Source organism: Gardnerella sp. DNF01204, assembly GCF_049244145.1.
Lineage (GTDB): Bacteria > Actinomycetota > Actinomycetes > Actinomycetales > Bifidobacteriaceae > Bifidobacterium > Bifidobacterium vaginale.
Map to the genome: position 1 here is coordinate 1,268,775 of NZ_CP058379.1, position 115,343 is coordinate 1,384,117.

Annotated in this window: 75 protein-coding genes, 5 tRNA genes and 1 riboswitch (2 of these 81 cut by a window edge); of the genes, 26 read left to right on the top strand and 54 right to left on the bottom strand. The window is 43.7% G+C overall.

Going from position 1 to position 115,343, the window contains the following annotated elements:
- Positions 1-632 carry the final stretch of a nicotinate phosphoribosyltransferase gene (locus tag HXT46_RS05085; protein WP_174142901.1) on the top strand. 778 nt of this gene lie to the left of the window's left edge, so the window shows 632 of its 1,410 coding nt (coding positions 779-1,410); its start codon lies beyond the left edge, outside the window; it ends in the stop codon at positions 630-632.
- On the opposite strand, the gene HXT46_RS05090 is transcribed toward HXT46_RS05085, so the two are convergent.
- On the bottom strand, positions 629-976 hold the full coding sequence (locus HXT46_RS05090) for a DUF3039 domain-containing protein (RefSeq protein ID WP_014554407.1): 348 nt from the start codon (positions 974-976) through the stop codon (positions 629-631). The two genes, HXT46_RS05085 and HXT46_RS05090, sit on opposite strands and share 4 nt — an antisense overlap.
- Before the next feature lie 139 nt (positions 977-1,115).
- On the opposite strand from HXT46_RS05090, the gene cysS reads away from it, so the two are divergent.
- From cysS to trmD, 7 genes are all read left to right on the top strand, one after another.
- Positions 1,116-2,705 (top strand): cysteine--tRNA ligase, encoded by a 1,590-nt coding sequence (gene cysS, locus HXT46_RS05095; protein WP_174142902.1) that lies wholly within the window; start codon positions 1,116-1,118, stop codon positions 2,703-2,705.
- A 72-nt stretch (positions 2,706-2,777) separates the two neighbouring features.
- The gene (gene ffh, locus HXT46_RS05100; RefSeq protein WP_004117337.1) at positions 2,778-4,478 is read left to right on the top strand and encodes a signal recognition particle protein; all 1,701 of its coding nucleotides are present in this window, start codon (positions 2,778-2,780) and stop codon (positions 4,476-4,478) included.
- 51 nt (positions 4,479-4,529) lie between these two features.
- Positions 4,530-5,591 (top strand): endonuclease/exonuclease/phosphatase family protein, encoded by a 1,062-nt coding sequence (locus HXT46_RS05105; RefSeq protein ID WP_004574884.1) that lies wholly within the window; start codon positions 4,530-4,532, stop codon positions 5,589-5,591.
- A gap of 308 nt (positions 5,592-5,899) precedes the next feature.
- Positions 5,900-6,361, top strand: coding sequence for a 30S ribosomal protein S16 (gene rpsP, locus HXT46_RS05110; protein ID WP_004113466.1), 462 nt, complete (start codon positions 5,900-5,902; stop codon positions 6,359-6,361).
- 2 nt (positions 6,362-6,363) lie between these two features.
- The gene (locus tag HXT46_RS05115; protein ID WP_004113470.1) at positions 6,364-6,597 is read left to right on the top strand and encodes an RNA-binding protein; all 234 of its coding nucleotides are present in this window, start codon (positions 6,364-6,366) and stop codon (positions 6,595-6,597) included.
- An 8-nt stretch (positions 6,598-6,605) separates the two neighbouring features.
- A complete protein-coding gene (gene rimM, locus HXT46_RS05120) occupies positions 6,606-7,190 on the top strand; it encodes a ribosome maturation factor RimM (RefSeq protein WP_004574854.1) in 585 nt (194 codons plus the stop codon).
- 32 nt (positions 7,191-7,222) lie between these two features.
- Complete coding sequence (trmD, locus tag HXT46_RS05125) at positions 7,223-8,047, top strand: tRNA (guanosine(37)-N1)-methyltransferase TrmD (RefSeq protein ID WP_285085113.1); 825 nt, start codon at positions 7,223-7,225, stop codon at positions 8,045-8,047.
- Positions 8,048-8,050: 3 nt separating this feature from the next.
- On the opposite strand, the gene HXT46_RS05130 is transcribed toward trmD, so the two are convergent.
- The gene (locus HXT46_RS05130; protein WP_421785819.1) at positions 8,051-8,638 is read right to left on the bottom strand and encodes an RsmD family RNA methyltransferase; all 588 of its coding nucleotides are present in this window, start codon (positions 8,636-8,638) and stop codon (positions 8,051-8,053) included.
- Positions 8,639-8,863: 225 nt separating this feature from the next.
- Between HXT46_RS05130 and HXT46_RS05135 the strand changes: the two genes are divergently transcribed.
- Both HXT46_RS05135 and HXT46_RS05140 read left to right on the top strand, forming a co-directional pair.
- Positions 8,864-9,802 (top strand): nucleoside hydrolase, encoded by a 939-nt coding sequence (locus HXT46_RS05135; RefSeq protein ID WP_004113476.1) that lies wholly within the window; start codon positions 8,864-8,866, stop codon positions 9,800-9,802.
- A gap of 28 nt (positions 9,803-9,830) precedes the next feature.
- On the top strand, positions 9,831-11,252 hold the full coding sequence (locus HXT46_RS05140) for an MFS transporter (protein ID WP_004114561.1): 1,422 nt from the start codon (positions 9,831-9,833) through the stop codon (positions 11,250-11,252).
- Between the two features lie 125 nt (positions 11,253-11,377).
- On the opposite strand, the gene HXT46_RS05145 is transcribed toward HXT46_RS05140, so the two are convergent.
- The 17 genes from HXT46_RS05145 to infC all read right to left on the bottom strand — a co-directional run bounded on the left by HXT46_RS05145 (position 11,378) and on the right by infC (position 28,664).
- On the bottom strand, positions 11,378-12,526 hold the full coding sequence (locus HXT46_RS05145) for a PfkB family carbohydrate kinase (RefSeq protein WP_004113479.1): 1,149 nt from the start codon (positions 12,524-12,526) through the stop codon (positions 11,378-11,380).
- A gap of 256 nt (positions 12,527-12,782) precedes the next feature.
- Positions 12,783-15,161, bottom strand: coding sequence for an ATP-dependent DNA helicase RecG (locus HXT46_RS05150; protein WP_415703008.1), 2,379 nt, complete (start codon positions 15,159-15,161; stop codon positions 12,783-12,785).
- Between the two features lie 95 nt (positions 15,162-15,256).
- Positions 15,257-15,451: a 50S ribosomal protein L28 gene (gene rpmB, locus HXT46_RS05155; protein ID WP_004105392.1), complete on the bottom strand. Its 195-nt coding sequence runs from the start codon at positions 15,449-15,451 to the stop codon at positions 15,257-15,259.
- Between the two features lie 144 nt (positions 15,452-15,595).
- Complete coding sequence (fni, locus tag HXT46_RS05160) at positions 15,596-18,085, bottom strand: type 2 isopentenyl-diphosphate Delta-isomerase (RefSeq protein ID WP_421785822.1); 2,490 nt, start codon at positions 18,083-18,085, stop codon at positions 15,596-15,598.
- Positions 18,082-19,221 carry a diphosphomevalonate decarboxylase gene (gene mvaD, locus HXT46_RS05165; protein WP_421785824.1) on the bottom strand — a complete coding sequence of 380 codons (1,140 nt, stop codon included), beginning with the start codon at positions 19,219-19,221 and terminating at the stop codon, positions 18,082-18,084. Before mvaD ends, fni begins: the two co-directional genes overlap by 4 nt.
- Positions 19,222-19,287: 66 nt before the next feature.
- Complete coding sequence (mvk, locus tag HXT46_RS05170; protein ID WP_421785826.1) at positions 19,288-20,445, bottom strand: mevalonate kinase; 1,158 nt, start codon at positions 20,443-20,445, stop codon at positions 19,288-19,290.
- 514 nt (positions 20,446-20,959) lie between these two features.
- A complete protein-coding gene (rplI, locus tag HXT46_RS05175) occupies positions 20,960-21,406 on the bottom strand; it encodes a 50S ribosomal protein L9 (RefSeq protein WP_004112972.1) in 447 nt (148 codons plus the stop codon).
- Positions 21,407-21,422: 16 nt separating this feature from the next.
- A complete protein-coding gene (gene rpsR, locus HXT46_RS05180; RefSeq protein WP_004105399.1) occupies positions 21,423-21,671 on the bottom strand; it encodes a 30S ribosomal protein S18 in 249 nt (82 codons plus the stop codon).
- Between the two features lie 205 nt (positions 21,672-21,876).
- A complete protein-coding gene (ssb, locus tag HXT46_RS05185) occupies positions 21,877-22,518 on the bottom strand; it encodes a single-stranded DNA-binding protein (protein ID WP_004112976.1) in 642 nt (213 codons plus the stop codon).
- Positions 22,519-22,612: 94 nt separating this feature from the next.
- Positions 22,613-22,909, bottom strand: coding sequence for a 30S ribosomal protein S6 (rpsF, locus tag HXT46_RS05190; protein ID WP_004112977.1), 297 nt, complete (start codon positions 22,907-22,909; stop codon positions 22,613-22,615).
- 172 nt (positions 22,910-23,081) lie between these two features.
- Positions 23,082-24,098, bottom strand: coding sequence for a ribose-phosphate diphosphokinase (locus tag HXT46_RS05195; protein ID WP_004112979.1), 1,017 nt, complete (start codon positions 24,096-24,098; stop codon positions 23,082-23,084).
- Between the two features lie 67 nt (positions 24,099-24,165).
- Entirely contained in the window at positions 24,166-25,188 is a 1,023-nt protein-coding gene (locus tag HXT46_RS05200; RefSeq protein ID WP_004114540.1) for a ribokinase, read from the bottom strand.
- Positions 25,189-25,269: 81 nt separating this feature from the next.
- A complete protein-coding gene (locus HXT46_RS05205) occupies positions 25,270-26,634 on the bottom strand; it encodes a PFL family protein (RefSeq protein ID WP_285067961.1) in 1,365 nt (454 codons plus the stop codon).
- 19 nt (positions 26,635-26,653) lie between these two features.
- Positions 26,654-26,947 carry an ACT domain-containing protein gene (locus tag HXT46_RS05210; RefSeq protein WP_004112985.1) on the bottom strand — a complete coding sequence of 98 codons (294 nt, stop codon included), beginning with the start codon at positions 26,945-26,947 and terminating at the stop codon, positions 26,654-26,656.
- Positions 26,948-27,315: 368 nt separating this feature from the next.
- The gene (rplT, locus tag HXT46_RS05215) at positions 27,316-27,699 is read right to left on the bottom strand and encodes a 50S ribosomal protein L20 (protein WP_004114536.1); all 384 of its coding nucleotides are present in this window, start codon (positions 27,697-27,699) and stop codon (positions 27,316-27,318) included.
- 55 nt (positions 27,700-27,754) lie between these two features.
- Positions 27,755-27,949 (bottom strand): 50S ribosomal protein L35, encoded by a 195-nt coding sequence (rpmI, locus tag HXT46_RS05220; protein ID WP_032834323.1) that lies wholly within the window; start codon positions 27,947-27,949, stop codon positions 27,755-27,757.
- Positions 27,930-28,664, bottom strand: coding sequence for a translation initiation factor IF-3 (infC, locus tag HXT46_RS05225; RefSeq protein ID WP_248911713.1), 735 nt, complete (start codon positions 28,662-28,664; stop codon positions 27,930-27,932). Before infC ends, rpmI begins: the two co-directional genes overlap by 20 nt.
- 301 nt (positions 28,665-28,965) lie before the next feature.
- Between infC and HXT46_RS05230 the strand changes: the two genes are divergently transcribed.
- The 5 genes from HXT46_RS05230 (at position 28,966) to HXT46_RS05250 (ending at position 32,728) form a co-directional block, all read left to right on the top strand.
- A complete protein-coding gene (locus HXT46_RS05230) occupies positions 28,966-29,703 on the top strand; it encodes a thiamine diphosphokinase (protein WP_004112993.1) in 738 nt (245 codons plus the stop codon).
- A gap of 175 nt (positions 29,704-29,878) precedes the next feature.
- Complete coding sequence (gene gap / locus HXT46_RS05235) at positions 29,879-30,934, top strand: type I glyceraldehyde-3-phosphate dehydrogenase (protein ID WP_004112995.1); 1,056 nt, start codon at positions 29,879-29,881, stop codon at positions 30,932-30,934.
- A gap of 109 nt (positions 30,935-31,043) precedes the next feature.
- Complete coding sequence (gene ybaK / locus HXT46_RS05240) at positions 31,044-31,544, top strand: Cys-tRNA(Pro) deacylase (protein WP_004112997.1); 501 nt, start codon at positions 31,044-31,046, stop codon at positions 31,542-31,544.
- 47 nt (positions 31,545-31,591) lie between these two features.
- On the top strand, positions 31,592-32,551 hold the full coding sequence (locus HXT46_RS05245) for an aldose 1-epimerase family protein (RefSeq protein WP_004112999.1): 960 nt from the start codon (positions 31,592-31,594) through the stop codon (positions 32,549-32,551).
- A gap of 102 nt (positions 32,552-32,653) precedes the next feature.
- Positions 32,654-32,728, top strand: coding sequence for a 50S ribosomal protein bL37 (locus HXT46_RS05250; protein WP_369803150.1), 75 nt, complete (start codon positions 32,654-32,656; stop codon positions 32,726-32,728).
- A 333-nt stretch (positions 32,729-33,061) separates the two neighbouring features.
- Here HXT46_RS05250 and HXT46_RS05255 read toward each other — a convergent pair whose 3' ends face one another.
- The 3 genes from HXT46_RS05255 to HXT46_RS05265 all read right to left on the bottom strand — a co-directional run bounded on the left by HXT46_RS05255 (position 33,062) and on the right by HXT46_RS05265 (position 36,274).
- Positions 33,062-33,871 carry a zeta toxin family protein gene (locus tag HXT46_RS05255; protein ID WP_004113001.1) on the bottom strand — a complete coding sequence of 270 codons (810 nt, stop codon included), beginning with the start codon at positions 33,869-33,871 and terminating at the stop codon, positions 33,062-33,064.
- 17 nt (positions 33,872-33,888) lie between these two features.
- Positions 33,889-34,362 carry a helix-turn-helix transcriptional regulator gene (locus tag HXT46_RS05260; RefSeq protein ID WP_004113003.1) on the bottom strand — a complete coding sequence of 158 codons (474 nt, stop codon included), beginning with the start codon at positions 34,360-34,362 and terminating at the stop codon, positions 33,889-33,891.
- A 535-nt stretch (positions 34,363-34,897) separates the two neighbouring features.
- Complete coding sequence (locus HXT46_RS05265) at positions 34,898-36,274, bottom strand: hypothetical protein (RefSeq protein ID WP_421785831.1); 1,377 nt, start codon at positions 36,272-36,274, stop codon at positions 34,898-34,900.
- 858 nt (positions 36,275-37,132) lie between these two features.
- On the opposite strand from HXT46_RS05265, the gene galE reads away from it, so the two are divergent.
- Complete coding sequence (galE, locus tag HXT46_RS05270; protein ID WP_174160421.1) at positions 37,133-38,143, top strand: UDP-glucose 4-epimerase GalE; 1,011 nt, start codon at positions 37,133-37,135, stop codon at positions 38,141-38,143.
- 224 nt (positions 38,144-38,367) lie between these two features.
- On the opposite strand, the gene HXT46_RS05275 is transcribed toward galE, so the two are convergent.
- On the bottom strand, positions 38,368-38,691 hold the full coding sequence (locus tag HXT46_RS05275; protein ID WP_004138646.1) for a hypothetical protein: 324 nt from the start codon (positions 38,689-38,691) through the stop codon (positions 38,368-38,370).
- A 22-nt stretch (positions 38,692-38,713) separates the two neighbouring features.
- Here HXT46_RS05275 and HXT46_RS05280 point away from each other — a divergent pair, with 22 nt between their 5' ends.
- Entirely contained in the window at positions 38,714-38,932 is a 219-nt protein-coding gene (locus HXT46_RS05280; RefSeq protein ID WP_421786346.1) for a tyrosinase family protein, read from the top strand.
- Between the two features lie 203 nt (positions 38,933-39,135).
- On the opposite strand, the gene galK is transcribed toward HXT46_RS05280, so the two are convergent.
- Together galK and galT are read right to left on the bottom strand one after the other, a co-directional pair.
- Positions 39,136-40,413, bottom strand: coding sequence for a galactokinase (gene galK, locus HXT46_RS05285; RefSeq protein ID WP_421785833.1), 1,278 nt, complete (start codon positions 40,411-40,413; stop codon positions 39,136-39,138).
- 91 nt (positions 40,414-40,504) lie between these two features.
- Positions 40,505-41,851, bottom strand: coding sequence for a galactose-1-phosphate uridylyltransferase (gene galT / locus HXT46_RS05290; RefSeq protein WP_081264609.1), 1,347 nt, complete (start codon positions 41,849-41,851; stop codon positions 40,505-40,507).
- Positions 41,852-42,183: 332 nt separating this feature from the next.
- On the opposite strand from galT, the gene HXT46_RS05295 reads away from it, so the two are divergent.
- On the top strand, positions 42,184-42,954 hold the full coding sequence (locus HXT46_RS05295; protein WP_004113025.1) for an exonuclease domain-containing protein: 771 nt from the start codon (positions 42,184-42,186) through the stop codon (positions 42,952-42,954).
- 21 nt (positions 42,955-42,975) lie between these two features.
- Positions 42,976-44,769 carry a UDP-N-acetylmuramoyl-L-alanyl-D-glutamate--2,6-diaminopimelate ligase gene (locus HXT46_RS05300; RefSeq protein ID WP_004113027.1) on the top strand — a complete coding sequence of 598 codons (1,794 nt, stop codon included), beginning with the start codon at positions 42,976-42,978 and terminating at the stop codon, positions 44,767-44,769.
- 18 nt (positions 44,770-44,787) lie between these two features.
- Here the strand turns inward: HXT46_RS05300 and HXT46_RS05305 are convergent, their stop codons facing one another.
- The gene (locus HXT46_RS05305) at positions 44,788-46,242 is read right to left on the bottom strand and encodes a bifunctional folylpolyglutamate synthase/dihydrofolate synthase (RefSeq protein ID WP_421785835.1); all 1,455 of its coding nucleotides are present in this window, start codon (positions 46,240-46,242) and stop codon (positions 44,788-44,790) included.
- Positions 46,243-46,656: 414 nt separating this feature from the next.
- Between HXT46_RS05305 and HXT46_RS05310 the strand changes: the two genes are divergently transcribed.
- Both HXT46_RS05310 and HXT46_RS05315 read left to right on the top strand, forming a co-directional pair.
- Positions 46,657-47,355 carry an ECF transporter S component gene (locus tag HXT46_RS05310; protein WP_004116727.1) on the top strand — a complete coding sequence of 233 codons (699 nt, stop codon included), beginning with the start codon at positions 46,657-46,659 and terminating at the stop codon, positions 47,353-47,355.
- Between the two features lie 145 nt (positions 47,356-47,500).
- Positions 47,501-47,574 (top strand) — tRNA-Ile (locus tag HXT46_RS05315).
- Between the two features lie 106 nt (positions 47,575-47,680).
- Here the strand turns inward: HXT46_RS05315 and HXT46_RS05320 are convergent.
- The 6 genes from HXT46_RS05320 to HXT46_RS05345 form a co-directional block, all read right to left on the bottom strand.
- Entirely contained in the window at positions 47,681-48,577 is an 897-nt protein-coding gene (locus HXT46_RS05320; RefSeq protein ID WP_421786348.1) for a carbohydrate kinase family protein, read from the bottom strand.
- A 248-nt stretch (positions 48,578-48,825) separates the two neighbouring features.
- Positions 48,826-50,418, bottom strand: coding sequence for an aminopeptidase P family protein (locus HXT46_RS05325; protein ID WP_421785838.1), 1,593 nt, complete (start codon positions 50,416-50,418; stop codon positions 48,826-48,828).
- 122 nt (positions 50,419-50,540) lie between these two features.
- Complete coding sequence (pepN, locus tag HXT46_RS05330) at positions 50,541-53,153, bottom strand: aminopeptidase N (RefSeq protein ID WP_421785840.1); 2,613 nt, start codon at positions 53,151-53,153, stop codon at positions 50,541-50,543.
- Between the two features lie 38 nt (positions 53,154-53,191).
- Positions 53,192-55,171: an RNase J family beta-CASP ribonuclease gene (locus HXT46_RS05335; RefSeq protein WP_421785842.1), complete on the bottom strand. Its 1,980-nt coding sequence runs from the start codon at positions 55,169-55,171 to the stop codon at positions 53,192-53,194.
- Positions 55,172-55,318: 147 nt separating this feature from the next.
- Entirely contained in the window at positions 55,319-55,462 is a 144-nt protein-coding gene (locus HXT46_RS05340) for a hypothetical protein (protein WP_004113042.1), read from the bottom strand.
- Between the two features lie 381 nt (positions 55,463-55,843).
- Entirely contained in the window at positions 55,844-57,223 is a 1,380-nt protein-coding gene (locus HXT46_RS05345) for an MFS transporter (RefSeq protein WP_421785844.1), read from the bottom strand.
- A 401-nt stretch (positions 57,224-57,624) separates the two neighbouring features.
- Between HXT46_RS05345 and HXT46_RS05350 the strand changes: the two genes are divergently transcribed.
- Complete coding sequence (locus HXT46_RS05350; protein ID WP_421785846.1) at positions 57,625-62,169, top strand: hypothetical protein; 4,545 nt, start codon at positions 57,625-57,627, stop codon at positions 62,167-62,169.
- A 350-nt stretch (positions 62,170-62,519) separates the two neighbouring features.
- On the opposite strand, the gene HXT46_RS05355 is transcribed toward HXT46_RS05350, so the two are convergent.
- The 10 genes from HXT46_RS05355 to HXT46_RS05400 form a co-directional block, all read right to left on the bottom strand.
- The gene (locus HXT46_RS05355) at positions 62,520-68,441 is read right to left on the bottom strand and encodes a GA module (protein ID WP_421785848.1); all 5,922 of its coding nucleotides are present in this window, start codon (positions 68,439-68,441) and stop codon (positions 62,520-62,522) included.
- 497 nt (positions 68,442-68,938) lie between these two features.
- The gene (locus HXT46_RS05360; RefSeq protein WP_421785850.1) at positions 68,939-69,610 is read right to left on the bottom strand and encodes a GNAT family N-acetyltransferase; all 672 of its coding nucleotides are present in this window, start codon (positions 69,608-69,610) and stop codon (positions 68,939-68,941) included.
- A 72-nt stretch (positions 69,611-69,682) separates the two neighbouring features.
- Positions 69,683-73,894: a UvrD-helicase domain-containing protein gene (locus HXT46_RS05365; protein ID WP_421785852.1), complete on the bottom strand. Its 4,212-nt coding sequence runs from the start codon at positions 73,892-73,894 to the stop codon at positions 69,683-69,685.
- A complete protein-coding gene (locus tag HXT46_RS05370; RefSeq protein ID WP_421785854.1) occupies positions 73,887-78,800 on the bottom strand; it encodes a PD-(D/E)XK nuclease family protein in 4,914 nt (1,637 codons plus the stop codon). Before HXT46_RS05370 ends, HXT46_RS05365 begins: the two co-directional genes overlap by 8 nt.
- Positions 78,801-78,911: 111 nt before the next feature.
- On the bottom strand, positions 78,912-79,673 hold the full coding sequence (locus HXT46_RS05375) for a hypothetical protein (RefSeq protein ID WP_004114490.1): 762 nt from the start codon (positions 79,671-79,673) through the stop codon (positions 78,912-78,914).
- Positions 79,674-80,248: 575 nt separating this feature from the next.
- Positions 80,249-84,268 (bottom strand): DNA-directed RNA polymerase subunit beta', encoded by a 4,020-nt coding sequence (locus tag HXT46_RS05380; RefSeq protein WP_014554379.1) that lies wholly within the window; start codon positions 84,266-84,268, stop codon positions 80,249-80,251.
- Between the two features lie 87 nt (positions 84,269-84,355).
- Entirely contained in the window at positions 84,356-87,922 is a 3,567-nt protein-coding gene (gene rpoB, locus HXT46_RS05385; RefSeq protein ID WP_421785857.1) for a DNA-directed RNA polymerase subunit beta, read from the bottom strand.
- 199 nt (positions 87,923-88,121) lie between these two features.
- On the bottom strand, positions 88,122-88,847 hold the full coding sequence (locus HXT46_RS05390; RefSeq protein WP_415702599.1) for a peptide ABC transporter permease: 726 nt from the start codon (positions 88,845-88,847) through the stop codon (positions 88,122-88,124).
- A gap of 63 nt (positions 88,848-88,910) precedes the next feature.
- Entirely contained in the window at positions 88,911-89,564 is a 654-nt protein-coding gene (locus HXT46_RS05395) for a tRNA (cytidine(34)-2'-O)-methyltransferase (RefSeq protein WP_225622766.1), read from the bottom strand.
- 65 nt (positions 89,565-89,629) lie between these two features.
- Complete coding sequence (locus tag HXT46_RS05400) at positions 89,630-90,577, bottom strand: DMT family transporter (RefSeq protein ID WP_075038691.1); 948 nt, start codon at positions 90,575-90,577, stop codon at positions 89,630-89,632.
- 559 nt (positions 90,578-91,136) lie between these two features.
- Between HXT46_RS05400 and HXT46_RS05405 the strand changes: the two genes are divergently transcribed.
- Positions 91,137-91,221 (top strand) — tRNA-Ser (locus HXT46_RS05405).
- Positions 91,222-91,321: 100 nt separating this feature from the next.
- Here HXT46_RS05405 and HXT46_RS05410 read toward each other — a convergent pair.
- The 9 genes from HXT46_RS05410 to pgi all read right to left on the bottom strand — a co-directional run bounded on the left by HXT46_RS05410 (position 91,322) and on the right by pgi (position 103,165).
- On the bottom strand, positions 91,322-92,059 hold the full coding sequence (locus HXT46_RS05410; protein ID WP_421785860.1) for an HNH endonuclease family protein: 738 nt from the start codon (positions 92,057-92,059) through the stop codon (positions 91,322-91,324).
- Positions 92,043-94,643, bottom strand: coding sequence for an ABC transporter ATP-binding protein (locus tag HXT46_RS05415; RefSeq protein ID WP_421785862.1), 2,601 nt, complete (start codon positions 94,641-94,643; stop codon positions 92,043-92,045). Before HXT46_RS05415 ends, HXT46_RS05410 begins: the two co-directional genes overlap by 17 nt.
- Positions 94,644-94,896: 253 nt before the next feature.
- A complete protein-coding gene (locus tag HXT46_RS05420; protein WP_421785864.1) occupies positions 94,897-95,580 on the bottom strand; it encodes a ribonuclease HII in 684 nt (227 codons plus the stop codon).
- 39 nt (positions 95,581-95,619) lie between these two features.
- Complete coding sequence (gene lepB, locus HXT46_RS05425; RefSeq protein WP_101891756.1) at positions 95,620-96,474, bottom strand: signal peptidase I; 855 nt, start codon at positions 96,472-96,474, stop codon at positions 95,620-95,622.
- A 38-nt stretch (positions 96,475-96,512) separates the two neighbouring features.
- The gene (gene rplS / locus HXT46_RS05430; RefSeq protein WP_004114457.1) at positions 96,513-96,881 is read right to left on the bottom strand and encodes a 50S ribosomal protein L19; all 369 of its coding nucleotides are present in this window, start codon (positions 96,879-96,881) and stop codon (positions 96,513-96,515) included.
- A 253-nt stretch (positions 96,882-97,134) separates the two neighbouring features.
- The gene (locus HXT46_RS05435) at positions 97,135-98,685 is read right to left on the bottom strand and encodes a nitrate/sulfonate/bicarbonate ABC transporter ATP-binding protein (RefSeq protein WP_285067285.1); all 1,551 of its coding nucleotides are present in this window, start codon (positions 98,683-98,685) and stop codon (positions 97,135-97,137) included.
- Positions 98,686-98,807: 122 nt separating this feature from the next.
- Positions 98,808-100,556: an ABC transporter permease gene (locus HXT46_RS05440; protein ID WP_421785867.1), complete on the bottom strand. Its 1,749-nt coding sequence runs from the start codon at positions 100,554-100,556 to the stop codon at positions 98,808-98,810.
- A 138-nt stretch (positions 100,557-100,694) separates the two neighbouring features.
- Positions 100,695-100,907, bottom strand: a complete 213-nt coding sequence (locus HXT46_RS05445; RefSeq protein ID WP_226913173.1) for a hypothetical protein — start codon at positions 100,905-100,907, stop codon at positions 100,695-100,697.
- A gap of 113 nt (positions 100,908-101,020) precedes the next feature.
- A riboswitch (M-box (ykoK) riboswitch) is annotated at positions 101,021-101,181 on the bottom strand.
- A 289-nt stretch (positions 101,182-101,470) separates the two neighbouring features.
- A complete protein-coding gene (pgi, locus tag HXT46_RS05450; protein ID WP_415698234.1) occupies positions 101,471-103,165 on the bottom strand; it encodes a glucose-6-phosphate isomerase in 1,695 nt (564 codons plus the stop codon).
- A 315-nt stretch (positions 103,166-103,480) separates the two neighbouring features.
- Here pgi and HXT46_RS05455 point away from each other — a divergent pair.
- Positions 103,481-103,553: transfer RNA gene (locus HXT46_RS05455), tRNA-Thr, on the top strand.
- A 37-nt stretch (positions 103,554-103,590) separates the two neighbouring features.
- Positions 103,591-103,671 (top strand) — tRNA-Leu (locus tag HXT46_RS05460).
- A gap of 85 nt (positions 103,672-103,756) precedes the next feature.
- Here HXT46_RS05460 and HXT46_RS05465 read toward each other — a convergent pair.
- The 3 genes from HXT46_RS05465 to HXT46_RS05475 all read right to left on the bottom strand — a co-directional run bounded on the left by HXT46_RS05465 (position 103,757) and on the right by HXT46_RS05475 (position 106,597).
- Entirely contained in the window at positions 103,757-105,658 is a 1,902-nt protein-coding gene (locus HXT46_RS05465; RefSeq protein WP_174142921.1) for a GH25 family lysozyme, read from the bottom strand.
- Between the two features lie 172 nt (positions 105,659-105,830).
- Positions 105,831-105,904 (bottom strand) — tRNA-Gly (locus HXT46_RS05470).
- Positions 105,905-106,120: 216 nt separating this feature from the next.
- A complete protein-coding gene (locus tag HXT46_RS05475) occupies positions 106,121-106,597 on the bottom strand; it encodes a holo-ACP synthase (protein ID WP_421785870.1) in 477 nt (158 codons plus the stop codon).
- A gap of 573 nt (positions 106,598-107,170) precedes the next feature.
- Here HXT46_RS05475 and HXT46_RS05480 point away from each other — a divergent pair.
- A protein-coding gene (locus tag HXT46_RS05480; RefSeq protein ID WP_421785872.1) for a Rib/alpha-like domain-containing protein crosses the window boundary here: on the top strand, positions 107,171-115,343 show its 5' portion. 1,031 nt of this gene lie beyond the right edge of the window; the window shows 8,173 of its 9,204 coding nt (coding positions 1-8,173); it begins with the start codon at positions 107,171-107,173; its stop codon lies off the right edge, out of view.

The following is a 115,343-nucleotide window of genomic DNA, read 5'->3' on the forward strand; positions in this document are numbered from 1 at the left end:
TTGCTGGTGCAGATCTTGGCGGTGTGCGCATTGATTCGGGCGATTTGTGCGTTATGGCTCGTCGCGTTCGCGCTCAGCTCGATGCGTTGGGTGCTAAAAATACTAAAATCACGGTTACGAACGATTTGGACGAGTATGCGCTCGCATCTTTGCAAAATGCGCCAGTTGATTCCTACGGCATTGGAACAATGCTTGTTACAGGTTCGGGCGCACCTACTTGCGCAATGGTTTATAAACTCACAGAACGTGAAGGCGCGGATGGAGTTATGCAACCTGTTGCTAAGAAGTCTAAGAATAAGGCGACTGTTCCAGGGCGTAAGCTTGCGTACCGTTCCTACGATTTTAGCGGCGGTGCGAATGGCGGCGTGGCTAGCAATGGCGTAGCCGATTGTGAGCATGTAATTTCTGGCTCGGAGAGTGCGCTCGCGACTTTTAAGCCGCAAGATTCTTGGGAAGATTTGCTAGTTGACTACGTGCAAAATGGCGAATCTAATACAGAGTTTATGGGTCATGACGCAATTATGCGAGCACATGACTATTGTGCTAAAGCACTTAGCAGACTTCCGATTTCTGCTCAAAGTCTTATGCGTGGAGACCCTGCTATTCCTACAGAAATCAACGTTTTAGGCTAAAAGCCCAGATTGTTCATCTCTTCGTAGATTTTTTTGCACTCTGGGCAAACAGGGTAGTCGTTAGCTTCGCGTTTTGGAATCCACACTTTTCCACACAGTGCTACAACTGGGCGCCCAGTCAAGCGCGATTCGATTACGCGATCCTTGGAAACGTAGTGTGCAAAGCGGTCTGCGTCACCGCCATCGTCCATTCGCGCTGATTCATCTACCTCTGGCTTTTCAAGTATGCTCGTGCTTGTGCTAGACCCAGAATCTGGGAGGCTTTGTGAATCGTCTTCCATAACAGCGTTCAAATTAGCAGCGTTTGGATCTTCGCTATACTTTGAATCATTTGAAAACGTCATTGCATCCCTTTCGTACAAATCGCGCTTTGTTGATTGCGACTCATGTTTATACAAGCATAAGTCATAATCGCAACAAATACTCGAATCGACAACTTCGAGCTTAACGCGTGAGTTATTAGCTAAACATATAATTGAGATTATGCTTGAAAATACGAACAGAACTCTTACAGCAGCAGCGGCACGATTGCGCCTATATAACACAGCAACGCACAACACTAGCGGGTTTACAACAGTTACTCCTGGCCACGTTGGGATGTACGTGTGCGGCGCAACTGTGCAAAGCTCGCCTCATATAGGTCATATTCGCGCAGCAATCGCCTTCGATGTTGTTCGCCGATGGCTTTTGCGCCTTGGCTACACTGTTACTTTTGTTAGAAATGTTACAGATATTGACGATAAAATCATCAAAAAAGCTAGCGAAAATGGCCAAACATGGTGGCAGCGCGCCTACATTTACGAGCGCGAGTTTACTGAAGCTTACAACACTCTTGGCGTTATGCCGCCTACTGTGGAGCCGCGCGCGACTGGTCACATAAACGATATGGTGGAGCTTATACAGCGCTTGATTAATCGCGGACACGCATACGCAATAACAGGCGCGAATGGCAATCCTACTGGAAACGTGTATTTTAGTGTGCCAAGTTGGCAAGATTACGGCGCGCTAACGCATCAAAATGGTAATTCAGACGGCAGCAATAGCGACGACAAATCCAGCAAAGCCGACAAATACAATCCAGTTGACCCTGCTGACGCAAGCCCAGATAAGCATGATGCTCGCGATTTTGCGCTTTGGAAAGCACCTTGCGATTTTGACCAAAAAGACGCGCGCTGGAACACGCCGTTTGGAGCAGGACGCCCAGGTTGGCACATTGAATGCTCGGCAATGAGCCACCGCTATCTTGGCGATGCTTTCGACATTCACGGCGGCGGACTAGACTTGCGCTTCCCACACCACGAAAACGAGATGGCGCAAACACTCGCTGCTGGATGGAAAAGCGCAAACGTGTGGATGCACTCCGCGTGGGTTACATCTAAAGGCGAAAAAATGAGCAAATCTCTTGGAAACGGTCTTTCTGTTCCATCTGTTTTGGCTCAAAAATCCGCGTGGGTCGTGCGATACGCGCTAGGCGGCGTGCAATATCGAGCAATGCTTGAGTGGTCGGATCAATCTTTGAACGAGGCACAATCGGCTTACGATCGCATATCTAACTTCCTCGAGCGCGCTGGTCGCGTAATCGAAAATCAGCCAGATTATGCGGAAGTTCAAAGCGTTGATGCAGATAATCTTCCAGAAGATTTTACTAAAGCTATGAACGACGATATTAACGTTTCGGGCGCGTTGGCTGCGATTTTTACTGCGATTCGCTCTGGTAACGCGCTTTTGGATGACTATGCGCAAAATCAAAACGAAAATCAAAGCAACGGCATTAAAAGCCTTATTAAGACTTGTGTTTTGCAAGTTCGTGCAATGCTAGACACTCTTGGACTAGACCCTTATTCTCCACAATGGCGCAATCTTTCGCAAAAATCGCAAGATTTAGGTGCGAATAATGGCGCAAGCGCGGAGCATAAGGTTCTTGAATCTTTGATTGCAAATCAGCTTGAACAAAGGGCTATTGCACGCGCAGCTAAGGATTTTGCACGCGCAGACGCGATTCGCGACTCTTTAACCGCCGCTGGCGTTGTAATCGAAGATTGCGCACAAGGGTCATCGTGGCATTTGTCTTAAGTAAAAGCAATGTAAACATGATAAAAAGCAATACAACAAAACATTCCAAACAACCTGTAGAATAGAGCAATTATGGCAGCATTTAGTTCGTTAACAGAAAGACTTTCTGGCGCATTCAAACACTTGCGCAGAAAAGGGAAATTATCCGACGCAGACATCGACGGCACGATTCGTGAAATTCGTCGTGCGCTTTTAGACGCAGACGTAGCTCTAGATGTTGTGCGATCGTTTACTGCTAAAATTCGCGAGCGCGCACTAGGCGAGGAAGTTTCTAGCGCACTGAATCCTGCTCAGCAAGTTGTGCGAATTGTAAACGACGAGCTTACAAACGTTTTGGGTTCAGGCGTTGATAGACCGCTGAATTTTGCAAAATATCCACCAACTGTAATCATGCTTGCTGGTTTGCAAGGCGCTGGTAAAACAACGCTCGCTGGAAAGTTGGGCTACTGGCTTAAGGATTCGGGTCATACGCCTTTGCTTGTTGCGGCGGATTTGCAACGTCCTAACGCTGTTACGCAGCTTGAGGTTGTTGCAGAGCGTGCAGGTGTGGCGATTTTTGCGCCAGAGCGAGGCGTGCAAAGTGACGGCGGCAGCGAAGTTGTTTCGGCTGGTTTAGCCACTGGGGACCCTGTTAAAGTTGCGCGAGATTCTATTGACTACGCGCGCGCAAAAATGTACGACACGGTTATTATCGATACCGCTGGTCGCCTTGGCGTGGACGATGCTCTTATGCAGCAGGCGCGCGAGATTCGCGATGCTGTTAATCCGCAAGAAATTCTGTTTGTTATAGACGCCATGATTGGTCAGGACGCTGTTCGTACGGCTCAAGCTTTTAACGAGGGCGTTGACTTTACGGGTGTTGTGCTTTCTAAGTTAGATGGCGATGCACGAGGCGGCGCTGCATTATCTGTTGCAAGCGTTACGGGAAAGCCGATTTTGTTCGCCTCTACTGGCGAAGGTTTGAAGGATTTTGAGATTTTCCATCCAGATAGAATGGCTTCAAGAATCCTCGACATGGGCGATATTCTAACGCTTATTGAGAATGCGCAAAAACAGTTTGACGAGGAAGAGTCTAGAAAAGCTGCCGCTAAAATATCTGAAGGAACTTTTGGACTAGACGACTTTTTGGATCAGCTTCAGCAGGTTAAAAAGCTTGGTTCTATGAAGAAGATTCTTGGTATGATGCCTGGAATGGCAGCGCACAGACAGGAACTTGAGCAGTTTGATGACCGCGAGATAGACCGCACGGAAGCTATTATTCGTTCGATGACGCCTAAAGAGCGCAAAGACACCAAGATTATTGATGGTTCTAGGCGCGCGCGCATTGCAGCTGGCGCAGGCGTTCCAGTTTCTGCAGTGAATGCGCTTTTGCAACGCTTTGAGCAAGCAGCTAAAATGATGAAGCGCATGAGCAATGGCGGCGGCGCAGGAATGCCTGGAATGGGCGGAATGCCTGGGTTTGGCGGTCCTGGCGGAAAGTCTAAGCGTAAAGACAAGAAGAGCAAGAAGAAGGGCGGAAAGTCCGGTAATCCTATGCGTCGCGAGGCCGAGGAGCGCGCGCTTAGAGAACGCTTGTCTGGAAATTCTTCTGCGAATAGTGCAAATGATGACGCGAATGGCGAGTCTGCTTTTATGAAGAAGAAGCAGGATTTGCCTAATAATTTGCCAGAAAATCTTCAAAATCTTATGAGTGGCGAAGGCGACTTTGCTGACGAAATGCCTGATTTACCTCCTAATTTGGGCGGCGGACTCGCAGGTCTTTTCGGCAGATAATGCAGATAATGTGAAGAACGCAGATAACTATATAATACGAATAATCAGTAGATGATTTACGCTATTTTACTTGCGATTTTACTTGTTGCACTTGTTTTGCTTCTAGCTTGGCAGCTACTTAGGTGGCTGCCAGCTGGAGCGGATAGACTAAAGCCACTGCCATATGTTATTGCATTGCTTCCAATTGCGCCGTTTTGCGCTGCACTTGGGCAAGTCGCCAGCGCTGTGGCTGCAGTTGCAACACGATCGCAAAATGAATTTTATAAATCTTATTTATTTTTGTGCGTAGCATATGCGCTGTTATTCGTAATCTCTTTAAAATCGTATACGCCGTATTGGGCAGTAAGATTGCTGCGAATAAAACAGGAAAAATCGCCAGAATTATCACTAGAAAAATCGAGAGAAATCCGCGTTATGACGCTTAATTGCAGATATGGTCGCGCAAACGCAAGTCAAATAATAAAGTTAGCAAAAACGCATAAAATCGATACGATTCTTTTACAAGAAGTAAGCAAAAAACTTGTAAAAAACCTTGAAAAACTTGGGATTAAACACGATTTTGCGCATGTGCAATTGGGAAGCGCGAACGGACATGAAAATGGCGGCTTTAACGCGATTTATACGCGACTAAGCAATGTTAAATCTTTTGGTAAGTCTATTAAGATTGATGCAGCAAACGTTCCAATCGTTACGGCGGTTACTCGCGACTCATCCGCGGAAAATCTTTTAATAACATTCGCTTCGGCGCATCCAAAGTCGCCTATGCGCGGATGTGCGGCTTGGAGCAACGGAATAATGGCGCTTGCAAAAATCGGCGAAAATCACAATGAAAACAACGTCAAAGACGTCAAAATAATCGGCGGAGACTTAAACTCTACTCCAGACCACCCAAGCTTTAGAGCGCTACTAAAATCAGGCTTTTTAGACGCATCAATGCAAATCGGCAAGCGACTAAAGACTTGGCCAACGTGGCAAAAATGGCCGAATCTTGCACTTGACCATGTGCTAGTAAAATCAACAGGATGCAACGCTATAGCCACAGAGCAACGCGCGATTCGCGTGGATGGAAGCGACCACTTTGCGTTAATCGTTTGCGTTTCAATCCTACTCTAGTTTGCCGCTTCTTGATGGTTTATTACTTTACCTTCGCGCATTTCCTTGCTTACTGTTGCGTGAGGGCTGGGTGTTTCTGCGCTCGCGCGGATTAGCCGCGCGAGCGACATTTCCTGAGTTTGTAGCTCAACACGCCAGTTTGAGCAACATTCTCAGGAAAACATATAGTCCACGCAATCAGTCATAATAGAAAAGTTATTCGCGTGAATCGAAGCCCTCTTATCGACCACGCGAGGAACAGTGGAACTCGCAAGGAGTGCCCCACACCCGAGCGAAATTCTACGACTCTAGTTATAAGGAGAGCCATTTTGGCAACCAAGATTCGTCTTAAGAGATTGGGCAAGAAGTTCTACGCCTTCTATCGCGTTGTAATTTCTGATTCGCGCAACAAGCGTAACGGCAAGTCCATCGAAGAGATCGGCATCTACGATCCAAACAAGCAGCCATCTTTGATTCAGATTAAGTCTGACCGCGCACAGTACTGGCTTGGCGTTGGCGCACAGCCAACCGAACCAGTGTTGAAGCTGCTAAAGATTACTGGCGATTGGCAGAAGTTCAAGGGTCTTGAAGGTGCAGAAGGCACTTTGAAGACTTCCGAAGCTGGTCCAGACGCACAGGCTCGCGTTGAGGCTGTAGAAGCCGAAGCTCAGAAGCTTAAGGCTGCTAAGTCCGAAGCCGCTGCAAAGGCTCAGGCTGCTGCAGAAGCCGCTAAGAACGAAGCTGAAGAAGCTCCAGCAGCAGATGCTGAAGCCGAGGAAAAGGCTGAGTAATTATGCTGGCTCAAGCTGTGGAACATCTCATTAAAAACATCGTTGATTTTCCAGATGACGTGTCCGTGCGTTCTCACGAAAACGCTCGCGGCGAACTCTTGCGCGTGCGCGTAAATCCAGAAGACATCGGTAGAGTTATTGGAAGAAACGGTCGTACCGCTAATGCCATTCGCGTTGTTGTACAGGCTCTAAGCCGCCACAACGTTCGCGTAGACATTATGGACGTACGTAAGTGAGATTGAACGTGGCTAAAAACCAACTTTTTGACAACCCTCAGCAAGGTTCAAACAACCTACTGAGGGTTTGTCGTATTGGAAAAGCACAAGGACTAAAAGGCGAAGTCACTGTCCAAATTTTTACCGACGAACCTTATGAGCGCTTTAAAGCAGGCAATGTGCTTTACACGCAAGACGGCGAGCGCGAGTTTACAATCGAGTCTGCGCGAACATTTAAAAGCCGTTGGATTTTGCTTTTTGAACAAAGTCTAAATCGCAACGATGCAGAGGCCTTAAACGGCTTAGAGCTTTACACTAAGGCTCAAAGCGCGCAAGAGTTAGAGCAAGAAAATGCTTGGTATATTAAGGATTTGGTGGGTCTTAGCGCGCGCATTTGTGAGAATAATTCACTTGGAGTTGCGCTGCGTGAAATCGGCAAAGTCGTAGACGTTATTGATGGTGCTCAATCATTGCTTAAAATCCGACTTTCAACTCCTGTTGGCGATGATAAAACTGCGCTAGTGCCTTTCGTTCAAGCACTGGTTCCAGAAGTTAATCTTAAAGAAAAATATTTAACTTTAGATCCTCCAGGTGGATTAATCCCAGGAATCTAAAACACATGATTTAAGCTTAAAGGCTTTATAAAATGCAAATCGACATAATCTCCGTGTTCCCTGAATATTTTCGCATGCTAGATCTGAGCTTGCTTGGTAAAGCGCAAGATAATGGCTTGCTTAAAATCAACGCGTATAATCTTAGAAAATGGACGCATGACGTTCATCAATCTGTTGATGATACGCCAGTTGGTGGCGGCGCTGGAATGGTGATGAAGCCAGAAGTGTGGGCGGAATGCCTTGATGAGCTGCTTTATAATGGAGATGACGCCGATAATGACGATAACAAAGCCGATATTGGCGATAACGGCACAGTTCTAATCCTCCCAAACCCTTCTGCCCCACTGTTTTCGCAAAAAGACGCTACCCAATTAGCAAGCGCAAAGCGACTTGTATTTGGGTGCGGACGCTACGAAGGCTATGACGCGCGAATCCCAGAATACTATCAATCGCGCGGAGTAGATGTGCGCGAATATTCCATTGGCGACTACGTTCTTAACGGCGGCGAAGTGGCTGTTAGCGTTATGGTAGAGGCCATTACACGCTTGATTCCAGGCTTTATGGGTAACCCAGAGTCGATTGTTGAAGAGTCGTACACTGGCGCGGATGCGATTCTTGAGCATCACCAATACACTCGTCCCACAACTTGGCGCGATATTAGCGTGCCTGCGATTCTTACTTCGGGCGACCACGCTAAAGTGGATCGATTCCGCAGAGATGATGCACTAGCGCGCACTAGCCAGATTAGACCAGATTTAATTGAGAAACTTGATTGCAAGTCGCTTAGTAAGCAGGATAGAAAAACTCTGATTAGCCTTGGGTGGGAGGTTTCTGGCGATTCGCCAAAACGCCTATAAAGGTCATCGATTCGTGGATTGAATGAACATAACAGCAGTTTCGCCATAGTTGCGCGTGTCGAAAATCTCCCACCCAGCACAAATCTTAGGCGCAACACTGCGCGCGCTACGCTCTAAAACAATAAGCGTGTCAGCTGCGGCACTTACAACGCCCTTACTGACCATATTCTCAATCAAAAGCTCAACTTGCTCTGTCTCTAATGCGTACGGCGGATCCACAAACACCAAATCGAACGCTTCACCGCTGTAGTCTTGTACGAACTGCTCTGCGCGTCTTTTATTTACGCGAGCGCTTAAATCTTCACTCCTCCACGCGCCTTGACTTTGTAGTACTTTAACAGTTTTTGTTATTAACGCCGCCGCAGCTGCGTTCGCTTCCACGCACACGAGTTCTCTTGCGCCCCTAGAAATCGCTTCTACACCTAACGCCGCTGTGCCAGCGAATAAGTCGAGTACTCGAGCACCATCGCATACTCCCCATGAGTCGAGCCTAGAAAAAATCGCCTCTTTTGTGCGATCTGTTGTTGGTCTTGTACATGACTTTGCAGCGCATAATGGCGTGCCTTTAAATCTTCCTGCAATTACGTGCATGTTTTAAGCATATCATTTTAAATTACTTAGACTTGTGTCGAATTTTGTTATTGATATACTTGGAACGGTCATTTGTTTATTTATATAAACAAATGTTGCTTAGCACTGGTTTCTGACGATTTATCCCAAACTACGCTAAACAATGAAGTTTGCTAAAAAGCCTAAGCATAAAATATATAAATCCCAACTACAACTGACATATAACTAAACAATTAAGGAGCTAAAATGACCACAATCATTCTAGATTGCGATCCAGGTCATGACGACGCTATGGCTATTCTGCTAGCGCTTGGCAATCCAAACATTGATTTGCTTGGTGTAACAACAGTCGGCGGAAATCAAAGCCTAGAAAAGGTGACTTACAATGCGCGAGCAACTCTAGAAATGGCACATGCTACAAATATCCCTGTTCACGCAGGCTGCGATCGCCCAATGATTCGTCCTCTAGAAGTTGCTGCTGCTGTTCACGGAGAAACCGGCCTGGATGGAGTGACTTTGCCAGAGCCAACTCGTCCTTTAGATGAGGGACACGCAGTAAACTGGATTATTGACACAATAATGAGTCATGAGCCAGGCACGATCACACTTGTACCAACTGGACCTCTTACAAACATAGCTATGGCAGTTCGCTTAGAGCCACGAATCGTTAGCCGAGTTAAGGAAGTCGTTCTCATGGGCGGCGGCTATCACGTTGGCAATTGGAGCGCAGTTGCGGAGTTTAACATTAAGGTAGATCCTGAAGCCGCTCACGTTGTGTTTAATGAAGATTGGCCTATTACAATGGTTGGTCTTGATTTAACTCATCAGGCACTTTGCACTCCAGAAGTACAAGCTAGGATTGACGCTATCGGTACGCCTCTTTCTGCTTTTGCAAGCGGATTGATGGACTTCTTCCGTAAGGCATACAAGAACAACCAAGACTTTATCGACCCACCAGTTCATGATCCTTGCACGGTTGCATATTTGATAGATCACAGCGTTGTACAAACTCGCAGATGCCCTGTAGACGTTGAGATTAAGGGAGATTTGACGCTTGGCATGACGGTAGCAGATTTGCGTGGACCAGAGCCATCGGCTGACAAGTGCCATACTCAAGTGGCAACTAAACTCGACTTTAACAAGTTCTGGGATTTGATTATTGACGCTTTAAAAGAATTGAAATAATTGAGGTAATTGAAAATAGAGGTTAATTATGACTGAGGTTTCATCTAAAAAACCATCTATGTTGGATAAGGGTGGACGATCAATCGTAGCGCTTATGGTAGCGCTGCTTGTGGCGATTTTCGCATTCCAGCTTAACGCATCTATGCTTTCTCCAGCTCTAGCAACAATGACTCGAGAGCTTAAAACAACGGATTCTCAAATCGCCTTAACGCAAACAGTATTCTTTACTGCAGCAGCATTATTCTCGCTGTTCTTGCCGCGTTTAGCTGATCTTGTTGGACGAAAAAAGGTTCTTACTGGAATTTTAATCTCCACTATTTTGGGTTGTGCAGTTAGCGCTATTGCGCCAAATGTAACAGTTCTTATGATTGGACGAATTCTTCAAGGAGCAAGCGGACCTGTTGTGCCAATGTGCTTGATTATGCTTCGCGTGCGCGTTAGCGAAGAAAAACGCTACGCAAAGCTAATGGCAATTCTTACTTCTGTGAACGGCGGTATTGCAGGCGTTGATGCGCTTCTTGGCGGCTGGCTTGCAGGAAACTTTGGCTTTAGATCCGTATTCTGGACTATGGCAGCCATTGGTATAATCGCTGTTCTTTTGGTTGCTTTCTATGCTGAAGAATCCCATGCTCAAGATACGCCAAAGATGGATTGGGTTGGAGTTGTAACCCTTGGTATAGCATTCCTAGCAGCATATCTTGCTATCAACGAGATTGGTAAACTTGCTGGCGCGAATTTGAGTCTTGTAGCAGGTCTTGTGGTTCTTGCAGTAGTATTCTTTGTAGTGTTCTGGAACGTAGAGGGCAAAAACTCTGCTCCTCTTGTTTCTACAAAATATATGAGTCAGCGTCGCACTTGGGGCTTGCTTTCTTGCACGCTTCTTACTATGACTGGCGTATTTGCAATTATGAACGGCGTTGTTCCACAGCTAGCTCAAGATGCTAAGGCTGGCGCTGGAATGGGTGCGGACATCGTAAGCTTTGCAACTCTTACACCTTACGCAATCATCGGCTTCGTGTTTGGACCTGTTGCGGGTATGCTTGCTGCAAAGTTCGGGTATCGTCTTGTGCTGCGTGCTGGAATTCTTGTGAGCGTTCTTGGCGTGGTGTTTGGAATTTATGTTGCAGCCTCGCCTTCTGTTTGGTCGCTTGTAGTGCTTTCTTTGTGGCTTGGTATCAGTTATGCTGGCGTTGCAAACATTATGCTTAACGGTCTTGGAATTGTGCTTTCGCCAAAGGATAATCCTGGATATTTGCCTGGAATGAATGCTGGTGCGTTTAATCTTGGTGCAGGCTTGAGCTTTGCGATTCTTTACGCTGTTATGACTAATTTTGTACAATCTGCTGGAGCATCAGCTGGATATATTGCTTCGATGGTTGCTGGAATCGTGCTACTTGCCTTGGCGTTTGCATGCTCGTTCTTGATTCCTAAGCCAGAAGATTGCGAGTGATTCACTAATCTAATTCATTCGTTTTCATTCTTTTAATAATTGCCTGAGAATGTTGCAGAAATCATATTTTGCGCACCATTCTCAGGCTAATTTTTTGCTCAACACCAAAGATAGAGATTTGGTATTTACACGCGCTCGTGAATGTTTTCCATTCTCTCCATTACAAGCTCTGGAGTCATCGACTCGTGCACAGCTTCTACCGATTCCGTGTTAAGAGCTGCGGCGGCTACAGCGAATCGCCCTGTCTTCGTGTTATCAAAATGATTATACCTAGCATAGATCAACGCCGCTGTAGCAGCATCGCTTGAACCATTGTCGTTGCCAACCGCGCGCACGCCTTCTCCACCGTTTCCGTGCGCAACAATCATTCTTTGTACACGTTTTAGCGGTACGGGATAGAACGCTACTCCCTCGTCCGCTACGCCATACGCTACTCCCTCGCGCCCCGAGTTAACAAACACATGCCCAACTCCGCGTTTTAGCAATACTTTAGCGCATCTTACTGCAGATTTTTCGTCTACCGCACAAATGCCTGTTAACGCCTGCGATTCGGCTGTGTCTAATATGAGTGTGTCTATGCAGTGTAGTCTGGAAAGTATTCGTGGAGCTTTTGCATCGGTTATTGCGCGCACCATTATTGGTCTGTGATAGTTGTCGCACACCCATTCGAAGGATTTTTGTGAAATGTTGGTATCTAGTGCAACTATGTCTGCGTTTTCTATTATCGATATTCTTTCGCGCAAGAAGTCTGGTGTCATGTAATCGTAGATGCTCATGTCGTCTAGTGCTAAAAGCCTTTGCCCCGATGCGTCTCCTACATACATGTATGATGCTGTCATTGCATCTGGTAGCTGCTTTGAGTATCCTATTTCTAATCCGTTTACAGACGCGTCGACTTTGAATAATTCTCCGTTGTGGTCGCCGCCGTACACGGATACTAGGCTTACTCGTGTGTTCATTCTTTCTAGTGCCACGGCTATGTTTCGTCCGACTCCGCCTAGCGCGTATCGTACTTTTGCAGCGTTTGAAGTGTAGTCCATTAGGTCTCCGCACGCGATTCCCAGCACGTCCATGCTTATTCCGCCTATTACTGTTACGTAGCTGGGTGGTGTGACTATGTATCCTTTTCCTCTAAGGTATCCTTTGCGAATAAGATTGGAAATGTGTGCAGCTACGCCTGATCTTGTTATTCCTGCTAGGTCTGCAAGTTCTTGCTGACTAATCATAGGGTTCTGTTGAATCCACGATAGAATTTGTTGTTCGCGCTCAGTCATCTTTGCCTCATCTCTCGCGATTTTACCTTTCTATATATCTAGGATATTCAAAAATTGTTTTTTTCGCACGTTTATTGTGAAAATATATATTATTTTTTATTATATTATTTTTTTATTTGGCGTTTATTTTTTTTATTTGGCGTCTGGGTGCTTAATCGTTATCAGCCGCTTTTAATAGTGCTTTTAGCCTATTAAAAGCGATTTTTGTACAAAACTACTTGGGCAATTTGTGTTTCATGAATCTGATTTCATTAATCTAATTGCTTAGTATTGCTGTGCTGCTACCTTGTGTAAAGTCTAAAACTGCTCCGGCGGTTTGTGGATGTTCTAGTAAGGTCGGGTCGTGTTCTAGTAGCGTGTTTGCGTCCTCTCTTGCTTCTGCAATGATTTTTGCGTCTTTTACTACTCTTAATAGTTTTAGACTGGATTTTCCACCTGACTGACTGTCTCCTAGAACGTCTCCAACGTTTCTTAATTCTAGGTCTTTTTGGGCTATTATGGCGCCGTCTAACGAGTTTTCTACTACTTGTAAACGTTCAGCTGCTAACTGGTTGTTTGGTGCGTTTGACACTAGGAAAGCCCAGGATTGTGTGCCTGAACGTCCCACTCGTCCTCTGAGCTGGTGTAGTTGTGCTAGTCCGAAGCGGTCTGCGTCGAAAATCACTATACAACTGGCTTTTGCTACGTCTACTCCGACTTCTATAACCGTTGTGGAAACTAGGATTTGTACTTGTCCACTGTCGAATTTGTGCATTATTTCGCGTTTTTCTTCGTCGCTTGTACGACCTGTTAGTTGTGCGAATTCTACGCCTTTGAATTGTGGTAGGTTTTGTAAGCGTTTTGATATTTGTAAAACTGTGTGGACTTCTCGCTGAGCAATTTGTGTATTTTGGGTATTTTGTGAATTTAGAGTGTATGAGTCTTGGTTTTCTTGGTAGATCGCATCAGCATTATTGTAAGTATTATCGTTGTTTTCTTCACTGTATTCACTGTCTATTCGAGCACATACAACATATGCTCGCTCTCCTGCATCGATTCTAGAGCGAATGTGGTAGAACATGGATGCCATCTTATGCGAGTCTTCTTCGTTTATTACAAAAGTGCGGATTGGTTTGCGTCCGCCTGGAAGCTCTGTTAAATAGGATGCGTCTAGGTCTCCAAACCATGTCATTGCTGCGGATCGCGGTATTGGTGTGGCTGTCATGACTAACAAGTGTGGAACCGCGTTTCCGCTTATCTTGCGTAATAGTGTGTCTCGTTGTTCTACGCCAAATCTGTGCTGTTCGTCGATTATCACCAGCGCTAGGTTTGTTGGTTTAAAGCTTGCGGAGAAAGCTGCGTGTGTTGCCACAATAATCGCTGGCTCTCCACTTGCTACTTTTGCTAGTGCACTTCGTCTGCTGGCTAGCTTCATTCCGCCTGTTATGAGCGTTATTTCAACGTTTATCCCTGCACGCTCAATCATCTGTTGTAGGTTTGTGGCATGCTGTGATGCTAATACTTGTGTTGGGGCTATTAGTACCGCTTGGTGTCCTGATCCTACGGCTTGTAGCATTGCGCTCATTGCTACTATTGTTTTTCCAGAGCCGACTTCTCCTTGCAAAAGACGACGCATTGGTTTTAATGGGGACTCCTCGGTTGCTTGAGATTCGCCTTGCATATCTGCTGTTATTTCGCTAATAACGTTTTTTTGTCCTTCTGTTAGCTCGAATGGTAGGCTTTCTTCAAAGTGTTTTCTTAGCTCGCTGTTTTCGCACGTGTATGCCTTATTTTCCCCTGATTTTTTGCGTGATTGCAAAACTGCTATTTGTGATATGAATGCTTCTTCGTAGCGCATTGTGTGTATTGCGTTTTCAAAGTCGTTTTTGTTTTGTGGATTGTGGATTGATTCGAATGCTGCCGCGCGGTGCATTAGGTTTCTACTCTTTGTGACGAATTGTGGCAGAACATCTGGCAAAACATCTGAAAGAATATCTGTATCGGGAACATTAGGATCGCCAGAATCGCAAGTCTTAAAAAGTCGCAATAATCCTAAAATCGTCTCGTGAATATGTTCACTAGATATTCTCGAATTTGCGTGGTAAATCGGTTGTGGCGCGCAAAGTTTTTCAATCCCATCTTCTACACTTTGCACAGAAAAATCATCGCTGTTTTGCACGCGCACATCAGTATTATAAGCAGAATCATCGCTTTCAGCACTCTTTGCTCGAACAGTTAGAATCTGCGGATGTGTAAACTGTAGTCTCCCATTGAACTCGCCGCTTGTGCCTCCTACAACAACGGTTTGTCCTACTGCAATTCTGCCACTAACCCATTGCACGTATTGTCTGTTCTTTGAAAAATACACAATCTGTGCTTGTGCCGCATCTTGCGCTACGTTTACTTCTAGCCGATATCCTCGTCGCGCTGCCATTTGCACTATGTTTATAGATTGTATTGTCGCTGAGAACGCAACTTCTTGACCTGGCAAAATTTGGCTTAAATGCGCGCGTTTTAGCGGATTTGTGACTCTAAATGGGTAGTATGTTAGCGCGTCTTTTACTGTGATTACACCTAGCGATTTTAGAGCAGACGCGCGTCTCTTGTTGCTTACGATTGACGATATTGCTGTGTTTAGTGTTATGCGTGCTGCCATACTTCGATTATAATCGTTGCGCTACGATTTAAGCGAAAAATAGGGAAACAAAAAAGCCCCGAGCACTGCTCAGGGCCTTACATCTAACACGCGATTCACGCCTCAACGCGCTGAACCTTGCCTGCCTTAATGCATTTTACGCACACACGAAGGCGAACATTTTCGCCATCAATGGTGGTGCGAACCGGCTGAAGGTTCGGGCGGAAGGTGCGCTTATTGCGGATGTGCGAATGTGAAACGCTGAAACCGGTTTGCGGTCCCTTGCCACATACTGCGCAACGAGCTGCCATAATTGGACTCCTATTTTCTTTGACTTGCAAGTCTTGCGTCGCTCACCCACGCAAACCGCCCACGCGACTAACCGACGCTAAATCGCATAAACAAATAAGCATGCTTGAACGCACAACTACACAAGTATATCACTACGCCCGACATTAAATCACACAGGGCTTATCATCAATCAAAATCCGCGAATTTTCGCGCAAATCCTCAATATTCTTGCATCCAAGCAACGCCATAATCACACGAATCTGCGCCTTCCAAGACTCAATTTGCTCAACAAGCGCATCTTCTCCTTCGTTAATAAGCGTGTGCAAAAACTCGCCAGCGACTCCAACAGCGCTTGCACCAAGCCGCAATGAGCGCACAACATCAAGCGGCGTACGCACTCCTCCGCTTGCAAACACTTGCATTCGCGCACTATTGCAAGAATCCGATGAATCGCGCGGCTCGCACAAAATCTCATCGCATTGCGCTATGTCTAGCAACGATTCAACAGTTGTAAGCCCCCAGGAATCGAGGAACTCGTAGTCGCTTTCACGCCCACACCTTGCGTTTTCAATCGCAACAAAATTCGTGCCTCCGCGTCCGCCAACGTCCACCGCACGCACGCCCACATTTTGCAACCGCAGCACATCACGAGCACCCATTCCGCACCCAGTCTCTTTAACAACAACTGGCACTTTCATTGAATCAAGCGCGCTTACAATTGTCTCAATATTGTTAAGCCACGCACTAAAATCGCGGTCTCCTTCGCTCATCACAAGCTCTTGTGCCGCGTTTAGGTGGATTTGCAACGCGTTTGCTTGCAAAATTTCTACAGCTTTAATTGCCTGCTCAGCGCTTGCTCCTGCGCTTACATTCGCCATTACAAATCCTTGCGGATTAAAGCGACGAATCACACTGAATGTTTCTGCAAGCCGCGGATTTTTAAGCGCTGCGCTTAGCGAGCCAGAAGCCATTGCCAAGCCAGTTTTTGCAGCTACCCTCGCTAGCGACTCGTTTATATTTTCGCCTTTTTTGCTTCCGCCCGTCATTGCGTTAATATACAGCGGAGTATCCCATTTTGTGCTTTCGTCAAACACGCTCACACTTGTATCTACATCGCTTAATGCCAATTGCGGCAGCGCGTTTGGAATAAACCGCACGTGTTCAAAACCAGATTCCGCGTGCGCATTGTATTGTTCGCACGCGAGTTTTATGTGATCGTCTTTGCGCTGTTCAATAAGCGAGAGGTCGCTACTTTCATCAAATTCTGCGACTTTCAGATTAAGCGCCTCAATACCGCTGTTTTGCCATTCTTCTTCAATGCGAGCAAACACAGCATCAAAATCTTCCGCGCGCGCAATTGCGATTCCGCAATCTCCTCCGCCTGCTCCACTTGTTTTGGACGGCAATCCTGCACCATTGGCAACTTCTATTAGCCGCGTAAGTTTTGGCGTTTCGATTAGCGTTCCCGTGATTTCGCCAAGATCTTTTAAAAGCGCACGATTTTGCGCGAATCCACTTAACAATGCGTCTATGTTCCCATTTTCTAGCGCATTCGCGATTTTTTGCACGCATTTTTCGCTTTGCACACAAAAATCTTCGTATGTTTTAGCGTAAGTCTTAGCGCTTGTTTTAGAGGGATTGTGCGCGGTTAAATCGCCAGCCTTCACTCCAGCTTTTACACTTCCAACAAGTTCTGCACTGCTGGCAGGATTCCCCGTCCACCCAACTAAGAGTCGCAAGCCTGCGCCTACTTTTAATCGTTTTACTTCAAATCGCGGCCATTTTTTTCTAAGCAGCTTGTGTAGGCTTGAGTCTCCACTTTCAATCATTTCTATTTCTGCTTCAAGCCATTCGCGATTGTACGCGCGGTACATTACCCATCCGCCGTATGCGCTTGCTGCCACGTCTCCGCCGCTTCCTGACTTTTTTACTAGCGACGATGCAATTATGGCTAGCTTGCACAATTCTGGCGTTGTAAGCGTTAATCCGTACCATTTGCACAGCGCTCGCACAGACGCCACCGTTACGGCTGCAGATGATCCAAGCCCGTATTTTTTGCCTGTTTTTTTATCGTCTAAATCACTTTCTATTTGTAGATTGTATAGGTTTATGGCTGTATTTCCTTCATCTAGTAAAACGTTTTTTACTTCTTTTGTTTCGCGCGCAAAATCGTCTACTATTTGCATTGCGGAAAATACGTATGAATAGATTTTTTTTAATTTTTTTATTTGAGAATCTTGGTTTTGTTCATCGCTGGCTGCTGGCGACTTTTCCGCTGGCAAGTCGCAAGCATCCGTTGAGTCTTTTGCGCTCATAGTTATATCTTCTGCATCTTTTTCGTCTAAAATAAATTCCCTGCCGAAGATTCCACGCTTCCAATAAAGAGGCTTATAGTTTTTAGACTCACTCGTGATTTTTCCGTAAAATGTTGGTAAATCTAGTTTTTTAAGATTATTTTTTTCGGATTCGTTTTTATTAAAGTCGCAGCTGTGATACGTTTTTCCATGACTATCACGTATTAGTAGGTTGTCATCGTCAACTGTAACTTTTACATAACGATTCACAGCTGCTACGATTGCAGCGCATCCATCTACAACAGCGTATTCGCCTGCTATGTAAAGTTTTCCAGGCGCTAAAGCTTGCTCATTAGTCATGATTCTCTCCGTATGCTAACGCCACTTCCTGGGCGCGCAATAACAAACTGCGGATTGGATTGCGCAAAGCTGCTAAATGACGGCGATTCCTGCGACTCGCGCAAACGCTTAATCTCATTCAACACGCGCAAACTCAACTCGTTTTTAACTCGCAAAACTTGCTCCGCGCTAGTTAAAACTTTAACATTCGGACCAGCATCCATTGTAGCCCAAACTGGAAATCCGCTTTCATCGCGCATTTTTCGCACAACGTTAAGCACAACATGCGTTTCATCTGTTAAATAGTTTACGCTTTCAGCAGCCGCGCGCATTGCGTCGTGCATTCCTAAAGCGTTTCTCTCCGACACTTCTCCCAATGCTTGAATATCACAATTTTTGATAGCTGATAACGCCGTATTTAGGTCTTTTTTGCAGTTTTTGATCCAGTCTGCGTAGATTGGTGATGTTTCTACTGTGCGTCGCATTGCTTCACGGCTTGAAATCTTCTTTTTACTAGAGTTTAAAATAACAGTTACCATTGCGAGTTGAAGCTCTTCTGGTGTTTCGATTGGCTCTGCGTAAGACGTTTCGTCGCTTGTGCCAGCGTTCCATAATACTAATCCGCCGTAAATCGACCTGCATGCTGATCCAGATCCTTTGCGAGCTAGAATCGATAAGTTGCGTGGGCTTAGGTTTAATCCTGCGGCGTATGATGCTGCAGACGCAAGTGCCGCAAAACCAGATGCGCTAGAAGCTAATCCTGCGGCTGTTGGAACTGTGTTTACGCTTACGACTTGTGCTTTGCTCTTAATTCCAGCAATTTTTCGCACAATATCTAGCATTTTTACTATTCGTGCACGCTCTGAACTTTGGAGTAAATCGCCTGTAAAATTTACTCCGTTTAAGCAAATCGAGTCTGCCTCTAGGCAATCATCAAATCGTACTTTTGTTGTTGTGGAAAATCCGTCTAAAGTCAGAGATAATGAGGAAGTATATGGCAAAATCAGAGTTTCATCTCGTTTCCCCCAATATTTGATTAGCGCAATATTTGCGTTTGCTGTAGCTGTAAAAGCGGCTCCGTGATTACTGTTATTAAACGAATCAATATCATCAAGCACATTAAACGCTATTTTTGGCTCAATTTCAACGTTTTCCACGCGTATCCTTTCTTAAGTCTTTAGTCTTTAAAGCGTTTTTAAAGCATACTAACGAATTAGTTATGATTATTGTCCGATTTCTACAATCCACGTTCTAGCTGCTCCAGCGTTTTTAAGCGCTATGCTTACTTTAGACGCATCCTCCTGACTTTGCGCAATGGCTATAATGCATCCACCTCCGCCTCCGCCTGTAAGCTTTGCTCCTAGAGCACCATTTTCGCAAGCATTTTTAACTAGAGCGTCTAAAAATGGCGTACTTATACCTAATTCCGCAAGAATTTTGTGAGCACGAGTCATGCTCAATCCAATATTTTGTATATTGCCAAACTCTAAATCATTCTCTGCGTTAAGAGCGATTTGACCAAGCTCTTGCAAAAGTGCATTTACGATTTTCGGCTGGCTATCGCGTTTTTTGCGTAATGCTTCTACTGTTACTTTTGTTGTTCCTTTGAATCCCGAATCAGCTAGCACAATCCAAGCACGTATTGTTGGGCTTATGCTCATTCGGCTAAATTTGCCATCCAAGAAGCGAACTGGCTGCTGCAGCATCGCACTGGTTGCTGTGGCGTCTAATCCAGATGCTTTCCCGTGCGCAACGCGTTCTGCGTCTTGCGTAATCTCGAATAGTTTTTCATCGCTGGCATTAATACTATAGTAGTCGAGTATTGCGCGGATCACTGCTCCTGCCGCTGCCGCCGAAGACCCCAATCCTCGCTCTGGCGGAAAATCGCAAACGGTTTCTATTTGCAATGCTTCGCCCTGCCAATTGGCGAAACGTAATGCCTCTTGTATTGCGGTTTTAATCGACGCGAATCGCGCAGGTGCGCTTCGTAAAAGACCATCAAATCCTAATGCTTTAAGTGTTATGAGGTTTTGCATCTGGCAGCTAAGGTCTTCTGCTGAATCGCATAATTCTGCTCTTTTGCCTTCGTCTGCTGTGGCGCTTGTGTCGTTGAGTGTTCGTGCACTTGTTACTGTTGCGTGCATCTTAAGATTTTGCAATGGAAGCGCTACTGCGCTGTAGCCATAAACAACCGAGTGTTCGCCAAAAAGAATCACTTTTGCGCAAGTTGTGCCTCTGCCAACGCGATTTTTTGCGCGCGCAACCACTAGCATACTATTGAACTCGTTATTGCGCTCTTTATCACGCTCATTCTTGTGCGCATTCTTACTCTCGCACGGATTGGATGCGTGGCGATTCGCTAAAGTGTTGCACTCAGTCACTAATCCTCCTTTGCGACATATATGGCTTACTTGTTGGCACTGCTTAATTGATGCGCGTTTAAGCTTATTTGCCCAACTTTTATAATCTAGTCGCTAAAGCGATTAAACACCACGATTTGCTCTATACGCACACAACACATTCACATTTCCCGCGTTTGTTCCCATATTTGGCGTTTCGATAAACAAACGCGAGCAAATCGTTCGCTACACTATTCCTCACGGCTATTAGTAGCCGTTCGGCTGATTTGGCACATAAAGTCCAGTGGACTTTATGTGCCAAATCACGCTTTGAAGGAGCTTGAAATGCGTTATGCAATTTCAAGCTCAGTCAAAGCGCCCATGCACGTCGATTCGCAATAAAAAAGCTCTGTGTGAGTCACAGCAAGTAAAACTCGCCACAACTCACACAGAGCCAATGCTTAAGATCAATCCAAATGGATTGCCTCCCAACGCAAATACAACGCAAATCCTACAAAACTCGCAACACTCGCGTGGGAAGCTGGAACACGTTTAACTACTCAGCTACAACCTTAACAGTAAAGGAAGCGCTGATTTCTGGGTGAAGAGCCACAGTTGCTGGGAATTCGCCAGTGGTCTTGATTGCAGCCACGCTAATAGCGCGTGCTTCAACGGCGGCCTTTGGTGCCAAAGCAGCAGCAATCTTATCGGCGGAAATACCACCGAAGAGCTTGCCAGACTCGCTCACCTTAGCGGCGATTTCTACAACAGTACCTTCGATTGCTGCCTTAGCTGCAACAGCCTCTTCGCGAGTGGCAACAGCCTTAGCCAAGCGAGCGCGGCGCATTGCTTCAATCTGGGAAGCAGCACCCTTATTCCATGCAAAAGCTAAGCCTTGTGGAATCAAGTAGTTACGTGCGTAACCAGCCTTAACAGTAATAACGTCACCAGAGTGACCCAAGTTTGCAACGGTCTTGGTGAGAATAACCTTGGTTTCTGCCATGTTCTTATCCTCTCAATCAGCGACCAGTGGTGGCGTATGGGAGCAAAGCCATTTCGCGAGCGTTCTTAACTGCCTTCGCGATCTTGCGCTGTTCCTGTACGGTTACACCAGTAATACGACGGGAACGAATCTTGCCGCGGTCCGAAACGAACTTACGCAACAAAGCAACGTCCTTGTAATCAATTTCAGTAATCTTGGCAGCCTTCAAAGGATTTGGCTTCTTTTTGAAAGGCTTGACCGGTGGTTGCGGCCTCTTACGTGACATAGGATGTCCTCTCTCAAATGCGTTATAAACATTTATTTTTGTTTACACGCTAAACTGATGTTTTTAAGTTTATAAAAGTCAATTTTTAGTTAGATTTTAAATCAAATTCTAAATTATGTTTTAGATTAGACTAACAAGCGCCCAACTAGATAGTCGCAAGCAACCGCGGATTAACCGCCATTATCTCGCCTAGTAAGCTAGTAAACTAGAACTCTGGCTCTTCGTCTGATCCACCAAAATCGGAGCTGGCTCCAAACGTTGCAAATCCGCCATTTGATGGAGCAGAAGCACTCCACGGGTCTTCAACGTTTACGCCCTGATTAGCGCCATTTTGCGCATTCATTCCAGCACCAGCAGCCGCACTATTCGCATAATTCGCGCCGCCAGCATAACCGCCAGTGTATCCACCAGCATTCATACCAGCTCCAGCACCAGCGCCCTGATTGAATCCATTATTGTTCCCAGCAAAACCGCCTTTAGAGCTCAAACGATTAACTTGAGCAGTAGCAAATCGCAGGGATGGTCCAATTTCATCAATCATCAAATCGATGCTGTATCGCTTTTCGTTGCTGTTTTTATCAACGTAGTTGTTTGCACGCAATCTGCCCTGAACAATAACACGCATTCCCTTTGTAAGCGTTTGCGCGCAATGCTCAGCTAAGTCTCCCCATGCAACACATCTAAGCGATAATGGTGTGCCATTAATGTAGCTATTTGTTCTTCTGTCAAAAGTCGAAGAATTAGACACAATTGTGAAAGAAGTTCTAACACTGCCGTTAGAACTGGTGGCAGTTTCTGGCTCTTTAGCCAAATTTCCAATCACCGTTATAACAGTTTCTCCAGCCATTGCAGCCTCATTCCCTACTTTAAGACTTTTCTTACTTTGAGATTTTAGAACAAAAATCCAACTTTATTTTGACTTTACTTTGCGTCTTTTGACTTTACTTTGCGTCCTTGCGAAGAATCTTCGTGCGGACTACAGATTCGTTAAGATTCAAAACACGGTCAAGCTCGTCGCTAAGAGCTGGCTCAGCAGTGTAATTCACTACAACGTAGTTGCCTTCAGTCTTGCCGTCAATCTCATAGGCAAGCTTACGACGACCCCAGTAGTCGGTACCGTCAACGGAACCGCCCTCTTTGGTGACAAGCTCAAGATACTGCTCGGTCAACTTCTTAAGACCGCGCTCATCGAGCTCTGGATCGGCAATGAACATCAGTTCATACTTATGTGCAGACATCACCCACCTCCTTCGGACTATTCGGCTGTGGAATTTCCACAGCAGGAGTGTGTTTGCAAATCGTTCGCAAATTAAGTTATTACGCAATATTTTTTGCAAATTTAATTTTACGAACAACCTGTTAAGTCTACATCATGCTGGCGACTCGCCACCGCGCAGCTAATCAACAACACTAATGAGCGTAAATATTTCTGTGTTTCATGTCTTCTGGAAGTGCGTTTCTAAGCGAAACAAGCGATCCAGACCTGAACACAGACCTAATTCCAGCAGCAAGAAGAGGTGCAATCGAAAGAACCGTCATATTCTCTAAGCGCTTTTCTTCTGGGACAGGAACAGTGTCTGTCAAAATGATTTCGCGAGCTCCGCAACCTTTAAGTCGCTCTACGGCAGGTCCTGAAAGAAGCGCATGAGTTGCCACCAAAGTAACAGACTTCGCACCTGCTCCTCTAAGCGTGCGCACAGCTTCACAAATCGTGCCAGCCGTATCTATCATATCGTCTACAACAATGCAATCTCTGTCTTGAATATCGCCAATAATTCCGTGCGCTTCCGCGTGATTTGGCCTTGTTGTATCTCGAGTTTTGTGAATAAACGCTAACGGCAATCCACCAAGCTTTGCGGCCCACTGCTCCGAAACCTTGATTCGTCCAGCGTCTGGGGAAACAATCGTAGTGTTTTCTAGGCTCATAGTGTTACGAACGTAATCAATCAACACTGGCATTGCTGTTAAGTGGTCTACAGGTCCGTCGAAGAATCCCTGCTCTTGAGCCGCGTGCATGTCAACGGTAAGAATTCTTTTAGCTCCAGCGGAACGGAATAAGTCAAACATAAGTCGCGCTGTAATTGGCTCACGACCTTGATGCTTTTTATCTTGACGCGAATACCCAAAGAAAGGTGCTACAACGTTTATGCTTCTAGCGGATGCTCGCCTTAAAGAGTCAACCATAAGCAGCTGTTCCATAATCCAATTGTTGATTGGATCGGTGTGCGCTTGCAAAACAAAAACGTCTGCGCCTCGAACTGGCTGCGTAAAGCGCACATACATTTCTCCGTTTGCAAAATCGTAGGCAGTTGTTTCTAGAACGTCTATTCCAAGGTATTTGGCAGTTTCTTCCGCAAGTTGCGGATACGCTCTACCCGTTACCAGCATCATTTGCTTTTTTGGAGTGCCTTCAAGAATTGTTGACATATCTGCCTTCCCATTTGCAAAATCTGTAAAAACGCATACTAACCTAGTCTATCAGCATACAGCGCCACTACTCAAACGCACGAACCACCTGTTGCGCGCTGCCGTAAGACGATTGCGCTCCAAATCCTGTTGCTGCGTACGCAGAAACATATGTTGCCACTTGCGCACTTTGAGCTAGACTAAATCCAGCTGCAAGTCCTGCCAAAACGGTTCCCATAAATGCGTCACCGCATCCCGTGGTGTCTACTGCAGAAACTTTTTGCGGGCATATGCGAACAGCCTTTTTACCATCTTCCGCATTGTAATCTAAAACAACAGAGCCTTCTGCACCAAGAGTCACAACTGCCTCGTCGAAACCATACTCGTGCATAATGCGCGCCGCATCAAACCAGTCAAAATCATCCCAATTGCCATCTTCTGGCTCGTGAATTTTAAGTAATTGCGCCATTTCATGCTCGTTTACAAGCAGTATGCTTGCGTTTTCAATCAACTCGCGTGGCAGCTCGCTTACAAAAGGCGAATTATTAAGTAAAACTTTTACGCCAGCTGTGCGCGCAATTTTTGCAGCCTCCGTTACAGTTTCCATTGGGCTTTCAAGGCACAATCCTAAAACGCTTGCACTGCTAATAGCCTTCTTAACATCTTCTTGACTAATATATTCCACACTTACTTTTGCATTAGAACCTGGAGCATAGACGATTGTGTTTTCGCCAGCTTTTGCATCTACTGTTATTACTGTTGCGCCACTTTTTATGCCTTCTACACGTAAAATTTTAGACGTGTCTACACCTGCAGATTCTAGCGTGTTAAGAAGGAATTCTGCGTTTTCGTCGCTGCCTACAGCACCAAACATTTGCACATTCGCGCCGATTTTTGCTGCAGAAACGGCTTGATTCCCAGATTTTCCTCCTGGTAGTACTCGCAAATCACTTCCGTTTACAGTTTCTCCAGGATTTGGAAGACGGTCGGCAACTATTGTGTAATCTGCGTTCATGGAACCTACTACAGCAACATGATTTTGACTTTCGCCTATTTTTTTAAGCGCGTTAGCAAGATTTTCGTTGCTTAACGGAGTAGTTTTTTCTATCATAGAAACCCTTTCATAAATATTCATAAATATTCACAGATATTCACACAATTTTAGACGTCGTCATTTTTAGACGACATCGCCCTAATTTTTAAAGCTATGCACAGGCGCTGGAATTCGCCCACCGCGCGAAACGAATTCCTCGCAGCTTTCGGTGTTTACTGGCATAATCGGAGCATACCCCATTAAACCGCCAAAATTGGCCATTTGCCCAACGCTTTTCCCTTCCACAGGGATTATGCGCACAGCAGTTGTTTTTTGATTTATCATACCTATTGCTGCCTCATCCGCTATCATTCCAGATATTGTTGCAGCTGTTGTGCTTCCAGGAATTGCAATCATGTCTAAGCCTACAGAGCATACACACGTCATTGCTTCTAGCTTTTCTATTCTAAGGCAGCCTGACTTTGCCGCAGCAATCATGTTTGCGTCTTCCGAAACAGGTATAAACGCGCCAGAAAGCCCACCAACGTAGCTGCTAGCCATTATTCCGCCTTTTTTAACTTGATCATTAAGCATTGCAAGAGCGGCTGTTGTGCCAGGAGCGCCAACAGTAGAAAGTCCGATTTTTTCTAAGACTTCGCCTACGGAGTCTCCCACGGCTGGTGTTGGCGCAAGCGACAAGTCGATTATGCCAAACGGCACCCCTAGCCTTCTAGATGCCTCTTGCGCAACCAACTGGCCTACTCGCGTAATCTTAAAAGCCGTGCGCTTAATCGTTTCGCACAAGAACGCAAAATCCTTCCCGCGCGCCTCGTCTAGCGCGCGCGAAACCACGCCTGGTCCAGATACGCCAACGTTTATCACAGCGTCTCCTTCTGTTACGCCGTGGAATCCACCTGCCATAAACGGATTATCGTCTGGAGCGTTGCAGAATGCTACGAACTTCACGCATCCGTAGGAGTCTCGGTATGCAGTTGCCTGTGCGATTTGTTTGATTACTCGCCCAAGTAACTCCACGCAATCCATGTCAATTCCAGTACGTGTGGAACCTACGTTTGCGCTTGAGCACACAATATCTGTCTCACTCAAGGCTTTTGGCAATGATTCTATAAGCATGCGGTCGGCTGTTGTCATGGATTTTGCAGGCAGCGCTGAGTATCCGCCGATTAGATCCACTCCAACTTTTTTAGCTGCTCTGTCTAGCGCGTGCGCAATTTGCACAAAATCGTCTGGGCTTTTGCACGCAGAAGCTCCAACTAGGCTTATTGGTGTTACGGTTATGCGCTTGTTCACAATAGGAATTCCGTAGTCGCGTTCAATCGCGCAGCCCGTGCTGACTAAGTCTTTTGCAATGCGCGTAATTTTGTTGTACACGTTTTCGCACACTTTTTGCACGTTCGAGTCCGTACAATCTAGCAGGTTTATTCCCATTGTTATGGTTCTAACGTCGAGTTTTTCTTGCTCGATCATTGAGTTTGTTTCGCTCACTTCCATAATGTTTAGCATGGGTTTCTCCTACTAATACCTAGATTCTGTGCATGTTTGTAAAAATTTCCGCGCGCTGGCAGTGTATGCGAACGCCGATTTCTTCGCCTAGTTTTGCTAGTTCTTCCGCTAATTCGCCAAATTCTACGCTTATTTCATTTACGTCTACAATCATCATCATGTTAAAAAAGCCATTGACGATTGTTTGAGATATGTCTAGGATATTCGCTTTGCGGCTTGCTAAATGTGATGTTACTTTGGCTATGATTCCTACGGCATCTTTGCCTACTACGGTGATTACGGCTTTGTTTTCATCATGATTAGTGGTGTTCATAATCACTCCTATTGGCGATTTTTCTCTTTTATTGGTCTTATTATTTTTTTATTTTTTATTTTTATTAGGCGCAAAACCCTTACCGACCGACGGTTGCTGGCGACTCATCAGCACGTCACCTGATCTGTTTCGATCTAGTAAAGCGCTGGTTTTTGCTCAATGCTTATACTATTGCCCGTTATGTATAAAACGCAACATACATAATACATATGCAAAATACTTATACAAAAACCCGCCACAATGGGCGGGTTTAATATAAAAACCTAGCTAAACTATCTATTTAGCTTAATCTATTCAGTCTAATCTATTTAGCCTGACTAGTCAGCTTAGCTAGAATAGTCAGACCGAACAGGCTAAATCAAACTAAATCAGGCTTCTACTGGAGCATTCACATCAGCTGGCAAAGCAGCCTTAGCAGCTTCAACGATTGCCTTGAAGGTTTCAACGTCGCTAACAGCGAGCTCAGCCAAAGCGCGGCGATCCAATTCGATGCCAGCCAAACGCAAGCCCTGAATGAAGCGGTTGTAGGTGATTCCTTCTGCGCGAACTGCAGCGTTAATACGCTGAATCCACAACTTGCGGAAGTCGCCCTTGCGAGCCTTGCGGTCGCGGAAGTTGTAAGTAAATGAGTGAAGCAGCTGTTCCTTTGCCTTACGATAAAGACGGGAACGCTGACCGCGATAACCCGAAGCCCTATCAAGAACAACGCGACGCTTCTTGTGAGCATTAACTGCGCGCTTTACTCGTGCCATAAGTATTCCTCAGCTTTCTTAAAAATCTTTAATTGCGTCTTTGCTTTACTGCAACTTACTTAGCCAGCAAGCCCTTCAAATTCTTGCTCTGTGCTGTAGCCAAAACTTTATCTGCAGACAAAGAACGACGCTTGCGAGCAGACTTATGCTCCAAGTTGTGGCGCATTGCGCTACCATCGTGCATTACCTTACCGGTGCCGGTAAGGCGAACGCGCTTGGACGCTGCGGAATTAGTTTTCATCTTCGGCATTGCTGCCCTCCTTATGATTCTGATCAGATTCTACAGAAGCTTGTGCTGCGACTGCTGCCGCATCCTGAGTTCCTTGCTTTGCTGCAAGACGCGCTGCCTGGCGAGCCTGACGTTCTGCGCGCGATTCAGCGCCTCTACGACGCTGCTCAGACTGAGTATGAATCTTCTTGCCCTTAGGAGCGAGAGTCATTATTATGTTACGACCCTCCTGCTTAGGGGCAAACTCAATAGTTCCACTTTCGGAAACCTCATCTGCAAGCCTACGCAATAACTCAACTCCGCCGATAGGACGTGATTGCTCGCGACCACGCAGCATAATGGTGACTTTAACCTTATCGCCGCCATTTAGGAATCGAAGAACATGACCCTTCTTAACATAGAAATCATGATCATCAATCTTGAGTCGGAAACGAATTTCCTTAATCTCAGCTGTGCTTTGATTACGACGCGCTTCACGAGCCTTAATCTTCTCGTTGTACTTGTACTTACCGTAGTCAATAAGCTTGGCTACAGGAGGCTTAGCAGTAGGTGCCACCTCGACGAGATCGAGGTTCGCTTCCTTTGCCAGGTTCAACGCTACCGAGGTCGCGATGACCCCCACTTGCTCGCCTTTCGGACCGATAAGGCGTACCTGGGAGACGCGAATCTCTTCGTTAATGCGTGGTTCGTCGCTAATGATGACTCCAATCCTTGTTAAAACAGTGGAACAGCACACCAAAAGGCAAAGATAAATTCAAGTTCACACATCAATCAAAATAAGCACGCAACCTAAATTCATAGCCGTGCGGCTTTGTAGCAATAAATAAATGCCACGTGACCGAAGTCATGAACCCGAAACCACTTTGGGCTTCCAGGTGGGATATACCACTTTCTTGATTACTCAAGCCAAATGTCTATTCTACTTGGAGCCTTGACATTAATCAATGCCAATAATCAACCGTGCTCAAAAATACTAAACAAATCGCAGTAAAACACGCAAAATAAACGCAATTCCACGCGCGCGATATTATGAGACTATGGAGCCTTTAAAGCGCTGCGTTGTTTTAGCAGCTGGAGATTATTACGACCATACGCGCGAACATGTTCCTGATCGCGCTTTAACTATTGCGGCAGATGGTGGCTGGGACCATGCGTGCAGACTCGGCTTGCATGTTGATGCTCTAATTGGTGACTTTGATTCTGTGCGCTTAAAGCTTCCAACAGATGCTGCCATTACACGACTTCCCGCCGAAAAAGATGATCCAGATTTGCTTTCTGCTCTTAAAGTTGGCTGGGCTAAAGGTTCTAGAGAATTCCATATTTTTGGCGGCTTAGGCGGTCGCGTCGATCACACGATTTCCAATATTCAGCTTATGGTTCGACTTGCCGTTAGAGGCGGAATTGGATTCTTGTATGGAGACGGCACGATTGTTACAGCAATTCACAACGGTTCTCTTGACTTTCCTGCATCTAATGGTCACGAAGGCCGCATGGTTTCTGTGTTCTCACACACGCCCGTTTCTAGCGATGTAAACGAGATTGGTCTTAAATATCAACTTCAGCACGCAACTATGTATGGTGATGCCGTTCAAGGCTTAAGCAACGAGTTACTAAACGATACTCCTGCACATATTGACGTTCATGAAGGCACTCTTGTAATCACATTCCCTATAGATGCTCCACTGCCGCAAGTCAGCTGGTTTAAGCGGCCAGTTGGCGATTTGGGAGATATAAACACTAGCATTTCAAGCGCTCTCGCTGTGCCATCAAAATAGCGTAAATAATCGCAAATTTGCGGTGTAGAGAGCAAAAATGCCTCGTAATGCGTCGTACATACCGCACATTAAAATGAACATGTTAGTTTAAATAACGAAGACCAAAACGTATTGTTAAAAATCGCGAAAAATCGCTAGAACTATGCGTTAAGGTTTCACTCAAGGGAGATCCCATATGACAGTCAAGATTGGTATTAACGGCTTTGGACGTATCGGCCGTTTGGCATTCCGTCGTATTTTTGAGCTTCAGGCTCGTGGCGGTCAAGCTGGCGATATCGAAGTCGCAGCCATCAACGATCTGACCACTCCTTCGATGCTTGCTTACTTGCTTAAGTACGACAGCACTCATGGCACTTTCCGCCACGACGACGGCACCCCAGTTGAGGTTACCTCCACAGAAGACGCAATCGTCGTAGATGGTAAGACTTACAAGGTTTACGCTGAAAAAGACGCAAACAATATTCCATGGGTTAAGAACGATGGCGTTGAGTTCGTGCTCGAGTGCACTGGTTTCTACACTTCTGCAGAAAAGTCCCAGGCTCACTTGAACGCTGGAGCTAAGAAGGTTCTTATCTCCGCTCCTGCTAAAGACGAAACCACCCCAACCGTTGTGTTTGGTGTGAACCAAGACATTTTGAAGCCAACCGACAACATTGTGTCCGCTGGCTCTTGCACAACTAACTCCATGGCTGCAATGGTTAAGCTTTTGCAGGATAACTGGGGTATTAAGTCTGGCTTCATGACCACCATCCACGCTTACACTGGCACCCAGATGATTCTCGACGGCCCACGCGGCTCCAAGCCACGCAACAACCGTTCTGCAGCTTGCAACACCATCGAGCACTCCACTGGTGCTGCTAAGGCAATCGGCAAGGTTGTTCCAGAAGTTAATGGCAAGCTTCAGGGTCATGCTCAGCGTATTCAGGTTCCAGATGGATCTGTTACCGAGTTGACCACTGTTCTCGAGAAGCCAGCAACCACCGAAGAAATCAACGAAGCCTTTAAGAAGGCATTCGAAAACTGCGAATACTTCGGTTACAATGCCGATAGCATTGTGTCTTCCGATATTATTGGCGACACCCACGGTGGCGTTTTCGATCCAACTCAGACCGATGTTAACACTGTTGACGGCGTAACTTTGGCTCGTACCGTTACCTTCTACGATAACGAGTACGGCTTTACTGCTAACATGATTCGCACCTTGCTTTACTTCGCTGAGATTGCTGAGTAAAGTTAGCGAAACACGGTAAAGCTAATAAAGCTTAAATAAAAGCTATAAACCCCTTGCGGTGACTCATCGCAGGGGGTTTTCGCAAAACATTTTGCACACGGGGGTAAAAATGAGCAAAAAACATGCTACGACAGGTAAAGCAACGCCAGCAATCGCACAGTTAGAAAACGCTGGAATTACGTTCCGCGTTGTTGACTATGAGCACGATGCAGACCACATGGATGATGGGTATGGCATGGAAGCAGCGCAAAAATTAGGCGTAAATGCTGAACAAGTGTGCAAAACACTTATGGTAGACACTGGCGAAAAGCGCGTAGTTGGGATTGTGCCAGTAAACGGTAGATTGAGTATGAAGGCGATTGCTAGCGCAGTAAATGCCAAAAAAGCCAGTATGACAAGCCCAGATGTAGCCCAACGCGAAAGCGGCTACGTGGTTGGCGGAATCAGCCCATTTGGTCAGCGTACTCATCACGAAACCGTTCTGGATGCTAGTGTTATGCACTTTGATGAGATTCTTGTTTCTGGAGGCAAACGCGGTCTTGATGTTGTTCTAAATCCAAACGATTTAGTTAGCTTGCTTAACGCAACCGTAGCAGATATATTGGCTTAAGTAATACAATTCGTATTATTAAAAACGTTTTCACATAGGGGTGATTTATGAAATCGTATTCGCTACCACCGCGAACAGGCAACCAATACACGATTTGCCACAAAGATTACAAGGCTACAATAACACAACTTGGAGCTGCACTACGCAATTTTACTTGGAGAAATAGTGATATTGTTGTGCCATTTGAGGCTGACGAGTTACCGCCTTGCTACAATGGACAAATACTTATTCCTTTCCCAAATCGTGTAGATAAAGCGTCTTACAAGTTCCAAAACGCGTCTTATACTCTGCCTATCGACGAGCGAGATAGAGACACAGCTTTACACGGCTACGGATACCGCTCATACTGGCAAACTTTAAGCGTTACACAATCCAGTGTGAGTCTTTTATGGCGATCACCAAATATGGAAGGATATCCTTTTGACATTGTTACAATAGCCACTTGGGAGCTTGACGATTATGGGATTCATTTAACGTTGAATACAACCAATCATGGCAATGATGATGCTCCATGGGCTGCTGCAATGCACCCTTGGCTGTGCAACGGATTACAAGGGCATGGAGACGAGATTGATCAACTAAACTCTAAGTGCAAGCTTAAGCTTCCTGCAAAAACGCATGTGCGCGCAAATGAACGTTTAATACCAGTTGGTACAGAAAGCGTGGACGGAACGCGATTTGATTTACGCGATAATCCATTTTTAGTTAATCAGCCATTTGATGATGCTTGGACTGATTTAATTAGGGATGACGACGAGTGGACTACTGCGATTTTTACGCGCGCTGACGACTTACAAATAGCGGTAAAAGGCGACAAAAGCGTAACATCATTCCAAGTGTGCACTGCAACTGGTTTCCCTGCAGACAAGCATCCTTGCGGAGTTGCTGTAGAACCACAGACGGCGTATGCGAATGCATTTAACACAGGAACAGACTTGACTGTTATAGCACCACAGGAAACTGTTGTTAACCAATTTAGAATTTCACCTCTGATTGAGAATATGTAATAGCTGCAGATATGTGACATCTTACGAAAGACAAAAGCTTGAACGTCTTGGCAATGTGCGATAATCCCTAAGGTTGTTCATTTTAATCGTTAGGAGTTTATTATGGGTATGCGTGGACGTAAGCGCAAGGCACGCCGCAAAAAGGCAGCAAATCACGGCAAAAGACCAAATGCTTAAGTTAGTGATTTATTAACCTTTATTTTTGGTGATTTTAAACTATTTAAAAAAAAAAACGAGCATATTCACTTTTATTGTGGACATGCTCGTTTTTTATATTAACTACGACAAGTCTTTCTTGATATTTCAACGAAAACTCGATTTGTTGACACACCTTTTGCCGCTTATCTGAATTTTTTACACCACAACTCTTCACTCTGCCTATCTCTTACCCCGCATTTGTTTATCAAAACGCCAAATATGGGAACAAATGCGAGATAAAAAAAAAAACAAAATACTACAAAATAACCCACTCGCGCAAATCAACCACACTAATGCGAGCTTCTGCAAATTCTACAAACTTTTATCTATCAACTTGTCTAGTTCATTCAACCTATTCTTAGCGTGGCAAATCAACTTTTTCTCATCAATAGTTTTCTTGCCAAAGAGCACTTCCTTAAGAACACTAGCTGCTGTAATATTTGGACTATTTTTATACGAATCAGAATCATATATACATTTTTCGTCTCGCTTGTAAATCTGAATTCTGTCAAATATTTTCGATTGTTCTAATTTCAACAAGTTATCTACTATATTGTTCACAATATTGTCGTGATGATCCTTAGGAGTTGCCCTAGCACTTTTAGGATCTTCCAAATACATTTCCCTGTAGCGAATCAGCGTACTGATCCATGACAATTCAGGTTTTGTTGCAATGACAGCAAGAGAAATACGGTAACCACGATCTATCAACATTTTCGCAGTACTACTAGGAACTTCAACACTGCGCAAAGTACCTTCAATTATGAGATTATATTTTTTAGAACTTAACTCATCAATTAAGCTTCTCACCATTTTTGCTGAAAAAGCACTCGTATATTTAACACTTTCTTTACCGTATTTATCAAGCAACTCGCAATAATAAGGGTGTTGAGTCCTATAGCTATCAGCATCAAGGATTATTATGTTACCGTTAAATTCTTTTTGTTTTATTACATGAATGGTCGTTTTGCCAGCACCACTTTGACCACCGAGTAAAACCGCCTTAGGATGCAAATCTGCATGCTTATACATTTGTAAAGAACGTAAATTTCTTAACAAACAGTGAGTAAAATACTCTTCGCTAAAATCTTCTATAACCATAGCAAAATCACACTTACCCATATTTTTCTATAAGATTGTTAACTATTTTTATTGCAACTTACGTATTCAAGCAAGCGTTCTATGCCATCTAAATATCCGATATAACGATTTATATCTTCAAAATTTGTAGATGTATAAATCTTTGTATTAATTACATCTGATAAATCATCACTAATTGCAATCCATGCATTAGAAGAATCATCAAATTGTATATTCATACTATCCTCGTATTTATATAAACGAGCCAGTAAAAGTGCGCCACGCTCCTTTAAAACTTCAATCTTCATATTCAAATCGTATTTATCAGATGCAGATAATTCTTTTTCATGTACGATATCAAAAAGAGAAACCTTGAATTTATCACAAATCTTATCTATTAACCTAGTTGAAATAGCACTTGTACCATTTTCGTATCGCACAATGCTATTACGAGATACTCCTAATGCTTCAGCTAACTCTTGTTGAGTTATTTTTTTTGAGCGACGTAGTGCTCGAATATTCACAGAAACCATATATACGCCCTTTTATAAAAAATCTGCAATAACAATTAATTCAAAATTAAGATTTAAGATTTATTTGTGATATAAGCATATAACAAAAAACATTGAAGCACCAATTTTGGTGCAAAATCTTTACAAAATTTTTAAACTCTCACAACACATACAAAAATATTAAATTGCTCAATAATTGAAAATAAAAAGGGTCATAAGCCAAAATAAAAGATTTAAAGAAAACAAAAAGGCTCGGAGAGTTGACGCCCCTAGTAGCATCTATCTCCAAGCCCTTAATAATCACAGCACTATTACTGTCCCTAGCAAAAACAGCACTGCTAATTACCCTCAACAGTCAACTCACAAGATCAGCATCACCAGAATCCACTGCGAAAAAAGGAAATTAAGCAAAACAGTAAAAACCAGTAATGCAATCCTGCAAGAAAACTTGCGACAGAAATCAAAGAAAACTACCACAGTTGAGAGCAAAATTATAGAAGTGAGCGCACTGAAAAATACGCAGCACGCTCACCGATAACACTTACGTGCTTTTAGTTTAGTGACGCATCTTGCGAACAGCAGCACCCATACCAGCAAGCATAGAAGCAGCCAAAGCAGTCAAAGCAACACCAACACCAGCATTACCAAGCTTCTCGCCAGACTTACCATGACCCTTAGCACCCTTAGCAGCAAGCTCACCCTTAGCATCAGCCTTCTTAGCAGCAGCCTGCTGAGCAGCCTTACCAAGCTTGCCACTAGCAGCATCATTCATAGCCTTAGCAGCACCTGGAACATCCTCAAAATTAGGAGCCAAAGGATCAGAAGTCACAACAGGAGGAAGCTTAGAAGCCTCAACACCGAAAGTCACCGCATCGTTATAGCAAGCCTTGTACTCAGCCAAAGCAGCATTATACTTAGCAGTAGAAGCAACAGCCTTAGCCTTAGCCTCAGCATAATCCTTATTAGCCTTAGCAGTCTCAGCAACAGCAAAAACAACCTTAGCCTGAGCACGATCTACAGCATCAGTAAGACGCTGAGCCAAAGCAGAATCATTCTTAGCAGAAACATTATAAGCTTCCAAAGCATCCTGAGCAGCCTTCAAAGCCTTCTCAGCAGCTTCCTGAGCAGCTACCTTACCAGCCAAAGTAGCCTTAGCCTTCTCATACTCAGCATAATCCTTAGTATAAGCAGCAAAAGCATCATCAAGATGCAACTTAGCAGTCTTCACAGCCTCAACAGCCTTAGCCTTATCAGCAGCCTTCACATGAACGCCAGGAACAACAGGCTTTGTTTCAGGATTGGATGGCTGTGGAGCTGGAGCTGGGGTGCACTGAGCCTTAGCAAGAGCAGCCTTAGCATCCTGCAAATTAGCATTAGCTTCACGCAAGGATACCTCAGCTTCATAAATCTCATGCTTAGTGACTTCAGCGCTCTTAAGCACAGCATCAAATGCGGTGTCGGCAACAGAATCTGCAGTAGCAGTACCATCTTCAGCAATATTATTGAAGGTGGCAGCCTTTAACTTATCGTTCTTCTTAGCTTCATCAGCAGCCTTGTTTACAGCCTTAGCAGCCTTTTTAGCAGCGTCAGTTAAGGCACCCTTGTTTTCAGCATCGTCCTTAGCTGCATCAGCAGCCTTCTTGGCTTCCTTGTAGTTCTTAACAGCCTGCTTGAAAGCGTCTACAAGACCCTTAGCAGTGGTGTAAGCTTCAGTACCTTCAGCGTACTTATCTTTTTCATCAGCGAGAGTACGCTCAGCCTTGTCAGCCTTACGCTTGGCTTCAGTAACAGCCTGCTTAAGCCCAGCAAGCTTGTCAGCAGCAACTGGAGTGCACTTAGGAGTCTCAGCAGCGAATGCTGGGGTTGCCATTGCGAAGCCGGCAAGCAAAGTAGCGCCAGCAGCGAAAGCGGCGATAGCCTTCTTATTCATCATTTTAATTTCCTTTCTTCTTCTCCTCCACGTAAAACACGCGAAGAGAAATTTTAAACATCCAACAACATTTCCGAAACATTGTGGATAACCACCATCTAGAGCATCTAGCTAGCAGCTGTTATTAACATACCCCCCCCCCGTTTAAAAAAGTCAAGAGGCAACCACACAAAACAAACAGAAAAAAATAATGTTATACACAAACTAATCCACAATAAAAACTATTTTCACCATAATATTTGTGGATTAACACTAATAAAACCGTAAAAACACATTGTTTCAAGGTTTTTAAAGAATTTTCCCAGACTTTTCTCAGGAAACTACTCAAACAAGAACACTAACACTACTAAACCATTGAAAAATCAACATTCCACACAACCCACACACGCAACACGCCGACACCACGCAGCGCCACACAGCGCCACGCCAACACAAACCAACATCAAACGAAATGCCATGCTACAAGGCAATCACACCCAACTAGATTCCCGCGTTTGTTCCCTTTTTTAGCAAAATAGAAACAAACACGGACGCGATACCTGCCTTCGCGCTCAAAGCGTAGCGCGCGAATGCACTTCGATTCCCGCATTGCTTCTAAAAATTTGCTGCAAAAGTACAAATTCTCGAGCAAGTGTTGTATACTAAAATCACAAAAGATAACATATATGAGCAAAAATGAACACAGAACTGATGGAAAATGTGCATATCACAATCTGTATGTTTTTCAATCTTTCTATTTCAGCTTTTGCTTTATATGATGATTTTTTGCCTTAAAAAATATATAGCGACCTTATACAACCAAGTTCGTATAACAAATCTTATGCAATACTTTTGCGTAAAACATGCAAGAAAGGCTTCAAAATGACAGTCCTTGTAACAGGTGGATGCGGGTACATTGGCGCACACGTTGTTCACGCACTACATCAAGCCAAGCAAAACGTCGTCGTAGTGGATGACCTTAGCTATGGCAAACCAACTCGCATCGAAGGCGCGCGACTTTATGGAATGGATATATCTTCTCCAGACGCTGGTGCGCGACTTGCACAAATCATGAAGGATGAAAATGTTGACTCCGTTATTCACTTTGCAGCGCGCAAGCAGGTTGGGGAATCTGTAGAAAAGCCGCTTTGGTACTATCAGCAGAATATAAACGGCATGCTTAATGTTTTAGAAGCTATGCGACAAAGTGGAGCAAAAAAACTCGTGTTCTCGTCTAGTGCTGCAACATACGGCGAGCCTCCTGTAGAGGTTGTTCCAGAAGACGTTGTGCCAATGCTTCCAATTAACCCATATGGTCAAACAAAGCTCTTCGGCGAATGGATGGCACGGGCATGTGAAAAACCATACGGCATTCGCTTCTGCGCCCTACGCTACTTTAACGTTGCAGGCTGCGGACCTGTTGAGCTAGAAGATCCAGCTATACTGAACCTTATTCCTATGCTTCTTGAACGTTTACAGAAAGGCAAAGCGCCTGCAATTTTTGGCAGCAACTACCCTACTCCAGATGGCACTTGCATTCGCGACTACATTCATGTTTCCGATCTTGCAGATGCACACATTGCTGCACTATCATACTTGGATCGCGACGAGCGCAAGTACGATGCGTTTAACGTTGGTACTGGAAAGGGCACATCAGTGCGCCAGATTGTTGAAGAGATTCGCAAAGTTACGAAATTGCCATTTAAAGAGGCAATTCTAGATCGTAGAGCTGGCGACCCACCTCAGCTAATTGGCAGCCCGAAGCGAATCAACGAAGAAATGGGATGGCATGCAAAATACAACGTGCAAGACATAGTTGAATCTGCATGGAAAGCTTGGCAAGCAAATCCAGAACATCATATTGACGTTGATACTTGGAAGCAGCAAGACTAAAACAAGATACATAAAAATAAAGACGCATAAACAAAGACACATAAACAAAATAGCTCCTTCGTAAAACGCAACATATGAATCTAAATCACAACATATGTTTATAAACGAAGGAGCTATTTACATTATGATTTATAATTATTTAAATTTGCATTATTGCCAACCAGCCAACAATTAACACAAAACCACTAAGCACACAAACACACTAATGCATACATCAACACGCATCAACAAAGTTCGCTTCGCATAACAGCTACACTTTCTCCAAGCAATGACGCATCTTGTTCTAATGCTGGGAATCGCACTCTTACAGCCCCAAATAGCTTGCTATCAATCCTGCTGTTAATCGCAAACTGCATATTAGCAATAAAAGTATCGTTAATAATACTGCTATCACCATTTACTACCACATCTTCAATACCATTCATAGCTATAGGAATGGCTAATATCTTACCCAAAGAAGTTCCAGCCTGAGTAATAATCCTATCTTTTTCCGATGGAGCATCCGCAATACGCTGTTGCAAACGCGGAATCGATATAAGTGTTTCCAAACATCCTCGTTTACCATGTCACATTGCTAACGAATGGTTGCTTCTCTCTTGGCATCGTGAATACGTTAAGAAACTTTCCCAAGCATTGCGAGAAATTTCTTGCAGACACAACGAACAAGCCCAACAATATTGGTACGAATTCCTTGATTTTATTAGAAGGGAAGAAAACAATATTCAACCGAATCTTGATGTTTACAGAGTAATCGAAGTAGCTAAAAACTACGCTGGATTCAAGCTTTAATCAAAAATAATCCAAAAGATCAATAAATTACCATTAAGAAGTGCCTTTGATCGTTTCTACAGGTTGAAAAACAAGTAGAGACTTTCAAAGGCACATTTTGTTTATATATTATTTGTTTATACGTTATATGCTATTTGTGCACAATATTTATACACAATCCTTAAGGCGATACTACTTAAGGCATACACCATTTAAGGCAGATACTACAAAATTCGCTCACCACTTGATGACGGTACAGCCGAAAGAGCGCGCGGAGCAGCAAAACCACGTTTTGCAAACTCATCAGCAATAGCCTGAGCAATCGGCTTAGCCCTATTAGTATCAACTAAAGCAATAATAGAACCACCAAATCCGCCGCCAGTCATGCGAGCGCCATAAGCTCCCTCATTGCGAGCCACATCAACAGCAGTATCGAGTTCTGGAACAGTAACCTCATAATCATCTCTTAATGAATTATGTGACTGGTTCATCAACTCTCCCGCAAGAGTAATGTCTGTTTTATGGAAAGCCTCAACAAACTCTCGAACGCGATTTATTTCCGTAACAACATGACGCACTCTTCTCATCATTGTTTCGCCACCAAGCTTCTGCACTCGATTAAGAGTATCTTGTAAAGTCTGCTGCGAATCCCCACTATTAGAAATAGAATCAGCAACAGCACGCAAAGATGACACATTAAGCGCTTGAGCAGCCTCTTGACACATCATTCGACGAGCAGCATATTGACCATCATTAAGCTGATGAGGAGCGCAAGTATCTACAACCAGAAGTTCTAGATTATTCGCCGCCAAATCAAACGGCTGCTGGCTCACGCTTTGTAATGGCGTCAAATCTTTCTTGCAGTCCAACAGAAGCGCATTACCTTCAACACATCGCAAAGAAGCATTTTGATCCAAGCCTCCAGTTGAAGCTCCAGCCATTTCATTCTCTGCCATAATCGCCGCATGAATAAGCTGCACGCGCCCAACATCCGAATCAGATAATCCTAAGTCAAATGCATCACTTAAAGCGAGCGCAATAGAACATGTCATTGCTGCAGAAGAGCTTAAGCCTGATCCAAGCGGAACGCATGAAACAAACGCAGCATCAAAACCACGTACCTTTAAGTAGCCTGCTTTACGCAATGCCCACGCCACTCCAATAGCGTATGCCGCCCAACCTTTTACATCTCCAGCATGTAGATGATCAAGATCCGCTTGTTCGATTGACATAGGGTTAACGCTTGAAACTACTCTAACTTTTGTGTCTCTTCTAGGATGCAACGCAACAAAAGTGCGATGCGGAAGAGCGATAGGCAAGCATAATCCTTCGTTATAATCCGTGTGTTCACCGATAATGTTTACTCGTCCAGGGCTTGCCCATACTCCACCATTATCTTGCAAACGCATGCTGCAATATTCGCCAAAAGTCTCGCTGAATAGTGATGTTGCTTGTCTGGCACCATCATTATTCTTCACTGATTCGATAAATGATACTGGCATAATAGCACTCCTTTGTACTCACAAATCATAATAACATTTAATATTACTAATATAGTTAAGAACATTAGCCTAACTAGTCTAACTAGTCTAACTAGTCTAAATCAACCGCACCGAGTTCATGGAATCGTTGTGCAATAAGTTCTGGCGTAGTATCTGAAACCCAAGCAGCCATACCAGACTCAGATCCAGCCAAATACTTGATTTTGTTAACATCTCTGCGGAATGAGAAGAATTGCAAATTAAGACGATAATTTTCACGACGAGGGTCATGCAATGGGGCTTGATGCCATGCTGCAATATATGGAAGATCCATTCCCAATCCATCTCCCTTATCGAAGAACGCGTTTCCGCGACGCAATAATGTTGAATACATTTGTGCCAAATCCCAACGCTCCTGATCATCAAGCTGATCCAAAGAAAGAACATCTCTAACTGGAGCCACATGCACCTCTAGTGGCCAGCGCGCTGCTGCTGGAACATATGCCACCCAACTGTGATTTCTCATTACAATGCGCGAAGCATTATCAATCTCTGAAAGCATTAAATCTTTCAACAAATTACTGCCAGTGCGTTCAAAATAAGCTTGAGTATGTCGCAATTCTTGCTCAAGTCTAGGCGCAATAAACGGATAAGAATAAACCTGACCATGAGGATGAGCTAAAGTAACGCCAATTTCTGCACCATGATTTTCGAATGGGAATATTTGTTCAATGCCATCAATCTGGCTAATTTCAGCCGTTCTAAAAGCCCACGCCTCTACTACAGTTCGCAAACGAGATACTGGCAATTGAGCCGGTAACATATTTTCGTCTGGTCCGAAGCAAATCACTTCACAACGCCCAGCTGCAGGAGCTTGTTTCCATAGTGGATTGCCATTAAGATAATGAGGTTCACGGCTTACACCAGGAACTTGAACCATGGATGGAAAACGATTTTCAAAAACCACAACATCGTAATCAGTGTCTGGAACTTCCCCATCTTGATATGCAGAACCAGGTTTGCGAGCGGCAAGCGGATTGCCCTTAGTAAGCGCTCCAGGGCCAGCAGTGATTGGTCGATTCATGCGCGCTGTAGACATAGGAATCCAGTCTCCAGTAAGAGGATCTTGACGCATTTGCGGAGCTGCATACTGCACTTCATTACCATCCGCATCAATATGCGAGGCAAACCTATACGCTAATTTTCGAGGATCTTTCAACTCGCGCGTTTTAAGACCGCTAACATAATCTGGGCTATCATCAAGATAGAAAAAGTCACGACCGTCAGACAATTTCGTTGCAGTAATGCGAATATGCTTACGAGCATACTCTCCTTGCTTATATGACTTATAAGAATTATAAGAATATTCGCCATTATTATTACCAGCAGCATTCTGATGATTTTGAGCGTTGTTAAGTCCGTCGCCAAGTGCGTCATTAAATCCGTCATTGATGTCCATGTTCATATACACCTTTGTTCTTTTGATTTTAAATCTTTTGCTATTTTGTTATTTTGTATTTATTATTTTGTTTCTTTGCTTTTGCAAAGGTAAATCCACAACGACTCCTAAACAAAAAGCACATATCAACTCTCAGAAAATGTTACTTTTTGTAACATAACGAGCGTTCTTGATGCTATTCTATCATATAATTGTGTACTTTGAGGGCATTTTATTACATATTTTGCAAAAATTCGCACTAAATAACTCATAGACGCAACATTACAAAAAATAACAATCCACCATTTACTAACACAAACTCAGGGTCTGCAGCGCATTCTACGATTAAGACTATGCCAAACAACATTAACGAGCTTATGGAAGCGCTAAACGAGACACAGCAGCAAAGCGAAAAAACGCCACTCAGCCAATCCTTCTTGCTCGGTTTCGACACAGAAACAACGGGCGCAATTCTCGGCGAAGACTCCATTTGTTCAGCAACTCTTGTGCTCAGAAACCCACAAAATAAGACTCACAATGACGTGATAGCAACCTGGTTAATAAACCCGCACAAGCCAATTAATCCAAAAGCAAGCCAAGTCAACGGATTTACGGACGAGTTCCTACAAGAAAACGGTGGGGAACCAACGGCGGAAATCGAAGCATTGGCTGCGGCGGTAAGCCTCGCGCAGAGCAAAAATATTCCACTGCTTGCATACAACGCTCCTTTCGACGTTGAAATGCTAAGGCATGATTTAAAAAAATGGGATTTAACAAGCCTGAACAATCGCCCGAATAGCACAATCAACGATGGAGAAATTCTTGTAGTAGACCCATTAGTTATAGACCGCGCTGTTTCTAAGCGCACAGGCAAGCGAACACTTACGCATACAACACAATTCTACGGCGTAGAGCCAATCGGAGACTTTCACGACGCAACAGCAGACACTGTAGCAGCAGTAGACTTGATTAAGCCTATAAGCGAATTACATGAAGATGTTGCAAATCTTGAATTATGCGATTTAATGACATGGCAACGCAAAGCGTATACAAAGTGGAAAAACAGCTTCGACGAGTGGCTAAAATCCAAAGGAAAACCAGCTAGCAGCGGAAACTGGCTATAATTCAAAATCAAGAGGAACAAAATGAGCGAAAAAACAAATCTTCATCTAAACATGCTAGACGCAAGCACAATTTTAAAAAATTACAGACTTCTACGAGAAATTATCCAAAAACTCCCACAGACCAATACTGAACACTCAGACGAACAAAACAACTGCATAGAAAACAACATAGAAAACAACGATTTCGTGCATATTCGCAACGAAATCTGGTCTATGAACGCGGACGATTTTAAAAACTACAAAAAAACATACAACCACATAACATACGATTCACGAGATATTAAGAAAAACACTCTTCTGTTCATTAAAGGCAATTTTAAGCCAGAATATCTTAAAGACGCTGATAAAAATGGCTTAACTACATACGTTGCCGAGCAAAGTTACGCGGATTACACCAATGCAGTAGGACTTATAGTAACAGACGTTCGTAAAGCAATGAGCTTGCTTTCATCAGAATTCTTTGGAAACCCGCAAGAAAGACTTAGAGTTATTGGAATTACGGGAACAAAGGGAAAAACAACAACAGCTTACTTCACTCATGCAATTTTAAACGAACATTCTGAAGGCAAAGCAGCCCTATTCTCCTCCGTTGACAATTGCTTAGATGGAAAAACATATGTTGAATCTAATTTGACTACACCAGAAAGCCTAGACGCATTCCGCATGATGAGCCAAGCCGTAAAAAACGGTATGAAATACCTAGTCATGGAAGTTTCATCACAAGCATACAAAGTAGAGCGAGTATACGGACTACACTTTAATGTGGCAGCATTCCTAAACATAAGCCCAGACCACATAAGCCCAATAGAACACCCAACTTTTGAAGACTACCTGTATTGCAAACGCCAAATCGTAAAAAACACTGACGCGCTTATACTCAATGCAGACTGCGCTCACGCAGACTTAATACTCCAAGACGCACAAAACGAATACGTGGACGTCACAACATTTTCAAGAGTACGAAAAGAAGAAATGGGCGAAAACATCTGCAACTGCCCAGCATGCAGCGATCATTCAGACATTCACCCTTACGAAAAAAGCGAAAAATATCCAGAACTTATTTGGACAAAATATGTAGCAATGCCAGTTTCATCAGACGCGCAAGAACATTATGTTGCTATTTTAGACAACGAAAGCAAGAAAAACAAAAAACAATTCGTACCTAATTACACAACTATAGACAAATTCAATCTAAAAATCGCAGGCGACTTTAACTACGAAAACGCCACTGCAGCAATCGCAATCGCAAACGCATTAGGCATAAATGAAAACACAGATCAAAAAGCCCTACATGCTATAGAAAACGTTCAAATATCGGGGCGAATGGAAGTCTTTAAAGACACAAAATCCAATACAGTTGCCATAGTGGATTACGCACACAACTACATTTCCACAAAATCTGTTGTCGACTTCGTATACGACAAATACGGTAACAATGATCTTAGAATCACGCTTGTAACAGGATCCACGGGAGACAAAGCCGTTGACAGGAGAAAAGAAATAGTTCAAGCTGCACAAGATCGAATCAACCAATTTGTGTTCACTCAAGAAGACACAAATGTCGAAGACGAAATGGACATTTGCAAATACATGCAATCTTGCGTAACCAATCCAAACGTTGAATCGCGAATTATTATAAACAGAGCTGAAGCTATTGAGTACAGTGTTGAAGAAGCAAGAAAAGATGCTAGAGAGAACAACAGACTCAACATAATACTTGCTATCGGAAAGGGCGACGAACGCTGGATAAAGGTGCACAACAAGCATGTTCCTTACGAAGGAGATTCGTTTATTATTAAACGCTTATTTAGCTAAGCACCTCTTTAGCTAAAGTCAATTCGCAATGTTTTGATGAATATTAGCGCGCTGATCCTTAGGCTTCTTCAAGTCTGGATTAACGCGCTCAATAAGCATAGTTCGAGCGTCGCCAGCTGTAACAAAGCTTCCGCAAATCAACACTCCATGTCCGTATCCAACTCCAAGCTCATCGTCTTCGTCAACAAGATTCACAGCTTCTTGAATAGCGTCTGGAAGATCGTCAACGCGAATCACTCGATCTCTGCCAAATACGTTAACCGCAATCTTCTCCAAATCTTCTGGATCCATAACGCGATCACGCCAAGAGTTACGAGTAACAATAATCTTCGTTAAAATCGGCTCAAGAACACCCAAGTATTCTTCAACTTGCTTATCTGCCATCATTGCCACAACGCCAATAAGCTGCTCAAAATTATAATTCTCCTCGATTGTTTTACGAAGCGACTCAGCAGCATTAACATTGTGGCCGCCATCAATAATAATTGTCGGAGAAGTGCGCACTTGCTCAATGCGCCCAGGAACCTTAACTTGGCTCAAAGCCTCGGCAACCAAATCGCCATCCAAAGCGCCATTTACAGGCAGAACAACCTCCGCAGCAGCAAGCGCCGCCAAAGCATTATGCGCTTGATGCACACCAAACTTGTCAATCGGCACATCTTCATAAGTGCCATTAGGCGTGCGCAAAGTGGCAACTTGACCGCCAACAGCTGGAGTGCGCGAAATAACCTCTAGCTCGCCACTGCCGTCACTAAAGTCGCGTAAAAGTTTGGCATTATTGCGATTTGCCACCTCTTGAATAATCGGCAAAACTTGCGATTCGTGTGGCTGCGGCCCCAAAATCACAGTGCAATTTGGCTTAATAATGCCCGCTTTTGTGCGCGCAATCTCTTCAACCGTGTTTCCAAGCCATTGCATGTGATCCATGTCTACAGGACCAATAATCGCAGCATCAGCATTCATAACATTAGTGGCGTCCCATTCGCCACCCATGCCAACTTCCATCACGGCAACATCCACAGGAGCATCGGCAAAAGCCCAAATCGCCATAGCTGTAAGAACTTCAAAAAAGCTCATGCGCGGCTTACCATCAGCGTCCATGCGAGCGTCAACCATGTCTATAATGTCTTTCATTTGATCATACACGTCAACGAAATGGTCGTCGCTAATTTCCTCGCCATCAATCATGATTCGCTCATTTACGCGTTGCAAATGCGGCGAAGTGTAAAGACCCGTGCGCAAACCGTACGCGCGGCAAATCGCCTCCGCCATGCGAGCCGTGGATCCCTTGCCATTGGTGCCAGTAATGTGAATTACGTGCATCGATTGCTCTGGATGTCCCAAAATATCAAGTATTAGGCGCATTCTGTCTAAATCAAGATTCGTCTTATTATGTTCTGGAGCGCGTCGCATGATATCACGCTCAACATCAATAATGCGCTCGCCGTTACTATTTGGATGTTCCATAGACATTTTGTTTGCACTCCCCCTGATTTAACTCTCGCCATACGCTGTGTTCGTTATATGCGACATTCTCATGCTCATTTTTCCAACTATCTAGATTAGTAACTGTAGTGTTTTTGTACCTGCGTATCGGCGTGTCGAAGTAGAAATGCACTACAGATTCGTTAGATTTGTCTCACTCACGAGACATTTGCAACGCGAGCGATATTCCTTGCTTGGCGTTGCGTAAGCGACTTTATAACGCGTTATAAATTTCTGCAATAGTAAAAAATGTTACAAATCATACAAAAAATTATTCAAAAAGGCGTGTTAGTGGAAACTAAATGGTAGAGTACTCGATGTCGTTTCCGCCCAGGCTGCGTAGGTCAAGAGACGATTTTAAAGAAATTACAATACGCAGCATCTAGTAGTTAAGGAACTCTTATGAGTGATATTTTCAATAATGAATCAAATAATGAATCAAATTACACGCAATCCAGCACGCCTATAACAGACAAGGCTCAGAATCAAGAAGAAGTTACGCCTACAATAATTAGCAGTCTTCGCTGGCGAGTGGCAGATATATCACTTGGAGCTGCTTTAGCTGCTTTGTTTGGTGTAATCTACTGGGGCTTTACTATTGTGTTCTTCTCCCAGATTTCACCTATTTTGCGAACGGTTTTGCCTGGTTTTGGAAGCATTTTGCATGGCGTTTGGTACATGTCTGGTCCTCTTGCTCTTCTTTTAATTCGTAAGCCTGGTGCTGCGATTTATGTTAATGTTCTTGGTGCTGTATTCGAAAATATTCTTGGTCAACAATTCTCCGCATTCATGGTTCTTGCTTCTGCCGCTTTACAAGCTGTGTTTAGCGAAATTCCTTTTGCGATTGCCAAATATAAGAAGTATAACCTTACCTTAAGCGTTATTGCTGGTGGTCTTACAGCTATTGAATATGGTATTTATTTGATGTTCGTAATCTACCAAGGTAAGTCTGTAAATTATCTAACAATTCACATGATTTGTGAGTTTATAAGCGGTATTGTGATTGCTGGAATTATTCCTTGGATTTTGTTCGTTGCAGTTCGTAAGACTGGAGCTTTGAGTAATTTCGCTTCTGGAAGAGGACAAGCTACAGTAGCATAATTATTCGAGCTAAAACAGCTGGCGACTAGACTAGCAGAGCACATAAGTGTGCATTGCAATGCGAATTGTATATGAATAGTGTTGCATAGCGTGTTAAACGTTTATGGGTGTGTGCTAATCTAGTCGTTGCTGACTTTGTTAGCGTGGGGCTTTAGCTCAGTCGGTTAGAGCAGCGGACTCATAATCCGCCGGTCCAGGGTTCAAGCCCCTGAGGCCCCACTAGATAATCGCCTTAATGGCGTATAAAAAAGCTTCAACTCGTTTGATTCTAGGAATTACCTAATTCATCTTACAAGTTGAAGCTTTTTGTTTATATTCTTACAGACTACAGTCCTGCTTTAGAAAGATAGTCTGGGATTTCGCTCGGGTACTCTGGCCAGGCTCCTGCTTGAGTGCAAACGTACGCAGCAGTGTTGATTGCAGCACGATGCGCGTCTTTAAGCGAATCGCCAGCCAAAATCCTTGCAGTAAAAGTACCAGAGAACGAATCGCCAGCACCAACTGTGTCATTAACTTCCACATGAGGGGTCGGATATGTGGAGCTTTCTCCCGTCTTAGTAAAGATTGTGCTAAAAGTAGATCCGCCAGTCAAAATCACATAATCCAAGCCGTAGCGCGCCTGGAACCATTTGCAAGCCTCATTGTCTGAAGTTTCGCGAATATTGAACATGTCTCTAAGAAGAAGCAGCTCAGAATCGTTAAGCTTAAAAACAGTAGCCTCTTTGAGCAGAGCATCAATTAAATCTTTTGAATAATGATCGCTACGAATGTTAATGTCAAAGAACTTCATGGCGTTTGGCTTAGTGTGCTTTAAAAGCTCCAAAACAGTGTCGTGCGTTTCTTGCGATCTTAAGCTAAGAGTACCAAAGCAAATCGCATCTGCCTTGTTAACAAGATCTACAAGTTCGCGCGTATAAACAATATGGTCCCACGCAATGTTTCGCACAATCGTGTATTCTGGAATGCCATTTTTAAGTTCCACATCTACTGTGCTAGTTGGCCAAGCATTGCGCTGAATAACATGCTTAATCCCTGCTTTTTTAACTTCTTCAACAAGTTCATCACCGAGAGAATCTTCTCCAACCGCACTAATAACATAGCTTTCTGCTCCATTGCATTGCGCGTGATACGCAAAGTTGGCTGGAGCACCTCCAACTCGTTTTCCTTGTGGGAGCAAATCCCACAGTAGTTCTCCAAGCGAAAGAACGATTGGCTTAGTCATTATATTCCTTTCAAGAGCATCAATGATTTTGGCTACAACTTGTTGATTCAACATTTTTACCCGCAGCACGCCGATAATAAAATAATGCTGTTATAACAAAGCGATATAACAACATTATTGCGTTAAGATTAGATAAATTGGGTCTTTAGGATTTTGAACTTTACAACTCAACAGTTAGTTGCCACTTTTCCGCCGAAATATAAGAAAAGTGGCACTAATCTCATCGAAAAAAGTTGCTCTGCCGCACGTTACTTTGACGCGCACTGAGCCATCCAAGCCTCTACATCATCAATCTGCTTAGGAATATCGTTAGAAAGCCATTCAGGGCCATTCTCCGTCATCAAAACATCATCTTCAATGCGGATTCCAATTCCGCGCATTTCTGGCGGAAGCATAAGATCATTGGCAGCAAAGTACAAGCCAGGCTCGATTGTGAAAATCATTCCTGGAGTAATCTTCGCACCCTGATACGCCTCGTAGCGAGCTTGAGCGCAATCGTGAACATCCAAACCCAAGTGGTGAGCAACACCACACGCATGCCAACGACGATGCTGCTGACCTTGCGGCGAAAGCGATTCTTCAACGCTAACCTTTAGAATACCCCACTCGTGCAAATGCTCCGCAAGCACGCGCATGCAAGCGTGGTGAATATCGCTGTAAGTTGCGCCTGGCTTAGCCGCTTCAAAACCAGCTTGCTGAGCGTCTAGAACGCATTGGTAAAGCTTCTTTTGCAAATCTGTAAACTTGCCGTTTGTTGGGAAAGTTCGCGTAATGTCTGCCGTGTAAAGGCTGTTGACTTCTACGCCTGCATCAATCAAAAGAAGATCCCCGCTAGAAACCACGCCCGTGTTGCGCATCCAATGCAAAATTGGAGCGTGCTTTCCAGAAGCAACAATCGTATCGTAGCCAACCTCGTTTCCAACTTCTCGAGCAACGGAGTTAAAAGCGCCTTCAATCATGCGCTCAGAATGCTCTTTGCCTAAAGCTTGAGGTAAACGCGTAAGCATGCGATCAAAGCCTAACTTTGTAGCAGCAACAGCTTTGCGCATTTCACCAATCTCGTAAGCATCTTTAAGCATACGAGCTTCGGCTGCTACTTCGTGCAATTTATCGTCTGCAGCAATATTTGCATCTTCGTCGCTAAATCCGCTCGCTTCTCTTAACTCATCTACACGTGCTGTTAAATCGGAGTCCGCTTCTCGCACAATTCGCACACGCACGCTTTCGGCAGAGCTATTATCGTCGCTAACGTTTTTTGCGATTGCTTCATCAAGCTCCGCAATATCACGCGTTTCAATGCCTGTCATAGCCTTAAGCTCTTTAAGTCCTGCGCGAGGACCAACCCAGTATTCGCCATAGTGTGGGTCTTTGTAGAATGCGGCAGTACTATTGTCTGCGCGTGGGGCAACAAATAGCTGAGGAACGTGTGTTTTGCCAGCTGCTTCCTCGTCGCTGCATGCTTGCACTGGTTCAAGCACAAGCACGGCACCAGCTTCATAATCTTGACCCAAGCCAGTGTAGTATGCGAACGTTGTATCTGGTCTAAAAGCGTAGTCGCAATCGTTATTGCGTACTTTTGGCTGACCTGCTGGGATAACAAGGCGCTCGCCTGGGAATCTCTTGCCAAGCGCTTCTAGACGCGCTGGCGTGTACTTTGAGGACTCAAGCGGTTCGATTTGTGGCTCCTGGTTATCCCAGCCACTGGTCATAAACTCTTTAAAGGAGTCGCTGTTTGGGCGCAAAGATCGATTGTTTACGCGGTCTTGCGCTTTCTGCGTACCATCCGCATTAAGCTGCTCGCCATGTATTGTTGGTGTTGATTGACGCATATCTTCTGCCATCTTGCGACTCCTTGATTTTAATATTTAATCAACTTAATCTTTAATCAACTTAGATTCAATCTACATCTTCTTATTTTCTTATTAGGAATGTACATTGAACATCGCCATTAACTTGCAAAAGACTAAAGCGAATCGTTGTAATGCTGCACCTTAAGCGTGCGACGAGAAGAATCGAGCTTGCCGAGAACCATGCGACGCAAAGCCTGATCCGCATCCTTATGCTCATCAAGCCATAGCTGTCCGCGCTCAACTAACTCGTCTACATCCGCATAATTTGGATACAAGCCTTCAATCAAAGTTTCAGCCATGTGGAATGTGCGATTCTTCCAAATCCACTCAACTTCAGCAAAATAGCGCTCAACATAAGGCTTAACTAAATCTCCTTTAGCAGTGCTTGCAAAGCCAGCAACCACAGCACCCATTTGCATATTAGTCAAATCGAGATTGCGCAAAGCCTGTTCAAAAGCCCAATCCTTAGCTTCTGCAGTTGAACGAGCCGCATGAGCTTGATATGCGTATTCGCGATTCTCAGTCGTGTCGCGCTTTTTAAGTTCCGCGTCAATTCCAGCTTCGTCCAAAGCGTTCACACCTGCGAGCGCAATAAGAATGCTCCAGCGCAAGTCGTTGTCGATTTCCAAGCCTTCCAAACTCACGGAACCGTCAAGTAATCCGTTAGCTACGCGCACAAACTCAGCATCTCCAACTTCGCCGTAGCCAAGATAAGCCTTGAGCAACTGGAATTGCTCGTCGGAACCTGCAGAAGCTGCCAAAGCCAACTGCCAGAGTTCGTGAGCTACATGCTTTGCGACTTCTGCTTGGCGCTCTGGAACAACGTAGTGGCTTGCAGTTACCTTTACTTGACCAAGAGCATAGCGGAAAGTAGTTGATTCGCGCTCGGTGGCAAAGGCTTTAAGGCTGAGTTCCACGAAGCGTTCTGCTGGGAATTCTGCGTCTCGAGTCATATCCCACAATGCGAGCCAAATAAGCGAGCGAGTCAAAGAATCCTTAAAGCGGTAAAGATTTTCTGCGGCAAATTCAAGCGACTTTTCGTCGAAACGTAACTTTGTGTAAGTCAAGTCGTCATCGTTTACAAGAATAAGCGCTGGCATTTTTTCGCCGCGAGCTTCAACAACTTCCGTCACTTCGCCGTCAACATCTAGTTCGATTCGCTTTGTGCGCTTAATTTCGCCAGTTGCTTCATCTACATTGTAGAATCCAACAGCCAAGCGGTGTGCGCGCAAAACTGGATGCTCTTCTGGCGCGCTCTGGCGCAAACGCAAGGAAGCAATAGTGCCGTCACCTGCTTCTTCGACTTCGGTGGAAATCGTGTTAATTCCAGCTTTTTCAAGCCACTGAGCACTCCAAGCCTTAAGATCGCGTCCGCTTGTAAGCTCCAACTCGTGCAATAAATCAGCCAAAGTTGCGTTGCTGTATGCATGCTTGCTCAAGTAATTGTGGATTCCTTCAAAGAACTTTTCGCGACCAACGTACGCTACGAGTTGCTTTAATACGGAAGCGCCCTTTGCGTAAGTGATGCCGTCGAAGTTAACGGAAGTGTCGTTCAAATCGTTGATTGGAGCAACGATTGGGTGGGTTGTTGGAAGCTGATCTTGATTAAGCGCCCAGCTTTTTTCGCCGGAGTTGAAAGTGCTCCAAGCGTCATGCCATTCGGTTGCTTCAGCAGTTGCAAGAGTAGACGTAAACTCAGCAAAAGACTCGTTAAGCCACAAGTCATTCCACCACTTCATTGTTACGTAATCGCCAAACCACATGTGTGCAAGCTCGTGCAAAACTGTTACAACGCGGCGCTCAGCATAAGCGTCCGTAACCTTGGATTCAAACACGTATTGGTCGCGAATTGTAACCATGCCAATGTTTTCCATAGCTCCAGCGTTATATTCTGGCACGTAAATCTGATCGTACTTTGCGTACGGGTATGGCACTCCCCAAGTCTTAGCGTAGAAAGCAAAACCTTTCTTCGTAATATCGAACAAGTAGTCAACGTCTTTTGCAAAAGCGTCTTTAAGCGCCTGACGGCAATACATTGCCATTGGCACTACGCGACCGTCTTCGTTGTTGTAAGACGTGTGCCATTCTGCGTAAGGTCCTGCGCAAATCGCAGTTAAGTAGGAGCTCATTTTTGGAGTTGACTCAAACACCCAGCGCTTCATTCCTTCTACAGCGCCATTTTCCAAAGTGCCGTCTTCCGTCTCGCGGCCTTCAATCGCAGTTTCGCTCTTAACTGGCATGTTGGAAGTCACAATCCAGCTTTCTGGAGCATCCACGCTAAAATCAAAAACAGCCTTCAAATCTGGCTGATCAAACACTGCGTAAACGCGGCGAGCGTCCGGAACCTCGAACTGAGTGTACAAATACACGTTGCCGTCGGAAGGATCCACGCTTCTGTGCAATCCCTCGCCCGTGTTGGAATATTGGCAGTTTGCTACAACTTCTACGGTATTATGCTCAAGCAGATTTGCTAGCTCAATTCGGCTGTTTGCAAAAACCTCAGAAACATCAAGAGATGCTCCATTGAGCACAACTGATTCAACGCTGTTTGCAATCAAATCGAGGAAGCTTGCACTACCAGCTTTAGCGTCGAACTCAATCTTTGTGCGCGAAGTAAAATCGCGTCCGCCTTTTCCTAAATCAAGTGCAACATCGTAGTGAATTGGCATTTGAATTGCGCTAAAACGTTCCGCAGCTTCTACGCGAGTCAGATTTGCTCCTGGCATATTTACCTTCCTTTTTCTTATTTTCCTTTATATTTTCTTTATTCTTGAGTATTTTCTGAAATATTTGCTACTACTGGCACAATCATTGGCTTCCTACGCAAAGCACGCGCAATCCAACTTCCAAGCGTTCTTCGCATAATCTGCTGAAGCTTATACGTGTCTTTCTCGCCGTGCACCATGGCATCTTGAAGCTGGAAAACAATTTGAGATCGAACTTTTTCAAAATCAGACTCGTCTTCTGCAACAGCATTCAAGTAAATCTTTGGACCTGCTACAACATCTGCGCTATCTGTATTTACCACTACAAAGCTAGACACAAATCCTTCTGTGCCAAGAATTCTGCGCTTTTCCAGCTCTTCGTCTGTAAGCTCGCCAACGGAATCGCCATCAACATACACGTATCCGCATGGCACAGATCCAACAACGGCGGCGTTGCCGTGGTACAAGTCCACAACATCTCCATCTTCTGCCAAAACAACATTTTTAGGATCCACGCCTGTTTTAACAGCAATCGAACCGTTTGCCACAAGATGCCTGTGTTCGCCGTGAATTGGCATAGCGCATTTTGGCTTAACAATGTTGTACAAGTAGAGCAACTCACCCTCATTGCAATGACCAGAAACATGAATCGCAGCATTATCTTTGTTGATTACGCGAGCGCCCATTTGCACAAGCTTGTTGATTACTTTGTAAACTTCATGCTCGTTTCCTGGGATTAGTGAGCTTGCAAGAATTACGGTATCAAGCTCATTAACTGTAATATCTTTGTGTATTCCGTCTGCGATTCGACCAAGAGCTGCCATTGGTTCGCCTTGAGATCCTGTGCACATATACACAAGCTTGTCGTCTTGAATATCTTTTGCTTGCTTTAAATCTACAACAGTATTTTCTGGAATATGCAAGTAGCCGAGATCTGCCGCAATAGACATATTTCTAACCATTGAGCGCCCAACGAACACAACTTTTCGACCATACTTGTGTGCAGCGTCTACGACTTGCTGAACGCGGTGAACATGGCTAGAGAAGCTTGCGACGATTATTTTGCGAGTGGCTTCCGCAAATGCACGATCCAAAGCTGGTCCAATAGTGGTTTCTGGCTTAACGAATCCTGGAACCTCGGCATTTGTGGAATCCGCCATTAATAAGTCAATTCCCTGTTCGCCAAGCTTTCCGAATTCAACTAAATCAGTAAGCCTATGGTCTAGTGGAAGCTGATCTAGCTTTATATCTCCCGTATCAATAAGCGTTCCTGCTGGCGTTTTTACACACACTGCAAGAGCGTCTGGAATGGAGTGTGTTACGCTAATAAACTCCAAATTAAAAGGACCTATTTTTAGCTTGTCTCTGCCTTCTACATGAATCATTTTTGGGTTGATTCTGTGTTCTGCACATTTTGCTTCAACAAAAGCGAGTGTTAATTTAGATCCGATTAGAGGAATGTCTGGACGCATTTTTAGCAAATATGGCACGCCACCAATATGGTCTTCATGTCCGTGCGTAAGTACCAGAGCATCTACTTTATCTAACCTGTTTTGAATGTAGTGAAAATCTGGCAAAATCAGGTCTACGCCCGGCTGCTCTTCTTCTGGGAAAAGCACTCCGCAGTCTATAAGCAGAATATGACCGTTGTATTCTATAACGTTCATATTTCTTCCGATTTCGCCCAATCCGCCAAGTGGAACAATTCTCATTGACCCCTTGCGATATTTTGGCGGAGCGATTAACGCACCATCGCGCTGATCGTTTACCACTGGTGGAAGCGCGTTTTTAACTATTTTAGAACTTTTAGAACTTTGCGTATTTTTGATTTTTTTGCTTGCTTTCAAAGATTCGATATTGTTATCGTTAATCTTGTTATCGCTTGTTTTATTGCTTTTTTTACTTGTATTAGTTGTTTTTTCTTTTTTCACAGTTTTATTTGACTTTTTATTCGTTATTTTTGAAGGTTGGGAGGTTTTTACAGAGTCTACAATTTCTGCAAGAATCTCATCCGTCAATTGCATCGTTGTCTTACTCATCTAATCCATTGTAGCGTTACGCCTCAACGGATTAACACTTAAAAATATGAAGCAAATCGCTTTGAATTTGTCGTAAATAACCTATAAAGCTAAAGCTAAAGTCAAAATGTTAAAGCGTGTGTTGAAACGTGTGTTAAAGCGTAAACTCTAATGCTTACCGTATTTTTTCCAAATCTTGATTCCGATGCCGATTAGTACTACAACGATTGCGAAAATCATTGAACCTAAAATTGCGGAGCCTGATTGAATGTCAGCAAAGCCTGCTGCTGCGAATAAATCTGAACCAAACATTACACACCTTCTAAAATTCTTGTTTATTGTTTATTGTTTTGTTATAAAAACCTATTATTCCTAATTCTACAATACTTTTTTGCAAAAGATAATACTCCGAATTGCCTTCGTGCTACGCTTTGAACACTCAGACAGGTTGTCGCGCTTAGACCGTAGCGCGCAAGGGTAATTCTCTGTTTGCTGTTGCGAGATATGCGGATTCGTTACATTTGTATTATCGGTGAGGCATTTGTAACGCTTTTCGGGTCAGATTTGTTATATATGTCTCGCGCATGAGATATTTGTAACACTTTTGGCTAAGATTTGTTACATTCGTCTCGGTGATGAGACATTTGTAACGTTTTTTGGCTGTGGCATATACCCCTTTTAGTATGAAAAGCGTCAGTGTTGTTTGCGTGTTACAATAATCCACCCAATTGACGCGATTGGAATTGCAACAAGCGTAGAAATCCACGGAACCATCATTCCGCCGTGCGAACTCCACGCGTCAATCGCAAAGCCCGCGACCATTGATCCAAGAGAAGCGCCAGTTGCAGATGCCGTTGGCAGCCACGATAATCCTTCGGTAAGCGAGTGCTCAGGAATCGTGTCTTTAACAATAAGATTTCCAGTTGCAAAAATCGGAGAAACACATAGTCCGCTTAAAAGCTCAAAAATGCTTAGAAGCACGAGTCTATCTAAGTTAATGTTCATAAGAATAAAGCCAATAGTAAGAAGGCTTAAAAACACGATTAGATGAGACCAATTAGATCCGCGGAATTTGTGCGAACCAAAAATAACAGCTCCAACTAAAGATCCGCATGCAAACAGCGCAAGTTGCAAGCCGATTAATTTGTCTAATCCTTGCGCGCGCATTGCTGCAGTAACAGATACGTCAAAAGCGCTAAAACTCATATTAAAAACAAGGAACATAACAACAAGTGGTATGATTCCGCGGTAAAGAAGAACGTTTTTAGGCTTCTTCTTACGATTTTTGTTTTTGAGTTGTTTAAGTGAAAGCCTGTCTATAAGCTTTGTAGTGTTGTTGCTTTTATGTGTGTTTTGTACGTTTTCGCTTTGCTCGCTTATTGCATTTTGCACGTCTTCGTCGTATTTAGGCGCGCTTTCTACTTGCACGATTTTAATAACCGCTGGCTGTGTGTTTTTAAGTGATAAGAACCACGCTCCACCTAGTCCACTTGCTAAAACCGGCACAAAAAGTTGAGATACAGGGTGAACGCTAGTGGCAAGCCATGCTGCAAGAATTGGTCCGAAAATAAACACAATCTCGTCAATTCCAGATTCAAGCGCATATGCAACGTTTAGTAACGTATCGTCGCTTTGACTTTTAAGTGTGTATGCCCAGCGCGTTCTAACAAGCGCGCCGAACGCAAATTGCGTAACTCCCATTAAGATTGCAAGCACAAAAATTATTGGCAAGGGTACACGTATTAGCGCTGCAACAGCAAAAGATAGCATAGCTACAACTTGCGCGCTTAGAGCAAGTGTTCCAACTTTTCTTTGACCAAATCTATCAAAAAACTTTGCATATAATGGCGTTACGGCTGCTTGTGATAGCACGTATGCGGCACTCATAGTGCCTGCAATAGTCCAATTGTTGTAAATGTGGTTTAGTGCAAGAACGATTCCTAAACCCATCATCGAAATAGGCAGCCTTGCTATTGCTCCAGATATGCAAAATGCTCGCGTTCCTTCAAAAGAGAACAATCTTGCATAATTTGACATAGGCGAAGACTTTTGCTGCGCCGATTTCGATGACATATTCACTTCCCTTAAAATTTGTACGCGTTTAACGTGCTTAACATGATTGATTTTTGAGTATCTTTCTAGTCTACATTATGGCGTCAAAGTTTGCAGATTGATGTTTTGATTTTACCGTGTTTGTTCCCTTTTTGGTCGATTGGGGAAACAAAAGCGGGAAAATCGTTCGCGCATTATGCAGATCGAAATCGTCGATTCGAACGTTAATCCATAGGTATTTGATAAAATCGCATTGAAAACTTGATACCCCCCCCCCGTAGAGCTGTATACTATTTTCGTATGAAGCAAGGTTTAAAAAAGATCGCAATGGAAGCGAACAAAAAATTGCGATTCTCGCACAAAATCTTGTTTAAATAGCAGAGTCTACGATTTTAATCATTAGAAAAGAGGAGAGGTTAGTTATGAACGCTAAGCTTGCCGTAGCAATATCTTTAGGCGCAAGTTCTCTTGCATTATTCGGCATGGCAGGTGTTGCCAACGCTGAAACAGTTACTCCACCAAATTCTGATACCAATACGCCACCTGTTGTACAGGCTCCACAACCTGGAAACACAAATCCTAGTGGCAATTCAGGTAATGAAAATCCTCAACCTGGAAGCACAAATCCTGGAAACACAAATCAAGGTGGTAATTCTGAGCAGAATCAACCTGGCAGCACTCCTGCAGTCCATCAAGGCGGTGGAAATAGCGAGGGAACGAAGCCAGAAGAAAAGAAAAATGAAGCTGCAGAACAAGCTATAAAGGATGCAAAGTCCAAGAGTGAAGACGCTCAAAAAGATGTAGCTACAGCAGACAATGAAGTTAAGCAAGCAAACGAAAAGGCAACTGAAGCCAAGAACACTGCCGAAGAAGCTCAGAATGGTTTAAATGCTGCTAACAAGTCAAAAGATAAAGCAGATAAAGAAAAGACTGAGGCTGACAACAATTTAAACGCAGCTAACAATGAAGTTAACGCCAAAGAGAAAGTAGCTGAAGAAGCTGCAGGCGATGTAGCTGCAAAAGAAAAGACTTTAAAAGACGAGCAAGCTAAGCAGACTGCAGCTGAAGAAGCAAAGAAGAAAGCAGAGAAAGAAAAAACTGCGGCTGAAGAAGAAAAGAAAGCTGCTGAAAATAATGTTACTGATAAAACCAAAGATTTAGAAAAAGCAAAAGGAACTTTAGAATCTAAGCAAGACGAGAAAAACGATTACGACAAAAAATTAAAGGAAGCACAAGAAAAGTTAGAAAACGAAAAGAAGGAACAAGCTCGTTTAGATGATATAGCTGATAAAGCCAAAACAAAACAAGAACAAGCAGATCTCGCTGTTGAAAATAACAAAAAAGAGCAGCAAGAAAAGCAAAATAAGATTGATGCTCTAAATAATCCGACTACTACCACTAACGAAGAGGTAGAAAGACTTAAGCGTGAAGCATCTGAAGCTGAACAAAAAGCTAAAGATGCTAAGGCAGATGAGGATAAGAAAGATAAAGAAGCTAAAAATAAGAAAAAAGATCTAGATAACGCTGGAAACAATCTCAACTCAGCAGAAAAAGATCTTGAAAATAACTCAGACGCTAAAAAGTTGAGCGATGCAGAAAAAGCTGTGAAAGACGCTAATAAGAATACTGCAGATGAAGCTGCTAAGAAAGATACTTCTAAAACTACAGCAAACTTTGCAGGATTCTTGGATTATGTGATTGAAAACTCAAATGGTGATAAAGCTCTTCTTGAAGACGCTCAGCGCGCTAAGCAGATTTTGAACGGTGAAAGAGTTGAAATCATGAAGCAAGTCCAGAACGGAGACAAAACAGAAAACGTTCTAGACCACGTTATAGAAGTTCCTATGTGGTATAAGGATCTTGTAAAGCTCGGCAAAGTTGGCGGCGCGGATTCATTGCAAAACATGAAGGAAGCTGCAACTTACTACGAGGCACTCAACAAGTTACGCCAAGAAGATAGCGCTAAAAACAGCGCAAGTACTGAAGACAAAGCAACTTTGTGCGCTGTTAACGTGCGTCTTAGCTTGATTGCTGAGTCAATTGTAAACTCCTTCTATTCTGGCGCAAATCATGATCATGCAATAAACCACCCTGGTTATAAGAGTAGCGAAGTGATGAAAACTAACCCGTACAATGCTACAGAAAATCTTGCGTGGGGCAATTACGACGGAGACTCTAAGGATCATAAGAATCAGGAGTATGGAAATTGCCATATAACAGCAAATGGCAATACGTCTTGCTCTGTAGATGCTGAAAAATATAACGCTCTTAGCGGCTGGTATACGGTTGAAAAAGAGCGTTACGACAAGGCTGTTGAAGGAACGTTTGTAACTGGCGAAAAAGGTAGTGAAGTAACTCATAAGATTTCTGATGCTGGTAAAAAGGTTCTTAAAGAACATCGTTATGATTTGGGTCGATACATGCGGCAGAATCCAGATACTAAGTTGTTTGAGTTTGCTGATGATAATAGTAAACTCAAGGGCATTTTCTTGGAATCTGTGGGTCATTACACGAATTTTGCTAGCAAAGATATTACTGCTGGCGGATTCGCTGAAAGCGACTTAAGCTTGCAAGAAGTTACAACAACAACCACAGTAAACGGAAAGTCTACAGTTAGCAAAGAAGATGTTGTAGGAGATGTAGCTGTATGGCACGGAAGCAACGAATCTTCGATTAGCGTTGCTAAATATAAAGAGCTTCTTGCTAATTACGAGAGTAGCCTTGGTGAAAGCGCTAAGGCAGAGTTGCAAGAGAATGACGCTATAAACAAGCTGAATGCTGAAGCAAATAAAGCAAACTACGATTTGTTTGTTAAAAAGTATGAGCTTCGTAAATTGCATTATGACTTGAACATGAGCGATGCTAACAACTTAGACGCTGCAGATGCCGCTAAACCTGAAGCTGGTTTGCAAGATCAGGAAAAGAACGCACTTGATGTTCTTAAGCAAAAAGCTCAAGAACTTGTTGCGTACTATAGCCAAACTGATGTAACGTGGGCAGCTACGCAAGAGACTGTTAATCGACTTCTTAGTCAAGCAAAATCTGAAGTGAAAAAAATAGAATCTAAAATTACTAATATTACTAATTCAATAAGCACTGCTGATTCCAAAAAATCTGAAGTAGAAAAGCTTAAGACTGCTGTTGCAAAAGCAAATACGGAGTTTGAAAAGGCTAAAACTGATGTTCAAGAAGCAAATAAAGCTTTAACACAAGCTAAAGAAACAGCTAATAGGTTAAATACTGAAGCTACAAGTGCGCAGCAGAAGTATAAAGAAGCTGAGCAGAAGGCTCAGACTGCAGCTCAGCAGACTAGTGAAGAGCGCAATAAGCAGATTCAAAATCTTCAAGGTGAGCTCGATCAGCTGAAAGAAAAAGCCAAAACTCTGGAGCAGACTGCTAAACAAGCTAAGACAGCTGCTGATGCAGCAAAAAATGATGCTCAACTTCAAAAGAATAAGATTGATGGAGAGTTAACTCAGGCTGTTACACAAGCTAAGCAGAAGGTTAATCAAGCACAGCAGGCTGTTCAAGATGCAATCAAAGCTAAAAATAGTGCTGTTGAAGCTCTTGAGGCAGCAAATAAGAAGGTTACTGCGTTAACTGAAAAGATATCTGGATTTGCTGCAGCAATACAAAAGCACGAAAATGAGATTAAAGCTGCTAAAACAAAGGTAGCAACTGCTCAGAGCGATCTTAAAACAGCAAAACAAAAGCAAACTAGCGCTGAAACTGAGTTTAAGAATGCAAAACAAACAGCAAAAGAAAAAGCTGAAGCTGTTAAGACTGCTGAACAAAATGTAGAAAAAGCAATTGCTGCTATTAGTGCTGCTAAAGAATCTGTTAAGCAAGCTAAGATTACGGTTGCTTCTGCTCAATCTGCTCTTGCAGCTGCTAAAACTAAGGTTACACAGGCTCAAACAAAGGTTGAGTCTTATAAGACTAAATTTGCAGCAGCCGTAGCTGCTCTTCCTGAACAAGTTCGAGTGACATATCAGGCGAATTTTGCTGCTGTAACTGGTAACTTTACAACAATGCTAGCAACCCTTAACTCTTGCTCTACTACTTTGAGTTCTGCTACTAGCACGTTGCAAAAATCAGCAGAAAGCCTGTCCAAGGCTGTTCCAGACCCAGTTCCAACGCCTCCAGTTCCTGCACCAGTACCAACGCCACCTGCGCCAGTTCCAGTTCCAGAACCTCCTACACCACCAGTAGTAGTACCAGAACACCATAATGAAGGTGGTTCTAGTACCAACACTGGCAGTGGAATACAAGAGCAAAACACTGAACCAGGCAACGCTAATCAAAATACTGGTTCAACTAGTGCAACGCAAAATAACACTAGCAGCAGTACGAGCAACAACACGAGTTCTAGCGAATCCTTCGAAAACTACTACAACCAGTATCTTGCAGGATACGCAAACAACTTGTTCGGAAATGAGCAACTCGGATTCCACGCTGCTATTCCAGCTGCACAATCGCAAAGCGCAAACGATGCTAACGGCGCTAACGGTGCAAACGCTCAAAACGCTCAAAATGCTAATGGCGTTGCAGCAAATAATGTTGCAGGCGCAGCACACACTAACACTCTTAGCGCAAGCAGCGCTAACCGCATAGCAGCTGCTCTTGCATCTAGCGCTAAAGCTGCAGCTAAAGATCTTGCTAAAGCACAAGATGCTGCTAAGGATTCTGCTGCTAAGAGCGAGTCCAATAATGATAATGCAAAGAACGACGCAAAGGATTCTGCAAAGAGTAAGTCTAAGAGCGAATCCAAGAATGATTCCAAGAGTGAATCTAGTGAATCCAAGGATGAGTCTAAGAACGCTCAAGCTTCTGGCGGCACACAAGACGGCGCGCAAAGCGCATCCAACAACACTACGCTTAAGGTTGTTGCAGCTCTAGCGGCTGTTGTTGCAGGAATCGCAGCAATCGGAGGCGGCACTTACTTCGCTCGCCATCGTCGCGCATAATCAAAACTAAAAAACAAAAATAAAACCGCGGTTAACTGGTCTTATAATTGACTAGTCTTCCGCGGTTTTTTGTATCTGCACACGATCCCGCTTTTTGTAGCTCTACACACGAAAATCAGCAACAAAATGCGGAAAAACGACGCACTTTGTAGCGATTTACGGCGTGTCAAACAACAAAACCCGTCACATCGTTCACACGGATTAGCCGCGCGAACGTCTTCGCTCGCGTTGAAAGCACACCGTGCTTTCAACCTTAAGCAAGCTCAGCGCTCCGAATTGCCTTCGCGCGCTACGCTTTAAGCGCTTATGTAGGTCGTCGCGCGACGACCTACATAAGTAGCAACTAAACGCTAGTCGCGATTAGCGTGCATTGCGCGCATGCGACGAGTTACAAACGCTCCTCCAATTGCAGCAATCATAGTTGCCATCAATCCAGCAGTAGCAACGTCTGCGCCCGCAGCAACGCCTGCATTCCCGCGAGAACGCATGCCCTTTATAACGCGGCTGCGAACAGCTGCACGCACTTTTGCAGCATTGGCTTGAGCATCCGCAAGTGCCTTACGAGCATCCGCAAGCTTAACAGCAGCAGCGTCAACTTGCGCTTGCGTTGCATGCGGATCTGCAGCAACGCGCTTAGCTTGTGCCAAAGCTTCGTCTAGCGTAGCAGCAGCCTGCTTAACTGCAGCATCCGCTTGCTTTACTTCTGGAGCGTTTTCTACAGCGTTGTTTACAGCCTTGTTGTCAACACCTGCATTTGCTGCGCCCGCAGTGCCAGTGCCCATTCCTGAGCCTGAAGATGTACCTGCACCACCCTGGGCGCCTGTAGCTGAGCCAGCGTTTGCGTTACCAGCTCCAGCATTGCCAGGCTTAGAATCAGTTTCAGCACTATCAATCTGAATGTTCAACTCGCCCTTATCTACAATAGTAGGCGCATTATCGTTCACACCATAACCTGCTTCAGAACCAGAACCAGCATTACCAGAACCAGTATTATCAGTTCCGGCACCAGGAGTTGGAAGCGGACTTGGGGTCGGGGTCGGGGTCGGAGTTGGATTTGGAGTTGGCTCTATTGGTTTCGTGCCATCAAGAGCTTTAGCAGCGTCTTGCAACTTCTTCAAAGCCGCATCCAAAGCCTTCTGCTTAGCTTCCTTTGTGCTAAGATCTGGCTGTTGAGTACCTTGACCAGGTTGTGCTTGCTGATCGGCAGCGCCAGTCAGCTTCTTGATTAATTCATTAGCTTCGCTCAAAGCTGTATCGAACGCAGTCTGCTTATCCTTAGTAGAATACGTATACTTATCTGAGTTCTTAACGTTGCTGTCCTTATCAATCTCATCTTGCAAAGGCTTGGTGTTAACACCATCCAAAGCAAGGCGAGCCTTAATAAGCTTGTCAAGAGCGTCGTCAACAGCCTTCTGCTTTTGAGCTTCCAGCTCAGGAGTAAGCGGAGTGGAAGTAGGCTTCTTAGCATCCGCATTATCGTCGTTTGCAGTCTTCAAAGCAGCTTCAGCCTCAGTCAGAGCCTTGTCAAACGCATCCTTCTTATCTTTAGAAGAAGTGTTATAAACAGGGTCGCCTGGAGTCTTAGGATCAGTTTCGCTTGGCTTCAAGTTCTTGTCGGAGTCAATCTCCGCAGCAAGAGCATCGGTCTTAACGCCTGCACCCTTAACTTTGTTGTCAAGATCCTGCATTGCCTTAAGAAGATCCTTGTACAGCTCATTAACCTGATCCGCATCCTTAGGATCGCCCTTAGCTTTGTCAAGCACGGCACCAGCTGCAGTAGAAGCATTATCAAATGCCTTCTTCTTATTAGCGTCATTAGAATTCTTGTATGCATCGCCCTTAGCAAACTTATCCGCAATAACCTTCAACTCTTCAAGACGAGCCATAGCGTTATCGGTGTTGATTGCATTTGCGAGCGCATCGTCAATATCGTCAACACCAGTGTCTTTGCCTTTATCGTCAACGTGATTCTTTGCAGCTGTGCCGTTGATAATGTCTTTATACGCTTGCTTTTGTGCATTGTTCAAATGACCAAGCTTATCAATAGCAGCAAGAGCATCCGCAATCTTCTTTGCTTTCAGCGCGCGATCAGCAATACCCGTTGGGTCGCCAAGCTTCTTTGCATTATTGATGTCATCAATAGCCTTCTGCTTATCTTTGTCAGAAAGACCGCTATTTTTGATGCGTTCAATCTGCTTTTCTTTTTCTTGCTTGAGAGCGTTCTGGTCATCGTTGGTGTTGCCAGTCGTATCGCGCTTAGGCGTATTATTCTTGATGTCTTCCTTAGCAGCATTAAGCGAAGTATCTACACCATTAACAGCTGTCATGATGTCAGAAGGCTTTGTTGCACTGTTAACAGTGTTCTTGGCATCATCGATTGCCTTAGTGGCAGCTTCATACTTATCTTTAGCTGATTTCTTTTGCTCGTCAGTCAAAGCATTATATGCTGCATCAAGATCTGCTTTCTTAGCTTCAAGCTTCGCAATACCAGCATTCTTAGCATTTTCTTCGTTAATCGAATTCTGGCGCTTGGCTGCGTCAAGAGCAGTCTTAATCTCTTTTGCAGTGGCAGCAGGATTCGTCTTTGCAAGAGCAGTTTCCAAATCGGTGAGCGTTGAATCCTTACCCGACTTTGTACCGAGCAACTCGTTAAGAGCAGCATCATCGGCGTGGGTTGTATCGGTTTTACCCTCAGCACCCGTACCATGATCAAGGAATGGTAACTCATCCTTAATAGCTTTGCGAGCAGCATTTCGAGCTTGAGCTTCGTTAACAATCTGCTGAACTTCTTCAGGAGTCTTAGCACCAGGCTTGGTAGTATCTCCACTATTACCATTCAGCTTTTCCTTGAGCTTATCCTTTTCATCTTGAGTTAAATCACTAAGACCATCAATAGTGTCGTTAGCACTCTTCTTATCCTTAGTGGTTTGCTCTTCTTGCTTCTTTTCGCGCTCCTTCTTATCCTTTTCTTTTTGCTCTTTTTCGCGCTTTTCCTTTTCTTCTTTTTCCTTCTTCTTAATGTCGTCAGGCTTTACATTATTCTTGCCAGCCTGATCATTAGCCTGCTTGAGGATATTCTGAATCTGCTCCTTTGTATTAGCATTTTCAATTTGCTTCTTGTATTCTTCCTTCTGCTTATCAGTAAGCTTTGGATTACGATTAATAAGCTCCTTCGCCTGCTCTTTAAACTTCTTGAGATCATCAGCAGATGGGGTTGGGTTTTGATCCTTAGGCTTAGGAGTAAACAAATCAGCTTTCTTAATTCGAATCAGTTCTTCCGCATGACTATCGGTAGAGCCTGCTTTCCAGCCGCGAACAACTAAATCACCACTAGAATCAATACCAACACTCGTCACACCACCTGCTTGCTTATCTCCAGTGTAAATATTCAAGCCGGATGTTCCACTTGTAGCAGGAGTTAAGTTATATGTGTTTGCATTGTTGCCAGAAAGAACAGTAGCACTCTTAGAATAAGCATTCGCGAGCTTTGACCAGTCAGTCGTCGTATAGTTCTTCTTCAAGAACTGCTCTACAACAATCTTCTTGTAATCATCATCAGTTAAATCACCCTCGTGATCCAACGTCAACTTCTCAAAATTGTACGTATACTCAACTGGCTTTGGCTTCTGATAATCAGCAATCTTCTTGATAAGCTCACGAAGAGCTTTCTCATTATTCATGCCATCAATATCTGTGTCAGTAGCTTTTAGAGTGGTTATAGAATCATCTGTTAACTCTCCAGCTTGCTTTCGCTGGTCACGAAGCTGCTTAGCAAGCTCTTTCAATTTTTCAACGGTGTTGTCCGTAGGAGTCTGGCTTCCACTATTTGGAGCATACAAATCATCTGCTGAAATAATAAATAATGGGGTCTCAGTTGATACGTCAATATTAGCGTCATCCTGGTCTGCATACTGATAACCAGTAACTGTTAATCCATTATCACTATTTACACTAATTGATGTGACTCTTCCATTACCATTGTTATATGGTTCAAGATTTGTTGTACCGGCTTTCGCTGTCCAGTTTTTACCAACAGCTACGTTACTAGTAACACTTGCTAATTCTTGTTCAGTCCAACCAGTGTAATTATCTTTAACAAACTGCTTTAATGCTTTAGCAGCTTCTTGAGGCTTTACATCAGAAACCTTGGATTCATTAATTTGAGTCTTAGTAACAAAATATTTATAAGTATTTTTGTTGTTGTTAGGGTCAGTATCAGTCTTGCTCGTAGGCGTCTGCTGCGTAGGATTCTGGGTACCAGTTCCAGTTACCTCCTTTTTATAGAAGATTCCGATTGGATAAACCTTATCCTCATATCCATCAGCCTTGAAAGTCACGGTACCATCCGCAATACTAATCGTTGCAGATGTTATAGTCACAGACTTACTAGGATCGTTCGCATCTTTTGCAGTACGACCCTTTAACTGATTTTGAAGTGTTGTAATTAAACCTGGAGCAACAGTAGCATGCTTATCAAATGGATCAAATTTTACCTGAGCAGGTGCATCCGGCAAATCAACCGTGAACGTCTTCTTTTCTTCAGCTGGCTTTGGAGTTGGCGGCTTTGGAGTAGGAGTTTGCTCAGCAGCCTTTTGCTTTAGGAATTGCCAAGAAGGAATCTCTGTTGTTGAACCGTCTGCCCAGGTGATGATGGCATTCTTGAAGTCTTTATCAAAGCTTACAGGAGTTTTATCGTCTTTCTTAGCTGCAATATAGACATCCAAGTCAGCGTTTGCTTTATCGAAAGCATCGGTTACTTGCTTTTTCTCCGTGTCAGTCAATTTTGAAAGATTCTCAACCTCAATCACATCTGGCACAACGTAAGGCGCCCAGTCGGAGATTTTTGGTCCCTGGAACACAAGCTCAGACGCAGGAATAGTAGCCTTGGAGCCGTCTTCGTAAGTCACAACAAGGTTCTTTCCGTCTTTATCGAAAGCAATAGCATTATCCTTGGCAAGATGCTTGCTAAATTCGCTGCTATCAGGGTTCGCCTTCTTGAACGCAGCAATAACAGCATTCTTATCATCTTCCGTCAAGACGCTTGGATTCACAACAGGAGTTGCATCAGGCAAAGTTGGCTTATACTTATCGCTATCGGACTCGTCTTTAGAAACAAGCAAGCTAGCTGGCATAATGCGCTTAGTGTTGTCTTTGAAGGTTATAGTTGCAGAGCCGTCATTATTTATAACAATGCCGTTTTGATCGTCTTTAACTAATTCATCAAACAGAGTTGGGCTACCAGCCTTGCCGCGATTAGCATTTTCGATTGCTTCTTTAACCTTACCCTTTTCGTCATTGCTAAGTGCATCAAGCTTCTTAACCTTCGTAACCTCTGGATAGTTAAGCTTCAAATGGTCCGCAATCTTTGGCGTATTGTGCTTTTGACCAACAGCATAGTGCCAATTCCCAGCAAAACGATACACGCCAGCAGCAAAACGAAGTGGATTTACGTCGCGCTTCTGCCAAGCTTCCTTGGTCATCTCGCCAACGTAAGTCATATCATAGAAGCGCTGCCCTGCAGACTCCCAGTCTACAAAAATGCCCTGTAAGCCGTCGGTTTGATCTTTGTAATCACCCCACTGATCCTCCGTATTTCCAGCGTTATCGTAACTTCCGCCATTAAGACCAAGCAGCTGCTTCCATCCCTTACTTGCAAGCACATTTTGCTCATCAAAGTAGAAGTTGGAGATGCTTTTCCACTGCTTTGGAGTAGGATATGTTTTCTTAGACACAACGCCGTAGCCGTTTGTATCTGTAAACGTAAACTGCGAAGAGCCAGTTGGCACAAACGGCTGATTTCCGCGCTGATTTGTTAGTTTTTCAACGCGCGTATACGTAATATTTTGAACGTTCTTCAAGCCTTTTGGAACGCCATACCACCACATTGGGCGGAATCGCCAATCGTCAGCTGCGCCGTCTTTTTTGGCACAATTAGAAAGATAATGAACGCGAACAAACTTTCCAAGCGGGTCTTTACCTTTATCCTTGCCCGCCTGAGCATGCTCAAGAGTATCGTAATAATCCACTTCTATGTGGAAACGAGCTTCTGTATAACTTGCGTCTGTTTTATAACCGTAATAAATGTTGTTGCCAGTGCCGTCTACATAACCGTCAGCATAGGCAGGTGAGGAAACGAATACCCCCCCCCCAAGCACCATTGCGCCAGTCAACATTGCAGCGCAAACGCTCTTTGAAAGAACTGGCTGAGAATCAGCCCCAACACCAGAATTAACGCCAGAATAGTGCTTAACTACACGAATCTTCTTAGACATACTCTTACTCCATTATCTTTTTCTTTGGATTAATGCGCCAACCCGACCGCAAAATCCACATAACCATGCAAGGCATATTTTACTAATTGTTTTATACAATTTAAGATTAATTCATATGATGAATTTTATGCGATTAACGCGCGCAACACACAAAAATCTCGGTGATGAAAATCACGCAATTGTTCTAGCATGTAATAGGGCTGGGTGATTCTTGGTCGAACAGTATAAGAGCGGCAGCCGATACCAAATAATACAAATGATCAACCACTACAAACAAACTTCAACCTAAAAACAAAATCAAAGCCAAAACGGAACAACCGCAACAACAGACTACACGCAAGAGGCAGAGCGTTGTGCGAATCGACGACTTCGAGCTGCATAGCGCGCGAGAAGTCACCTCGATTCGCTGAGCCACTTAAGTGTAAAGTCCACTGGACTTTATTCTTGAGCCAAATCACGCTTTGAAGGAGCTTGAAAGGCGTTATGCAATTTCAAGCTCAGTCAAAGCGCTTGGTGCGGTTTACAAACGGCTCGCCCGAATATATGTACAAGTCCTCAACAAGATCTTTTACGCGGTTCGCATACTTCTCATGATCCTTTTTAGCCCACGTAGCATCTCGCCTAAGCCCATGATAATCGTAGAAACTAACATCGCAAGCCGTATCTGTGTGCAAAAAGTAGCGATTCACTCCGCGGCTGCGCAAATGTTGCATTGTGCGCTTCCACAATCCGCCGCCGACTCCGTGCCCGCGAGCGTCTGGAGAAACAATAAAAAGCTCCAACTCTGCCTGAGTCAAGTCGTTAATATGGCTCATCGCCTCTAACTTGCGCTCAATCTGGCCCATGCCAATCGCAGAATCCAACGCTTTTGCGTGCGAAGAATCGCCTTTAATAGCCATCTTTGCTTCTTGCTCTTCTAGCATCTTCTTAACTTGCTTAAACAGCACTTTATCTCCGTACACGCGCGCAAGCAAAAGTCCCATAAATTTGCCGTTTATCGTTGCAACAGTTCCAAACGTGGATGGCTCTAAATAGTGCAGCACGAATCGCCTAGAAAGATTGCGCGAAGCGTCTACTCCAACAGCATTCGCAATCCCCCATGTGCGCTCGTATTCTTCTACGATTGCGTCAATGTCGTTAATTTTAACTGGACGAAACTCAACCGTCATTTTGTCCTTCTTTTACTTTTACTAACTTAAATCGGCTTATATTCTACTTTTAGATTATCAAAAAAGTTGATTTTAAAAAGACGCTTCACTCAAAATTTCGTCGCGCGTTTTACACAATGCGTGAATCTCGCGATTTGCCTCATCCTCCTCGCTAACGTAGTAAAGAGTGGCGTCAATGCATCTTAAATCAACGTTTGTTGCGCGTGCTAGCAGCATCCTATACCAGTCGAGCTGCTCTAGTTTTAGGCGAATATCTTCCGCGCTTTTTGGCCGCTTTCCCGTCTTCCAGTCAACGATTGTGTAGAGTTTTGTAGTATCGCCAGCGTCTAATCCTCCTGCAAAAACAGCATCCAAAGTACCGTTGATGATTCTATTTGCAAATTCCGTATTATCGATTTGCATTAAAATCGGCATTTCTGCAGCCAGCGGCACTCGTTTTGCCCAACGCGATTCTATAAGCCGTTGCTTCCATTGATCTAATGCGCAACTTTGCGAATCTGAATCTTTGCAACTTTGATTAAAATCATCTATAACTTTTTGTCTGTTTTCAGGAGTTTTTTCTAACGATATTCCGTGTTTTACAATGTTTTTCCACTCGTAGTATGCACAAGATTCGCTCGATGTTGCTGAGTCTACAAACTGTTGTGCCCAAGCGTGGAATTTTGTGCCTAGGTTTGCATCTATTGAAGGAATGGACGGGATTGGTCTAATGCAAGCCAATAGATTGTTGTAAACGCTTGTTTTTGCATTTTGTGCGATTTTGCTTATTTTTTGCAACGATGTTACGTTTAGTCTTGATTCGCTAGATATTTTATTCACTTTTTCGGCTAATTCTTCTAGCGAATAGTCGCAGTCATTTTGTGATGTTAAGTCCGCGTCTTGTATGAAGATTTTTGCCTTGTAGAGCAACGATTTAGGGTTTGTGTTGATAGATGAATCGTATACGGATTCTAAATCAGAATCGCAGTTTTCTACGAGTTTTGCTGATTCTATTAAGGATTTTTCTATAGTACTGCTCAATGTGCAAGGCCATTTAAGTGTTGGCTCTAAACTTGATGAGTCAGACTGAGGCGCGATTTTGCTAAATTCTGCAGCAAATTCCTGAGCATCGTCTCCAGCTATAAAACCGAAAACATCCTGATTTGAAACATCCTGATTTAAGTCATTTTGACTTAAATCCTGTTCTTCAGATTCTTCAGATTTTGTTTTATTTTCCTCATCTGAATCACAGCGTTGGACTTTGATAGCTCCATTGAGATTTTTAATAGCATTTATTGATTCGTTAAGAAACACTGACGCACTGCGCTTTCTGCCACTTTGAGCGCTATCTCCAGATGTAGCTGATCCTGTTAAAATAGCAGCGAACTTTGCGCGCGTAAGAGCAACATACATAAGGTGACGCTCATCCATGTGAAGCTGAATTCCGCGCTCCTCACTTTGCGTAAATGGCATAGAATCAACGTTTTGCTGGGATTTATACGCGTTATACACGCGGCGCGTTTCTTCGCTCAAAAAATCGCCACAATCCGAAGAATCGCAAGAATCTACTTCTTTAACAGCCTCCGCAAAATCGCACAAAGCTTTGATTCTATCTGGCTTAATCTCGTCAAAAATCTTTTGCACACTATCTAAACTTTGCATTGCTTTTTCTGGGTGCATTGCCTCCGCGCGCGTGACTGTATGCGGAAAATGCGGCAAAATGTTGGCATCCACGCGCAACGCAGAAGGCACGCTTGCACCAAACTCAATCGGTATGCGAGCGCTTGCCTGCCCATTATCATCAACTTTTAGCGAATCTCCTTGATTACTTGGAAAAGCGCCCTCATTTAGTCCGACTACAGCAACAGCAGGCCATTGCAATCCTTTGGATTGGTGAACTGTCATTAGCACGACTTGCGCTGGTTCTGTTTGAGACGAAGATGAAACAGAGGATCCTGACTGAGAATCAAGATTTTTTGCTGAGTCAATCCAGCTTATTAGTCCGCGCAAACTTACGTCCTGCCACTCGCCCATTTCCTGAATATATGTTTCTACAATTGCATTTAGCGAATCTAACACACTACGCATGTCGTCCAGCATGATTTGGTTGCTAAAATCCTTGTATTTTAAGGCAGACCCCACTGCTGTATCTATGTCTACATTAAGAGCTTGAACAGCGGCTTGCATTACGTTTGTTAGCGAGTTTCTTTGTATGCCTTCTACATTATGTAGGATTTTACTAAGTCTTTTTACTGCATCAAACCCTCTAATGCTAAGTTTTTGCTGCATTTGATTAACCCACTGGTCGTTTTTTGTGGAAAAATCACGCATTATTAGGTCTGCTAAATAAACTCCGCCATAAATATTTATGACTTGCCCAGATATTTCCCCACTATTCGCCTTGTTTCTAAGATTGCGAACGGCAGAATCCCACTGACTTTTAGGAAGATCTGCTTCTAATAATCCTGCCGACGAGTAAATGTTGTAAAGATATTCCGTGTTTGCGCTATTTGCGATTGCAGCTAATGCGCTCAAATCGCTAGTAGATAGCGCAAAACGCGGTGTGGCTAAGAGTCGCATAAGTGAGTTTGAGTCGCTGTGATCTTGCACTACTTTTAGGAGGCTTAATACATCTTTAACTGCTGGCTTTTCGATTAACGATGAGTATCCTACTATGCTTGTTCTTATACCTGCTGATTCTAATTTTTCAGCATATTTTGGCATATTTGCTTTACTTCTAAATAGTATTGCCAATTGTGGTTCGCGCGATACTTGAGATACTTGAGATCCTTGACTTTCCTGCTTTTCCTGCTTTTCTATAATTTTTTGCGCAAATCGCACTACTGCGTCGATTTCTTCTGCCTGAGATGGCATAAATAGCGCTGCAATCGTGCCATTTGGCGCATCCTCTTTTGGTTTTAAGGTTTCTACTTGCACTTCGCGATCGTCAATGCTGCTAAATCTACGACTTGCGTTTTGCGTTGAATTATCGCCATTTTCTCCGCGCATCGGCTCAGTTAGTGCGTTTGCAACTTTTAGTATAAAAAGCGAGTTTCTGCGTGTAACAGTTAGCGAATATTTGTTTTGTTTGTTTATATTAAAGTCTTGTTCAAACTTGCAAAAAGCTCCAGTTGAAGCGCCTCTAAACGAGTAGATTGCTTGGAATGGGTCTCCTACTGCCATAACGTGTGTACGCTTTGACGCCACAAAATCGCCACCATTCTCCGCATCATTCTCCGCATGAAACAGCGTGTTTATAAGCATTGCTTGCGTTGTAGAAGTATCTTGGTATTCGTCTAAAAGAACTTGCGAATATTGATTCCTGTATTGCGCACAAATCGAAGGAAAATGTGTAACCAAATAGTAGGCTGCGATTGTAAAATCGCTAAATTGTGCCATGTTTACGCGCTTTTTTTCAGCGTCAAATTGCAAAACAAGATCTAACAGTATGTCTCTTTTTACACATGAGTTGTATAGATTCACGCAAAGTTGCAAGCATGAATCATCCCAATATTTTTCGTATTTTTTACACGCTTGTTTAAATTTTTCTGAAGATGTTTTTGTAACGTCTTCCGCACTCATTCCAGCAGTTTTTTTGACTTTTTTGTATTTTGGTATTGCTGGTGATTTAGCAGGTAATGGCGATTCGACTTTCTTGTTTCCTATGACATTTTTTAAGTATTCTGCAAACTCGTTATTCCACTCTCGTATTTTTTGTACTGCTTGAGGCACACTGGAACAAGTGTTTCCTTGCGCGTCTACACCTATCATTGAGCATGATATTTCAGCACAAAGTTTCATAACATCTGAACATAACGTGTCAAAATCATATAATTTGTTTAAATTTTTATTGTGATTTTGTGGATTATCTAAATATTTTCCGATTATACTTTTTATGATTTCCATCGAGCCAGCATCGCTTAATGGCATTGTGTTTTGATTAAAGCCAACCAAAAGCCCGTATCTTCTTACGATTGATTGAAAGAACGCGTCGTACGTCATCACTTCTGGCTTTAAGAATGACTTTGCGCCATTTTCACCGCTTACACTCACCTCTGCAGAAACGCGACTTAGCAATTCCGCGGCCGCCTTGTTTGTAAAGGTTAATCCCAATATGGATTCTGGCGGAACTTTGCTTTTAATTAAATGTATTACGCGGCGAGTCATAGTGTATGTTTTTCCGCTGCCAGCTCCAGCAACTATTAGCACGTCTTGATTAATCGGCGCTTCTATAACGTTTTTTTGCTCTAAACTTGGAGCACTATTAGGCGTGGATTTTACGGCGTTAACGTTGTTATTATTCATTTTTACCTTCAATCATTTCGTAAACCGTGTCCACTTTTCCAGCGCAACCAGGACATACATCTAAACATCTGCAATGATTTTTATGGTCTGCTTTTGGCTCAACAACAAAACTGGTTGACTTAACAGCAGAAGCAGCAAAGAATACTCGAGATATCATCATAAGAGACCATTTTGTTCTCATAGGCAGGTTTACAAAATCCGACCACGCATTCTGGCTCACACCGTCCGCAGGATTTTGCGCATCAATATCTGGAAGTTCGTAAAGACGATTATCATCCGCATACCTGTATCGACTTATCAGTCCTTTAGTGCTCAACGCGCCATCAGCACCAAACAAAGACGGCTGACAAATGTTTTCTGCAACACCATTATCTTTCGCAGGAGAATCTTTGTATACAACGTGAAACAGCGCACTTCGCGCGATTTTTGTATGCTTAAATTTAAGCAATTGTTTAACGTCTTCAACGTTTTCGTTACAAAACACAATCCCAAGCTGATAGCAGATAAGTTGTAAATCGTTAAACACCTGCTGCGTTTTAGGAACTTTTCCTGTTTTATAGTCGATTAAGCGAATTTGTTCCGTATTGTCATTTAACTTTCTAATTTCCATGCGGTCAATTCGACCTTGAATCCTCACTCGCAAATCGCTAGACGCGCCATTTTGCCATCCGCCTACCAAGAATCCCATTATTGAATAAAGATCCGTAATGCTTGTTTTTGTTTTAGACGCACGATTATATGCGTTTAAAATATCGTCGAATCCAAAAGTGGCATTTATATTGCACTCACAATAGGCATGTTCAAGATTCCCCAAATCGACGTCTGCAATTGTAGGTTTTGCAGACTTCGATTTTTCTAACGCTGGTAAAATATCAGTAACCACACCGTCTTCATCTTTTTTTGCCATAATCGGGTAGTTTGATCCAGTTAAAGAACCTACAAAATATTGAGCAATCGTATAAAGCGCTCGTCGAACATTTAAATCATTTTTTATAAAACGATATCGGTCTTTTACGTCTGAAATATTGGAATCACTTGGGCAAATCGAATAATAATGCTCAATCATAGTGTTTGCAACATCTTCAATCGCCTTTTTTTGTAAAGCGCTTATAGATTCAAACGAAAAATCAAAGTCTGGCAATTCGCTAACTTTGTCATTTTTAATCGCAGCAAACGCCTGCAATTGTGGATATTTTTCGCGTAAATACTCGTTGTCTAAATGCTCATCTTGACTTGCCCATCTAGCAGTTTCGTGAATAAGCGTGCCGAATTGTGCTGCCGTTCCTCCATGCGTAGGACCTGCAAATTTTCGCTCTAAAAGACAACATACTGGACATGACCAAAGGCTATCCACCATTGATGGAGATAGTGTGACCAAGTTTGATTTTGATTCGTTTTCAATAGATTTCTCTTCAATCTTAGAACCGTAATTTTTACGAATAAAATCCCAATTTTCTGGATTTGCCGAATCCACTCCATTATTTTTCAAAAGATTCAACGCTGTTAAAGCGTCTTTAACAGTAGGATTTTCGTCTAAGTTGTGACTATTTTCTGATTCATATATTGCACGCGCTACTTGTGTTCGAGCCGAAGCAACAAGCCCTCTAGGATCCGCATCCATTACAGCAAAATCTTCACAGAAATCAGTGTATTCACTACTTCCATCCGCATTACACCAATATATTTCTGGCAAATAGTAGTAGAGAAAATCAGAAGGAACACAATCATCACTATTAACCGAGCTTATAAATAGATGACGGTTGGCGCGCGTAATCGCCATCAAAAAGCTTCGCTGCTCTCCAGTAAAAATCGCTTGTCTATCGTTTACACAAATTCCAGTAGGATTAGTGAATTTATCTGATAATAAATTTTGAGAATTATTAGATTTCAGGTTTACTGAGCCGAAAATCCTATTATTTAACACCATGTTTACTAGAGTTTCTGACCCAAACATTGTGCTTCGAGCCGCAGTATTTGGCCAAACTCGCTGCTGTACGGCTGGAATCCACACATAATCCCAGCGAGAACCAACCGAGCCAGACGGAGTTGTGAGCGTTACAGAATCAGGAGCAGGAGCAACACTGGCAAGAGAATCAGCTTCAATTTCCATTTGACGAACTTGATCAATAAACTGTGTGATTGTTGGTGCCGCTGCAGAATAGTCGCCAGCAACCGACGACTCGTAATAATCCGCACGCGAATCTATGTAATTAAACGAATTAGCATACTCAAATAATCGCATAGCAGCATCTAGTCTATCGTTTGCAAGACGACCTTCATCGTTGTTTTTAAGCGCTTGAATCTGCCACTTTTTAGCGCAATTACAAAGATTCCACGCCTGCCCAAGTATGTAACTAGCCTCGTTTGTTTCACTATTTTGAATTTTTGCTAAATCTTGTTTTAAAATCTTAGACAGTTTAGACGTGATTTTAAAAACGCGCATTAAAGTACGAAGATGAACACTGTTTGGGCGCATTTTTTGCAAAACAGAAAAAATTTCTGTAGTTTGATCAGATTGAGTTTGGTTAGCTGGTGACTTATCAGCTGGTGACTTATCCAATAAATCAGAATCGCAGGAATCAACACTAAAATCATCACAATCCATTGATTTATCAATAGCACAACTATCAATAAGCGCTTTAATTATCAGAAGATAGCAGGAATCAACACTAAATCGCGTGGAATTAGGGTTTGGATTTGAATCAAAAATACGATTGTCGAAGTTAAAATTAGCATCCAAACCATCATTCTTAGAATCAGTCTTGTTTAAAAGCTGATTTTGCAGTAAATCCCACTGTCTTATAAGAACACTAAGAGGGGAATTTTCCTTAGATTTAACCATGTCACTAAGAGAAACAATGGAACGCATAAGCGCTTCTACAGCACTTAAATCAGCACAATTATAATTATCTGAATCTATCAGAGGACTATCCATTATGGTTTTTATGCGACTTTTCACAAAACGCGCAATCGAAGAAATAGTGCGAATTCCTAAAGATACGTCTTTAGCTAAATTATCCACGCTATTTTGGCTAAATTGCGCCAATTCAATAAGCGCAAACAGTGCTTTTATAAACGGCTCTTCCCTGAGAGCACGAGTAACGGACGAGTATCGCACAGGAACACCATCTTTGCGAAGTCGCTCGCCGAAAGCACGAACAGTAGCATTATCGTGAGCAATCACAGCCATATTTTTCCACGGGATTTTGTGATCTAAGTGAGCGCGTTTTATTTGCCAAATAACACAATCCATTTCTTCGCGCGCAGTACGATACAAGTCGCCAGAAACCGAAGAATTTTCTGTTTCTTGCGAATTTGATTCGATTTTTTCTATAGGAAAAGCGCCTTTAACATTTGCCATCTTCCAAGCCCTTCGGGCGATAGGCATTGGCGTTGGCATAAGCGAAGGGATTGAAAGCGAAACCCTGGACGAAAAAAGACTCAGTGGAATTGAGCGACTATTTTGTTTTAGCAAATCTGAAGTATTTGAAGAATCTACATAGTCATTGGAATCATTGTAAGACTCAGCTACACCGTCAATCCTGTAGTCACAAATTTTAAGTACCGCTGCTTGCATAATACCATGCTGAGCAGCTTCAACCACATAATCTGGGTATGATCCACGGAAGGATTGCACAGATTCGTCTGGGTTTGCCGTTAAAACAATACGAACGCCCAAACTAGATAGAGACTCAAGAAATGCAAGTCCAGCAAGTGTTACATCATGAAAATCATCTACCACCAAAAGACGTGGAAGTGAACATTTAAGCGCAAATAATTCTTTAGAAAAATCCTTTGAAGAGTCAGCTGAATAGTCGCAAGCAACCGACGATTCTTCTGTATTATCATCATATAAACTCTTAAAAATCTCATTCAAAATTTGAACACCGTTAGCCAAAAGTTTAGAAGAATCTAATCTAAAAGCATTTGGATATTTTTTCCGCACACAATCCGCATACTGACTACGAAGTGCAAAAGCCAAATTCCATTGCACACGCAAACGATTAGCAATGCTAGAAGATTGCAAATCCGCCTGCAAAGTTGCAAGCAAATCGGAACTAGAGCCGGATTGCAAATGCGACTGAAAATTAAGGCTATTTAATATTTGCAACTCTGCAGATTCGCTTACAATTCCCATTTCGTCTAGTCGAGCGAGCATATCGCGAAGTTGATGAATGAAAGCACTATTTATTGGCAAATCCTGAGTATCTTGAGCATTATAAGCATTATGCGCATTATGAGCATTTTGTGCATTCCGATAATCTGTAGAGTCGAACGAATCCATAAGATTATCACTGTTTTGCAACTGCGATATTACGTAAATCCAAGAATCATGTGATTTATAATCACCATCTTGCAAAGATTTAGAATACTCTCCAGAAAAATAATCGTTAAAAAGCGAGCAGATTTTGCAATCACCGCTATCGCCTTGCAAAACATGATTAACATGCATTCGCACTATTTCGCGAAGAATCGCATCTTGTTCAGCGCCGTTAAGCAATTTAGGAGATGGTATTCCAAAAAGCTTATTTCGTGCGGAAATCAGGCTGAATGCAAAAGCGGAAAGAGTGCCAACTGGACGAGACTGGTATGAAACACCAAGATTGCTTATTACGTAGTTAGACATGCGTGCGGCAGTTGCACGATTCTGGGCTGCGGCGATAGCAAAATCAGTGCGAATCGCATGTTTGAGTAAAAGCTGTACGGCTTCATCGTATTTAGAGTCCTGCGTATTCTTCCAATTAGCTCGCAAACCGCATAGAAGAGCGTTTAGAGCGAAACTTGACTTTCCAGAATTTGGAGCGCCAAACACCAACAAAACATTGGTGTGGCGTTCGCTGGTGTTTTTAAGACTGCCATCAAGCAACGATTGAACAGCATCTAGCGCAGAATCTTCCGTACACATGAACACAATTCTATCAACTGGCGCGAGCTATTCTTCCGCTTTTTGTAGCTCTAAACGGCAAAATTAGCAACAAAAGGCGGAAATAGCGATAGCGCAGATTAGCTGCGCTAACTATTGTTGACTAAAAAGTCGCGTAGTGCGAGCGTTTTTAATCGCAAGAAATGCTATTCCAATGCCAATAAAAATCAGCGTAAAAATGGCAAGCAAATAAACAACACCCACTCCAAGCGTTGTGGAATTAAACGTGTTTGGCGCAAAACCAAACCATCCTGCAGGAGCCTTGTAATTCAAAAAATTGTACGGCGCTGCCATAGCATGCTCTCCCCATCGCACGCCAGCAAACTCGCTTAAACACACAGCGTACGCAACGTAAGTGAGCGGCGGAATCGTAGCAAAATAAACGTGCGCGCGGCTGGACTTGTACTTGTAATCAAAAAGAACAAAGTCAAAAATTGCGAGCAACGGCGTTATAAAATGCACGCATAAGCTTGAGCACCCATTGTTCATGTACGCGCCAACAAATCCGAGCTTGTTTGTAGGAGCCAAAAAGCACAGGTACAGCGTAAAAGTGACGGCGATTGAAATCGTCATCATAAATTTAAAAATGTACCATGCGTTTGGCTTTGCATCCACCCAGGCTCCAGCGCGCTCACTCTGTTCATCGCTTTTAGATTTAAGCGCACTTCGCGTGTCTAAAATCAGCGAGCCAAGCAGCGCAACGCAAATCATCAAGTTAGAAAGATTCGTAAAATACGTTAGTGCCATTGAATCCCAAGACATTGCCATTCCGTAAATGGACGAAACTATTGCAATAATTCGAATCATGGTTCTTGTAACGTAATCTTTGCGCGCCAAGACTAGTGTTTCGCTCATTCTTATCTCGCTTTCAAATAATTTTTAACTCTCATCTATGTTCTTCAATGTTTTATATAAATAAGATTTACTATACTTGACTCCGATCTAGGAATAGCAAAACGTGCAAAATTTAATGGCGATTTTTGTAAATAAGGCCAAACAATCTGCTGCAGCGCAAGCGAAGACGTTCACGTGCTTAGACCGCGCGAACGACGACCTGTCCTGTAGTGCGTTTGTACTGAATTTAGGTGTTTTTTGATACAAACGCACTACAATGTAGCGCAGCTAACCTGCGCGAACGACAGGACCTACCTTTTCGCTTAGAGCGTAGCGCGCGATTTTCCGCATTTTGTTGCTCGACACGCCGATTTGAACAACATTCTCGGGCAAAAAGAAACAAAAGCAGAATAAAGTAAACGCAAAAAACAAAAAACAAAAACAAAAATGCATAAAACAAAAAGCCGCTGCAAGATGTGTAAAACAACTTGCAACGGCTAATTCAATTCAGACTAGCAAAATCAAACCTAGAGATTTAAGCAAATCACCCATAAATAATATAGATAGCCTAAAATCGTCAGTTATACCTAGACTGATTAGTTAAGGTCATCATCATAATCACCCTGACCACCCTGATCATCAAGGAAGTCATCTGGATTAAACTCATCCCCAAGCTGCATGTCGCCAAAATCAATGTTCGAGAAATCAACATCTCCCATGTTGCTCTCTCCAAAGTTTGACGGAGTGCCATCTGCTCCACCCAAACCAAGGTTTGGATAAACAGCATCACGCACCTCAGGATCTGCAAAGACATCAGCATTACGATAACGCGCCAAACCAGTACCAGCTGGGATGAGCTTACCAATAATAACGTTCTCCTTCAAGCCCTTAAGATCATCTTCCTTCTGGCTCAAAGCAGCTTCAGTAAGCACGCGTGTAGTCTCCTGGAAGGATGCGGCAGAAAGCCAAGAATCTGTAGCCAAAGAAGCCTTTGTAATACCCATAAGCTCTGGACGACCAGCAGCAGGTTTACCACCATTCTTAACAGCCTCAAGATTTGCTTCACGGAACTTAGCCTGATCCACAAGTTCGCCTGGAAGAAGGTTCGTGTCTCCAGAATCAATCACCGTAATGCGGCGAAGCATCTGGTGAACAATAACCTCAATATGCTTATCGTGAATATCAACGCCCTGAGAACGGTACACGTTGTGCACTTCTTCCACAATGTTCACCTGAGCAGCACGAGGACCAAGAATTCGCAGAATCTTCTTAGGATCCACAGAACCTTCAATCAGCTGCGTACCAACCTCAACGTGGTCTCCATCCTTAACAAGCATTGGAGCACGACGAGTTACTGGGTAAACGATTGGCTCAACCGTAGTATCGTCTGGAGTCAAAGTCACCTGACGACCATGGTCAGTATCCTCAACCTTCACAACACCTGGGAACTCAGCAATTGGAGCCTCGCCCTTAGGTGTACGAGCCTCGAAAAGCTCGGTAACACGAGGAAGACCCTGCGTAATATCGCTTGCCGAAGCAACACCACCAGAGTGGAAGGAACGAAGCGTAAGCTGCGTACCAGGCTCACCAATGGACTGTGCTGCAACAATACCAACAGCCTCGCCAACATCAACAAGAGAGCTTGTAGCCAAAGACCAACCGTAGCACTTTGCGCAAACGCCACGCTTAGACTCGCAAGTAAGCACAGAACGAGCCTTAACTTCTTCGACACCATGCGCAACCAAGTCACGCAAAACATCCATCGAAAGCGCGTCACCACACTTAGCCAAAACGGTTGTACCATCTGCTGGATCGAGAACATCTGCAGCAAGCAAGCGCGAGTATGGACCACCATCAGCAGCCTTAACAAGCGTCAAATTGCCATTTTCGTCGCGGTCCGCAATCTTCATCATAAGACCACGCTTTGTGCCGCAATCTTCCTCACGAACAATAACTTCCTGAGAAACGTCCACAAGACGACGAGTCAAGTAACCAGATTCTGCAGTACGAAGTGCGGTATCAGCCAAGCCCTTACGCGCACCGTGCTGGGAGATGAAGTACTCCAACACAGAAAGACCATCACGGTAGTTTGACTTAACAGGACGAGGAATAATCTCACCCTTAGGGTTTGCCACTAAGCCTCGCATACCAGCAATCTGACGAATCTGCATCCAGTTACCGCGTGCACCAGACTGAACCATGATGTTCACGTTGTTATCATCATGGAAGTTCTCGCGCATAGCATCTGCAACCTTATCGGTGCATTCAGTCCACAAGTTAATCAACTCTTGACGACGCTCTTCATCTGTAAGAAGACCCATATCGTACTGGGAGTTAATCTTTGCAGCCTGATTCTCGTAGTCTTGTGCAATAGCCTCACGATTTGAAGGAAGCACAATATCAGAGAATGCCATTGTAACGCCAGACCAAGGTGCTCGAGTAAAGCCAAGATCCTTCAAAGCATCAAGGGATGCGGCTACCTGAGCAGTGGAATAACGTGTAGCAATATCGTCAACAATCTTGGAGAGAACACCCTTTGGAACCTGCTGGTTCACAAACGGATAGTCCTCTGGAAGAGTGCCGTTAAACAACACGCGACCGTAGGATGTGGCGAACAATACAGTTCCATCCTTAAAGCGCTCTTCATGAACAACATCTGGGCTGCCTGGCTCTGGATCTACGACCTTAAGTTCTCCTGGCTCCCAATCCTTTGGTAGCACAAAGTCCTCTGGCACGCGGATTAATACCTTTGCCTGCATGTCAATCTCATGCTTGTCGAGTGCCATTTGAGCCTCTGCTAGCGAAGAGAAGATTCTGCCTTGACCCTTTGCACCGTCTATTACTGTAGACAAGTAGTACAAGCCCAAAATCATATCCTGAGATGGCATGGTAACAGTGTGACCATCTGCTGGCTTCAAGATATTGTCGGATGCCATCATCAAGCTGCGAGCTTCTGCCTGAGCTTCGGCGGAAAGTGGCAAATGCACTGCCATCTGGTCACCATCGAAGTCAGCGTTGAATGCGGCGCAAGCAAGTGGTGGAAGGTGAATTGCTTTACCTTCAACCAAAATTGGCTCAAATGCCTGAATACCCAAACGGTGAAGTGTAGGAGCACGGTTAAGAAGCACAGGATGTTCAGAAATAACTTCCTCAAGCACACCCCAAACCTCGGAATCTCCGCGATCTACAAGGCGCTTTGCGCTCTTCATATTCTGAGCAAAGCCCTGATCCACCAAACGCTTAATAACGAATGGCTTAAACAGCTCCAACGCCATTGGCTTAGGCAAACCGCATTGATGCATGCGGAGGCTTGGACCAACAACGATTACGGAACGGCCAGAATAATCAACTCGCTTACCGAGCAAGTTCTGGCGGAATCGACCCTGCTTACCTTTAAGCATATCGGAAAGCGACTTTAGTGGACGGTTCGATGCACCAGTTACTGGGCGACCACGACGACCGTTGTCGAAGAGTGAATCAACTGCTTCCTGAAGCATGCGCTTTTCGTTATTAAGCATGATTTCAGGAGCACCAAGTTCAATCAACCTCTTCAAACGATTGTTACGGTTGATTACTCGACGGTACAAGTCGTTCAAATCGGATGTTGCAAAGCGTCCACCATCAAGCTGAACCATTGGTCGCAAATCTGGTGGGATTACTGGAATAACGTCCAAAACCATTGCTTCTGGCTTGTTTCCAGTAGTCAAGAACGCGTTTACAACTTTAAGTCGCTTCAAAGCGCGCGCCTTGCGCTGACCAGTACCATTGTCGATTTCTTCGCGAAGTTCTACGGCAGCAGACTTAAGGTCGAAGTCCTGCAAGCGCTTCTTGATTGCTTCAGCACCCATGCAGCCTTCAAAATAGTCACCGTAGCGGTCTTCCATTTCTCGCCAAAGGTCAACATCGCCTTCCATATCTCCTGCGCGTAAGCCCTTAAAGCGATCGAAAACTGCGTTCAAACGCTGAATCTGCTCATCGTAGCGAGTACGAATAGCAGCCATTTCTCGCTCTGCTCCAGCGCGCAATTTAGACTTTGCGTTGCCTTTTGCTTCGCCTGATTCTTCCAGCTCGTGCAGGTCTTCTTCTACCTTCTTTGCGCGAGCTTCAATCTCATTGTCGCGGCGCTTACGAAGATTGCCGATTTCCGTATCGAACTCGTCTTGCAAGTCTGGAAGATCTTGGTGACGCTGCTCTTCATCTACCTTAGTAACCATGTAGGCTGCAAAGTAAATAACCTTTTCCAAGTCTTTTGGAGCAATATCAAGCAGGTAACCCAAGCGGCTTGGCACACCCTTGAAGAACCAAATGTGTGTTACAGGAGCCGCAAGCTCAATATGACCCATGCGTTCACGGCGAACGCGGCTGCGTGTAACTTCCACGCCGCATCGCTCGCACACGATTCCCTTAAAGCGCACGCGCTTATACTTGCCGCACGCGCACTCCCAGTCGCGAGTAGGACCGAAAATCTGCTCACCAAACAGACCATCCTTCTCTGGTTTAAGGGTACGGTAATTAATGGTTTCTGGCTTCTTAACCTCGCCGTGGCTCCAGCTACGGATGTCGTCGGCGGTTGCCAGTCCAATCCTCAGTTTGTCAAATGCGTTGACGTCCAGCACTATTATCGTCCTGTCTCATGAAATTGTTTTTCTAAGTTTCTTAAAGTGATTAGTGATTAGTGATTAAGTTATTTCTAATCACTGGCATCACTGGTATTCAGGTTCTTGAATAACTTGATCTTCCTTGGCGGACGAATCTGGTCGTGCACCAATGTTGAAGCCCAAATCTTCAGAAGACGACACCGGATCATCATCCTCATCCTTCATGTCAATTGCCACTCCTTCGGAGTTAAGCACCTCAACATTCAAGGAGAGAGACTGCATTTCCTTGAGCAACACCTTGAAGGACTCAGGAATACCAGCTGGTGGAAGGTTATCGCCCTTGACAATAGCGCCATACACGCGCACGCGGCCGTCAACGTCATCAGACTTTGTGGTCATCATTTCGTGCAATGTGTAAGCAGCGCCATAAGCCTCAAGCGCCCACACTTCCATTTCGCCGAAGCGCTGGCCGCCGAACTGCGCCTTACCACCCAACGGCTGCTGGGTAATCATAGAGTAAGGACCAGTGGAACGAGCGTGAATCTTATCATCAACCAAGTGATGCAGCTTCAAGATGTACATGTAGCCAACAGAAATTGGCTTAGGGAATGGCTCACCAGTGCGGCCGTCAAACAATGTTGCCTTACCGTCGGAACCAACAAGCTTATTGCCATCGCGGTCCGCAAGCGTAGTGCTCAAAAGACCCTTCAAGGTTTCTGGACGCACGCCGTCGAACACTGGAGTTGCAACAGGAGTGCATGGATCGCCATGCTCAGCGCCTTCTGGCACATACTTCTTCCAAGCAGCCTCAAGGTCTGGATCCAAATTAATATCCCAACCAGAGTGAGCAATCCAACCCAAGTGAAGCTCGAGCACCTGACCCAAGTTCATTCGAGAAGGCACACCCAACGGGTTAAGCATAATGTCTACTGGAGTACCATCAGCCAAGAATGGCATATCCTCTTCTGGCAAAATGCGGGAAATAACACCCTTGTTGCCGTGGCGACCAGAAAGCTTATCGCCCTGCGTAATCTTACGATGCTGAGCAATGTACACGCGAATCATCTGGTTTACGCCATTTGGAAGCTCATCGCCATCGTCTTCAGCGTCTTCACGAGTGATTTCCTTAACAGCAATCACAGTACCAGTTTCGCCGTGTGGCACGCGCAAAGAAGTGTCTCGAACTTCACGGCTCTTTTCGCCGAAGATTGCACGAAGCAAGCGCTCTTCTGGAGTAAGCTCAGTCTCGCCCTTAGGCGTTACCTTACCAACCAAAATGTCGCCAGCTTCCACCTCGGCACCAATGCGAATAATACCGCGCTCGTCGAGGTTTGCAATAGCGTCTTCGCCAACGTTTGGAAGGTCGCGAGTAATCTCTTCGGCACCAAGCTTGGTTTCACGAGCATCGATTTCGTACTCTTCAATGTGAATCGAAGAAAGCGTATCGTCTTGCACAAGACGCTGGGAAATAATAATAGCATCCTCGTAGTTGTAACCATTCCAAGGCATAAACGCAACGAGCAAATTCTTGCCGAGTGCAAGCTCACCCTTGTCTGTTGCAGGACCGTCTGCCAAAACTGTACCAGCTTCAACACGCTCGCCATCTTTAATAAGTGGCACCTGGTTGTAGCAAGTAGTCTGGTTAGAACGCTGGAACTTAGAAAGCTTGTAGCTGGACTGAGTTCCATCGTCGTTCATAACGCGAATAATATCTGCAGAAACGTAGGTTACAACGCCTGGCTTTTCGGAAAGAATCACGTCTCCAGAATCAACTGCAGCACGCCATTCGGAACCCGTACCAACAAGTGGACGCTCCGACTTAATAAGCGGCACAGCCTGACGCTGCATGTTGGTACCCATCAAAGCACGGTGGCCTTCATCGTGCTCCAAGAATGGAATCAAGCTTGCGCCGAGGGAAACCATCTGACGTGGAGAAACATCCATGTAGTCAACAGTGCTTACAGGAACATCGACTGCTTCTTCTTCGTCAACACGAGCAAGTGCCTGAGTGCCAACAAAGTTGCCATTTTCATCGAGTTCCTGATTTGCCTGAGCAATAACGTGCTCGGCTTCGCGATCTGCAGTCATATATTCGACTTCGTTAGTCACATGACCATTAACGACCTTACGATAAGGTGTTTCAATAAAGCCGAATGGGTTGATGCGACCAAAGGTTGCAAGCGAACCGATAAGACCGATGTTTGGACCTTCTGGGGATTCGATTGGGCACATACGACCAAAGTGGGATGGGTGCACGTCTCGAACTTCCATAGATGCGCGGTCTCTAGAAAGACCACCAGGACCAAGAGCCGAAAGACGACGCTTGTTTGTAACGCCCGCCAAAGGATTGTTCTGATCCATAAACTGGCTAAGCTGAGAAGTTCCGAAGAACTCCTTAATAGTAGCGTTAACTGGTCGAATGTTAATCAACGACTGTGGTGTAATCGCCTCAGCATCTTGCGTGGTCATGCGCTCGCGCACAACGCGCTCCATACGGCTTAAGCCAGTACGAATCTGATTCTGTACAAGCTCGCCAACCTGACGGATTCGACGGTTTCCAAAGTGATCAATATCGTCCACGTCTACACGCAATTGCACATCTTCGCCATCGCGCTTGCCTGGGAAGGTCTTTTCGCCCGAGTGCAAAGTAACCAAATACTTGATTGTGGCGATTATGTCTTCGCGATTCAAGCTGCGATCGTTGTAATCCGCTTCCAAACCAAGCTTGCGATTGATCTTGTAGCGACCAACGCGCGCCAAATCGTAGCGCTTTGTGTTGAAGTAGAAGGATTCGAGCAAATTGCGACCCGCGTCTGGAGTTGCGGTATCTGCTGGGCGAATCTTGCGATACAAGTCTGTAAGAGCATCATTTTGAGTGTCGATTGGCTCTTTTTCTAGAGCGTCGAGAACAAGAGGATACCCTTGGAATGCCTCTGCAATTTCTGGCTTAGTCATGCCAATTGCCATCAAGAACACGATTGCAGACTGCTTACGCTTGCGATCTACGCGCACGCCAAGAACATCGCGCTTATCAATCTCAAACTCAAGCCACGCTCCGCGACTTGGAATGATTTTTGCGCCAAAAACGTCTTTGTCGGAAGTGCGATCTTGCGTGCGGTCAAAATACACGCCTGGGGAACGCACAAGCTGGGACACGATTACGCGCTCAGTGCCGCCAATAATGAATGTTCCGTGTGGTGTTTGCAGCGGGAAATCACCCATAAACACAGTCTGGCTCTTAATCTCGCCAGTTTCGCCGTTTTCAAACTCTGCGTTTACATACAAAGGAGCGGAATATGTGTAATCCTTCTCTTTGCACTCAAGCACAGTGTGACGTGGCTCTTCAAAATATGGATCCGAGAATGTGAGGCTCATTGTCTCAGCAAAATTCTCAATTGGAGAAATCTCTTGGAACACTTCTTCCAAACCAGAGACATGAGGCACAGTGTGAGTGCCATTTGCCTCATCTTCTTCGACGCGCTTCTTCCAACGCTCGGAGCCGATCAGCCAGTCAAAGCTGTCGGTTTGCACACCGAGGAGGTATGGCACATCGATTGGCTCACAAATGGAGCCGAAATTCACACGATCCGACGCTTTATGCAATTTAATGCTGTGCTCGTCGGCACGCGCGATGACTTTGGTGGTGTTCGTCGTAGCTTGTTCAGCAGCCAATGGACGTTCCTTTATCGCTAGCTAGTTTTCTTAATCCTTGGGAGCTTTAGAAAATCGCAGCAAACGCGCTTAAAATCAACGATTTTGGGTTTGCGGGCGCCTTCTTCGGTTCCTTGAGTATGCCCGCTATATGACACACCTTGTACAAAGAAACGATTTTACCCCTTCACATCGACTTTTGGCGCCATTTGTGCATGTGCTAGCGAACAGAAATAACCACGGGATTGCTTTGTAATCCTGACACATCCTTATGCGCAATTTGTGCAATGTAAGTTCCGCGCGAAACTTTAGGCAAGTCGGCGTCATCTAAGCAATCCTTGCCGGTAGGCGTTCCGACTGTAGCATCCGTGCTCCATACGATTTTTTTCTCGTACGAATCACCTTTTGCCATTAACAGAGGCTTGAGTGGAATTTCGCACACATCTGATCTCCACTTCGGCTCTATTTTCTGCTGCTTTTCTTGCTTTTCTTGCTTTTCTCTAGATTGATCAGACTTATCAGACTTATCAGACTTATCAGCACTTACGCTGTCTCCAATTGTCAACACCATTCTGCCATCCGACGCATCTATTCTGCAGGAATCATCTCCTTCATGAACTACGCGAGCAGTAAATTCTACGCTTCCTCCCATCGGTACAGATTGCGATGCTGAGGTTAATTCAATACGGACGTCTTTTGCACTACATTTTTTTATAATTCCAACAGGTCTTGGGTCTGGCACTAGTTGTTTAGATAGAGTAACGTCTGAATGTTTGCTTATAGCAGTTCCGATTGCGGCAATTCCTTTGAAAACGCTGATTATGCAAAAGATACAAAACACTAAAACAGCCAGCAGCCCCACGCAAACTATGATTCGGCGGCGAATGTACATGCGGCGGCGCGCAGCACTAATCTTCCGCTTCGGTTTACGTTTTAACACAGGCATAGTCACCATTGTAATGCATGAGTAGTTTTAAGACTATTTTTGACTATAAGCTATTTTTATAGACTATTTTCCGCCCTCAAATCCAAGCTGACGCCACGCTTCATAAATGGCGATTGATGCGCAATTTGTAAGATTTAAGCTTCTAAGCGAAGGACGCATTGGCAAGCGAACCTGTTCCGCAACATGAGGGCCAGCCATAATATCCATTGGGTCTGGAATATCTCCTGGCTCTGGTCCAAAAAGCAAAATATCGTTCGGCTTATACTCAATATCTGTGTAAAGTTTTGTGGCATTTGCAGTAAACGCGATTATGCGAGAATTTGGCATTGATTCCACAAGGTTTTCAAAATTCGGGTGCATAACAACGTGTGCCATATCGTGATAATCAAGACCCGCGCGACGAAGCTTTGTGTCTTGAAGATTAAATCCAAGCGGCTCTACAAGATGCAAAATGGTGCCCGTTACCGCGCAAAGGCGAATCGCAGAGCCTGTGTTTCCTGGGATTCTAGGCGAATAGAAGCACAAGTGCGGAGTTTGAGTTTGCGCAGTGCTTGCATCTTGCGCGCTTAGCATGGCATCCATAACGCTGATTGGATTTCCGTGCGCGTCTGTTACAAGCTCGTCCGGACCGTAGTTTGACTTTCGGTAGCCGTACTCATACATCTGCTCTACACGATTGACTGGGTTTTGTGCGTCTTGATTTTGTGCATCTTGCATATTTTCATCTTCTTTATTTTTATCTTCTTTACTTGCGACTTGCATATTCTTCATGATCACCATGATCACCTCAATAAAATCATCATAATAAAAATAAGCGCAAATCCTGCAAAATCAGCCCACGAGAACACAGCTCCCGTAAACACAACAGCCGTGATTGCAGCCATAACAGGTTCGCTCGCCCCCAAAAGCGTTCCGCGCACAGATCCGACTCGCATAACGCCAGCCAAAAACATCCAATATGCGCCAAAAGTTCCGCCAACAATCGTAAAAGTAAACAGCAAGTACGCGCGCAAATCCAAAGGTGGCATTGTTTGCCATGGCTTCACAAATGGCATCATAATAAGACCTGCAATAATAAACGTAATTCCGTTTACAGTAAGATTTCCCCATTTTGCAATCAATTTAACTGGCATAATCGCAAGAGCCGCCGTACTTGCAGCATCTGCCAATCCCCACAAAAGTCCCATCAGCGGCAGCGAAAGCGAGCTAAAATTGCCTCCCGTTGCCATAAGCGCAGTTCCTGCAAAGGCAAGCAAAACACCAATGTTTTCGCGCATTGTAGGCATCCTTCGAGTGCGCAAACACACGTAAACAAGCACGAAAAGCAGATTCAAACTTTGCAAAACAGTAGCCGTGCCAGAGTTAGTCCAGTCGATTGTAAAAAGATACGCCACTTGCGTTAAAAGCACACACACAATACCTGTTACGACTAGCATTGGCCACGATTTTTTTGTGCTTAATGCACCAACGAGTTGCTTGCGATTAACGATTGACGCAACGATTACAAAAAGCACGCCTGCAGCAAGCTGACGAACGCACGCGATTTGCAACGGACTCACAAGGTATTGTGACATTAGAATCTTAGAAACAGTGGCGTTTGTGCCCCAAAGCGCGCCACCAAGAATCGTCAAGATTATGCCAATCATCATTGTGCGCGGACTATGATCCACCGCAGGATTTGGCTTTTTAGGCTTTATTTTTTGGATATTCTTTACAAAACCAACATCCATGCTAAACACCTTCTAAACTTACATCCTGTATTTGCTAATAATCCTGTAGTTTTGCGCATATGTAGTAAATCGCAAGTCGCAAATCGCAAATCTAGCAAATCGCTTACTACATATGAAAAATCTACACTATCACATAATCAACAACACGCAATTGCAAAGGTTGTGTGTGCAATAAATCTATTAAGGTGATTTAAGAATCGCAAAAACGTTAGAAATGTCGCTCGCGCGTTACAGCGCGCTCTATTCCTCACGGCTATTAGTAGCCGTTCGGCTGATTTGGCGCATAAAGTCCACTGGACTTTATGCCTTAAGCCAAATCACGCTTTGAAGGAGCTTGAAACGCGTTATGCAATTTCAAGCTCAGTCAAAGCGCTTTACTTGCGTTGAAAGCACACCGTGCTTTCAACCTGAGCAAGCTCAGCGCTCCGAATTGCCTTTTCGCGCTACGCTTTAAGCGAAAAGGCAGGTCGTCGCGCAACGCGCGACTTTGCATTATCCTCAGTTTATGTTATCTTATTTAAGTTGTCTTTCGTTGTGCGTTTAGCACAATGATTGATGTGGAGAATTCGCCTAGTGGTCTATGGCGCACGCTTGGAAAGCGTGTTGGTGTAACAGCCTCACGAGTTCGAATCTCGTATTCTCCGCGAGTAGGGTTTCTAGCCAGCACAATTGGTTGGAACCCTTTTTATATATTTGCCTATGCATCAAAATATATGAACATACACAAGCAGCTTAGCGTCGAACTCAACTGTTAGGCAATTTCTGCGCAGAGCAACCATGCAAAATTGAAGCCATGCTACGTTTTTCCGCACTAGTAACGCTAAGATCGTACTTATACTTAACAGCAATCTGCCTAGCTACATAATCGCATCTAAAGGATTTATTAGATGGCAGCCAATAAGCCGCAGAAGCAGATCCTTTTTCTTGATTCGCTGCTCCTTGAACAGCAAGAAGATTAAGCATATCGTTACCAAACTTAAGCCTCTTGGCATGACTCCATTTCCAAGCGCCTGATTGCCAAGCGTTTTCTAGTGCTACAACATGGTCGATTTGAACAAGAGCACTAGTTTTTCTTCCTCGAACAAAATTAATATTTAAACCAGTATAAGGATCGTGCAAAAGCCCTGATGCTACTTTGCAAGAACCATAATACTTAAAACGAACCTGTTTTAAATCGCGCGCAAGAACATCTTCTCTAACATCACAGCCATTTTTATCAACATCTGTAGTCCTGTATCCAAAGACACTCCTGTTGTATCCAGACGGATGTGATTTAGAGACTTTTAGCTTATTAAGAAGAGCAGCAGCATCTCCATCAGCAACGTATTCACCAGTAATTTCGCCAACATCATGATTGATTTTTGGCAAAACAAGCCCAATAACAATGCCTATAATAATAGCCAAAGAAATAAGCCATATAAAAGAGGCTATTCTTTTAGATATAGGGTTACTTGAATAATGCGTATTATGATCGTACTGCATGATTTATATCTACAACCCAAGGAATACGCCTAATAACAACGTCTAGAACTTGTTGAATAAGGCTAATAAGCACAATAATTGCCATAACTGCGTAAACAACATTCCATTGTGGATTCTTAGTGACAATTGGGTGAATAGTGTTAGAAACAAGCATTATTGCGTTCGCAATACCTATAAGAGCAACAGACATAAGAATTGCCTGCATTCTTCCCACTTTACGAGATAATCGCACTCGCTGTTGTGAAAGCTTACGCATTGAATCAACAACACGCTTAACACAATGCTCGCCCTGTCGGAAAGCTAGAACCTCATCAATACCAAGTTCTACATCATCAACTTCAAGCTCCACCATCTTTTGTTCTGAATGAACTTTCTTAATAAAACTGCGGAGTCTAAGTCTAAATAATCCTGGAATTATAAACACTATTAGAGCACAAATCACAACAGCAAAAATAGCAATTTGAATATCAAAGTAACATAACAAAACGATTGCTGGAATAATCGACAAAACCATTCCAACACTCATGCTTAAACCTGCCTTGTGCAAATGCGCATGATGAAGATCCACGCCAGCAAAAGATGTCACTAATGTTATGCATCTTAAACATGCGCATACGCTTACGATAAGCACGTATTCTTGCATAGCAAGTCCAAAAAGCGGTCGATTAGCGATAGCGAACATTGCTGCAAAAGTGCAAACAGGTATCAATACTGCGCAAACTATATTGATTGCTGTAGAGAATGCTGAAAGAATCGCAAAAAACGCCTTTTTCAACGAAGATATAGTTGATTTACTTTCATGAGATAAATCTTTCAATAAGCCTTCGTGTTTTGCATTATTAAAATTCTTATTAGAGTTTTCATAAAAACTTTTAGCATATTTGTCTACTTTATTAGCTTTATCAACGCTACCATCTGCGAAATTTTCGGCATAAGAGCTAATAGAACTAGAACTGGTGTAATGCGAATTATGATATACACTAACGTTAACCAAATTGTCCGCTTTAGAAACGTAGTTATCGTCTGGCAAAAATACAAGAATCGTAGCTTTTTTAGCAACATGACGCAAAATATCACATAAATTCTTAGCTTCATCAGAACTAATATCGCTTGAAGAATAGTCGAAAATATACACTGGAGTTCTACGAATAAGCGCACGAGCCATAATAATTCGTCGGAAAATATCTTGCTTATTTTCAACCTGAATATTGTCTACACGCAAATCTAATCCGTTATAATCCGCATAAACAACACCATCTACATGAGCAGTACGCAATGCTTGCCACATAGATGTAGTAGTAGCATTAGACGATGCCATGAGCAGATTCTCTCGCAAAGTGGCTGAAAACAGATGACTATTTGAACGAACAATAGTAACAAGATCTGCAATAGCACCAGGATTTTCATTATTTAGTGAAACATAAGTTGAGTTTCCAGAAATATCACCAAAATCAGATACCACAAAAGGCGATTCAACATCTACTTCAGAAAAACCATATCTATCGCTGTAAGATAGCGCAACATCTGATTTATCGCTAAAAACTACGCCATTCAAAACATTATTAGTAAATAATTCGTAGTATTCCTTTGGCATTACATTCAATTTTCCACTTGAAATATTAAAGGATGCACGCAAAGGTTTATTATTTTCAGTGAAATTGCATCGCACATGAAGAGAAACATTACTGGCTCCATCTGGGATGCTCAGCGACTTTTTATTATCTGAGAAATCTATGGAATCTGCAGAAGCAGAAGATTCTACAGAGTCTAAATTAGAAGAATGAACCTTATTAGAAGCAACACTTTTAAACAAGTCACTAATGTTATTCAAACCTAAAACAGCCCGATTTTTAATATGCATACAGTTAGCAACTCTACGTATTGGATCTACGCTTAGCATAAGAAGGGGCAAAGTTAGCATTGCAGCAGGAAGACCAACAGATTTAACAGAAAGAAGCCAAACTGTAGAAATAATTGCCACACCAGTCATTAAATACGTTAAAAATACGCATAAACAGCGCCACAAAACGCGAACATCTGCAAGAGCAGATACAAGTGCCAAAGTAGAAAAAATTGACGCAAAAACGCAAATAGTGGCAACATAAGAGTTTATTGAAAACATTGCAACACTAACCGCAAAAGGCATAGGAAAAGCAGCAATGATCTGCGGCAAAAGTAAACCATACCAACGTTGAACCCACGCAACATCATCGTTCACGCAAATAGAAGAATATCCCTTAGACCACTTTTTAGAAGAACTCAAAGAAAGCATAGAACGCAACATTTTTGGTCTAAGCTTCATAGATACGCGAGTTCCAATTTCGGTAGAAATAGTGCATGACTGATGGAACGCAATATATTTTACGATGAGTATTCCAACAAGAGAAATAAGATAAGACGTCAATTCAACAGAGCTTAACAAGGATTTGCCAGTATATTTTGCAGGAATAAGCACTGGCGAAAGAATTCCAACACAAACATACACAAAACCAATATTCGCAAGAGAAGATATAGCAAGACACGCCGCTCTTAAAACAACCAAGTGCTTAACACCTGGAACAAAAGCGAAGAAACGACCAATCATTTAACTATCCTTTTCTTTTCCATAGAAAACTCTTTTAAATTCCAAAAATACTTTCACGCACTGCAAAGTAAACACACGATACCCTGCAGATTGAATCTACAAATTCGAGTAGCTCGCACTGTTAAAATCAGCTTTAAATCTCTTAAAAACGCTATCTAAACACTCTCTACAAACACATACCCACGCACTAGCTCACTACCCCTTTAGCATTCAAGATTACGCTGAGCATCAGGCATCAACACGCCGAAGAACTTTAGTTTAAATGCCAACTAATACGATGCAAATCACTAGGACCATACTCTAGAATCGCAGCTCTATGCGATTTAGAACCATAACCCTTGTTATGTGCCCAATCATAAATTTTATATTTAGGATTATCAGACAAGCTTGTCATAAGAGAATCTCGAGTCACCTTTGCGATCACAGAAGCTGCAGAAACACTAGCACACTTCTGATCAGCCTTAATTAAAGTGTGAACTTTAACAGGAAAATCAATACTAGGCGCATCAAAAGTTCCAGAAACCTTACCAATATAATTAAATGGTCCATCTAAAATCGCTGCAATATGAGCATTTTCAAGCTTATATCGCATACTGTTTTGCACATCTGAAATTGCACGAATCGCAGCAACACCAAGAGCATAACTTATTCCCCACTCGTCAATCTCGCGATTTGTACAAGAACCAACAGCAAAAGCATCGCACCAATTTTCAAGAGGCTCCAATAATCCTTCACGCTTGTGAGCGTTAATAAGCTTGGAATCAGCTAATCCATCAGGAAAATAACCAGAATTAATTTTATCGGCACCAAAAAGAGCAGCACCAACCATAACAGGACCAGCTAAACTACCACGTCCAACCTCATCTAATCCAATAACCCAATCGAAGCCACTTTTTAAAAGGTCTTGCTCAAAGTTAAAAGACGGAACAGCAGCCAAAATCTCCCCAAATCTAATATCTACGCACGTTTAAAAGAACTATTTAGCATCTGACTTATTTCTTACATCATCAAACGCATCGCTATGATTTTCAAAAATACCCATACGATTCAAAGGCCAAAAACGCATAAACGCCACGCCTTCAACCTTAGAAATAGGTACCAAACCATCGTCACCATCATTCTTATGATACCTAGAATCCGCAGAATTAGCGCGATTATCTCCTAGAACAAATACATGACCAGGCTTAACCTTCACCTTAAACGGGAAGGAACTAGGACTTACACCTGGTTTAATATAAGCAGATTCAAGCACAGGAACACCGTTAACAAGAATCGGGTCACCATCGCCCTTACATTCAACGGTATCCCCAGGCAATCCAATTAAACGCTTTATAAGATCTTTACCAGACACAATTCCGCCGCGACTATTTTCACCTTGAAGCCAATTAGCAGGATCTTCAAAAACAACAATATCTCCACGATTTAGCGGAAACAGTCGAGGAGTGAGCTTAGACGTAACAACATAATCGCCAATATGAATTGTGTCTAGCATGGAGCCAGACGGAATAAAATATACGCCGAGAATAAAAACACGAAGAAAAATAACAACAAGAATAGGTACAAGATACCATGCAACAAGCTCTTTCCAAGATGTTTTAAAAAGCTTGCGAGTACGAACCTTGGACTGAGATTTAGAGGAATCATAATCACTATCTTGATATCCAGAAATATGATTCCCTTTTATTTTTCCATGCCTAGCACGTTTAGCACTGAAGCCAGAAGTTAGACTTTGTCTTTCTTCTGGCTCCGGTGGAACTGGAGAAGGATTTAAGCCGTGACCTGCCACATTAACAATGTGACCATCGCTATTTTGCAAGTCTTCGGCAGACATATTAATCCTTAACGTTAAATCCTTAACCTTAAATAAATTTACTTAGCAGCGCTGTTGTCACGACGCTCGGCAATACGAGCAGCCTTACCACGCAAAGCGCGCAAGTAGTAAAGCTTAGCGCGACGAACGCGACCACTACGAACCAGCTTAATCGAATCGATAGCTGGGGAATGAAGTGGGAAGCGACGCTCAACACCAGTGCCGAAGCTCACCTTACGCACAACGAAAGTCTCGCGAACGCCAGCACCCTTACGAGCGATAACAACGCCAGTAAAGGTCTGAATACGAGTGTTGTTGCCTTCCTGAATCTTAACGTTAACGTCAACAGTATCTCCAGGACGGAAAGCTGGGATTTCCTCAGCAGACTTAAGATGCTTAGCATCAAATGCTTCTACAGCATTCACCATGATAATTCCTCCTCGCCGCCGCATATCGACGTAAGCTACATCAAAGTAAGTTAGTCTAATTTTAACTTTTTCAACTTTACTTTGAATAATCCTTCCCAAAAAGTTTGCTTTTCAGGGCTTCCATCTGCCAAAACTTTAAAAAAGCAGGCTAGACTATTGATAAGTCGACTATGCGGCATCGCCTTATCGAAAGCATACAGAACACAAATTTATGCTCAATAATGGACATTATTGAGCATTATTTCGCACTATTTCAGCGCACAACGCCATTAAGCGGCGCCGTCTCAACAGTACGAGTTAATTCGTCATCATCGGCATCGTAGTCAAAAAGCTCACCATAACGACCCCAGCTAATCGCAATATCAAATTGCTGACGAGCCAAGGCGTCCGTATGCTTGCTGCGAAGCAAATCCAAAATCAACTCGCCACGAAGCTTGCCATTGCGGTTTCGGCTCAAAGCCTGATCAATTGCATGAACAAGAGGAGCATGCTCAATTGCAAGACGCGCAAACACCTGCTTGCTGTGCAAAATGTCGGCATTATGCCATTCTTGACCTGCTGGAGTAATAGTAATATGACCATTTTCTGCTGTAAGCAAATTAAGCATTGTTCCAGCATCTACAAGTGGGAACAAATCATCGATTTCGAACGACAGATCCGCAGCCAAATCAGCCAAATCAATGCCATCTGGCTCTTCCGAAATAACGTCTAGCAAACCTGCCATTCCTCCTGGCGTTGCGTTCGGCAGCAAGTGCACAGCAACAGGCTCAGGCTTCGGCTCCCCCGCATCCGCCTGCTCCTCGTTTTGCTTAGCTTCTGCCTCCGCGTCGTGATGCTTTTGAATAAGCATGTCGGCGATTGCAGCAGCTTCTGTTTCTTCTGCATCCGTCTGTTCCACAGGTTGAGAATCGCCATCTGCTCCAGACAAGTCGCCAGCAACCGTTGTATCAGTATTATCTTGCTCAGATTCACCCTCTGGCATAGAACCAGTCAAAATCGCATAAAGATTATCAACCATCGCCTCAAATTCAGCACTATGCTTGTCTCTCGGGCGAGGCAAATCAACTTGCACGTCTGCAATCAAATGTCCAGGATGAGATCCCAAAACCACCACGCGATCTGCCATTTGCACAGCTTCTTCAATATTGTGCGTAACGATTACAACAGACTTAATATCGCGCTCTTCACTAGACCAAAGCTTAAGAACTTCCTGACGAAGATTTTCTGCAGTAAGAACGTCAAGCGCAGAAAATGGCTCGTCCATAAACAGAGCATCTGGGCGCAAAACCAGTGCGCGCGCAATACCTACGCGCTGACGCATGCCGCCAGAAAGCTCCTTTGGATACGCTGTTTCGAAGCCGTCCAAGCCAATCGCATCTATTGCTGCGAGAGCAAGCTCCGTGCGCTTTTCTTTGCTAACGCCTCTAGCGCGCAAACCAAGCTCCACATTGTCTTGAACTGTAAGCCATGGCATAAGTGCGAATGTTTGGAAAACGATTGCCACCCCTGGGTTTGGACCCGTAAGCTCGCGACCGCGATACGTTACAGTTCCCTCTGTTGGCTGAATTAAGCCTGCCATTGTTCGCAAGAAGGTTGATTTTCCAGCGCCAGAACGACCTAGAATTGCAACGATTTCACCCTCTCGCAGCGTAAACGATATATCGTGAAGCACATGCTGAGTAGTGCCACTATCCGATGTAAAACTTTGAGTTATGTGTTTTGCGTCGATGATATCGCTTGTAATTGAAGATTGCGCAGCCAAATTCTGCGCAGCCTTTTCCGCGGTTTTGTTCAAAGTGTTCATAATATTTGCCAATCTTTTCGTAAAGTTTATAAATTTATAAGTTTATAAGTTTAATTTTTTTGAATTTATTTATTCAGCAGTTTAAGCAACTAATCATTGGTTGCTGGCGACCAGCCAGTCGCCTAATTCAAAACAAATCTTTTTGCCGAATACCTTTGCAAAGGCGTCCAGAACAGTCGATTACTTAACACAACAATTAAGCTCATAACCGTTACTCCCACAAGCGTTTTTACAGAATCACCAACAGTTGTTGCGTTCGTAATATACGCGCCCAAACCTTGAGTTGCCATGTGATTCTTGCCATATTCCACAATCTCTGACACAATCGAAGCGTTCCAAGCACCACCAGCGGCAGTAATCCCACCAGTGCACCAAGATCCAAAAATCGCAGGCAAAACAAGAGTTTTCCACTTGAGCATACGATTTAATCTAAAGCTTCTTGTCATTTCTCTTAAATCATCTGGAATCGCGCTCGCGCCAGCAATAACGTTAAACAGAATGTACCATTGTGTGCCAAGCGCCATCAAAATAATACTTCCCCATCCAAGGTCAATATGCCAAGCCATAAACCACATCATTGCAAATGGGAATATAAAGTTTGCTGGGAAGCTAGCCAGAATTTGCACAACAGGTTGCATAATTCGCGAAATCTTAGGATTCATGCCAATATATACGCCTACTGGAACCCAAATCAGCGAGCTTACAAAAATCAGCACAGCTACGCGAGCAAAAGTCAAAGCTCCTAACGCTCCAGCTGTAGCGAACTCTTGCAAACCTGTGCGAGTTGCTACAAAGTAAAGCATTTGAGCAGCAAGCCCCAAAATCAGCACAGCCATAACAATGTTGAACACCAAGTCGCCAAGTTTACGCTGTGATGCTTTACGCGGCCACTGTGAACCTGTGCGTCCGAATGGTCGTGTAATAATTTCAAGCCATTCGCGAATTGGAGAAAACAGCTTGCTAATAACTTCGTCGGCATGCGAATGACGAATAAGTGTCAAAACAGCACTCTTTCGCTCCTCGTCGGATGCGCTTTGAGTTATGCGGAATCGCTCCGACCACGCTGTAAGCGGCTTCCAAAGGAAGAAGTCAATTGCTAGCACAACAACAATCATGGATAAAATAGCCCACCAAATGTTTCCAAGCTTATTTTCTGCAGCAGATTGCGCCACAAAACTACCGACTCCAGGCAGCGCGTAAGTGTGATTGTTTACGGAAATCATTTCGGAAGCAGTAAGGAAGAACCATCCGCCGCCAACGCTCATCATGCAATTCCAAAGCAGCGGAATCATTGCGTTTGGCATATCCAGCACCCAGAATCGCTGCCAATGGGTAAGTTGCAAGCTGCGCACCGCCTCATCTAGCTCCTTCGGCTCACTTAAAAGCGAACGGTGGAACGAGAAAGTCATATTCCAAGCCTGGCTTGTAAAAATCGCAAAAATCGACGCTGCTTCAACGCCCATCATCGAACCTGGGAAAATCACCAGCCAAATCGTTACTGTAGCCGAAAGGAAGCCAAGAATTGGAACGGATTGCAAAATGTCTAGCAACGGAATAAGAACCTTGCCTAGTCGGCGGCTGCGCGCTGCAAGAGATCCGTAAATAATGGTAAAAATCAGCGATGCTATAAGGGCTAGCATCATACGAAACACGGATCTAAGCGTGTAGTAAGGCAAATTAATTAGGTCGGTTGAAACCGCGGAAGGTATTCCTTTAGGTCCAATCGGCTGGTTGATGCACTGCAAAAGGAATGCACTTACGCCGAAAAGTGCGATTATACCAACGCACACAATAATGTCGGACCAGAAACGAGTGTTTTCGTCTACTTGCGTACTGGCACCGTTTTTTCCAGATGTTGTAAATATTGTCATGATAAGTCCTCTGGGAACGCGTATTTTTACACGCGTTTGTCGCTTATCACCACTATTTTTTTGCGTTTATCTTAAATTTTGCTTAAAATTTTAGATTTTATTTTAGAAGCGCCTATTTAATGCGCGGTTGCTGGTGACTTATCCCAACAAATCAAATAAAATAAAATCTTTAATCGCAAAACCTGTAATCGCAAACATTTTGGCGGTGACTGCCGGTTTTTTATATTCATCTTTTGTATATTCAGGGGGAACGTCCGTACTACTACTAATACTGTCTGAATCGTCACTAACGGCATTAACTGTATTAGCACTTTGATTACAACTGGTACTACTGCTACTGTCATGTTTCACGGCAATCACCTCCTCTAGCTTGTGCGCGCCAACGCAAAACCGTATCATCGTATCATCATTGAACCGGACGGCAAGCAAGAAGACACAAGGTGATTTTTAAATCAAAAGAAATCAACCTTAATCTTGTCGTTCAAGCTTCAGCTTCGCAGGGCGGTGGTGTTGCATTAGTCGAAGCCTTGAAATCGACAACGACTGTTGACCAACTTGCAGTGTCTCCACTGTGTTGCGGCAGCAACCCGTATCCCCGTGGTAGCCTTACCTACCGACCGTGCTCATTATAAATTATCACTGCTCTTGTGTCAACCTATTTTTGAATCGAAGTGCATTCGCGCGCTACGCTATTCCTCACGGCTATTAGTAGCCGCTCGGCTGATTTGGCATGTAAAGTCCACTGGACTTTACATTTGAGCCAAATCACGCTTTGAAGGAGCTTGAAATGCGTTATGGAATTTCAAGCTCAGTCAAAGCGCCCATGCAAGTCGATTAGAGAAAAAGCCTCTTGAAGATTTAATCAACAAGAGGCTTTAAATCAACAATCAAATAAGATTGCTACACACTCACTACTACTTGCGATGAGCGCGATAGAAGCGAATCAAGCTCTGGGTAGAAGCATCCTGAGCTGCCAAAGCATCGTCATCCTTAGAGATTGCAGGAGTAATCTGCTTTGCAAGCTGCTTGCCAAGCTCCACACCCCACTGATCGTAGGAATCCAAGCCCCAAACAGTGCCTTCGACGAAGGTGATGTGCTCGTAGAGAGCAATCAACTCGCCCAAGCTAAATGGAGTCAAAGCTTCGCCGAAGATAGAAGTGGTTGGACGGTTGCCGCTAAATACGCGAGCTGGAACAATCTCTTCTGGAGTTCCTTCAGCGCGAACTTCGTCAGCAGTCTTGCCGAAAGCAAGAGCCTTAGTCTGTGCAAGATAGTTGCCCAAGAAGAGCTCGTGCACATCCTGATCGCCATCTTTAGTAGGATTTGGCGTGTTCACGAAAGCAATGAAGTCAGCTGGAATAAGCTGAGTGCCCTGGTGAATCAACTGGTAGAAAGCGTGCTGGCCGTTGGTGCCTGGCTCACCCCAGAAGATTTCGCCGGTTTCGCTTGTTACAGGAGTGCCGTCCCAGCGCACAGACTTACCGTTGGATTCCATGGTGAGCTGCTGCAAATAAGCTGGGAAACGGTGCAAGTACTGATCGTATGGAAGCACAGCGTGAGAAGCAACCTTGTAGAAGTTGCGGTACCAAACGTTGAGCATACCGAGAAGCACAACAACATTCTTCTCGAATGGGGTTTCAGCAAAGTAAGTATCGATTGCGTGGAAGCCCTTCAAGAACTCTTCGAAGCGCTCTGGTCCAAGAACTACAGCCAAAGAAGTGCCAACAGCGGAATCCACAGAGTAGCGGCCGCCAACCCAGTTCCAGAATCCGAAAGCGTTGGTTGGGTTAATGCCGAACTCTTCAACCTTCTCGAGGTTGGTGGAAACAGCCACGAAGTGCTTTGCAACAGCTTCAGCCTTCTTTGCGTCGCTGCCGTCAATAGCACCGCTCTCCTGAAGCTTGTTAAGCAACCAGGTACGAGCGGTACGAGCGTTGGTCAAAGTCTCCAAAGTGGTGAAAGTCTTGGAAACAATGATGAAAAGCGTGGTTTCTGGATCCAAATCCTTGGTCTTCTCTGCCATATCATTTGGATCGATATTAGAAACGTAGCGAGCGCTAATTCCAGCGTCAGCATATGGCTTCAAGGCTTCGTAAACCATTACTGGACCCAAATCAGAGCCGCCGATACCAATGTTTACAACGGTCTTGATGTTCTTGCCAGTAATGCCCTTCCAAGCGCCGGAGCGAACTTCGTTAGCAAAATCGTAAATGCGACCCAACACTTCACGCACGTCGGCAACGGTATCTTGACCGTCTACCATGAACTTACCAGCATCTTCGGCTGGACGACGCAAAGCGGTGTGCAATACTGCACGATCTTCGGTGTTGTTAATGTGCACGCCAGTGTACATCGCCTTAGTGCGCTCATCAAGCTTAACTGCCTTTGCAAGGTCGGCGAAAAGCTTAAGCGTCTCTGGCTTAATCAAATTCTTAGAAAGATCGAAGTGGAGGTCTCCAGCTTCGAAGCTCAACTTATCCACGCGATTTGCATCCTGAGCAAACCACTTCTTCAGGCTCACGCCTTCGGACTGCAATTCATCATAGTGCTTCTGCAAAGCAGCCCATTCAGGTGTTTTAACGGCGTCAACTGGTGGATTGATGGCCATTTCTTGGTCCTTTCATCTTGAATGAAGTGACGTGATGCCTTGTTTTATCAATCTTTAGGCACACTCGAACACGTTTTAATCACAATAATCATCGAGAATCACAGTGAACTATAAAGTAAACACGTGTAAATGCGCGCAAAGTGGAACTTGTGCATCACTATCTTCCAATTGCCAAGATACTCACAAAAGCGGACAGAAATACACTTTGACTAGAACACATGCGAACATTTGCGGCGCGTCATGCTAGACAAATTGCAAATATTAATATATAGTATTTGATTTGTGCGCGAGTCGCGAATGCTTCTCGGGCAAATTGCCACTTTAGCTCAGTCGGTAGAGCGTCTCACTCGTAATGAGAAGGTCGACAGTTCGATTCTGTCAAGTGGCTCTTAAAGTTTCTTTTTCGCTTGTTTTAGGCGATTTAAGCGCGAGTGGCGAAATGGTAGACGCGCAGGATTTAGGTTCCTGTGTCTTACGACATGTGGGTTCAAGTCCCATCTCGCGCACAAAAATGGACCAAATGCTATTGCACCTGGTCCATTTTTCTCTTAAACGAAACAACCAAAGAAAATATTAACTCTTAGTCTAAAACTACACTCCAAAAGCATAAGTCTTAGTATCTTTGAGTGTACCATTAGATGTGTAGGCTTCAAAATGTGTCCAATAAATTCCAGGTTTAGGACTCCACAAAGCCCATGGACCCTTAAATTGGCTCACCCATTGTTTGGCGTTATAGTCATATATTTTGATAATCGTATAACCATTAGGATTATTTGTAGTAGCACCTAGTAAAACATTGCTACCACGCCAAGCCGCATAAGTGCCAGAAATCACGGTATCACCTGTAAAAACAGGAGCCGGTGCATTTTGAATCTCATAATGGAAAGCAATGGTTTTGTTACCCAAAGGCTTCTTAGTGAACGAATCACGAACATCACAGTGAAGCCAATAATCACCGTTGCTTGTCACCCAAGAAGCCCAATTGCTAACAGACCAGTCAGAAATAGTCTTCCACTGCTTATTAAGCAAATCGTAAGCAAGCCAGCGATATTCCATATGATTGTAAATACTACTACTTGCTGCGGCACCTACAGCTATATCATCACTGCGAATAATCCACGTAAAATCGATGTGAGCGCGGCTTGTAGGCGTAGTTGGCCTAGTACCAAATGCATTTAAATCAACATTACCTTGAATTCCAGATACAGAACCGCTAGAAGTGTACTGCCAGCCGCCTAATGGTGTTGTAATGTTAAAAAGCGTAGTGGCACCATAGCTAGCAACCCAGCTTGTACGATCGTGAATATATTGGGAATTAAGCGGACCGTTTAAATAATTAGCATAAGAATAAACACCTAGATTAGTGTATCCAGCAGAAGCCAGCTGATTCCACCACGATGCAACAATATTCTGATAAACGTATGGATCAGTAGGTGGTTGATGCCCTGCCCACTCCCATCTTTCCAAATCGTAGTAAACAGGGTATGAAAGGTCACTTGGATTAACTCCAGCACCTTGCAAAAGCCTTGCCACATCGGCACCTTCGGAAGCGCCATCAGAAGGCGTTTCAGCGTAGGAATAAACATAAACTCCAAAAGGAATACCTAAACGCTTGCATTCGTTAATATTTCGCACAGCATACTTGTCGTAACCATTATCCCAACCGTAGCTGATGCGAATTATCGCACCTTCTACTCCAGCGGCTTTAGCAGCAGCCCAATCAATTTCGTGCTGATGTTCAGAAACATCTATAACACCCCTAGCGTTATAAGCAAACATGTTTCCGTTGCCATCAAAGAATGATTGAGAACCATTGTAATCTTCCCATTCCACACCATAATTTGTTACAGGCAAATAGGCTTTGCGAACAATACCATCAGTTGTTGTGGCTGTTTTAGAAGACAATATTGTTGAATCTTTTGCTTTAGCAGAAGATTTAGACTCGTCTGGAATAGGCTGATTTGAGCTTATTAGACGAACTTTGGAAGGATTGGCAGAATTCGTAGAATTGTAGCGCTTAATTGCTTTTCGCAAATCTCCAACAGTAATAGGCGTAAAACGTCTTCCATCGCTCTTAGCAAGAGGATCTGGCTGCTTGTCTTTAGTGCCAATAATTTTAGGATCAGTAACAATATCGCCAGTTTTAAGAGATTTCAAATGACCAGTAGATGTAAGAGCATATTTTGAAGAAACTACTTCGTCACTATTCTTAAATGACGACGCCACTTTTGAAGGCAACTTAAAATCAGGATTATTGGCATCACCATCGGCAAAACCATTCAAACGATTATCTTCAGCAGAATTACTATTCCCATTATCTGCACTTTTTATTGCATTATTTTTGGCACTTCTTAATGAACTTCTTGATGAACTAGAAGCAGAGCCTTCAAAAACACCACGTCCTTCAACATTAATAGATGGAGAAACGTTCATAACAAATGCAGCAGCAACAGAAACTAAACTTGCAATTACACGTACAATAATTTGTCCCACAACTCCTCCAGAGATATGCTTTTACGTGTTTTTACCTCATACAACCATAGCAATATGCGCAAACAGTAAAGAAACAAATCGCAAATCAGAATAACGAAAAAACACAAAAATAACTATGACTAATCACGATATATTTAGAACAATCGGAATCAAAGAAATCACAGAAATCAAGTGGAGCGGATGACGGGAATCGGACCCGCGTCATCAGTTTGGAAGACTGATACTCTACCATTGAGCTACATCCGCAATTGCACGTAATGGAATTTTTATAAGACCCCAAAACAGCGACTCGAACAATTATACAGATGATTTTGACATAAAACAACTAACGACACTCCACTTAGATTCTCAAGAGCGTTGTAGCACACTATTAACATTCTCGCGTTTGTTCCCTTTTTATGCAAATACGACAACAAACGCGGGAAAAATACACAAAACCATACAGTGCAAATTGCAAAATATCTAAGCTATTTCTAGAATCACAAACGCAGATGCGATTGCAGATGCGTCTTCAAGCAAACCATCGTGGCTCAAAGAAACATGCCATCTAATAGAAAAGCCATTCTGTGCATTAATCATAGGAACCGTGCCTAAAGATTGCATAAGCTTTTCATTAACAGCATCATCAAGATGAACACTTGGGCAACCATAAGAATCATCTAAAATCTCAATACTCGCCCACGGTGTGTTATCTAGCGTGTAAGGATATTTTGCATCTTCAAACGAAGATAAAGCCTCACACCAAGATTTTATAACCGCCTCTTTTCCAGCCCAGCGCGCTGCAATATGCATCGCCTCAGCGTCGTTTTTTGAGTGCGCTCGCATGGCGCACTGTCTAAGCTCTCTCTGAGAAAACAGAGCACGCCAACCATCGCCATCATGCATCTGCTCAGCAAACTGCGCAACGTTTACCAAGTCGTGCCCTATTCCTGCAATCATACACACCTACTTTTAGTACATATACATACTTTTTTATGTTCTACGCAAAAATACTATATAAAATCTTGTATAAAATATATTTAAATCAACAATCACTTGCACGCTTTTACTGCAGTAGCAAACGCCGAAAAAGTCACCGGCAAATGTTTTCCAAAACTACAAAAACGACAGCAAACGCCAGAAAATTACGCCGCTACGACCTGCTTAAGCATGTGTACAAGAAACGCTACAAGTGTGATTAATTCATATGCGAATAAATTACTATAAAACGATAAAATTTTAGATAATTTTAAACAATCCGTCTTTATGACAATATTTTATACATAGAGCACCCCCCCCCCCCCGCAGGAAATTTTACAGTTATGGAACACTTAACAATAAAAAAATTACGACAAAATAGTAAAAATACGATATAATATTATGCAGCATGTATATAAGCGTACTTATTGTCTACCGTTGCTTTATGCAAACACAGAATTCGTATTTGAAGAAGAACTAGACACAAGTTTATATACGACACACATTAAGGAACGTTAAATTAAGAAGCACAAGAATAAAGGATTACGGATTATTATGGCAAATAACAACCGCAAAAAGCATGCACGCGAGCAAGTTGAGAGCTCGTTTAAAAACGTTGATTCATCTTCTGCGTATGCAACCATGCGCAAGGTTTCATTGAGCACACTTGCCACAGTTCTCACTGCAGCAACCTGCTTGGGTGGTCAGCCAATCCTCGCATCCTCTAATATTCTTCTTCCTCCAACTACGGCAGCTTTCGCGCAAGAAGTGCGTAACGCAGACACTACTCCTTGGCTACATACGCCGAATATTCTTGAGTTCCAAAGGTATCGCTTTGCTAACAGCAATGGAACAATCGGTCAAATAGGATCCGACGGTTTAGGTGATTACGATAACACCACCAAGAAATCGGATATGTATGCACATCTTGAAAAGAACGGAAACGACCAGTACCTAATCTTCGATGTGTTCTTTAACAACGACGGTAAAGATATGACTGGCGCTTCCAAACAACAACAGTATGTTTGGCAAATTCCTTTTGCAGTTGCTGACTTAAATAATGGTTATTACAATGGAGACACATTAAGTGATTTAAGCTTTGATTTTTATAAACGAAATGGCACTAGTCCACAAACAACAAACGCTGTTCTTTCACGCGATTTTTCATTATTCACTAAAGAAAATAGCCAGTCAAAAAATCTTAATAACCCCTTGCAAGATGACCAGCACCTTGGAAACTCTTTATACAAAATAACCTTAGGCATAAGAGGAGGAAACAGCAACAAGCAAGATTTGAGTGATACTTTCCACAATAATGCAGGCGACGGGGTTATTAGCAATGCTACAACATTGAGAGGCGTATATAGCGGCAAGAGCTACGGCATCGGCTTAAGAACTACAAACGTCGACTATGCAGTACACATGCATTGCAAAGTAAAATTACGTCAAGGAGTCACTCTTGACGACATTCAAGATGCTTATACATGGGCAAATACAAGTACTTATGGTAGAACGACTAACTCAGCATACACCTTTATTTCTGGTCGCGAGCGCTGGACTGAACAAAATCTTAAGCGCACAAAAAGCGATAAAATCCCTCCAAAGCTGTATTTAAACGGCAAGGAGATTGACGACTCCAACAACAGCATTACCGTGTATCAGGGAGATATTCCTACAATCACTTTCGGCACATCAGATGACAGCGGAAAGGTTAATAGCTTCTCAGTTAAGGGTCTTCCTAACGGTAATGGAGATGTCACTGAAAACAGTAATGGCATGGAAGCAACTGAAGCTAAGCATCACAACCATGTTGTTAATAGAGTTAAGTTTGAATATAAGAACGGCAACACGCCAGCAAATACTGACTACACGGTTACTGTCTCTGCAACCGACGCTTCTGGAAACAAAGCAGAAAAGAGAGTCACTGTACATCTTAAGAACCTGAACCAGAAGTACAAGGCTCCAACCACTACACCGATTACTGTTGATTGGGGACATAAGGCAACTAATGAAGAATTAAAGAAACATGTTTCTAATATTGAAGGCGGTGGACAACTAGATTTCAATACTTTCCCAGAGACTAAACTACCAGATATAGCTTTTAATGGGAAAGATACTGCTACAACATCCACATCAGCAAAAGTAATATATTCAGACAATTCGTACCATATTGTTACGATTCCTGTAATTGTCAGAAAGCCGCTCGCATTGCAACACAAAAGCGAGCTGAAAGATCACGAAGTTAAAGTAAATGTTGGCGACACTCTTACTAAAACAGAAAACAAGGTTGACGCTAAGGAATATCTTGGTATAACCGATAAGAAGGTTAAAGATAACATCAAGAGTGCAGAGTGGGTTAATGGCGAGCCTTCCACAGCTGTTGCAGGAAAAAGAACTTACACTGCTAAAGTCACGTTTAATGACGGCAGCACAGCGGAAGAAAAGGTTACTTTCACGGTTCGCCCTCAAAAGCCTAAGATTGAAACTGATTTGACTGGTGTTGCAGGCGTAAAGGGCAAGGAAGTTGTAGTTAATGCAGGCCCCGGCACCGAAGGAAGCACTGTAACGCTTAAAGATAGCAAGGGCAATCAAATTGGAACTGGAAAAGTTGGCAACGATGGCAAAGTTACGATTACAGTTGCTAATGGCATTCCTGAAGGAAGCATTACTGCAGTAACTACTACTGCAGATTCCGTAAGCTCTGACGCAAGCGACGCTAAGAAGGCTACTAAGGATGACAAAGCTCCAACGCTTACTGCCGATAAAGATAGCATTACCGTAAAAGTTGGCGAAGATCTGAAGATTCAGCTTACTGCAAAAGATGATGTAAAGATTGAGTCTATTGACACAGCAACAGCAACGATGGCTTTTGCTCGAAATGATTTCAGTAAGATGATGGTTGTCGCAGCGCGTGCAAAAACTGATTACACGAAGAATAGTGATAAGGAAAAGGTTTTCACTTATAGCTTCTCCGGCTTGAAGCCTGAAGAAGTTGGCACTTATACTCTTACGTTCTCCGCAACTGATGCTGCTGGTCACAAAACAGAAAAAACTGTGACTGTAAAAGTGGAGAAAAAAGAAGACATTAAGTCAAAGAATATTGCTGTTGACTTAGGTCACAAGCTAGACGAAAAAGACGCCGAAAAAGCTATTGCCAACGGAAGAAAGCTTAAAAAAGCAGGCGCAACCTTCAAGTGGAGCACTGAAACTGGCGGAACTCCAGACACTTCCACTGTTGGCAAGGAAAAGACTGGAAAAGTTATTGTAACTATTCCTACTAACGACAAAAATCACCCACGCGTTGAAACTGTTGACGTTAAGGTAACTGTTAGGGATAACGAAAGTCCTAAAGTTGCGATTCATCAAAAGGGCGACGGTGGTACATATAACACCATTGATCCTGGATATCCAGATGGTCCAAAATACCCACCAGTATTTACTATTACTACATACCGCGGTGATAAGAACGATATTAAGATTACTGCAACAGACAACAGTGGCAACGTTACAACTCTTACTTTAACGCCTAAAACTCCAGGAGAAACAGAAAAAGCTCCTACCGGAACTGGCACAACTACAGATCCTAAGACTTTGACGCTTGATGGCACTACTCCGCTCAACACTAAGCCTGGCGAGTATACGCGTACCTTAAAAGCGGTGGATCCTTCGGGCAATCTTAATGAAGTAACTGTTAAGTTTATTGTTAAGCCGCAATCCGACAAATATGGTGATGTTAAAGGCACGCCTGTTACGTACAACATGGGCAGCGGCACAAAGCATCCAGATCCTAAGAGCGGTATTAATGCAGATGATCTAAAGAAACTACCTAGCGACGCTACCTACTCTTGGGCTAAGGAACCAGATTGGAATAAGCCTGGCGAGCAGAAAGATGCTAAAGTTCGCATAACATTTAAGGACGGTTCAACTAAAGACGTTACTACAACCGTTACCGTTAAGGACGATATCGCGCCTGTTATTAACACACCTAGTACCAATAAGGCAAAGAGAGCAGACACTGAGAAAACAGCTGAGTACTACCAGTTCAAGGTGCATAATGGCAAACCGTTCAGCATTGATATCAACGCTTATGACAACAGCGGAAAGATTAAGAGTGCAACAATAGCAACATTCCCAGGTCATGACGGAAAAATCACTATTGACAATCAAAACGGGAATTCTGCAGAAAAGCCTGCGACTATTCATATTAAGGGCACTGCAAAACGAGATGCGAGTATAACTAATTCGTCCGATAACAAGTGGTCTCGTGAGCTTGTTGTTACAGACGAAGCTGGCAACGAGTCTAAGCTTAAGGTTCAAATCTCCGTGTACACGGATGCTGAAGAGCATACTGCTACTGCTAAGCAAGTTGATAATCCTAAGGATAACAACGCAATTACCAACGCGATCACAATAACAAAATATGATAATCCAAATACGCCAATCGATAAGACTGGTATAACATTTGAAGTTGGAAAAATTCCTACAGATGATGGAAATTACACTGTTCCTGTAACTGTTAAATATCCAGATGGATCTTCCAGCAAGATTGAAGTGCCTATTGTCGTTAATAGGGAGTCTAACAACTACGACCCTGTTGGCAGGACGATTACTGTTCATTGGAATTCTAAGGAAGATATTGCAAATAAGATTAAGTCGTTTGGCGATGGCAATGGCTTGACGTGGAATGGAAACTCTCCAAAGCAAAATCCAACAGTAGAAATCGTCAACACAAAAGACGTTCCAAGCACCGATAAGCCTGGCGAAAGCAAAGTGCAGGTTAAGGTTAAGTATTCGGATGGCTCTAGTGACGTTGCAACAGTAACTGTTAAAGTTTTGGATCCACAAAACAAGGATTACACGCCAGAAGGTCAAACAATTAACATTGACTACAATAAGACGCCGAATGCAGGTATATCCAGCAAGATTACCGGCGTTGGCAAGGATAAAGGTATTAGCTTTGGTAAAGATAAGCAAGGCAAAGATATAACGCTTCCAGACGGCGCAAGTATTGCTATTGACGACAAAGCTAAGACTGTTCCAGATGGCACTCAGCCTGGTACTTTCGATATTCCTGTAACCATTACATATAAGGATGGCTCTAAAGATCACGCAACAGTAAAGGTTACTGTAGGAAAGCCTCAAAGTGAAACTCATACGCCAAAGGTTGACGGCGGAATCACTAAGAAGTATGGAGAAAGTGGCCCTTCTGACAATGACATCATTGCTAAAGTCACTGTTCCAAATAAACCAAATGGTACAACAATTACAGTTGATAAAGGTCAAACACCTATCGACACTAAGACTCCTGGAACCGTAAACGTTAAGGTTACTGTTAAGTATCCTGACGGTTCTGAGGATCACGTGGAAGTTCCTGTAACAGTTGGCGAGCCAGATAACGAGACCTACAAACCAGGCGCAGAAGCTATCAACAAGAAGCGTAATGATCCAGCACCTACTGCTGAAGACATTAAGAATGCTGTGAAGACTTCTACAGTTGATGGCAAGACTCCAGATAAATCTAAAACAAAAGTAGAGCTTGTAGATCCAAAAACTCCTCTACCAACTACAGATAAGACTGGCACAACTAACGTACCTGTTAAGGTCACATACCCAGATGGTTCCAGCACTGTTGTGCAAGTGCCTGTAGTAGTTACAGATACCGATGCCACTGCAAACACTCCTGCAGTTGACCCTGTAGAAGAGCCGTATGGTACTGATAAAGAAAAGACCAAGGAAGCTGTTAAGAAGGCTGTAACTGTTCCTGATTTTAAGCCAAAGAAGGATGGCGATAAGCCAAAAGTCACCATCACCAGCAAAGATGAGGATATTCCAGACGGCACAAAGCCTGGCACTTATCACGTTAAGGTTAAAGTCACGTACCCGGATAACACAACTGATGAAGTTACTGTTGATGTGACTATTAAGAACAAGCAGTCGGATACTTTCGAGCCAAAGGTAACACCTGTTGTTAAGCCGTTTGGCAAGCAGGTTACATCTGATGATGTAACAGGCAATGTAACTGTTCCTAATTGGTCAAAAGATTCAAAGGAACAACCAAAGATTGAGTTGAACGAGCCTAACACAAAGCTTCCAGATGGTAAGACTCCTGGAAACTCTACTGTTAAGGTTAAAGTCACCTACCCAGATGGCACGACTGACATTGTTGACGTGCCAGTAACTATTAGCAATAAGCAGTCTGAACTTTACCCACCTAAGGCAGATAATCTTGAAAAAGATAATGGTCAAAAGCCTTCGGACGACGAAATTATCGGCAAAGTAAGTGTTCCTACCTGGCCAACGAACGAAACAAATAAGCCAACTTACTCTATTGCTGAGGGAGATAAGTCTAAGATCCCTAATGGAGATAAGGCTGGAAAGTTTGAGGTGCCTGTAACAGTTACATATCCGGATGGATCAACAACTGTTATCAACGTGCCTGTAACTATTAAGTCTCCAACTGCTACAGCTAAAGTTGTGACTGTGCCAAAGGGCGTGGAGCCTAAGCCAGAGGACAGCATTGCCAATAAGGATAAGTTCCCTAATGGCACTAAGTTCGAGTGGGATAACAACGGAAAACCAGACACATCTAAGGAAGGTAACAGCGTAAAAGGCAAAGTAAAGATTACTATTCCTGGATCTGATACTCCTCAAGAAGTTGAAGTAACGGTTAAAGTTGTTGACCCAAGTGCATCTGAAGTCAACGTGCCACAGGGCAAGGATTTGCCAGAAGCTAAGGATGCTATTAAGGATTCTCACGATACTAGTAAGTTCCCTAATGGCACTACGTTCGAGTGGAAACCTGAAGATAAACCAGATACTAACAATCCTGGCGCAAAGAATGGCAAGATTATTGTTACCCTCCCAGGTCAATCCCCTGTAGATGTTCCTGTAACAGTGAACGTTTTGCCAAAGCCAGAAGCGAATGTTGTGAACGTTCCACAAAATGGCACACTGCCAGAAGCTAAGGATGCTATTAAGGATTCTAGCGATAAGAGTAAGTTCCCTAATGGCACTACGTTCGAGTGGGAAGATAGTGGCAAACCAACTACAGATACCGTTGGAGAAAAGACAGGCGGTAAAGTAAAAGTCACCATTCCAGGTGTAAATGGCAAGTCTGGTTATACGATTGATGTTCCTGTAACTGTGAACGTAAACCCTGTGCCTATAGCAAAGGTAACCACCGTTGCACAGAACAGCAATCCTGATCCTAAGAACAGCATTGATAACAGCACCAAACTCCCTAAGGGAACCACCTTCGAGTGGAAGAAGGATGCTGCTCCAAAGACCGACAAGCCAGGCACTGCTAGTGGCACAGTGATTGTCAAGATTCCAGGGCAAGCACCTCAAGAAGTGCCAGTAACAATTACTGTGACACCAGAACCTGTCGCAAACGACGTAACTGTGTTGCAAAAGAAGAATGGTGACACAACTGACACTACTCCTAAGCCAGAGGATGTTATTAAGAATCATAAGGATCTACCTAAGGATGCTAGTATTTCTTGGAAGAAGAAGCCTGATACATCAAAGACTGGCAACCAACCAGGCGTTGTGACCGTTAAGGTGCCAGGCGAGCCAGATGTTGACATTTCAGTCAATGTGTTCGTTGTGCCAAATCCAGCCGGTAAAACGGTGAGCGTACATGTTGGTGATTCTCCAAGCGCAGAAAACAGCATTGCCAATAAGGATGAGTTACCTAACGGAACCAAGTTTGCTTGGGCAACTAACGGTACTCCAGATACCAAGACAGCTGGAAACAATAAGAGCGGCACTGTCGTGGTAACTATTCCGGGTATCGCAAATCCTGTGAACGTACCAGTAACAGTAAACGTTGTGGCACAGAACAAGCCATTTATCAACGATGGTAAAGCCGAAAACAAGCCTGGTGATAAAGGTTCTGCAGATAATGGCAAGACAACTATTACTGGTAAGGGAACTCCTGAAGCCACTATCAAGGTTCAAAACAGCAATGGCACCGCATTGAAGGATGGCGATAAAGAAATAACTGTCACTGTAGATAAAGATGGCAACTTTACCGTTGATGTTCCTCATCAGACCCCTGGCACAACACTCAAGCTTGTTCCAAGCAAGGGTGGAGTTGATGGTGATGCAACTACTGTAATCGTCACAGCTAAGCCACAAAAGCCAACGATTACGGTACCAACCGACAACCAGAAGAACGACGGAAACGTAACTGTAACTCCGCCAACTGATGACACAACGGTTGTGAAAATTGAAATCAATGCTAAGCCAAATTCAATCAATGGTCCAGAACAGCCAGTTCGCACAATTATTGCTAAGAAGGATAACAATGGTAAGTGGAAGATTGACGGAGACGCTCCAGAAGGCGTGACTGTTAATCCGCAAACTGGCGTTGTTACGATTCCAGCAAAGAATTTGGAGGATGGCAGTACTATTACTGCAGTATCTAAGAACAAGACGGACAAACCATCTGATCCTGCTACTGCTGTGACTGGCTTTAAGACTCCACAGATTAGCGAGCAAACACTGAAAGATAATCCAGATGATTCTACTAAACAGATCATCACTGGAAAGACTCTTCCGGGCGCAACAGTAACTGTTACCGACAAAGATGGAAAGCAAATCGGAACTGGTACTGCAGATGCTCATGGCAACTTCACTATTACTATCGACAAGCAAAAGCCTGGTGCCATCGTCACCCTCACACCAACCAACGGTAAGGGTGATGGTGCAAAGACAGGCGATAGTG

Excerpts from the sequence above, each read along its gene's own strand:
- HXT46_RS05090 (WP_014554407.1), bottom strand. The coding sequence starts at position 976 with ATGACGTTTTCAAATGATTCAAAGTATAGCGAAGATCCAAACGCTGCT.
- cysS (WP_174142902.1), top strand. The coding sequence starts at position 1,116 with ATGCTTGAAAATACGAACAGAACTCTTACAGCAGCAGCGGCACGATTG.
- ffh (WP_004117337.1), top strand. The coding sequence starts at position 2,778 with ATGGCAGCATTTAGTTCGTTAACAGAAAGACTTTCTGGCGCATTCAAA.
- HXT46_RS05105 (WP_004574884.1), top strand. The coding sequence starts at position 4,530 with ATGATTTACGCTATTTTACTTGCGATTTTACTTGTTGCACTTGTTTTG.
- HXT46_RS05115 (WP_004113470.1), top strand. The coding sequence starts at position 6,364 with ATGCTGGCTCAAGCTGTGGAACATCTCATTAAAAACATCGTTGATTTT.
- trmD (WP_285085113.1), top strand. The coding sequence starts at position 7,223 with ATGCAAATCGACATAATCTCCGTGTTCCCTGAATATTTTCGCATGCTA.
- HXT46_RS05130 (WP_421785819.1), bottom strand. The coding sequence starts at position 8,638 with ATGCACGTAATTGCAGGAAGATTTAAAGGCACGCCATTATGCGCTGCA.
- HXT46_RS05135 (WP_004113476.1), top strand. The coding sequence starts at position 8,864 with ATGACCACAATCATTCTAGATTGCGATCCAGGTCATGACGACGCTATG.
- HXT46_RS05140 (WP_004114561.1), top strand. The coding sequence starts at position 9,831 with ATGACTGAGGTTTCATCTAAAAAACCATCTATGTTGGATAAGGGTGGA.
- HXT46_RS05145 (WP_004113479.1), bottom strand. The coding sequence starts at position 12,526 with ATGACTGAGCGCGAACAACAAATTCTATCGTGGATTCAACAGAACCCT.
- HXT46_RS05150 (WP_415703008.1), bottom strand. The coding sequence starts at position 15,161 with ATGGCAGCACGCATAACACTAAACACAGCAATATCGTCAATCGTAAGC.
- rpmB (WP_004105392.1), bottom strand. The coding sequence starts at position 15,451 with ATGGCAGCTCGTTGCGCAGTATGTGGCAAGGGACCGCAAACCGGTTTC.
- fni (WP_421785822.1), bottom strand. The coding sequence starts at position 18,085 with ATGACTAATGAGCAAGCTTTAGCGCCTGGAAAACTTTACATAGCAGGC.
- rplI (WP_004112972.1), bottom strand. The coding sequence starts at position 21,406 with ATGGCAGAAACCAAGGTTATTCTCACCAAGACCGTTGCAAACTTGGGT.
- rpsR (WP_004105399.1), bottom strand. The coding sequence starts at position 21,671 with ATGTCACGTAAGAGGCCGCAACCACCGGTCAAGCCTTTCAAAAAGAAG.
- ssb (WP_004112976.1), bottom strand. The coding sequence starts at position 22,518 with ATGGCTGGAGAAACTGTTATAACGGTGATTGGAAATTTGGCTAAAGAG.
- rpsF (WP_004112977.1), bottom strand. The coding sequence starts at position 22,909 with ATGTCTGCACATAAGTATGAACTGATGTTCATTGCCGATCCAGAGCTC.
- HXT46_RS05195 (WP_004112979.1), bottom strand. The coding sequence starts at position 24,098 with ATGTCAACAATTCTTGAAGGCACTCCAAAAAAGCAAATGATGCTGGTA.
- HXT46_RS05200 (WP_004114540.1), bottom strand. The coding sequence starts at position 25,188 with ATGATAGAAAAAACTACTCCGTTAAGCAACGAAAATCTTGCTAACGCG.
- HXT46_RS05205 (WP_285067961.1), bottom strand. The coding sequence starts at position 26,634 with ATGCTAAACATTATGGAAGTGAGCGAAACAAACTCAATGATCGAGCAA.
- HXT46_RS05210 (WP_004112985.1), bottom strand. The coding sequence starts at position 26,947 with ATGAACACCACTAATCATGATGAAAACAAAGCCGTAATCACCGTAGTA.
- rplT (WP_004114536.1), bottom strand. The coding sequence starts at position 27,699 with ATGGCACGAGTAAAGCGCGCAGTTAATGCTCACAAGAAGCGTCGCGTT.
- rpmI (WP_032834323.1), bottom strand. The coding sequence starts at position 27,949 with ATGCCGAAGATGAAAACTAATTCCGCAGCGTCCAAGCGCGTTCGCCTT.
- HXT46_RS05230 (WP_004112993.1), top strand. The coding sequence starts at position 28,966 with ATGGAGCCTTTAAAGCGCTGCGTTGTTTTAGCAGCTGGAGATTATTAC.
- gap (WP_004112995.1), top strand. The coding sequence starts at position 29,879 with ATGACAGTCAAGATTGGTATTAACGGCTTTGGACGTATCGGCCGTTTG.
- ybaK (WP_004112997.1), top strand. The coding sequence starts at position 31,044 with ATGAGCAAAAAACATGCTACGACAGGTAAAGCAACGCCAGCAATCGCA.
- HXT46_RS05245 (WP_004112999.1), top strand. The coding sequence starts at position 31,592 with ATGAAATCGTATTCGCTACCACCGCGAACAGGCAACCAATACACGATT.
- HXT46_RS05255 (WP_004113001.1), bottom strand. The coding sequence starts at position 33,871 with ATGGGTAAGTGTGATTTTGCTATGGTTATAGAAGATTTTAGCGAAGAG.
- HXT46_RS05260 (WP_004113003.1), bottom strand. The coding sequence starts at position 34,362 with ATGGTTTCTGTGAATATTCGAGCACTACGTCGCTCAAAAAAAATAACT.
- HXT46_RS05265 (WP_421785831.1), bottom strand. The coding sequence starts at position 36,274 with ATGATGAATAAGAAGGCTATCGCCGCTTTCGCTGCTGGCGCTACTTTG.
- galE (WP_174160421.1), top strand. The coding sequence starts at position 37,133 with ATGACAGTCCTTGTAACAGGTGGATGCGGGTACATTGGCGCACACGTT.
- galK (WP_421785833.1), bottom strand. The coding sequence starts at position 40,413 with ATGCCAGTATCATTTATCGAATCAGTGAAGAATAATGATGGTGCCAGA.
- galT (WP_081264609.1), bottom strand. The coding sequence starts at position 41,851 with ATGGACATCAATGACGGATTTAATGACGCACTTGGCGACGGACTTAAC.
- HXT46_RS05295 (WP_004113025.1), top strand. The coding sequence starts at position 42,184 with ATGCCAAACAACATTAACGAGCTTATGGAAGCGCTAAACGAGACACAG.
- HXT46_RS05300 (WP_004113027.1), top strand. The coding sequence starts at position 42,976 with ATGAGCGAAAAAACAAATCTTCATCTAAACATGCTAGACGCAAGCACA.
- HXT46_RS05305 (WP_421785835.1), bottom strand. The coding sequence starts at position 46,242 with ATGTCTATGGAACATCCAAATAGTAACGGCGAGCGCATTATTGATGTT.
- HXT46_RS05310 (WP_004116727.1), top strand. The coding sequence starts at position 46,657 with ATGAGTGATATTTTCAATAATGAATCAAATAATGAATCAAATTACACG.
- HXT46_RS05320 (WP_421786348.1), bottom strand. The coding sequence starts at position 48,577 with ATGACTAAGCCAATCGTTCTTTCGCTTGGAGAACTACTGTGGGATTTG.
- HXT46_RS05325 (WP_421785838.1), bottom strand. The coding sequence starts at position 50,418 with ATGGCAGAAGATATGCGTCAATCAACACCAACAATACATGGCGAGCAG.
- pepN (WP_421785840.1), bottom strand. The coding sequence starts at position 53,153 with ATGCCAGGAGCAAATCTGACTCGCGTAGAAGCTGCGGAACGTTTTAGC.
- HXT46_RS05335 (WP_421785842.1), bottom strand. The coding sequence starts at position 55,171 with ATGAGTAAGACAACGATGCAATTGACGGATGAGATTCTTGCAGAAATT.
- HXT46_RS05340 (WP_004113042.1), bottom strand. The coding sequence starts at position 55,462 with ATGTTTGGTTCAGATTTATTCGCAGCAGCAGGCTTTGCTGACATTCAA.
- HXT46_RS05345 (WP_421785844.1), bottom strand. The coding sequence starts at position 57,223 with ATGTCATCGAAATCGGCGCAGCAAAAGTCTTCGCCTATGTCAAATTAT.
- HXT46_RS05350 (WP_421785846.1), top strand. The coding sequence starts at position 57,625 with ATGAACGCTAAGCTTGCCGTAGCAATATCTTTAGGCGCAAGTTCTCTT.
- HXT46_RS05355 (WP_421785848.1), bottom strand. The coding sequence starts at position 68,441 with ATGTCTAAGAAGATTCGTGTAGTTAAGCACTATTCTGGCGTTAATTCT.
- HXT46_RS05360 (WP_421785850.1), bottom strand. The coding sequence starts at position 69,610 with ATGACGGTTGAGTTTCGTCCAGTTAAAATTAACGACATTGACGCAATC.
- HXT46_RS05365 (WP_421785852.1), bottom strand. The coding sequence starts at position 73,894 with ATGAATAATAACAACGTTAACGCCGTAAAATCCACGCCTAATAGTGCT.
- HXT46_RS05370 (WP_421785854.1), bottom strand. The coding sequence starts at position 78,800 with ATGTGTACGGAAGATTCTGCGCTAGATGCTGTTCAATCGTTGCTTGAT.
- HXT46_RS05375 (WP_004114490.1), bottom strand. The coding sequence starts at position 79,673 with ATGAGCGAAACACTAGTCTTGGCGCGCAAAGATTACGTTACAAGAACC.
- HXT46_RS05390 (WP_415702599.1), bottom strand. The coding sequence starts at position 88,847 with ATGCCTGTGTTAAAACGTAAACCGAAGCGGAAGATTAGTGCTGCGCGC.
- HXT46_RS05395 (WP_225622766.1), bottom strand. The coding sequence starts at position 89,564 with ATGCAAGATGCACAAAATCAAGACGCACAAAACCCAGTCAATCGTGTA.
- HXT46_RS05400 (WP_075038691.1), bottom strand. The coding sequence starts at position 90,577 with ATGGATGTTGGTTTTGTAAAGAATATCCAAAAAATAAAGCCTAAAAAG.
- HXT46_RS05410 (WP_421785860.1), bottom strand. The coding sequence starts at position 92,059 with ATGCAGTACGATCATAATACGCATTATTCAAGTAACCCTATATCTAAA.
- HXT46_RS05415 (WP_421785862.1), bottom strand. The coding sequence starts at position 94,643 with ATGATTGGTCGTTTCTTCGCTTTTGTTCCAGGTGTTAAGCACTTGGTT.
- lepB (WP_101891756.1), bottom strand. The coding sequence starts at position 96,474 with ATGTCTGCCGAAGACTTGCAAAATAGCGATGGTCACATTGTTAATGTG.
- rplS (WP_004114457.1), bottom strand. The coding sequence starts at position 96,881 with ATGGTGAATGCTGTAGAAGCATTTGATGCTAAGCATCTTAAGTCTGCT.
- HXT46_RS05435 (WP_285067285.1), bottom strand. The coding sequence starts at position 98,685 with ATGAACACTTTGAACAAAACCGCGGAAAAGGCTGCGCAGAATTTGGCT.
- HXT46_RS05440 (WP_421785867.1), bottom strand. The coding sequence starts at position 100,556 with ATGACAATATTTACAACATCTGGAAAAAACGGTGCCAGTACGCAAGTA.
- pgi (WP_415698234.1), bottom strand. The coding sequence starts at position 103,165 with ATGGCCATCAATCCACCAGTTGACGCCGTTAAAACACCTGAATGGGCT.
- HXT46_RS05475 (WP_421785870.1), bottom strand. The coding sequence starts at position 106,597 with ATGATTGCAGGAATAGGGCACGACTTGGTAAACGTTGCGCAGTTTGCT.